The organism is Pseudobacillus sp. 179-B 2D1 NHS (assembly GCF_045370945.1).
Classification (GTDB): domain Bacteria; phylum Bacillota; class Bacilli; order Bacillales; family Domibacillaceae; genus Pseudobacillus.
Map to the genome: position 1 here is coordinate 1 of NZ_JBIQDP010000012.1, position 115343 is coordinate 115343.

94 protein-coding genes, 1 pseudogene and 3 riboswitches (1 of these 98 running past the window's edge) are annotated in these 115343 nt (G+C 39.8%); of the genes and pseudogenes, 23 read left to right on the forward strand and 72 right to left on the reverse strand.

Translation table 11 applies throughout. The annotated features are described in order from the left end of the window. Positions 1–165: 165 nt before the first annotated feature. From ACH0BF_RS13075 to ACH0BF_RS13135, 13 genes are all read right to left on the reverse strand, one after another. Positions 166–1440, reverse strand: a complete 1275-nt coding sequence (locus tag ACH0BF_RS13075; protein ID WP_406909508.1) for a cytosine permease — start codon at positions 1438–1440, stop codon at positions 166–168. Between the two features lie 131 nt (positions 1441–1571). Next, complete coding sequence (locus ACH0BF_RS13080) at positions 1572–1886, reverse strand: cupin domain-containing protein (RefSeq protein ID WP_120030933.1); 315 nt, start codon at positions 1884–1886, stop codon at positions 1572–1574. 14 nt (positions 1887–1900) lie between these two features. Beyond that, on the reverse strand, positions 1901–3637 hold the full coding sequence (locus ACH0BF_RS13085; protein ID WP_120030931.1) for a hydantoinase B/oxoprolinase family protein: 1737 nt from the start codon (positions 3635–3637) through the stop codon (positions 1901–1903). Position 3638: 1 nt separating this feature from the next. Next, positions 3639–5681 carry a hydantoinase/oxoprolinase family protein gene (locus ACH0BF_RS13090; protein ID WP_340854317.1) on the reverse strand — a complete coding sequence of 681 codons (2043 nt, stop codon included), beginning with the start codon at positions 5679–5681 and terminating at the stop codon, positions 3639–3641. Positions 5682–5705: 24 nt separating this feature from the next. Beyond that, positions 5706–6251 carry a helix-turn-helix domain-containing protein gene (locus tag ACH0BF_RS13095; protein ID WP_120030927.1) on the reverse strand — a complete coding sequence of 182 codons (546 nt, stop codon included), beginning with the start codon at positions 6249–6251 and terminating at the stop codon, positions 5706–5708. Between the two features lie 358 nt (positions 6252–6609). Continuing rightward, positions 6610–7227, reverse strand: a complete 618-nt coding sequence (locus ACH0BF_RS13100) for a nitrite reductase (protein WP_340854318.1) — start codon at positions 7225–7227, stop codon at positions 6610–6612. A gap of 125 nt (positions 7228–7352) precedes the next feature. Then, complete coding sequence (locus ACH0BF_RS13105; protein ID WP_120030925.1) at positions 7353–7634, reverse strand: glutaredoxin family protein; 282 nt, start codon at positions 7632–7634, stop codon at positions 7353–7355. 25 nt (positions 7635–7659) lie between these two features. Beyond that, complete coding sequence (locus ACH0BF_RS13110) at positions 7660–8472, reverse strand: hypothetical protein (protein ID WP_340854320.1); 813 nt, start codon at positions 8470–8472, stop codon at positions 7660–7662. Between the two features lie 22 nt (positions 8473–8494). After that, on the reverse strand, positions 8495–10912 hold the full coding sequence (locus tag ACH0BF_RS13115) for a heavy metal translocating P-type ATPase (RefSeq protein ID WP_406909460.1): 2418 nt from the start codon (positions 10910–10912) through the stop codon (positions 8495–8497). A gap of 119 nt (positions 10913–11031) precedes the next feature. Further along, complete coding sequence (gene copZ, locus ACH0BF_RS13120; RefSeq protein WP_120030919.1) at positions 11032–11238, reverse strand: copper chaperone CopZ; 207 nt, start codon at positions 11236–11238, stop codon at positions 11032–11034. A 496-nt stretch (positions 11239–11734) separates the two neighbouring features. Continuing rightward, on the reverse strand, positions 11735–12040 hold the full coding sequence (locus ACH0BF_RS13125; RefSeq protein WP_120030917.1) for a metal-sensing transcriptional repressor: 306 nt from the start codon (positions 12038–12040) through the stop codon (positions 11735–11737). Between the two features lie 412 nt (positions 12041–12452). Further along, a complete protein-coding gene (locus ACH0BF_RS13130) occupies positions 12453–13307 on the reverse strand; it encodes a class I SAM-dependent methyltransferase (RefSeq protein ID WP_406909461.1) in 855 nt (284 codons plus the stop codon). 341 nt (positions 13308–13648) lie between these two features. Continuing rightward, positions 13649–14230, reverse strand: coding sequence for a nitroreductase family protein (locus ACH0BF_RS13135; RefSeq protein WP_120030913.1), 582 nt, complete (start codon positions 14228–14230; stop codon positions 13649–13651). A 199-nt stretch (positions 14231–14429) separates the two neighbouring features. Then, positions 14430–14632: riboswitch (cobalamin riboswitch) on the reverse strand. A 683-nt stretch (positions 14633–15315) separates the two neighbouring features. On the opposite strand from ACH0BF_RS13135, the gene ACH0BF_RS13140 reads away from it, so the two are divergent. The 3 genes from ACH0BF_RS13140 to ACH0BF_RS13150 all read left to right on the forward strand — a co-directional run bounded on the left by ACH0BF_RS13140 (position 15316) and on the right by ACH0BF_RS13150 (position 19399). Then, positions 15316–16416: a DmpA family aminopeptidase gene (locus tag ACH0BF_RS13140; protein ID WP_340854323.1), complete on the forward strand. Its 1101-nt coding sequence runs from the start codon at positions 15316–15318 to the stop codon at positions 16414–16416. Positions 16417–16538: 122 nt separating this feature from the next. Beyond that, positions 16539–17939 carry an APC family permease gene (locus ACH0BF_RS13145; RefSeq protein WP_120030909.1) on the forward strand — a complete coding sequence of 467 codons (1401 nt, stop codon included), beginning with the start codon at positions 16539–16541 and terminating at the stop codon, positions 17937–17939. 74 nt (positions 17940–18013) lie between these two features. After that, the gene (locus ACH0BF_RS13150) at positions 18014–19399 is read left to right on the forward strand and encodes a sigma-54 interaction domain-containing protein (RefSeq protein WP_340854324.1); all 1386 of its coding nucleotides are present in this window, start codon (positions 18014–18016) and stop codon (positions 19397–19399) included. A gap of 355 nt (positions 19400–19754) precedes the next feature. Here the strand turns inward: ACH0BF_RS13150 and ACH0BF_RS13155 are convergent, their stop codons facing one another. The 7 genes from ACH0BF_RS13155 to ACH0BF_RS13185 form a co-directional block, all read right to left on the reverse strand. Continuing rightward, positions 19755–21101: an APC family permease gene (locus ACH0BF_RS13155; protein ID WP_406909509.1), complete on the reverse strand. Its 1347-nt coding sequence runs from the start codon at positions 21099–21101 to the stop codon at positions 19755–19757. Between the two features lie 382 nt (positions 21102–21483). After that, positions 21484–22584 (reverse strand): agmatine deiminase, encoded by a 1101-nt coding sequence (gene aguA / locus ACH0BF_RS13160; RefSeq protein ID WP_340854325.1) that lies wholly within the window; start codon positions 22582–22584, stop codon positions 21484–21486. Positions 22585–23051: 467 nt separating this feature from the next. Continuing rightward, positions 23052–24050: a DUF4822 domain-containing protein gene (locus ACH0BF_RS13165; RefSeq protein ID WP_340854326.1), complete on the reverse strand. Its 999-nt coding sequence runs from the start codon at positions 24048–24050 to the stop codon at positions 23052–23054. Positions 24051–24143: 93 nt separating this feature from the next. After that, positions 24144–24851 (reverse strand): ankyrin repeat domain-containing protein, encoded by a 708-nt coding sequence (locus ACH0BF_RS13170; protein ID WP_340854327.1) that lies wholly within the window; start codon positions 24849–24851, stop codon positions 24144–24146. A 164-nt stretch (positions 24852–25015) separates the two neighbouring features. After that, a complete protein-coding gene (locus tag ACH0BF_RS13175; RefSeq protein ID WP_120030892.1) occupies positions 25016–25702 on the reverse strand; it encodes a response regulator transcription factor in 687 nt (228 codons plus the stop codon). Beyond that, a complete protein-coding gene (locus tag ACH0BF_RS13180; RefSeq protein ID WP_340854328.1) occupies positions 25699–27147 on the reverse strand; it encodes a sensor histidine kinase in 1449 nt (482 codons plus the stop codon). Before ACH0BF_RS13180 ends, ACH0BF_RS13175 begins: the two co-directional genes overlap by 4 nt. 769 nt (positions 27148–27916) lie before the next feature. Next, positions 27917–28297 (reverse strand): winged helix-turn-helix transcriptional regulator, encoded by a 381-nt coding sequence (locus ACH0BF_RS13185; RefSeq protein WP_340854329.1) that lies wholly within the window; start codon positions 28295–28297, stop codon positions 27917–27919. Between the two features lie 281 nt (positions 28298–28578). On the opposite strand from ACH0BF_RS13185, the gene ACH0BF_RS13190 reads away from it, so the two are divergent. Beyond that, the gene (locus tag ACH0BF_RS13190) at positions 28579–29295 is read left to right on the forward strand and encodes a 3-ketoacyl-ACP reductase (RefSeq protein WP_340854330.1); all 717 of its coding nucleotides are present in this window, start codon (positions 28579–28581) and stop codon (positions 29293–29295) included. 588 nt (positions 29296–29883) lie between these two features. Here the strand turns inward: ACH0BF_RS13190 and ACH0BF_RS13195 are convergent. Both ACH0BF_RS13195 and ACH0BF_RS13200 read right to left on the reverse strand, forming a co-directional pair. Further along, positions 29884–30477 carry a TetR/AcrR family transcriptional regulator gene (locus ACH0BF_RS13195; RefSeq protein ID WP_120030886.1) on the reverse strand — a complete coding sequence of 198 codons (594 nt, stop codon included), beginning with the start codon at positions 30475–30477 and terminating at the stop codon, positions 29884–29886. A 334-nt stretch (positions 30478–30811) separates the two neighbouring features. After that, positions 30812–31393 (reverse strand): LOG family protein, encoded by a 582-nt coding sequence (locus ACH0BF_RS13200; RefSeq protein ID WP_340854331.1) that lies wholly within the window; start codon positions 31391–31393, stop codon positions 30812–30814. Positions 31394–32037: 644 nt separating this feature from the next. Between ACH0BF_RS13200 and ACH0BF_RS13205 the strand changes: the two genes are divergently transcribed. Further along, positions 32038–32373: a helix-turn-helix domain-containing protein gene (locus tag ACH0BF_RS13205; protein ID WP_340854332.1), complete on the forward strand. Its 336-nt coding sequence runs from the start codon at positions 32038–32040 to the stop codon at positions 32371–32373. 196 nt (positions 32374–32569) lie between these two features. Here ACH0BF_RS13205 and ACH0BF_RS13210 read toward each other — a convergent pair whose 3' ends face one another. From ACH0BF_RS13210 to ACH0BF_RS13260, 11 genes are all read right to left on the reverse strand, one after another. Next, positions 32570–32710 carry an anti-repressor SinI family protein gene (locus ACH0BF_RS13210; RefSeq protein ID WP_340854333.1) on the reverse strand — a complete coding sequence of 47 codons (141 nt, stop codon included), beginning with the start codon at positions 32708–32710 and terminating at the stop codon, positions 32570–32572. Between the two features lie 19 nt (positions 32711–32729). Next, positions 32730–32815: riboswitch (cyclic di-GMP riboswitch) on the reverse strand. Positions 32816–32951: 136 nt separating this feature from the next. Continuing rightward, positions 32952–33935, reverse strand: a complete 984-nt coding sequence (locus ACH0BF_RS13215) for a hypothetical protein (protein ID WP_340854334.1) — start codon at positions 33933–33935, stop codon at positions 32952–32954. A 17-nt stretch (positions 33936–33952) separates the two neighbouring features. Further along, the gene (locus ACH0BF_RS13220; RefSeq protein WP_340854335.1) at positions 33953–35329 is read right to left on the reverse strand and encodes a sugar phosphate nucleotidyltransferase; all 1377 of its coding nucleotides are present in this window, start codon (positions 35327–35329) and stop codon (positions 33953–33955) included. 23 nt (positions 35330–35352) lie between these two features. Beyond that, on the reverse strand, positions 35353–36546 hold the full coding sequence (locus ACH0BF_RS13225) for a glycosyltransferase (RefSeq protein WP_340854336.1): 1194 nt from the start codon (positions 36544–36546) through the stop codon (positions 35353–35355). 15 nt (positions 36547–36561) lie between these two features. Continuing rightward, positions 36562–37950, reverse strand: coding sequence for a sugar transferase (locus ACH0BF_RS13230; protein ID WP_406909462.1), 1389 nt, complete (start codon positions 37948–37950; stop codon positions 36562–36564). 65 nt (positions 37951–38015) lie between these two features. Beyond that, the gene (locus ACH0BF_RS13235; RefSeq protein ID WP_340854338.1) at positions 38016–39068 is read right to left on the reverse strand and encodes a glycosyltransferase family 4 protein; all 1053 of its coding nucleotides are present in this window, start codon (positions 39066–39068) and stop codon (positions 38016–38018) included. Then, a complete protein-coding gene (locus ACH0BF_RS13240) occupies positions 39043–40320 on the reverse strand; it encodes an O-antigen ligase family protein (RefSeq protein WP_406909463.1) in 1278 nt (425 codons plus the stop codon). Before ACH0BF_RS13240 ends, ACH0BF_RS13235 begins: the two co-directional genes overlap by 26 nt. Next, on the reverse strand, positions 40307–41767 hold the full coding sequence (locus ACH0BF_RS13245) for an oligosaccharide flippase family protein (RefSeq protein ID WP_340854340.1): 1461 nt from the start codon (positions 41765–41767) through the stop codon (positions 40307–40309). Before ACH0BF_RS13245 ends, ACH0BF_RS13240 begins: the two co-directional genes overlap by 14 nt. 20 nt (positions 41768–41787) lie before the next feature. Beyond that, the gene (locus tag ACH0BF_RS13250) at positions 41788–42408 is read right to left on the reverse strand and encodes a CpsD/CapB family tyrosine-protein kinase (protein ID WP_406909465.1); all 621 of its coding nucleotides are present in this window, start codon (positions 42406–42408) and stop codon (positions 41788–41790) included. After that, positions 42359–43129, reverse strand: a complete 771-nt coding sequence (locus ACH0BF_RS13255; RefSeq protein ID WP_120030858.1) for a YveK family protein — start codon at positions 43127–43129, stop codon at positions 42359–42361. The genes ACH0BF_RS13250 and ACH0BF_RS13255 overlap by 50 nt, the downstream gene beginning before the upstream one ends. 21 nt (positions 43130–43150) lie before the next feature. After that, positions 43151–44080 (reverse strand): NAD-dependent epimerase/dehydratase family protein, encoded by a 930-nt coding sequence (locus tag ACH0BF_RS13260; protein ID WP_340854342.1) that lies wholly within the window; start codon positions 44078–44080, stop codon positions 43151–43153. 250 nt (positions 44081–44330) lie between these two features. On the opposite strand from ACH0BF_RS13260, the gene ACH0BF_RS13265 reads away from it, so the two are divergent. Continuing rightward, entirely contained in the window at positions 44331–44573 is a 243-nt protein-coding gene (locus tag ACH0BF_RS13265) for a helix-turn-helix domain-containing protein (protein ID WP_120030854.1), read from the forward strand. 150 nt (positions 44574–44723) lie between these two features. Here the strand turns inward: ACH0BF_RS13265 and ACH0BF_RS13270 are convergent, their stop codons facing one another. The 3 genes from ACH0BF_RS13270 to ACH0BF_RS13280 all read right to left on the reverse strand — a co-directional run bounded on the left by ACH0BF_RS13270 (position 44724) and on the right by ACH0BF_RS13280 (position 51108). Next, positions 44724–45617, reverse strand: a complete 894-nt coding sequence (locus ACH0BF_RS13270) for a hypothetical protein (protein WP_406909510.1) — start codon at positions 45615–45617, stop codon at positions 44724–44726. A gap of 246 nt (positions 45618–45863) precedes the next feature. After that, positions 45864–47597 (reverse strand): phospho-sugar mutase, encoded by a 1734-nt coding sequence (locus ACH0BF_RS13275; protein WP_340854343.1) that lies wholly within the window; start codon positions 47595–47597, stop codon positions 45864–45866. Between the two features lie 466 nt (positions 47598–48063). Next, a complete protein-coding gene (locus tag ACH0BF_RS13280) occupies positions 48064–51108 on the reverse strand; it encodes an ATP-binding protein (protein WP_406909466.1) in 3045 nt (1014 codons plus the stop codon). Between the two features lie 444 nt (positions 51109–51552). Here ACH0BF_RS13280 and ACH0BF_RS13285 point away from each other — a divergent pair, with 444 nt between their 5' ends. Beyond that, complete coding sequence (locus ACH0BF_RS13285; RefSeq protein WP_340854345.1) at positions 51553–52674, forward strand: response regulator; 1122 nt, start codon at positions 51553–51555, stop codon at positions 52672–52674. Positions 52675–53390: 716 nt separating this feature from the next. On the opposite strand, the gene ACH0BF_RS13290 is transcribed toward ACH0BF_RS13285, so the two are convergent. Continuing rightward, positions 53391–53543: an anti-repressor SinI family protein gene (locus ACH0BF_RS13290; protein ID WP_340854346.1), complete on the reverse strand. Its 153-nt coding sequence runs from the start codon at positions 53541–53543 to the stop codon at positions 53391–53393. Positions 53544–54147: 604 nt separating this feature from the next. On the opposite strand from ACH0BF_RS13290, the gene ACH0BF_RS13295 reads away from it, so the two are divergent. The 3 genes from ACH0BF_RS13295 (at position 54148) to ACH0BF_RS13305 (ending at position 56115) form a co-directional block, all read left to right on the forward strand. Beyond that, positions 54148–54348 (forward strand): hypothetical protein, encoded by a 201-nt coding sequence (locus ACH0BF_RS13295; RefSeq protein ID WP_406909468.1) that lies wholly within the window; start codon positions 54148–54150, stop codon positions 54346–54348. A 34-nt stretch (positions 54349–54382) separates the two neighbouring features. Further along, positions 54383–54739 (forward strand): hypothetical protein, encoded by a 357-nt coding sequence (locus tag ACH0BF_RS13300; RefSeq protein ID WP_406909469.1) that lies wholly within the window; start codon positions 54383–54385, stop codon positions 54737–54739. 758 nt (positions 54740–55497) lie between these two features. Further along, positions 55498–56115, forward strand: coding sequence for a YitT family protein (locus ACH0BF_RS13305; RefSeq protein ID WP_406909470.1), 618 nt, complete (start codon positions 55498–55500; stop codon positions 56113–56115). 259 nt (positions 56116–56374) lie between these two features. Here the strand turns inward: ACH0BF_RS13305 and ACH0BF_RS13310 are convergent, their stop codons facing one another. Together ACH0BF_RS13310 and ACH0BF_RS13315 are read right to left on the reverse strand one after the other, a co-directional pair. Then, complete coding sequence (locus ACH0BF_RS13310) at positions 56375–56821, reverse strand: hypothetical protein (RefSeq protein ID WP_120030834.1); 447 nt, start codon at positions 56819–56821, stop codon at positions 56375–56377. A 6-nt stretch (positions 56822–56827) separates the two neighbouring features. Then, positions 56828–57832 carry a DUF3231 family protein gene (locus ACH0BF_RS13315; RefSeq protein WP_406909471.1) on the reverse strand — a complete coding sequence of 335 codons (1005 nt, stop codon included), beginning with the start codon at positions 57830–57832 and terminating at the stop codon, positions 56828–56830. A 124-nt stretch (positions 57833–57956) separates the two neighbouring features. Between ACH0BF_RS13315 and ACH0BF_RS13320 the strand changes: the two genes are divergently transcribed. Next, on the forward strand, positions 57957–58973 hold the full coding sequence (locus ACH0BF_RS13320; protein ID WP_406909473.1) for a DUF3231 family protein: 1017 nt from the start codon (positions 57957–57959) through the stop codon (positions 58971–58973). A 216-nt stretch (positions 58974–59189) separates the two neighbouring features. Here ACH0BF_RS13320 and ACH0BF_RS13325 read toward each other — a convergent pair whose 3' ends face one another. The 4 genes from ACH0BF_RS13325 to ACH0BF_RS13340 all read right to left on the reverse strand — a co-directional run bounded on the left by ACH0BF_RS13325 (position 59190) and on the right by ACH0BF_RS13340 (position 63492). Further along, a complete protein-coding gene (locus tag ACH0BF_RS13325) occupies positions 59190–60254 on the reverse strand; it encodes a Ger(x)C family spore germination protein (RefSeq protein WP_406909474.1) in 1065 nt (354 codons plus the stop codon). Continuing rightward, positions 60251–61336 carry a GerAB/ArcD/ProY family transporter gene (locus tag ACH0BF_RS13330; RefSeq protein ID WP_120030826.1) on the reverse strand — a complete coding sequence of 362 codons (1086 nt, stop codon included), beginning with the start codon at positions 61334–61336 and terminating at the stop codon, positions 60251–60253. The genes ACH0BF_RS13325 and ACH0BF_RS13330 overlap by 4 nt, the downstream gene beginning before the upstream one ends. Positions 61337–61354: 18 nt before the next feature. Further along, positions 61355–62857: a spore germination protein gene (locus tag ACH0BF_RS13335; RefSeq protein WP_340854352.1), complete on the reverse strand. Its 1503-nt coding sequence runs from the start codon at positions 62855–62857 to the stop codon at positions 61355–61357. Between the two features lie 527 nt (positions 62858–63384). Next, positions 63385–63492, reverse strand: coding sequence for a YjcZ family sporulation protein (locus ACH0BF_RS13340; protein ID WP_406909475.1), 108 nt, complete (start codon positions 63490–63492; stop codon positions 63385–63387). Positions 63493–64070: 578 nt separating this feature from the next. Between ACH0BF_RS13340 and ACH0BF_RS13345 the strand changes: the two genes are divergently transcribed. The 3 genes from ACH0BF_RS13345 to ACH0BF_RS13355 all read left to right on the forward strand — a co-directional run bounded on the left by ACH0BF_RS13345 (position 64071) and on the right by ACH0BF_RS13355 (position 68504). Continuing rightward, complete coding sequence (locus ACH0BF_RS13345; protein WP_120030822.1) at positions 64071–64301, forward strand: ABC transporter; 231 nt, start codon at positions 64071–64073, stop codon at positions 64299–64301. A gap of 278 nt (positions 64302–64579) precedes the next feature. Then, a complete protein-coding gene (locus ACH0BF_RS13350; protein WP_406909476.1) occupies positions 64580–67744 on the forward strand; it encodes a hypothetical protein in 3165 nt (1054 codons plus the stop codon). A 16-nt stretch (positions 67745–67760) separates the two neighbouring features. After that, positions 67761–68504 carry a glycoside hydrolase family 16 protein gene (locus ACH0BF_RS13355; RefSeq protein ID WP_340854355.1) on the forward strand — a complete coding sequence of 248 codons (744 nt, stop codon included), beginning with the start codon at positions 67761–67763 and terminating at the stop codon, positions 68502–68504. 90 nt (positions 68505–68594) lie between these two features. Here ACH0BF_RS13355 and ACH0BF_RS13360 read toward each other — a convergent pair whose 3' ends face one another. Both ACH0BF_RS13360 and ACH0BF_RS13365 read right to left on the reverse strand, forming a co-directional pair. After that, complete coding sequence (locus ACH0BF_RS13360; protein ID WP_406909477.1) at positions 68595–69083, reverse strand: hypothetical protein; 489 nt, start codon at positions 69081–69083, stop codon at positions 68595–68597. Positions 69084–69317: 234 nt separating this feature from the next. Continuing rightward, positions 69318–70481 carry an MFS transporter gene (locus tag ACH0BF_RS13365; RefSeq protein ID WP_340854357.1) on the reverse strand — a complete coding sequence of 388 codons (1164 nt, stop codon included), beginning with the start codon at positions 70479–70481 and terminating at the stop codon, positions 69318–69320. Between the two features lie 139 nt (positions 70482–70620). Between ACH0BF_RS13365 and ACH0BF_RS13370 the strand changes: the two genes are divergently transcribed. Beyond that, positions 70621–71379 carry a TrmB family transcriptional regulator gene (locus ACH0BF_RS13370; protein WP_120030811.1) on the forward strand — a complete coding sequence of 253 codons (759 nt, stop codon included), beginning with the start codon at positions 70621–70623 and terminating at the stop codon, positions 71377–71379. Positions 71380–71446: 67 nt separating this feature from the next. Here ACH0BF_RS13370 and ACH0BF_RS13375 read toward each other — a convergent pair whose 3' ends face one another. Beyond that, positions 71447–72076 (reverse strand): HAD-IA family hydrolase, encoded by a 630-nt coding sequence (locus ACH0BF_RS13375; RefSeq protein ID WP_406909478.1) that lies wholly within the window; start codon positions 72074–72076, stop codon positions 71447–71449. Positions 72077–72256: 180 nt separating this feature from the next. Here ACH0BF_RS13375 and ACH0BF_RS13380 point away from each other — a divergent pair, with 180 nt between their 5' ends. After that, positions 72257–72997 carry a YwaF family protein gene (locus ACH0BF_RS13380; RefSeq protein WP_406909479.1) on the forward strand — a complete coding sequence of 247 codons (741 nt, stop codon included), beginning with the start codon at positions 72257–72259 and terminating at the stop codon, positions 72995–72997. Between the two features lie 62 nt (positions 72998–73059). Here the strand turns inward: ACH0BF_RS13380 and ACH0BF_RS13385 are convergent, their stop codons facing one another. From ACH0BF_RS13385 to ACH0BF_RS13455, 15 genes and pseudogenes are all read right to left on the reverse strand, one after another. Further along, a complete protein-coding gene (locus tag ACH0BF_RS13385) occupies positions 73060–74793 on the reverse strand; it encodes a hypothetical protein (RefSeq protein ID WP_406909480.1) in 1734 nt (577 codons plus the stop codon). Positions 74794–75151: 358 nt separating this feature from the next. Continuing rightward, entirely contained in the window at positions 75152–76165 is a 1014-nt protein-coding gene (locus tag ACH0BF_RS13390; protein ID WP_406909511.1) for a ThiF family adenylyltransferase, read from the reverse strand. A 15-nt stretch (positions 76166–76180) separates the two neighbouring features. Then, positions 76181–76384 carry a sulfur carrier protein ThiS gene (gene thiS / locus ACH0BF_RS13395; RefSeq protein WP_406909481.1) on the reverse strand — a complete coding sequence of 68 codons (204 nt, stop codon included), beginning with the start codon at positions 76382–76384 and terminating at the stop codon, positions 76181–76183. Beyond that, positions 76368–77000, reverse strand: a complete 633-nt coding sequence (locus ACH0BF_RS13400; protein ID WP_406909482.1) for a thiamine phosphate synthase — start codon at positions 76998–77000, stop codon at positions 76368–76370. The genes thiS and ACH0BF_RS13400 overlap by 17 nt, the downstream gene beginning before the upstream one ends. After that, positions 76942–78120 (reverse strand): 2-iminoacetate synthase ThiH, encoded by a 1179-nt coding sequence (gene thiH / locus ACH0BF_RS13405; RefSeq protein WP_406909483.1) that lies wholly within the window; start codon positions 78118–78120, stop codon positions 76942–76944. The genes ACH0BF_RS13400 and thiH overlap by 59 nt, the downstream gene beginning before the upstream one ends. A gap of 15 nt (positions 78121–78135) precedes the next feature. Beyond that, positions 78136–78900, reverse strand: coding sequence for a thiazole synthase (locus ACH0BF_RS13410; RefSeq protein ID WP_406909484.1), 765 nt, complete (start codon positions 78898–78900; stop codon positions 78136–78138). A 76-nt stretch (positions 78901–78976) separates the two neighbouring features. Further along, positions 78977–79077, reverse strand: a riboswitch (TPP riboswitch). 5 nt (positions 79078–79082) lie between these two features. Next, complete coding sequence (gene mscL / locus ACH0BF_RS13415) at positions 79083–79496, reverse strand: large conductance mechanosensitive channel protein MscL (protein WP_340854369.1); 414 nt, start codon at positions 79494–79496, stop codon at positions 79083–79085. 40 nt (positions 79497–79536) lie between these two features. Continuing rightward, positions 79537–80964, reverse strand: coding sequence for a glycosyltransferase family 2 protein (locus tag ACH0BF_RS13420; RefSeq protein WP_340854371.1), 1428 nt, complete (start codon positions 80962–80964; stop codon positions 79537–79539). Then, positions 80961–82013 (reverse strand): HEAT repeat domain-containing protein, encoded by a 1053-nt coding sequence (locus tag ACH0BF_RS13425; protein ID WP_340854373.1) that lies wholly within the window; start codon positions 82011–82013, stop codon positions 80961–80963. Before ACH0BF_RS13425 ends, ACH0BF_RS13420 begins: the two co-directional genes overlap by 4 nt. A 188-nt stretch (positions 82014–82201) precedes the next feature. Next, positions 82202–83635, reverse strand: a complete 1434-nt coding sequence (locus ACH0BF_RS13430) for an alanine/glycine:cation symporter family protein (RefSeq protein ID WP_259455517.1) — start codon at positions 83633–83635, stop codon at positions 82202–82204. Positions 83636–83851: 216 nt separating this feature from the next. Then, complete coding sequence (parC, locus tag ACH0BF_RS13435; RefSeq protein ID WP_120030790.1) at positions 83852–86281, reverse strand: DNA topoisomerase IV subunit A; 2430 nt, start codon at positions 86279–86281, stop codon at positions 83852–83854. 4 nt (positions 86282–86285) lie between these two features. Beyond that, complete coding sequence (gene parE / locus ACH0BF_RS13440; RefSeq protein WP_120030788.1) at positions 86286–88256, reverse strand: DNA topoisomerase IV subunit B; 1971 nt, start codon at positions 88254–88256, stop codon at positions 86286–86288. A 226-nt stretch (positions 88257–88482) separates the two neighbouring features. Beyond that, positions 88483–88893 carry a CoA-binding protein gene (locus ACH0BF_RS13445; protein ID WP_120030786.1) on the reverse strand — a complete coding sequence of 137 codons (411 nt, stop codon included), beginning with the start codon at positions 88891–88893 and terminating at the stop codon, positions 88483–88485. Between the two features lie 156 nt (positions 88894–89049). Beyond that, positions 89050–89409: pseudogene (locus ACH0BF_RS13450) on the reverse strand (winged helix-turn-helix transcriptional regulator). 481 nt (positions 89410–89890) lie between these two features. Continuing rightward, entirely contained in the window at positions 89891–91189 is a 1299-nt protein-coding gene (locus tag ACH0BF_RS13455; protein ID WP_406909486.1) for a purine/pyrimidine permease, read from the reverse strand. A 177-nt stretch (positions 91190–91366) separates the two neighbouring features. Between ACH0BF_RS13455 and plsY the strand changes: the two genes are divergently transcribed. Continuing rightward, a complete protein-coding gene (plsY, locus tag ACH0BF_RS13460) occupies positions 91367–91948 on the forward strand; it encodes a glycerol-3-phosphate 1-O-acyltransferase PlsY (RefSeq protein ID WP_340854379.1) in 582 nt (193 codons plus the stop codon). A gap of 168 nt (positions 91949–92116) precedes the next feature. Here plsY and ACH0BF_RS13465 read toward each other — a convergent pair whose 3' ends face one another. Beyond that, entirely contained in the window at positions 92117–92608 is a 492-nt protein-coding gene (locus ACH0BF_RS13465; RefSeq protein WP_340854381.1) for a 2-thiouracil desulfurase family protein, read from the reverse strand. A gap of 114 nt (positions 92609–92722) precedes the next feature. On the opposite strand from ACH0BF_RS13465, the gene ACH0BF_RS13470 reads away from it, so the two are divergent. Continuing rightward, positions 92723–93019, forward strand: a complete 297-nt coding sequence (locus ACH0BF_RS13470; RefSeq protein WP_406909487.1) for a HesB/YadR/YfhF family protein — start codon at positions 92723–92725, stop codon at positions 93017–93019. Positions 93020–93055: 36 nt separating this feature from the next. On the opposite strand, the gene ACH0BF_RS13475 is transcribed toward ACH0BF_RS13470, so the two are convergent. Together ACH0BF_RS13475 and ACH0BF_RS13480 are read right to left on the reverse strand one after the other, a co-directional pair. Then, positions 93056–93358, reverse strand: coding sequence for a hypothetical protein (locus tag ACH0BF_RS13475; RefSeq protein ID WP_120030775.1), 303 nt, complete (start codon positions 93356–93358; stop codon positions 93056–93058). A gap of 17 nt (positions 93359–93375) precedes the next feature. After that, positions 93376–93798 (reverse strand): acyl-CoA thioesterase, encoded by a 423-nt coding sequence (locus tag ACH0BF_RS13480; protein ID WP_120030773.1) that lies wholly within the window; start codon positions 93796–93798, stop codon positions 93376–93378. A 139-nt stretch (positions 93799–93937) separates the two neighbouring features. Between ACH0BF_RS13480 and ACH0BF_RS13485 the strand changes: the two genes are divergently transcribed. Then, positions 93938–95074, forward strand: a complete 1137-nt coding sequence (locus ACH0BF_RS13485) for a M20 family metallopeptidase (RefSeq protein ID WP_406909488.1) — start codon at positions 93938–93940, stop codon at positions 95072–95074. A gap of 31 nt (positions 95075–95105) precedes the next feature. Further along, positions 95106–96797 carry a gamma-glutamyltransferase gene (ggt, locus tag ACH0BF_RS13490; RefSeq protein WP_340854384.1) on the forward strand — a complete coding sequence of 564 codons (1692 nt, stop codon included), beginning with the start codon at positions 95106–95108 and terminating at the stop codon, positions 96795–96797. 82 nt (positions 96798–96879) lie between these two features. Here the strand turns inward: ggt and ACH0BF_RS13495 are convergent, their stop codons facing one another. The 5 genes from ACH0BF_RS13495 to ACH0BF_RS13515 form a co-directional block, all read right to left on the reverse strand. After that, the gene (locus tag ACH0BF_RS13495) at positions 96880–97017 is read right to left on the reverse strand and encodes an FbpB family small basic protein (RefSeq protein ID WP_120037708.1); all 138 of its coding nucleotides are present in this window, start codon (positions 97015–97017) and stop codon (positions 96880–96882) included. 245 nt (positions 97018–97262) lie between these two features. After that, positions 97263–98210, reverse strand: a complete 948-nt coding sequence (trxB, locus tag ACH0BF_RS13500; protein ID WP_120037706.1) for a thioredoxin-disulfide reductase — start codon at positions 98208–98210, stop codon at positions 97263–97265. Positions 98211–98256: 46 nt separating this feature from the next. Next, positions 98257–98574 (reverse strand): thioredoxin, encoded by a 318-nt coding sequence (gene trxA / locus ACH0BF_RS13505; RefSeq protein ID WP_340854388.1) that lies wholly within the window; start codon positions 98572–98574, stop codon positions 98257–98259. Between the two features lie 1469 nt (positions 98575–100043). Further along, the gene (gene acnA, locus ACH0BF_RS13510; RefSeq protein WP_406909489.1) at positions 100044–102764 is read right to left on the reverse strand and encodes an aconitate hydratase AcnA; all 2721 of its coding nucleotides are present in this window, start codon (positions 102762–102764) and stop codon (positions 100044–100046) included. A gap of 159 nt (positions 102765–102923) precedes the next feature. Continuing rightward, positions 102924–103865: a magnesium transporter CorA family protein gene (locus tag ACH0BF_RS13515; protein WP_340854390.1), complete on the reverse strand. Its 942-nt coding sequence runs from the start codon at positions 103863–103865 to the stop codon at positions 102924–102926. A 223-nt stretch (positions 103866–104088) separates the two neighbouring features. On the opposite strand from ACH0BF_RS13515, the gene ACH0BF_RS13520 reads away from it, so the two are divergent. Next, a complete protein-coding gene (locus ACH0BF_RS13520; RefSeq protein WP_340854392.1) occupies positions 104089–104385 on the forward strand; it encodes a hypothetical protein in 297 nt (98 codons plus the stop codon). Between the two features lie 457 nt (positions 104386–104842). Further along, positions 104843–105289: a DinB family protein gene (locus tag ACH0BF_RS13525; protein ID WP_406909490.1), complete on the forward strand. Its 447-nt coding sequence runs from the start codon at positions 104843–104845 to the stop codon at positions 105287–105289. A gap of 248 nt (positions 105290–105537) precedes the next feature. On the opposite strand, the gene ACH0BF_RS13530 is transcribed toward ACH0BF_RS13525, so the two are convergent. From ACH0BF_RS13530 to ACH0BF_RS13540, 3 genes are all read right to left on the reverse strand, one after another. Further along, positions 105538–108489, reverse strand: a complete 2952-nt coding sequence (locus ACH0BF_RS13530) for a sensor domain-containing protein (protein WP_406909513.1) — start codon at positions 108487–108489, stop codon at positions 105538–105540. Positions 108490–108954: 465 nt separating this feature from the next. Next, complete coding sequence (locus ACH0BF_RS13535) at positions 108955–110679, reverse strand: PAS domain S-box protein (RefSeq protein ID WP_406909491.1); 1725 nt, start codon at positions 110677–110679, stop codon at positions 108955–108957. Positions 110680–111457: 778 nt separating this feature from the next. Then, positions 111458–113620, reverse strand: a complete 2163-nt coding sequence (locus tag ACH0BF_RS13540) for a type IA DNA topoisomerase (protein ID WP_406909493.1) — start codon at positions 113618–113620, stop codon at positions 111458–111460. 838 nt (positions 113621–114458) lie between these two features. Here ACH0BF_RS13540 and ACH0BF_RS13545 point away from each other — a divergent pair. After that, positions 114459–115343: the 5' portion of an amino acid permease gene (locus ACH0BF_RS13545; RefSeq protein WP_406909494.1), read on the forward strand. It continues 624 nt past the right edge of the window; 885 of the gene's 1509 nt are visible here — the first part of the coding sequence; its start codon is at positions 114459–114461; the stop codon falls past the right edge of the window.

Below are 115343 nucleotides of genomic sequence, written 5' to 3' on the forward strand. Positions count from 1 at the left end.
GCCACCGGTCAAATATCGGCAGCTGGCTGCTTAAAGGTGTTTTGATCCCTGTCTCAAAAATAGGGGTCAGTCCCATTTTAAAGGGACCGGCTTTTTATTTCGTTTGTTCATGGGTATGTTCTTTACTTACTATTAAATAGGTGATAATTCTTGGTTAACATAGGGCTATGCTGTAAACTGATCCGGCGCTACGTTCTTTTTTATCTTCATTGCAACGATGTACACAACGAGGGAAATAAGGAGGGATTGAACGGCTGGCAGCCCCCATGGGGATACATATTGTGTAAGATAGCCGACAACGACTCCCGCAAGTAAGGCAATGGTGGCCATCCAGTTCCACCCTCTGCAATCCTCCCACTGTTGTTTGCGAATAAAGAAGAAATCACCCATCATGACGCCTCCTATAGCTGGGTAAAGCAAGGCTGTTAAGTATAAGAAGTCCATAAAATGTTCAAGTATTCCTAATAGCGCGACAATAATTGCCAGAATCGTGCCAAGAAGTGTGAGGAGTGCTCTCCCTTTCCCGGAGTTGACATTAAAAATATTTGCTAAAGCTAATCCCATGCTATAGTTATTGACAAGTTGCGATGTCCAAGTCGCAAACCATAAAATAAGAAAGCCCCAAATAGGAAAACCCATGCCCATCATAACATTCACGATATCGGCATCCCCCACTCCTACGGCCATTATAGCCCCAACAATGAAAAGAGGAAAACCCACGAATATAATGCCACTCGGAATAATAATATTGTCTTTCCAGGTGGGCTTTGCATAGCGTGTATAATCCGAGGCAATGACCCACTGAGAAACATTTACTCCGATCACTAAACTAATGGCAGCCCATATTGTCATCGTAGGTTCTGGATGCCATGAAGCGATCGCCTCCCAGCCTGTATTTCTTAATGCGTAGTATATTCCCCCAGCTATTAAAATAAGGCCAGCGGGAACGGCGATATAATCTGTCCATTTCATCGAGCTGTAGCCGATGATAGACGGCAATGCAAAAAGTAATCCGCATATGACAGTGACAATCGCCCAGCCAACCCAATTACCCTTGTAATCTATGCCCAACATCGCAGAAATCGCATTTCCCGCAACAGCCGTTTGCAATGCCCACCAGCCAAGTGAAACGATAAAAATGGTAAATCCAACAATGACTTTTGCCTGAACATCACCGAAGCTGGAACGGGAAATAACAGAAGAAGAGCGCCCTGTTTTCGCGCCTATATATCCTTGCAAGGTATTTCCAACCCATTGAATGCCGAATAATGAAATGAGAAGTATTAAAAGTATTTTTGACAACCCAAAACTTCCGGTTAATGTAGAGCCGACCATTAAAACTGGAATGGTAAATTCTAATCCGCCAAAAATCATCGCTGGAGTCAGCCAATGCTGCCGAGCAGATTCGGGGATAGAATCCAATGCCTGATCTTGGCTCATGAATCCCTCTGAACTTGTTTTCTTTGTCACTTCCACTGTATTCGTTTGCTCCATCCTTTCACATCCTTTTTATGGTATAAAAATAGAATAGGAAGCACCTATGTCTTCCTATTCTATTTTTCACTTTATTATCAACTTTTCACCAATGCATAGATCAATTCGCAAGCACTTTCCCCTTCATTGACACACCAATGGTGCTCTCCAGCAGGAATATAAGACGCTTCCCCCGCATTAATTTTATAAGGCTGTCCCCCGCTCTCACCAGCTAAAGTGCCCTTGAGAATATACGAATACTCATGTTCTTCATGAACACCCGTTCCTTCTAAGGGAAGGCGCTCTCCGGCTGGGATGGAAACAAAACCGAACTTTACTTCCGTGCCTTGGAATTGATTCTGAAAAAGGGTTTGAACAATTTCTTTTGTGACTTTTGGTTCTTTAATATCCATATGAATGCCTCCAATTATGATAGTCTGCCTGGCAGCTCTTGATAGTCAAAAGTATCCGGGTCGATGTCAACGAGGAAGTGTGCTTTTGCCTCTTCGACAGTGAAATAACCATTTTTCACATCCTTGGCCACTTGGGCGGCTGGACGCTTGGACGGACTGCCATAACCGCCTCCTGTTCCTGTCATCAGGCGTACCACATCGTTCTTTTGAAGCTTGTACCGCGGATAAACACCATATGGTCCATCTATCTCCCCATTTGCCTTATGAACATAGAACTCGTTTGGCGAACCTTCATGGCCTTTGTTCATTCCCCACGGATAAAATTTATTGCGGCCAAAGGTAACTGTGGCGGCCTGGTTATCAGATAATGCGCGATAAGCACGGATGACCCCTTTTCCGCCAATGTATTCACCTGCACCTGCCCCATTGCCGTCCTGGCGAAGACTATATTCATCAATAAGAACACCATAACGTGTTTCCGCTACTTCGACCGGAACGTTATACGTCTCACCATCTGCGATACAGAACTGACCTGAAGCGCCATCTTGTCCAGCGCCTCCACCCCATCCTCCAACAGAAGGTTCAACAATAAGGAAAGGTTCCTCTGTATCTTGGTGATTACCAGACAATGTTACGGCACAAACGGACAAATGGTGTCCTGCAGTCAGCCGTTCTGGCAAGTGTGGCGCCAAAGCTTTCCAGACTAAGTCTAAACTTCCTAAGAGCGTCTCAAAATAGTTAGAGACAGGAACTGGTCGCTCGGCAGACATAATTGATTTTTTGTCAACAAGTACCTGAAGTGGCCTAAACACTCCATCGTTCACATCTTGCTCAGGGTTTGTTATAGCCAGGAAAATAGATCGCACAGCTGACATGAGCCCTGTATAGGAACAGTTCATCGGGCCTGGCACCTGTGGGTGGCTTCCCCGAAAATCACAAATAAATTCGTCATCCGTAATCGTTACCTTTACTTTAATTTTAAATGGTCCGTTGCCCATGCCGTCTGTATCAATATAATCTTCCGCTTCAAAAACACCCTTTGGCAGCTTTTTAATTTCTTGTCGAGAAATGATCTCTCCATGATCCAATAAGTAATTAATAGCTGTCAGAATAGTTTCTTTGCTATGCTTTTCACAAAGTTCTTTTAATCGGCGGTCGCCTGTGCGTAAGGCGGCAACCTGCGCCCACATGTCCCCTAATGACAGGTCCGGAAAGCGGACGTTGGAGCGAATAATTTCAACAATGCCTTCATTTAAGCGGTCTTCTTCATATAATTTAATACAATTGAATTGAAGGCCTTCTTGAAAAATGTCTACGGCATCGTTTGTAAATGAGCCGGGATCCTTCCCGCCGACCTCTGTCCAATGGGCCTTGTTTGCCGAGAAGGCAATGAGTTCACCTTCATAGAAAATCGGCATAACAAGTCCAACATCGGAAAGATGGGATCCTCCTCCGTTATAAGGGTCATTGATGATAATAACATCTCCAGGCTTCAGCTTATCGCCAGGATATTTCTTCAGTGTTTCCTTTACCATAAAGGTAAGCATTCCGATAAATCCGGTAACACCGTTGCCTTGAGTAAGAAGATTTCCCTGTGCATCAGTCAAACCGCTGGCATAGTCAAGTACTTCGTAAATGATAGGACTCATGGATGTGCGAGCAAGGGCCACAAACATCTCGTCCCCAGCTGCCAAAAGAGAATCTTTAACGATTTCCAGTGTAAACGGATCCACTTTTACAGAAGTTGTCATATTACTTTGCCTCCATTTCGATAATGATGTTTCCAAAGTCATCCAGGTGCAACTGCTGGCCTTCATAAATAACAGTGACGGCTGCTTTTTCTTCTATTACTGCGGGTCCATGAACTACTTCATTTGGCGGAAGTTTGTCCCGATCGTAAACTGGTGTGCTAACCCACCCTTTTTGCTCGAAGTAAACATCACGTGTTTCTTTTTTCGCTTCTTCTATAGAACCTTCACGTGTAATCTTTCCAATGACCGGTTTAGGCACTTTGCCAAAAGCCGTTACATGGAGATTGACAATTTCAGTCGGTGAATCAACCAGTTTAAATGTGTAATTCTTCTCGTGAAGCTCATGGAACTTTTCAATGATCGCCTGTTTATCTTCCTCGGTCCATTTGCCATTAGGAACAGGAACTTTTACCGTATGCTCTTGTCCTAGATAGCGCATATCCGCAAAGCGATGGAATTCAATTGTCCCAGCTTCCATCCCTTCATCTTCATAATAGGTCAGCGCCTGTTTCTCGATTTCTTCCCATTGTGCATCCATTTCGGCAAGAGAAAGCTCATTCATCCGTTTGATATATGTTTGGATATAATCATGCCGCAAGTCAGTCATAAGCATTCCCCAGGCAGAGAACACCGGTGAAGCAATTGGTACGATGACTTTTTTAACACCGAGCTCGAGTGCAAGTGCCGGAGCGTGCATCGATCCGCCTCCACCAAACGCCAGCAAAGTGAAGTCCTGCGGATTATGCCCTTTTCGAATAGAAATTAATTTTAATGCATTCAACATGTTCGAGTTAGCAATGCGAATAATGCCAAGGGCTGCTTCTTCGGCAGAAATCTCAAATTGATCACCTATTTTCTTCTGGATCACTTCTTTTACATGATCCATATCCACATCGTAGTCGAAGTTTTTAGGAGACAGCCTGCCTGTCAATAAGTTAGCATCTGTTGTGGTTGGAGCCGTGCCACCCAATCCGTATGCGACTGGTCCAGGCATCGCACCGGCAGATTGCGGCCCGACTTTCAATGAGCCTGCATCATCTATCCAAGCGATGGAACCGCCTCCATTTCCGATTTCCACAATATCGACAACAGGTGCTTTAATCGGGTATCCTGCATTTCGGCTATCTCTCTCAATATAGTAATCTGTAGAAACTTTCACTTCCCCGTTTTCAATGAGTGAACATTTTGCTGTAGTTCCACCAATATCAAATGCAATGATGTTTTTTTCACCGATCAGTTCCCCAAGAACAGCGGCTCCAAAAATACCGGCCACCGGTCCGGACTCAACCATGTTAATAGGCGCCGCTTTGGCACTGTTAAATCTTGTTGTCCCGCCATTTGATTGCATGATGTAACGCTGATCTATCTCAGTTTGTTCCCGTAATTTCTTGTCTAATTTATCAATGTATGTAGTAGCGGCGGGCTGGACATAAGCATTTAAAACGGCTGTATTAGTTCTTTCATATTCACGCCATTCTTTTGTGATATCGCTCGATGCTGTCACAAATACTTCTGGCCATAGCTCTTTAATAATCTTTACTGTCTCTATTTCATGTGCCGGATTAACATAAGAATGCATGTAAGAAACGGCAATCGCCTCCACACCCTCTTTTTTAAAGTAATCCACACATCTTTCTATATCTTCTCGGTGCAGAGGGGATAGAATCTCACCTTTATAATTGAGACGTTCACTTACCTCGAGTCGCAAATGCCGTTCAACGAACGGTTCTGGTTTTTTGTATCGAACATTAAATAGATCCGGCCTGTTGCCTCTTGCAATTTCTAAAATATCCCGGAATCCTTCTGTCGTAATCAACCCCATTTTGGCCCCTTTACGCTCAGTTAGCGCATTGATAATGACCGTTGTTCCATGAATAAACATCGACAGTTGCTCGCTTTTAATACCAGCTTTCTCAATAACGTCAAGTACACCTTTCTCAAAGTTCGGTGGAGTGGTATTGCTTTTTGCTACTCCTACGAAACCGTTTTCATCAACATATACAAGATCTGTAAAAGTGCCCCCGATATCTGTCGCTACTCTCATTTGTTCTACACTCCTTTGTGTTAATTAGAAAATGATAGGTGTTGATATACTCAAAATAATTGTTTCCTCCGAAGTTGGGTTTTCCCACGCATGCAAAAGTTCAGAAGGAAAGTGAATAGTGTCGCCAGCTTTCAGATGATAGCCGTCCTGGTTTAAATGAAAAATGACCTCACCTTGCAAGACATAATAAAACTCCTCTCCCGAATGACTGTAACTCTGTTCCTCTTTCATTTTTGGGGGAAGTATAACCATTAGCGGCTCCAGTTTCCTGTCTGGAAATGTACCGGACAAGCGGACGTACCTCTGTTCTCCACCATTTACTTGAAATATTCTTTGATCGCTTTTTCTTAATAAATAGTTTTGGTTTTCTTTATCGTCTTCAAAAAAGAAGATCATTGAGACTCCTAGTGCATCAGCCAATTTCTTCAGAGATGTAATGGATAGTGAGGAAGTCCCCCTTTCGATTTGCGAAAGAAAGCTAAGTGATAATCCAGTTTCTTCACTTAGTTCCTTCAATGTTAGGTTGTTTTGGAGACGTAAAGCTTTGATTTTTTTGTGAATGTCTTCCATAGAATTAAGCACCTCATAAAATTCTAGTCTTACTGTAATAAATCGTAGGAATATAATGAAATATCCAAAAATATTTTACAGTTATACTGTAATATTTATGAATATAACATAATTATTTTTCGAATGGTAGGTTTTTTTAAAATTTTCTGTTAAGTTTTTTCGTAGAATCTATATTATCCAGAGAAATATTTACAGTAAAAGTGTAATTTTTGTATATAGGCTTAGCTCATCAGCGCGTCAACTGCCTAAAGGGAGGAAGCGTAGATTTGCATCCACGAACATATACGTAGTAATCTTAAGGAATAAAATAATCATATAAAAGAGCCGGTTACAAAGTTGTAACCGGCTCTTTTCCCTCTTAGCTAATTAAGGACTCTCTGCCTACACGCTTTAAAAATTTATGGAAGGTTTCTCGTCTTTTGCCTGTCTGGGAATATACATCAATGATTTTTTCTATTGTGCTGTACAATTCTTGGGGGGTTAACTTCTCCATCAGTAGGGAACCAACCTCAGCGTCTTTCCCTTTGGCTTTTCCGCCGACATATAAGTTATAATAATCTCTAATTTTCATAATGCCTATGTCGCTTAACAGAGGTTCACCGCAACCAATAGGACAGCCTGTATAAGCCACCTTAAGAGTAAATGGTACACTTTTTCCGGCAATGCGGCGGTTTAGCTCTTTTGCTATTGGCATTCCTTCCTCTTCTTCGCCTTTGCAAAAATTACAGGTTCTCAAGCTCTTCACGTAATTCCCAACTGGGTAACAGGCTAATTTAACACTTTCGAATTCCTTGATGATCTCTTCCATCTTCTCTTCTGGAATTCGTATATAAAGCTGTTGGAAGGTTGTTAGTTCAATTTCTTCATTTTCATTCATATATTTTGAGAGCATGAGAAGTTGTTCTGCATTAAGCTTTGCCCCAAAATCTATTCCTCCATTGACAGCCATCTTGATTTTTTTAACATCGTCCCCCATTTTATTTCTTCCCTCTTTCTAATCACCTGATTTTATCATTCGCTTCATATTTACTATACTCCCGAACCGTATACAAATGGTTAAAAGATATACTTGCTTACAGAAAAGCAACAGTTGGCGGAACGTCAGCTATCAATATGCAATATGTTTCTTATTTCGTCTATATTTTGCTCAAATCCAATTAGAACTTCTTTCTTGCTCCTTAGACCAAACAAGGATTTATTTTTAAATACGAACGTCGGAACCATTCTTGTTCCTGTTATTTTGACTAAGTCTCTTTCTTTAGAAGGTTGTTTCGTTAAATCATAATCAACATAAGAAACATTATTCTTGGAGAGAAACTCTTTTCCAGCCTGACAATCTGAACAAGTAGGTCTTGTGTAAAGCTCAAGCTGAACTTTCGACATGAATACTCACCTCCCACGTTCTTAATTATTTAACTTTAATAACAAACGGGTAGACATTGACCTGTCCCTCAAACTTAAATTCAGCCCAAATCTTGTAAATACCTGGCTTATCAAATTGTGTTTTAAATACCGTTTGATCATCGGCTGCAGGGTGAACATGGATATATTTTTCCCCATTTTCATCCAAGATGACCACGTGCCCTAAGGCGCCTAAATAGGGCTCCGGGGTAGCACCTTTCATATCAAAAGTAAGAGTCATTTCTTTGTTGATTGCAAACGGCTGAGAAATCAACTCAACCGTTTGGCCATTGATGGTCTTAACGAAATCCGTATCCGCAACGAGATTATTATCCCCGTGTTCATGGTGCGTTTCACCAACATGGAATTCAATAGGCTTTACAGCATATTGGAGGCCCTTTGGTTTTATATCAACGAACGCTTTGTAAGAACGATCAGCTAAACTCACCCTCTGCTGGTAAATTCCATCTTCCTTCTTCTCTGGATGCAAATGATGGTACTCTTTCAAATCTGAACTGACGACAATAAAATGCATAAATTTCTCATGGGAGACTTCCAGTTTCGGCACTTGATTATTTTTATCTTTCAGCTCAATGGTGATTACTCCGTTGGCATAGGATACTTTCGGTGTGACCTCACTAGCAGTGTTTGTGACATGGTTCCCATGACTATGTTGATGATTCATATTTTCTTCCTCCTCTGTATGATTTGTTTGTTCATCCGTTTTAGGATTCATATTTGCATAAACGCTGTAACCTGCGATGACTACCCCAAGATATACGATAGCCGTAACCGCCCAAATCATAACACTTCGCTTCACATATGCCGCCTCCTTTCTATATTTAAGCCTTTAATTTGATTCTTTGCAGTCTTAGGGCATTGAGGACGACCGATACCGAACTAAATGCCATTGCTGCTCCAGCTAGCCACGGAGCTAAGAAGCCTACTGCAGCAATAGGGATGCCGATACAGTTATAGGCAAGCGCCCAGAAAAGATTTTGCTTGATATTTGTGATCGTCTTCTTACTCATAAAAATTGCGTCTGCAATACTATTTAAATCACCCCGAATGAGGGTAATATCTGCCGCTTCCATTGCCACATCGGTACCCGTGCCAATCGCCATCCCGATATCAGCTGTCGCAAGTGCCGGGGCATCATTGATCCCATCGCCTACCATGGCGACTTTTTTGCCAGCTTGCTGAAGCTTTTTCACTTCCGTTGCCTTGCCTTCTGGCAAAACTTCAGCAATGACATGCTTTATTCCGACTTGCTTAGCAATCGCCTGAGCCGTTTGGGTGTTATCCCCTGTAATCATTACAACGTCCAAGCCCATATTGTGCAATCGGGCAATCGCTTCTTTGGGTGTTTCCTTAATGGTATCCGCAACAGCAACAATCCCTGCGTAGCGTCCGTCAATGGCTACTAACATAGCTGTTTTCCCTTGCTTCTCTAAACTCTCCATTTTCGGTAATACTTGTTGTACATAAATGTTATATTTCGCCATCAATCTGCGTGTACCAATGAGTAATTCTTTGCCGTTCACTGTCGATTGAATACCGTAACCGGGAAGGGCTTCAAAGGTCGCCGGTGATCCGAGCTCAATTCCTTTTTCTTTAATTCCCTCCACGATCGCTTCAGCGAGTGGGTGCTCTGAATTTCTCTCAGCCGTACCTACTAGTGTAAGAAATTCCGTTTCATTCACGCCCTCTGCTAAAACAACATCCGTCAAGGAAGGTTTCCCATTTGTAACTGTTCCTGTTTTATCCAGAATAATTGTATCTAAACGATGGGTCGTTTCCAGGTGTTCTCCACCCTTGAATAAAATCCCAAACTCAGCCGCACGGCCTGAACCGGCCATAATAGAAGTTGGTGTAGCCAGACCAAGCGCGCATGGGCAGGCAATAACTAACACTGCGATAAACTTCTCAAGTGCTTCCGCAAACTCTCCAGGACTTACGGCAAAATACCACACTAGGAAGGTAATAATGGCTATTCCTACAACGATCGGCACGAAAATACCCGAAATTACATCAGCTAATCGTTGAATAGGCGCTTTAGAGCCTTGGGCTTCTTCAACAACTTTAATAATTTGGGCTAAAGCTGTGTCTTTCCCTACTTTCGTCGCTTTAATTTTTAAGAAACCATTCTTGTTAATGGTTGATCCGATTACATGGTCTCCAATCGTTTTGTCGATTGGAATGCTTTCTCCGGTCAACATCGATTCATCAAGCGCTGATTGACCTTCGACAATCTCACCATCTACTGGCACCTTTTCGCCAGGCTTCACAAAAACAATATCACCTTGCAAAACGTCTTCTATAGGAATGATCATTTCTTGCCCATCACGGACGACAGTTGCATTTTTTGCCTGTAACCCCATTAGTTTCTTAATGGCCTCAGACGACCGGCCTTTTGCCTTCGCTTCAAACAATTTGCCTAAAATAATTAAGGTAATCAAAACCGCACTCGTTTCATAATAAAGCTCAACCATGTGGTCTTCTGAGCCAATTGACATAATGCTTAAATACAGACTATAGAAATAAGCAGCTGATGTTCCTAAGGCAACCAACACATCCATGTTGGCACTTTTATTTCTTAGAGCTTTAAAGGCACCGACATAAAACTGTCTTCCGATAATGAATTGAACCGGTGTGGCGAGGGCGAATTGTACCCAAGGGTTCATAAACATATCTGGCAGCCAAATAAAAGAGGTGAATTCAAAGTGACTAACCATTGCCCATAATAATGGAAAAGATAAAATAGCCGAGAAAATAAATTTGCCGGTTTGCCGCTCGATTTCCTTTTGTCGATGGTCGGCTTCCTCTCCGGTTTTTTCCTGCTTTTGTTCAAGGGTATAGCCCAGTTTTTTAATGGCCTCCCTCATATCAGAAATAGAGACTTGATCAGCGTTATATTCCACAAGAACCGACTCTAATGCAAAGTTCACCACGGCTTTTTCGACGCCATCTAATTTATTCAGCCGTTTCTCAATTCTATTTGCGCAGGCCGCACAAGTCATTCCAGTAATATCAAATTCTGCTTTATCCGTTACCACGTTATATCCTAAAGATTGGACTTTCTCCTTAAATGTTGCTGTATCTGTTTTATCGGGGTCATATTTAATCTTTGTTTTCTCAAGAGCAAAATTTACATTTGCATCTTCCACGCCATCTATCTTCTTCAACCCTTTTTCAATTCGTGTAGCACAAGCTGCACAAGTCATCCCCTCTATTTTCAGGGTTGCTTCTTTTTGAGTCATATTATCCACTCCTATCTTCCGCATACTCCGCAGGGGTATATTTTTTCTGAAAATAAATCGTGCCATTTTAGCACGATTTATTTTCATTTTTATTTAATGATTATTTTTGCTTGGGCAGGCTACTCAACATCGTATCCTTGATCTTCAATAACCTCGGTAATCTCTTTTAAGCTTACTTCATTCGCATCAAATGCAATATCCACTTTTCCTTCGTTTAGATGAACATTGACAGATTCTACCCCTTTTAACTGACCTACATTTCCTTCAATAGAATTAACACAATGTCCGCAAGACATCCCTTTTACATTAAGTGTGACTTGTTGCATAAGAACCCCTCCTTAAGTGATGATCTAACTTTTTACAATTCTTATATTACCATACCCCTGTAGGGTAGTAAATAGGAAAATAAAATTTGTTTTGCGATAATCAGGCATTCTTTCCTGCTGTTCAGATCAACTTGTCCCAAATGTTTGACTTGATACGCTTAACAAAGCCCCACACTAATAGGGTCTAATGCTGATTCAGTAATAAAAATCGGTACAAACGGATCGCTACAATAATTTTCCCTGAAAATAATTTTCTTATTCGTCTCGCTCTTTTTCTTCTTTTATGTAGTATGTGTAAGTCACTGGATCACTCTTTCTTCTCCTTATGGTTTATTTGTCTTTTATACGAGGAAGCAGTATCCATTCTTTTGATGTAATACCCTCTCCCTGTGTAAAAAAACTACTAAAATGTTCGCTTATTTATCTCTTCGCTATTCCCTCTCCTCGTATACATCTGCCCAAGAAAAAAAACCAACTACTGAAAGCTGGCTTTTTACTATAAAGATTTAGAGAATCGTTTAAATACTTCCATCAATTCTTGAATCGCTTCTTCTTCATCCCCATCTCTTATAGCATCCGCTACACAATGCTGGGTGTGCCTTTCTAATAAATGCAGACCAACCTTATTCATCGCTGCATTAATAGCTGAAATTTGAGTAAGAATATCTACACAATATCGGTCGTTTTCAATCATATTTTGAATGCCGCGCACTTGTCCCTCTATTCTTTTTAACCGGGTAATTAGCTGATCTTTTTCTTTTGTTGATCTATGAGTTGTTTTCGTCTCTTCAGAATGGTTCATATAAGTATCACCAGCTTATCTTTAAAATTTTTCATACTTACAAATGTGTCCATGATACATACCGGAGGTACCCCATGATTGTACCATAAAGATACGAGAAGAAATACGAAAATGCGTCTCCCTTGGAGAATGTATGAAGCAAAGCCTTGCCTATTCACTATTTGCCTTATCATGATTCCCTATGTAAAAAGATCTCCTGCCTATCGTGGCTAGCCGATCATGTATTTATGCCTGTTTAATTATTTTGCCCACACTTTGAAGTGAATAAAACGCTGACTGATCAAAACGTAAACGATTATTACTGATTTACCCAAATTAAGATTTTGGCCAACGAGAAACCAAAATAACCGCTTGATTGAAGCATGGCACATCCGTATGATAAATGGATTTATTTTCCAGGATACACACCCCATCAAATGTTTACCGGCTTCCAATAAAGCAGCGCCGCATGAATGGTATAGGAATATTCATATTGCCCATTTTTCTCTACTACGTATCGGCTTAGCGCTTGCTCAACTTCTTGTTGATTATAGTCTCTTGTTAGAATTTTGCTGACGTTATCACGTATAAGAGCTTCAAACGATTCATATATACTCACGCGCGGGATCTCAATAATTCTACAATTGGCCATAATTCCAAGCTGATACAGAATATTTTGCAAATCAATATAATCCCTGCTTCTAAACTTTATGGAATAACCGTGTTCTCTATGTAAATCTATATAGTGAGGCTTTTCTGGACCGCTTGTCATACCCGCTATAACAAGCCGAGAGGCAGCCTGATTCATTTTAAGTAAAGCTTTATCGATATCGCGGATGCGATAATAACAGTTTATTCCAAACACTACATCACACGTTTGCTTAATGTTGAGCTGTTCCCATTTTTCATGTATAAAGCTTATATTGTTTAATTGCATCTTTTCGGTTTTATGTTTTAAAAAATCGATAATGCTTTGGGAAATATCAACGCATGTAAGCTGTTTGACATGTTCAGACACACAGAATGTATAATTACCCCAGCCGGGCCCAATCTCCAGTACATGATCACTTTCATGGAGCAGCTTCAACAGCTCTTCTCGGATGATGTGTGCATAAGCATTTGTATCGACTGTGCCATTTTGCTGCTTTTTTTCCAAAAAAGCGTTCCAAAAGGCATCTTCCGCTTCATCATTTATCATTCGGTTAGAAAGCGTTCCGTCCCACTCTTTCATATTTTCTTTCCATAAGTCAATGTAGTTACGTCCTAAAGATGTGCTTATACTATTCATCTATCCAATGCTCCTTCTTTTTGTATTTGCTTAGGTTATATAAAAAACAAAGGGTTATAAGCTCCTCAGCTTTTTATTCCGGATAACGTAAATTACTATCAAGGCTTGATCCACATATAAAAACTGTACATTTTCTGAAATGCCCTTTATAAAAAAGCATTTCTAACCATTGAAGAGGATAGAAATGCTTTTTTAAAGTAAAAGAAGACTCTTTCATCGTTCAAACAGATTTAAAAATAGCCTTCTTTTTCGCGTCTTTTATATCCGTCCCTTTATCCGTTAATCAAAGGTTTAACGATCCACATCAAGATCATAAAAAAGCAACCCAATTGAAACCCTTATTATTGACTTGTCCCCATCCAAATTGTTTTGTCTTCGAATGATGTGCGAATGGGCACTTTTACTTTCTTTAATGACTCAGGATCTGGATAGCCAATAAATAAATTACCCACTACCTTTTTATGCTCCGGGGATCCGATAAATCGATAAAGTCGTTCGTCATGTACAAGTCCTACGCCCCGCGTCCGCCATACAAAACCTAGCCCTAACTCATGAGCCGCCAGCCACATCGAATGGATCGCACAACAGACCGCAAACTCGTTGTCTTTTGTGGCGTCTTCATCATCAGGAATAACATCGCTCGTTACAATAATATGTAGTGGCGTATTCTGAACGACCTTTAAAGAGCTTTCAATGAGATTGGGCTTTGTAGGAAATCGCTCTTTTAAGTAATCTTCTGCTAGTTGGTTATACCTGCTCTTGGCTTCCCCTTTTACGACATAAAATGTCCACGGCTCTCTCATTCTATCGTTGGGTGCCCATGTAGCTGCTTCTAATAGCTTAAAGATTTTTTCATCCTCTACTTCGCGCCCATCATAATTACGGATCGCTCTTCGTTGCTGTAGATCTGTTAAAATAGTCATTTTCCATTCCTCTCCTTTAACTAAAAGTATTCCTGGCTATTCATATGAATGTTCTCTTACAGTGACCCAAAAAAGCAGCAATAAAAAAGCATTTAAACCTGTATAGTTTAAATGCTTACAAAAAAAGAGTGCATGCCCTTATATAAAACCCAGCCATTATCTTCTTTCCGTAAACACCTCCCTATATCCCGTAGGTCCATCTGTGCTCTTTAAATAGGCAGGTTTCCTGACTTATCTTCTACACAACCCGCGCCTTCCCACTTTTTCTTTTATAAAAGCAGTGACGTTATGCAGGTTGCTCTGAATTTACAGTGGCGGGAACCGTGTTGGATTTTCACCAAGCTTCCCTTTTAAGCTGTCCATCTTTAATATACGCACAGCACCTATTCAAAAAATATTCACTTTTCTACATATTACCACAAAACGATGCCGGCATGTTCACTAACCCTTTCCAGACATACTTTTCAGTTTACTCTTGTCCAAATGACGCCAACCTCTCCGCTCTCAAGCGTTCATAATTTACATACGGAAGAAGCTACAACTTTACTTTCGATATGGAGCAAGAGATAAGTTACTGAAGAACCTTCTTCAAGTAGGTTCATTGAAAGCATTTTATGAAAGTTTGTCATTACACTGTATGTTTAAACTGACAGTATGGTTGATAGAATGAAAGGCCCCATATTCGTATGATTAAAGGTCCATAGATGTAAGTTTAAACTAACATTACTTTTATATGGCATTTTTCAGTTAGTAGAAACACCTTGATTTAAAAGGGAATTTGAATCATTCATTGCGTGGAATGATTCTTGCTTTAACTCATTTAAGAGAAAAGATTGATAGCTGGCGATCATTGCCTTGTCATCTTAAATGTATGAAGGCCGCACTATATGGCACTAAAAATTTTAGTTAATACTGTCTGAAAGGAGGGTTTAATGAATTGCCGTCATTTTTCTTTTCCTTTGTTTTGTGCATTAGCAATACTTTTTGTGAATGTTTTAAAGTCTCCCTCCCCTAACTTAAAGGTGTAGAGGAGCACAAAAACTTTTTATACATGCCAAATAATCTGCTAGACAGGAGGAATACATATGTCCGCGAGAAAACGAGCACGTGATATTGGATTAGATTTTCCTGGTGTGCCGGGGCACTTTAATGCGATTACCGATGTTCCAGGTGTTAAGGTCGGCTATACAACGATTATAGAAGGAGAAGGTCCTGTTGTAATTGGGGAGGGCCCGATCCGTACGGGCGTAACGGCTATTTTGCCGCGAGGAACAAAGGAAAAGATGCAGCCTATTTGGGCCGGCACATACAGCTTAAATGGAAATGGCGAAATGACAGGAATGCATTGGGTAAATGACGGCGGCTATTTCTTAAGCCCGATCTGTCTTACGAATACACATTCTGTCGGCATGGCTCATCATGCCACAACCAAATGGATGATTGAGAAGTATAAAGAACAGTTCAGTGAGCATCACCTTTGGGCAATGCCAGTTATTGCAGAAACATATGATGGATTGTTAAACGACATTAATGGCCAGCATATCAAAGAGGAACATGTCCTATCAGCTATCCATTCAGCAAAGTCCGGGGCCATCGCTGAAGGCAATGTTGGTGGAGGAACTGGCATGATTTGTTATGAATTTAAAGGCGGAACGGGTACATCATCCCGCATAGTTGAACTAAATGGCGAACAGCATCATGTGGGAGTGTTAGTTCAAGCAAACTATGGTATCCGCGACTGGCTTACCGTTTTAGGTGTACCTGTTGGAAAACATTTAACTGAGCATAAAATCCTTTCTAAAGAGCAAGGCTCCATCATCGTTATTATCGGGACAGATATTCCGATGCTTCCCCATCAGCTTAAGCGCCTTGCAAAGCGGGCGGCGATTGGGATTGGCAGGAGCGGAAGCCCTGGCGGAAACAATTCCGGTGATATTTTCCTGGCCTTTTCAACAGCAAATGAAATGGATATCCCCCAACTTTCAGAAGACAAATTGACAATGACCTTTGTCAACGATGAGAGTTTTGATCCTATTTATGAAGCCGTCTGTCAATCTGTTGATGAATCAGTCATTAATGCGATGATCGCAGCCAAAACAATGTCTTTAGTGAAACCCTTTGGAAAGAAAGCTTATGCCATTGATCACGAAAAGTTGCTTAAAGTGATGAAGCAATATACCCGTTAAAGATACACATTTTTATCAAACATATATCAACTTTTTAAGTCCCAAGGCTATAGGGGCTGAAAAACACTAAAATTAGTCTGAATAGCCAAAAATATTTCAATAAACTACGAGGAGGCTATAACATGGATCATGTCAAAAATACAAAGAGTCATGCTGCACCACAATTAAATCGAACGTTAACTCTTTTTCCCTTGGTGTTTATGGGATTAGCCTATATGTCCCCGATGGCCGTATTTTCTCCCTATGGTATCGTTGCTCAAGGGACACAAGGAAGAGCGGCGGCTGCCTATTTAGTAGCGCTTATCATGGTTTTATTTACTGCCTATAGTTACGGAAAAATGGTAAAAGCCTTCCCTTCGTCTGGTTCCGCTTATACGTATGCTTCTAAAACAATTAATCCGAGTGTCGGTTTTCTAGTTGGCTGGGCTGTTTTAACAGACTATATTTTCCTGCCGGTATTAAACATATTAGCCTCGGGTATCTTTATTCATGCAACCTTTCCGCAAATTCCTTTATGGGCAGGTATGTTACTGCTGCTTGGTACGGTTACGATTGTTAACATGTTTGGAGTGAAATTAAATGCTAAAGTTAATACTTTAGTGGTTTTATTCCAATTTTTAGTCGTAGCCTTTTTTGCTGGATTTGCGATTCAAAGAATCCAAACCGGCATGGGGGCGGGAGAGCTATTTTCTACCCTTCCATTTTACAATCCTGAACACTCATTTTCCCTCGTGCTGGCGGGTGCCTCTATCGTTTGTACCTCCTTTCTTGGTTTTGATGCAGTCACAACGTTTACAGAAGAAACGGTCAACCCAAGAAAAACCGTACCGAGAGCCATTCTTCTTATCGCTTTAATAGGAGGTGCCATGTTTATCGGATTATCTTACTTACTTCATATGGTACATCCCGATTTTGATTCATTTAAAGATCCCGAAGCAGGAGGCTATGAAATTGTTTATTTTCTAGGCAGTGCATTGCTCACTTCTTTTTTCACCGCAGGTTTTATTATCGCTTCTATCGGAATGTCCTTAACTTCACATGCAAGTGGTGCCCGTCTTCTGTACGTTATGGGGCGAGATGGCGTTCTTCCGAAAAAAATATTTGGTTACATTCATCCGAAACTTATGACACCGCTGCGAAATGTTTTAATTATCGCCGTAATATGCTTATTAGGTTTTTTCATAGATTTAGAAACAGCCTTTTCGTTAGTAAATTTCGGAGCCTTGCTTGCCTTTACATTTGTTAATTTATCTGTTATTGCTCATTACTTTATTAAAGAAAAGCGCCGCGGTATAAAAAACTTTCTATTATATTTAGCTCTTCCCTTAACCGGGGCTGGTTTTAATATATGGATTTTGGCGAATTTGAGTAAAAATGCCCTTAGCTTAGGTTCTATATGGGTGGCAGCCGGGGTCGCCTACCTTCTTTACCTAACAAAATTCTTTACAAAACAGCCGCCCCACATGAACTTTAACGAGGCAGAGTATTTAGATTCAAATAAAGATATAGAGAAATTATCCTAAGTTTATTCTTTACTTGATTATTTGTTATGATAAATATGTGGAAGAAGGTCACTATTTTTCAGGAGATTATGTACATGTTAACATTGGAAACTTGCTTAACTATTATGGAACAAATTGAAGGATTAGTTATTGTAGATGATCAAGCAAGAATCATGTTTATGACAAAGCGCTTAGCCGAAGACGTAGGAATTAACCGTGATCAAGTTATCGGAAAGCACATTCTTGATGTCATTCCTACTTCAAAAATTCACCAGGCCGTTCAAATGAGAGAACCCTCGATTGCTGATTTTTATTTCTTGAAACATACAACAATTGTAAGCAGCCGCTTCCCCTATTACGAGGGAGACAGGTTTGCTGGCGTAGTAGAATATGATCTGTTTGATAATTATCAACTATTGAAAAACTTCATTAAAAAAATTGATAGTCTCCCTACTGAACTTAGCTTTTTCAAGCAAGAACAAAAACGACTAAAAGGAAATAAGTACTCCATTGAAAATATTGTTGGCGACAGCCCTCAAATGAAGAAGCTTCGCAAGGAGATTGTGAATGCCGCCCATTCAAATTCAACTGTATTGATCACTGGCGAAACGGGAACCGGAAAAGAATTGGTTGCTCATTCGATTCACGCATTAAGCAAAAGGAGTCAGGGTCATTTTGTTAGCTTGAATTGCTCTGCTATTCCATTAGAGCTGTTTGAATCAGAGCTGTTCGGCTATGAAGAGGGATCGTTTACAAACGCTCGAAAAGGTGGGAAAATGGGGAAATTTCAACTAGCCAGTAAGGGAACATTGTTTTTAGATGAAATTAACCAAATGCCTCTTGCACTGCAGCCGAAGATTTTGCGGACATTACAAGAAAAAGAAATTGACAGAATTGGCGGAAAACATAGCATCCCTATTGATACAAGGATTCTATGTGCTACGAATCAAGACTTAAGAGACTTAATTAAAAAGGGGAAATTTAGAGAAGATCTATTTTATCGACTTAATGTTTTCCACATTCGCATCCCGCCATTAAGAGAGAGAAAAGAAGATATTCCCGCACTTGTGCAGCTCTGTATTGAAAATCTCAATCACTTTCTCTCTCGTAATGTTGAATCGGCTTCCAGTGAAGTGCTCGATATCCTACAGCAATACGATTGGCCTGGTAATGTGAGAGAACTGCAGAATACTTTAGAAAGAGCAATGAACAGTATAGATACAAACACTCATCAGCTCGATGCTCAACATTTCGAATCGTTTATCGAAGAGAATTTATCAAGCCGCCAAGAACCTCTCATCCCTCAATCAGCAGAAAAGCCGCTTGAAGAGGTAAAGAAACGAGCTGAAAAAGAGGCGATCATCCAAGTGCTAAAAAAATGCAATGGGAATCGTACAAAAGCTGCTCAGGTATTAAAGATCTCCCGTCCCCTTCTTTATCAAAAAATCAAACGACTGGGAATCGATCTGAGTAAAATTTAACTCTTATTTAGAGAAACACTTGTATTTTATCAATTTCAACTGTCTGCCCCTGCTAGGTATATAGGGGGCAGGCCGCCTCTTTTTTAGCTATGGTTTTATCGAATCTCGGAATAATCATCTACTAAACCCTCTATAAAATATAGCGAAATTTCTCCAAGGAGCGCATTGTGTACTATCTCCAACAGAAATTGCCGTACCATTCGATTTACTGATCTATTGTTCTCTCGTTATTCATTCCCTCCTTTTGAAATTACTTAAAATGAAATGATAAATCAAACAAAAAAACTAATGGGCCTTTTTCTATTTACAGAAAAAGGCCCATTAGACTCAAACGTTTGTCTGATAAATTTCTTTTTCATTTCTCTTCATTAAATTGGGGAGGCTGGACCCTAAAAAAGTTAGTGACACGCAACAGATACAATATGCCAATGGCAGCCCATACAAACCCTACTACTTTAGCGGCAAAATCAAGTTCAAACCATAAATACAAATTGAATCCCAACCCTATTAGCGGTAAAATAATTGAGGCGATAATCGACTTTAGTGTATTTCTTTTACTTTTCTCGTATTTGAGGAAAAACATGATAACAGATAAGTTAACAAAAGAAAAAGCGATAAAGGCGCCAAAGTTAATAAGGGAGGCTGCCCTTGCCAAATCTAAAAACATAGCCGAGCATGCTAATACTCCGATTAATAAAATATTTAAAATGGGAACTCCTGTACGTGGGTGGATGTAACCGAAAAACCTTTTCGGTAAAACACCATCCCGACCCATCGCATATAATAAGCGAGAAGCACTCATTTGTTGAGTTAATCCACAGGCGAGGACGGCGATGAGATAACCAGCGATAAATATAGCCTGAAAGAGAGCGCCACCGATATACTTGGCGATTTCTGGAGAGGCGCCAGCTATGTTTTCTATAACAGAAATGTCAGGAAACAAAGTCTGCATAAAATAAGTTACTGCGATAAAAAAGAGACCCGCCACAAAAGCAATAATGAAGATCGCCTTAGGTATGTTTTTTTTAGGTTCAACTGTTTCCTCTGACAACGTCGTGACTGCATCGAATCCTAGGAATGATAGTGCCAGTACGGATGCTCCTGCAAAAATGTTAGAAAAGGACATGTCTCCACTGAAGAACGGCATAGCAGAGAATAACTTTCCATCCTCAGTATTTATAATCCCACGAATAGTAAAGACCACAAAAAGAATCGCAACAAGAAATTCAATAATAACCATAAAATAGTTGACGAGAACGGCCAGCTTAATATCAGCAAGATTCAGTCCCGTAGTAATGACAATGGTAGCAAAAATCCATATCCACGGTGGCACATTCGGAAATGCCGCTGAAAGATAGATGCTAGAAAGCAGCGCGTTAATCATAGGCAAAAAGAGATAATCTAGCAAGGCGACCCAGCCGACTAAAAAACCTAGATAAGAGTTCATTGTCTTTCTCGTATAGGTGTAAGCGGATCCTGATGTGGGATAGACTTTAACCATTCGACCATAGCTGTAGGCAGTGAATAGCACCGCAATCGTAATTAATACATAAGCTGCTGGAACATGTCCGTTTGTTATGTCAGACACAATCCCAAAGGTATCAAAAACGGCCAGTGGAGCCATATACGCCAGCCCAATAAAAATAACGTGCCTTAATTTTAATGTGCGTTTTAATTGACCTTCATTAACATCCGTATTCATTTTTTTTATGGCACTATCCACACTCATTCCTCCCGGTGTATGGCTTTAATTTTAAGATTCGAATAGTATACAACGGTAATTGAATAGTTATATTCTTTTATCTATTACATAAACAGCTTCATAAAAATCGCTCATTTGTTGATGCTTTGTCATTTCATAACGATCGAACCTGAACATGGCGGATAAAAATACCTTGCGCCACCCCTGCAACTCTTTTTGAGTAATCACATAGAAATTGAGATTCAACCTTTAATGGAAACGCTTCCTTTTTAAAAAAGAGAAACAAAAGAATTCTTTATAGATATACAGATGACCCAATTAAGACACCAGAGCTGCATCCTCCATCTTTACTTAGTCTATAACCTTTTTTCCTTTTAAATGTTTATGGTTTAGGCTGAGCTAGAGTCATGCAATGAATATTGCCGCCACTTAGAGACCACTCTTTTGTCGGGAGACCAATTATTTTTCTGTCCGGCATCATTTCTTGATATTTTTTTATCGCCTCTTGATCCCGCGGATCATTAAATTGTGGTACTAAAAATGCCCCATTAATAAAACATCCATTAATATAAGTTACAGCTAATGGCTGATTGGACTCACGAGGTGCCGCATCCGCGACTACATCAAAGCCTCTGTTTTCTTCTTCTGTAATATAAATAATTTCCGGTATGTGTATTTTATGAATCTCGAAGTTCCTGCCTTTTGCATCTGTCTCCTTACTTAAAGTCTCATACGCCTCTTTAAATACTGGATATTGCGGATGACTTTCATCATCAACCCATGAAAGAGCAATCACTCCTGGCTTAACAAAAAAACAAATGTCATCAATGTGACCATCTGTTTCATCGTATAGCATCCCTCTTTTAATCCAAATGACTTTATCCAAACCGAGGTATTCTTTGCAATTTCTTTCCACTTCTTCTTTAGACATATTACCGTTTCGGTTTGGATTCAGATTGCATTGTTCTGTCAAAATAATCGTGCCTTCTCCGTCTACTTGTGTAGCCCCGCCCTCAAGAATAAAATGCCTTGCATCATAGGAATCTATATTTTCAAGCTCAAATAGTTTTTGTGCAAATTGCTTATCTAAATCCCAAGGAAAGTAAAGCCCCTCATTTAAACCTCCATACGCATTAAAACCAAACTGAACCCCTCTTATTTCCCCCTCATCGTTAATCACATAAAAAGCTCCTTTATCTTGGGCCCATGATTCGTTTGTTGACATTTCAATCACACGCACTTTTTCTGACAATCTTGCTCTTGCATTTTCATATTGCGCTGCAGAGCAGATGACTGTCATTTCCTCATACTCAGCAATTGTATTTGCAACCATCACGCACACTTCCTGTGCAGGCTTGCCTCCGTTTCTGAACGCAAAACCTTTTTCCGGCCATATGATAATTGACCCCTTATGTTCCTCAAACTCTCCTGGCATTCTAAAGCCATCCTTTTTAGGTGTGGTACTTTTAATTACTCTTGCCATTTTGTCTTTCCCCTTTTCATTTTAATAATGAGATATCTAGCCTTTAAAATTTAGAGGGCTTCTCTCCTAAAAGCTATAATGTATAGGATGAGTCACTCCTACTACCACCTCTGTTCATTCAATATTTTTTACAAACCGAACGACCGGTCTGTAATTATTTTAATGCACCCATTGATCGAAAGTCAATTTATTTTTTTGAAATTTCAGAAAAATAAATAACGACGAATACTTATAAAACAAGCATGAAAGGACAATAAAGTTAGTAAATTTTAAGAAATTTAAATAATGATCCCCCCGTCCACAGCTTCGGACGGGGGGAAAGTTTAGTTGTTTAATTTTGATGTACGTCACTACACTAAAAAATATAACCATACATTCGTTTAAGAATTTAAGTTTTATTCAAAAAACAGCGTCCAGTAACAGAGAAATCCATCTTCTTTTCAGTTGCATGTCAAGCCCTTTTTACATTATTTGGTAAATTTTGGTTTAAGGTCACCTTTATAAGGTTCATGTTCCACGAATACAGTTATGTCCTTGCCGTCTTTGTCTTTACCCGTTCTTTTATACGTAAATTTATTATTATTAAGTTCGGTAAGTTCAAGAGCGACACCATATTTATTATTTCCAATCGAAGCATGGGCTCTTATTTTATTTTCGTGTACAATATCGAAGTAGCCATAATCACCACGGCTTTTGCCTGTTTTAGCATTGAAAAACTCATATTTATTCGTCTTGTCATCAAATTTTGCCAGGCTTATAAACATCGAATTATACTTTGTTACCTCATTGCCGTCTTCATCTAATACCTTTGTTCCGTTCCAAAGAGTGCTGCCTAAAATATTATCTCCATCAACGTCTTTAACAATATCTCCTGTAGTAGTGTCTAACTGCTTGTCCGGATCGGTAAAATCCAGCTCTTTTTCTTTATATGGCACATGTTCAACAAATACTTCTACATCGTTGCCATTAGCATCTTTTCCCATTCTTTTATAAGTAAAGACATCTTTATTTAGTTTTGTCATGTCAACAACAGCTTGGTAATTCATTGATTCTGAAATCAATATTCTCTTCTTCCCATCGTTGGTGATAAAGAACGTTCCTGTATCACCACGACTTTCACCTGTCTGAGCATTAAAAAATTCATACCTTCCTGACTTCGCATCATATTTTGCAAGACCAATGAAGTTTGCATTCTCTTTTGTTAAGTCATTATTCTTTTTGTCATACACTCTTGTCCCTTGCCAATTTGTACGGCTAAGAATGTTAGCCATTTTCTGGCCTTTAGTCAGTTTATTTTCGGATTGTTTCTCTTTATTTGAACTATGGAATTTATTCGCGTTCGTTTGTTCTGTTTTTGTTTCTTGTTTTTGTTCACTTTCACCGGCCTGTGCATTCGTATTGCATCCTGCTAAAGCTAAAGTTAATCCGAGTAGTAAAGGCGATAATCTTTTTGCTGTTTGGTTCATTGTTTCATCTCCTCATTCTATAATTTTGATTATAATCCTTATTAAATCTAATAAAGGAATCTGATTTCATTGGTAGAGTCTTTTACAATCCGGTTATTCTGCTCCTGCTTTTAACAAAATGCTCTCAATCTCTTTAAATCCATTCTTTCGTGCATGCTCTAATGGAGTCACATTATTTTTATCTGGAATATTCACATCCGCCCCATGATCGATGAGCAGTTGTATAGTTTGCTGTTGTTTTTTATCTCCATTATTCAACACAATAGCTTCCATTAATGCAGTCCAACCTAGATTGTTTACATGATTAACATCTATATCCGTTTTAGTAAGAAGTTCCTTGACTACATCCACATATCCATGCTCAGAGGCAGGGATTAAAGCAGTTCCTCCATACCGGTTTGTAATCGTTGGGTCAGCACCAGCTGCAATCGTAAGCTTTAGAATTTCAATATATCCCTCTGCACCCGCATATAAAAAAGGATTGTTGTTCATGTCGTCCTGTATGTTGACATCCGCTCCCGCTTTAATCAAGACTTTAGCGGTTTCAACATCATTGTTATAAGTGGCTATCATTGTCGCAGTTCGTCCTTCTGAGTCCTGCAGATTAATATCGACACCTTTCTTGATCAATCTTCTTATGGCATCCGCTTCTTTGCGTTCTGCAGCTTGAATTAGTTGTTCATTCACATCTATTTCTCCTTTTATTTGTTTTTCCTGTTTCTTTGGATCTCCCTCATTATCAGAAACACATCCCTGAAGAATGAAAAAACATCCAATGACTATGGTTAGCCCCCTCCACATGAAAATTTCACCTACCTTTAGTGTGATTGCTTAAATAATGTTAAAGCTTAATTTTGAACTCCATCTAAATAATTTCTTAAAAAAGATAAACTTTTTAAGAAAGTTTCTTAAAATTAATAAAAAAACCGTCACTTTTGTAACGGTTCCTAACATGCCCTATTTAATTAAACATTAAATCGATACCCGGCTCCCCAAACGGTTTCCAAGAATTTCGGGTGGGCAGGATCTCTTTCAATTTTCCCTCGTATTTTCTTGATATGAACGGTCACAGTTGAAACATCTGCTGCCGATTCTAATCCCCATATATTTTCATAAAGCTGTTCTTTGTTCAATACTTGATTTGGATGCATCACAAGAAATACAAGCAAATCGAATTCTTTTGTTGTGAAGGGAACACCTTCTCCGTTAATATGAACTCTACGCGCTGACTTATCAATCGATATTCCGTGAACGAAAATTGTATTTGAATGAGTTTGGTTCCCTGCTAAACGTTCATAGCGCGCTAAATGTGCTTTCACTCTAGCAACCAGCTCACTCGGACTAAAAGGCTTAGTAATATAATCATCTGCTCCTAAACCAAGACCTCGAATTTTATCGATATCTTCCTTTTTGGCGGATACAAACAAAATAGGGATGTTTTTTTCAACGCGTATTTGTTTGCATATTTCAAATCCGTTTAATCCTGGGAGCATAATATCTAGGATGATTAAATCATAGTTTCCTCTCAGTGCACGTTGAAGCCCTACATCACCAGCATGTTGAATATCGACATGGAAATCATTGATTTCTAAATAATCTCTTTGCAGTTCTGCAATGCTAATATCATCTTCAATAAGTAATATTTCCTTCACATTTGTTCACCTTTCTTTAGAGAGAAAAATAAAGTTGTACCTTTGCCTATCTCGCTTGTGGCCCAGATCTCCCCTCCATGCTCCACAATAATTTGTTTGGCAATCGCAAGTCCCAAACCGCTTCCGCCTGTCTGGGAATTTCTTGATTGTTCTGCACGGTAAAAACGTTCAAAAATATGTGGCAAAGCAGAAGGTTCTATACCTTGTCCATTATCTGTTACTTGTACAACTACATCCTCTAATCGTTCATTTAGCGCAATAGAAATGTTCTTTTGGTCCTTGTCCATATATTTCACACAATTGTTTATTAAGTTGGCTAATACTCGTTTTAATTTCTCTCTATCCACTATCACGTAGATCGGTTTATTCAAAAAGTGAAGGTCCATGTCAATTTTTTGTTGGTGTAAATCCAAATAGAGTTCTTCTACGTAGTCTGTCATATATCTATCCAGCTCGACGGTTTCAAAATTGAATGGTTCTTTTTTTAAATCCAGCTTGGAAAATAAAAACAGCTCATCAATCAATGAATCCATGTCTATAGCTTTTGAATGCACAGTCGATAAATATTTCTCCATTTTCTCAGGGGTATTTGCTACACCATCTTTAATCCCCTCTACATATCCAATAATCGAAGTAATCGGTGTCTTCAAATCATGTGAAATATTGGAAAGAAGCTCTTTGCGGTTTTCCTCATACTGAAGCTGGAGGTTTATAGATTCTTTTAGTTTTATTCTCATTTTCTCAAATGCTCGATTTAATTGTCCAATTTCATCACTTGAAATCGCCTTTATTTCAAAATCTAAATCTCCTGACTTTATTCTTTCAGCACCTTCTTTAAGAATAGAAATAGGCTTAATAATACTTTGTGAAACCAAATAGTTCAACATACCAATGACTATGATAAGCAGCAATAGCAAAATGCCAGATAGGATGGGAAACAGCTCTCGAATGAGCTCAGCATAGGAACTTGCCTTCTTCAATACAAAAATGCTCCCTTTACTTTTATCCGGAAAATAAAAATCAAACTTTACATAAGTAAAAAAATAATCGTTGATTTTAATCGTATCTCGCGTATTGATGTTTGTTTCTTCAAAGCCGGGAAGGGATTGAACCAGGGCCTGTTTGTCTAGAGAAGGCGAAGCATACTCGACCTTTGTGCCCTTTCTAACAACCATCTCAATATCTTTCTTCTCCATTTTCTTAAGCTCCTTTTCCTTGAGGAGCTGTTCAGGATTATTTTTAGCAAACAGCTTTAAATCGAGAAACACACTTTCTTCTACTGTTGTCAGAGGTTTTTGTACATACGTTTTTTTGTAAAGATGCTCTATAGAGTTTACATCACCTGTTATGGCAAAAATGATTAAAAAACCAGCTGCCAAAAACAAAGTGATAGAAAAAAGGATCACCCCAACATAAGACAACAGAAACCTCATTTTAATTGACATTTCTTTCACTCGCTCTATTATAAGTTTTTGACAGATCATTCCTATTCTTAGCATTCAAGATCCTTTTATAAGCCACACTATCCAAATTAAAGCAGCTCATTTTTTTAAGAAATTAACAGAACTATATCACATAAATCTTAAAACTTTCTAAAATATATATGAAATATTTCTAAACACCTTATAAGGGGTATCGCCAGGAAATTCACAGATACAACATCAAGGTAATTTCAATAGTAAAAGTCCACTTCCTCTGTATTAAAATAGATAAATTGAGTTCTTTTTTGTTATTCCATTAAATGGCCTTTTAACGGAACAATTCATTATTTAGCCAAATGTTCCTTAACCAGCTTATCAATATCGATGTTCTTTTCCTTTTAACCATAAAAAAAGACCCCTTTAGACAAACCATATATGAAGGGGTGAAGCTGTAAAATGACAATAAAGTTATTTAATTTTAAAAGCTCAAACAAGGATAACCCCGTTCTAAATTTAGAACGGGGTTAAAAATATAATTGTTTAATTTTTGATGTAAGATACTTTACTACACTAAAAAATATAACAATAAAGTCGTTTAAAAGACTAAGTTTTATTCAACAATAGCGCCCGATTATGAAACAAGATAAAACTTCTTTCTCTTTCTGCTTTTTTAACATAAGTAAAGAATAAGTCCGAGATTTTTCATACAACAAAATATCCTTTTTATATTCAATATAACTTTTGCTAACAGCACAGGCAATTTAGATCATTGAAAATAATCCCGTTATTTTTCTTATGCAAAATCGTCGTTTTCTTCTTTAATTTGATCCATTCTCTTTTTTCCCCATTCATACATCATCTCAACAATTGGTAATAACGTCATCCCTAGTTCAGTCATTGAATATTCGACTTTCGGAGGAGTTTCCGGAAACACTTCTCTATGAACAATGCCATCTTCCATCAGTTCACGCAATTGGTTTGTTAATATCTTATGAGATATTTTCGGAAAAAGTCTTTGAAGTTCGCTGAAGCGATGTGGTCCTTCTACACCTAAATGCCACAAAATAACAACTTTCCATTTCCCACTAATAATCGATAAGGTAAGTTCTTTTTCACAATGATAATCATGATTTAATATTCTCTCTCTTATCTCTTCTCTTAATTTATCCGACATAGAGCTAACTCCCTTTCATATAAGTAAGTAACCTTTTGGTAACCTCCGCACAAAAAAGTGCATTCTTTACAATGTAGAAAACCGTAAGTAGAATGAAGTTAGTCTTAAAGACAAATCTTTATCTATTTTAGACGGCAAACATTTATGAGTAAAACAGCACTATTAATTATATCACCAGAACAATTTTAACAAATTCACCTTACTTAATTATTAAAATGTTTTAGTTTAATACATTTTATTTCGTCTAAAATAAAACTATCTCATTTAAAGGAGCGAAAAACATGCAATCAATCGCAGGAAAAGTGGCGTTAATTACAGGAGCAGGGCGCGGAATAGGACGTGCAACAGCAGTAGCTTTTGCACAAGAAGGCATTCACGTAGGTCTTATTGGGCGTACGCTTGAAAATTTACAACAAGTAGCAGAGGAACTTAAACAGTATGATGTGAAGGTAGCAATCGCTGCGGCAAATGTAGCGGATTTAGACTCTATTACCACAGCGGTTGAATCAATTCGTGGCGAACTTGGGGCAATCGATATTTTAGTGAACAATGCCGGCATTTCAAAATTCGGTAACTTTATGGACTTAACGCCTGAAGAATGGACAAATATCATCGATGTCAACGTAAAAGGTGTATACTACACAACACGTGCAGTATTGCCAGAAATGATGGAGCGAAACACAGGCGACATCATTAATATCTCATCAACAGCTGGTCAAAAAGGGGCACCCATTACAAGTGCATACTCGGCTTCAAAAGCTGCAGTTATCGGACTAAGTGAGTCATTAATGCTTGAAGTACGCAAGAAAAATATTCGTGTTACAACGTTAACGCCAAGTACGGTTGCAACAGATATGGCTGTTGAGCTAAACTTAACAGACGGCAATCCAGAAAAAGTGATGCAAGCGGAAGATTTAGCAGACTTAATGGTTGCACAGCTAAAACTTCATCCACGTGTTGTATTAAAACATGCTGGACTTTGGTCGACGAACCCTTAATGGAACTGCTTGAAATATCAAGGCGCTATCCGATGTATTTTGGATGGCGTCTTCTTTTTTAGAATAATAAGCTCTAATAGGGGTACTGCCAACCCGCCTATCACATGAACGGCATCACGAGCATTGGTATTCATGACATTTGTGTAGTAAGAAGACAATTATAAAAAAGTATGTTTTTTGCAACTCATTACTCAATTAAATGACCCGGTTGTTGAATAAAATGCCTCGCACTTTTTAAACAACTTTATTTATACAAAATAACAAGTTTATAAATAAAATATAGGTAAGGTAATTCTTTACCTCCTCCCCCTCTAATTGGAAGAATAGAAAAAACTAAAGACTAAAACGAAGAAACTTATTGGACTAAATGTTCAGAAATAGTGGGTATATGAATGGGGAATGGATCGGAAGTTATATTGAAAAATAACCAGAGTCCAATTCCACAAAAAACCTCACAAACTCTTATCGAGCCGTGAGGATGAAAAAGCCTTTATGTAAGATACTTAACCTGAAATAGCCTGGGGATTCATCCCTCTCATTTGAACGATGTTTTTCCAGTTCTCTCGATTTTGCCTGGGGTTTTAGCTTTTAATTTGTATCATTGTTAACTGTAAGGCCCTCTAAAAAAATATCGATACCTTGTTCAAAATACTTTACTAATTCTTCTTTGTCTTCCCATCGAAGTGATAACTTTGCAAAAAGGCCTTCTAACATGGAGATATAAATCCAGGTTAATGCTTTTGCATCGGATACTTTGATTTGTTTCTTGTTAATCGCTTCTGTAAAGATAGAATGGATTAATTCATCATCTTTAGAATAGCATTTATTCAGTCTTTCACGATACTGTTCTCCTACTTCACCCCAATATGACTCTGGTATCAATTTAAAAATCGGGATATCAATTTGAGAATAAAACATTTCCCCATATTTTTTGAGTTTTTCAATAGGATCAGATATGGTTGATAAAGTGGAATGGATACTATTCAGCCATGGTTCGTATTCTTCTTCAATCATTTGAACAAACATTTCTTCTTTGCTCTTAAAATGCCAGTATATGCCACCCTTGCTTACACCAGAACACTTGACAATATCACTAATAGACGTGTTTACATAACCATTCTTACTAAAGCATTCAAGGGCAGCCTTAAGAATAGTCTGCCGTGTCTTCATATCCTTTTTCATGTTTTCCCTCTAATTTATTTCAGATTTAATAACCTGCTTCTGCTATCTAGACTACCATAGGTTGTTGTCGGTTACCGAAAAACTAGCAACTTTATACTAGAATCAATTTTATCCTTGCCTGTTATCGATTAATCGCCATTTCTCAGTCTAATCACCCATTAAACAGGGGGCTTTTTAACTATCAGTCATCTCTGGCAGCTGGCTGAGCGGGGATTCCTTGCGCTTTGTTGGTCAAACCCTTTTATAGCTAGTTATTAAGTTTTAAAAGCCTTCTAATGCCCTTTATGGGCTAAGTGACTACCCCTACAAACGATGGGATTTTCAACATTTTTAGTTAGCTTTGAGATTTTGTAATATAGGTTTTCACTGAAGGCGGCTGATATGTATTAAACTGATGAAGCAAACCCGCCGGATCAGTGTCTACAAGGGCCATAGAACGGTATTTTTCCTGTAAAAACTGTTCTTCTGTCATATGATTGAACAAGGTGACAAGCGGGGTGTAATAATTATTGATATTCAAAAGGCCGCATGGTTTTTGATGTAGTCCTAACTGAGCCCATGTGAAAATTTCAAAAAATTCCTCTAATGTTCCTGGTCCGCCCGGTAAGGCAATAAATCCGTCCGCTAATTCGGCCATCTTAGCCTTTCTCTCATGCATGGATTCAACAACAATTAGCTGAGATAAGTGTTTATGAGAAATTTCTCTTTCATCAAGAAAGCTTGGCATCACTCCAATGACATGACCGCCCGCTTCCAAAACAGCATCAGCTACCGCTCCCATTACTCCTACACTTGCGCCTCCGTATACAAGCTCGATTTGGCGCTTAGCAAGCTCTTTTCCTAAAGTTTTTGCTCCTTCAATATAAAGATCAGAAGCTCCATTACTTGATCCACAAAATACAGCTAGTCTTTTCAAAAAGTATTCCTCCTTACATTACCCAATGTTATTGATTATACATAACGATACACCTTTGGTAAACAATGGATGAGTCAATAAAAACGAGGCGGTCTCTTATGTTAGCCGACAAGTCTATCCATCCTACTCTTCAAAATCGTAATAGGAGTTAAATTTTACTTGTTAATGTTGATTATTCCCTAGCTAATATATCTAATGAAAGGGAAGAATGTCACATTTTATCCTTACGAGGAAAAGTCTTAACCTGTGGCAAAGACAGGTCCAATTGATTGTACGAGCTAGAGAGCTACCAGCAAACTCTTTTTTAGTCATAAAGAAAAGCCCCTCACCCGTGTGAGAAGCCATTCAAGCTATTTACTGCCGTTCTTCCCTTGACTGTCAAAAGGTTTCAGTCTGTTGCCAAACACATCTTTTCACATATAAATGCTCCTTTACCGATGAGCATCAGATAAGAAGATAGTACGTTGTGGAAACAATATGAGTGAGTCGCTTCTCTCATGTTTTTGTGTAATTTCAGCCCAGTCCTGCTGTAACTGATCATAAATGCTCCATTACTTTTAATAAGGGCTTTGTTCTTTTAAGCGGTATCATGTTAAAATAAATCTGTATAATTCGGTTTTCAGCATATTTTAAGGGTGATCATAATGTCTATAGGGGAAAGAATCCGTGAGCTTAGAATGTCTAAAGGACTTTCGTTGACTGAATTGGCAAATCGAGCCGGAGTAGCAAAATCATACGTCTCTTCAGTGGAACGCCAAATACAATTAAATCCTTCTATTCAATTTCTGCATAAAGTTGCCTCGGTATTAAATGTGAGTGTAGAGAAATTAATAGACGAAGGTGACAATCCTATTAAAGAAATTGATACTGAATGGCTCGAACTGGCCAAAGAAGCAATGGAATCCGGGATCAGCAAAGAACAGTTTAAACAATTTCTTGAGTTTCAAAAATGGCAGAAGTCTAATAGTCCCGATAAATAAGTTCTCTTTTAACGGGGCTTTTTCACTTGCCTTCCTTTAACAAACAAGCAGAAAATTCAGAAATAACGATAGGCAATTGATCCCGCATGTCAAACTTCTTTCGTAATGCTGTAGTTTTTATTAGGGCTCTATTCAACTATTTTCTGCTTATTTAGATCTGACCGCTTCACCGGAATGTCCCCCATTAGAGTCATCTTCAGGCAAGCCTAAAACTTGTCCCCTCAAACCGGCCGCTTTTCAAAAAATCCCTCACTTCCTGAAGAGAGATTCCTAGCTCTTTTGCTTCTTTTATTAAAACAATCCATTCCCTGTCCACTGAGACTTGGTCTTCTTTCATAAGAAAATCCTCCTAGAATATCGGCAGCCCAGCCGTCATAGCGTATTTCCCCTTAGACCTGAAGCTTTGCGTCCTTATTTTTCAATAAGTTTGCCTTTTTCTATGATTTGATATTCGCCTTTGCAAGAAAAAGAAAAGTTTTATTCTACTTAAATTTTAGCACCTGGATTGAGTTGTTTGCATTAGTTTTAGTAAAACATTTTATCACTTCTTTCGACGGAATAAACAGACACTTTTTTTCTCAGTAACTATTTTTCTGACCACGATCGTTGATCCATTCATCTGCTATATTTAGATCTAATTGATTATTTTCTGTTTCAGCTGTAAGCACTACGAGCGGCGCAGAATGCCTGATACGCTGCACATCCCAAACCATGCCCTCAAATTTATTATATGAACCATCCGCCTTTATGAATTGCTCTGTATGTTCGGTCAGTTGTACTTGCAGCCCTGTAAAATAATTGCCTGAGCACTCATTTGGAATGCTGATTGAACCTACTAACCGGATGCCAAAAACACAATCATCCAATGACACATTTTCAAAACGATTGGCATTAATCCAACTGTAAGTCTCATCTTTAGGATTTTCGGCTTTTAGTTGAATGCCTGTTTGGAAGCCCACTATAGAAATATTTTCAAAATGAACAAAGCTAATGTTGTGCCACGGACCCTTAGCATAAAGAGAAAGACCCGTTCCTTTGTAACTTTCACTTTTGTTGATAATCGCCATGTTTTCAATACGGGTCCTATTTGTGGCATCGAAGCGGTCCGTGCCTTTTAAAAAAATAACTTCCGACTGAAAATCAGGATCTACGATTTGCACGGTTCCATTTATAATGACGGCATCCTTCTCAACGGTTATCACACGCTCATTTCCCTTAACCACCAATATAGAATTTTGGCCAAACTCCAGTTTCACGCCTTCTTTGACAGTAAAGCCTGACTGGACGACATACTTTTTGTTTGCTCTAAACATTACTTTTTCTTTTTTGTATGTAACACAAAAATCAATGGCCTGTTGAATCGCCTTTGAATAATCGTCTGCTGTTCCTCTTTCATCTGTTGTAAAATCTTCTACTTCTACAACTTGTTCCCGGGATGCACGATTCGTCTGTTCAAGGTCGGGCTCTCCCCACCCCCGCAAACCTATCAGCAAATAGAAACTAACTGCTCCAAATAGAAAAATAATAGGCAGCCATCTAATGTGCATATTCTTCTCTAGCATCAATTTTGCCTTCTTATTCAACTTACTACTTTATTGCAATGCTGCACGACTTCATACCAGTCCATGTAAATGCGGTATATGTCCTCTTCTACTAAATTAGAACCTGATTGCACTTCGATAAATTCCAAATCTGTGATTGCCTTCAACCCATGTTCTGCTCCAACTGGAATATGAAGCACATCTCCCGCTTTCACAGAATAAATTAAGCCATTTAAAGCAAATTCTCCTTTTCCTTTAATAATTGTCCAGACTTCACTGCGAAAACGATGCTTTTGATAACTTAAATTCTTGGTAGCTTTTATGCAAACCCGCTTGGTTAATACCTCCGCTTCGTCCTCCACTTTCGTATAATCGAGCACGCGATACCAACCCCAGCGTCTCTCCTCATACATTGGCCGCTTCTGAATTCCATCAAGCAATGTCTTAACCCTCGGGCTTTTATTTTTATCCGATACGAGAATACCGTCGGGACTCGCTGCAATGATAAGATCCGTCACACCGACTACAGTAACTGGTATTCCCAGCTCATTAATCATATGAGTATTTGTGCAATCTTGACTGATTACTCCATCGCCCATTTGATTTGTGCACATTTCTTCTGTTAGTGTATTCCACGTTCCAAGATCTTTCCAATAACCGTTATAAGGAACCGTTACTATTTTTTTTGTTTTTTCAACGACTTCATAATCAAATGACTTTTTTGGCAGAAGCGAATACTGTTTGTATAACTCCTCGTAATGGATAGGCAAGCCCTTTTCTTCAAGGATAGATAAAATGTATTCAAGCTTAAATGCAAAAACTCCTGCGTTCCATAAAGCGTGCTGTTCTATTAAGCCAGCTGCTTGTAATGCAGACGGCTTTTCTTTAAAATGGCTTACTTCCATATAAGCCCGTTGAATGTCCTCAATTTTAGGTAAAATGTAACCATACTTTTCTGAAGGGAATGTCGGCTTTACACCTATTAAAGCAAGGTCTGCCTCAGAAGTTATCAATGTTTCTTCCAACCGTTCCACTTCATGGAAAAAACGGTCCTCAACAAATGGATCAACGGGAAGTACACCAATTACTTCTTGTAAGCTAACCCCCTTTATGCAATACAAATATACAGCTGCTAAAGCAATAGCGGAAAATGTGTCTCTTCTCTCCGGTTCAGTAATAAGCGGCACATGCGAACCTAATTGACTTTGTATCATATCTACTTGAGATTTGCTTGTAGCAATCATGGTTGATTGCTGTAAACCCACGTGACCAAGCTGCCGCCATACTCTTTGCACCATCGACTCCATATGGCCGTCTTCATTAGCAAGCACCTGTAAAAATTGTTTTGATCTCGAATCGTTTGATAAGGGCCATAAGCGTTTTCCCGACCCACCGGATAATAAGATTAGCTGCATTCATCGTTCCCCCGTTCCGTTTTTTAATAGTTATCTGCTTTTGTATAAGTGGAAATCAATCGGTCCGTCACAACCTCCTCTGAAAAACGGTGGGCTACAAACTCTCTAGCCCGCCCGGCTAATTTGGCTGCCAGCTCTCTATTAATCAGCAACTGTTCAGTATGCTCTACAAATTCTTTATTCTGTTCACAGATCAGTGCTTCTTCATTGTGTGTGAAGCCAATGCCGGAATTTGTAATGTTGCTCATCACGATGGAACACCCTAAAGCAGCTGCCTCCAATATCTTATTTTGCTGCCCCGCTCCAAAGCGAAGGGGACAAACGTATACTGCCGCTTTCCATTGCCACGGTCTAATATCCTCTACAAATCCAGTAACCATTACACCGCTGATTTTGCTCAGTTTCTGTACATCTGCTGAAGGATAGGCTCCAACAAGCCAGCATTCCAAATCAGAAAATTTTTCTCTTAAAGGAAGGTAAATATCCTTCACAAGCCTCATGGCTGCATCGACATTTGGGGCATAATTCATTGTCCCTGTGAATACCAAGGCTTTCTTTTTATCCTCAATTGAATGGTTCAAGTGGAAGTAGGATAAATCAATATAATTAGGCACCACGTTCACTTGTTTGGCCCGCCTTGAATGAAGAAATTCTTTGTCAGCCGGGGAAGTAATAATGGTTTTTACACCTTGATCTCTTATAAAGCTTTCATATTTTTTCATCCGGCCCAACTCCCCTTTAACCGCTAATTTCTCAAGCGGGTTCTTCGCCCAATGGTATCGCCTTTCTAGATTAAGACTGATGGCATCTATGTAATCCACTACCACTGTTGAATTGGAAATATTCAATGAAGAAAAATTATGGAGAACTTTCGATTGAATATGGATGACGTCATAGTGAACCTGGCTTGTAATGCTTGTAAGGAAAGCTTTCAATACTGGAAAAGAATGGAGCGACACACTTAAGGGATAGCCTTTCAGAAGAAAGCTTCTAATGATTGAAAGAGACTTATTTTTCACCTTCATTTTCTGTTTCTCTTTGCCGCTTCCTTCTATCAAAGAAGAAGCACAGCACCAATGTGCCTCGTCTTTCTCCTGGAATAAAAAGTGAACCGTATGGCCTTTCTTCACCAGGCTTTTCATTTGTTGAAAAGCTCTAACCTGATCTCCTTTTCCCGGAACCTTTGGCATTCGATGGGTAATGAATAAGATCTTCATGCTATATATTCTCCTTTACTGGCCGGCAGCCTGATTTTGACTGAGCAGCTGCAATAATCTCTTTTTCTTCTGAGAGTTTGTTTCTACTACTCCTTCAGCTTTGTTTTTCTGGAAGATAACCCAGATGGTTTGGAATAAAATTTTGATGTCATTTCCAAAGGAATAATGACGAATATACATTAAATCAAACCGTAGCTTATCTTCAGGAGCAGTCGTATAATTGGCCATGACTTGTGCCAGCCCGGTCAATCCAGGCTTCACAGTCATTCTGTTTGAATATTCAGGCAAATATTGCTGGAATTGATCGTAAAAAAACTTTCTTTCCGGACGCGGCCCCACCAGGCTCATTTCCCCTTTAAGCACGTTGTATAATTGAGGCAATTCATCGAGCCGTGTAGCCCGAATCAATCTGCCAATCGCTGTGATTCGGGGATCACGTTCTGTTGCCAATACGGGACCGGTATCTTTTTCTGCATTTTGGACCATGCTCCTAAACTTATAAATTTGATAGGGCTTTCCATTCCTTCCAAGCCGTTCCTGCTTAAACAAAGCAGGTCCTTTTGATGTAAGCGGGATAAGCACCCACAAACAAATAGTCACCGGACTAACAGCTACAAGAAGGATAGCTGCTACCACAAAATCGAAAGCCCGTTTCACTGCACGTCTCGCTCCACTAAGCTTTGTAGGAGGAATAGACAGGACTAACATATCATCCACTTGCTGATGAACTGACCCGTGAATAAATATTTCAAAGAGCTGGGGTACAACCAACACTTCTTTCTCTTGCTTGGCGCAGAGATTAATCAGCTCACTTCTTTGCTTTCCATTGATGGAATCACTGATTAATACGACGTCGATCTCTTTCAAACAATCTGTTAATTTGTCTTTTTCTTTTAAGGTGACAAGTTTACTGACAATAAACCATCCTTTGTGATGGGAAAGTAGTTTATCAGCTAAAGATAAGCCGTTTTTTTCATCTTCTGCGATGATTAACAACCGTTTTCTTCCGTGAACCATTCTTATTACCTGCCAAATAATAAGACGGCTCAATAGAATTGAAACAGCGTGTATCAACGAAGCAGTTAAAATCAATTGTGTGGAAAACGTTTCCATTGGATAAACAATATTAGCGATGGTTATTAAGACCGCTACTATTCCGAGTGATAATAAAATCGTGCAAGCCATCTGCTGAAAGCTTTTTCTTTGCCAATCCATATAAAAACCAAATAAATAAAAAATAATAAAGGCTATGGCTGAAACCCAAGGAGCTGCCTGCACATAATGAAAAGGAACAGCCGACTCATTCGACAGCCAGTAGACAGTTAGATAACCTAAATGGATGAATGAAATATCCAATACAGCAAGAGACATTTTGCCAATCCGCCCTTCACTCCCCCTGCTCATTCCAATCCCTCTTTCTATTGGTAATTTCGTTCTTTATAAAGAACACCCAAACAATAAAACTCCTTTTATTTTTCATTTAAATACTCTTTCATGGTAGAGCTGACCATTTTTTCTAAAGAAAAATTCTTCTGTACCCATTCACGAGCACGCCTAGCTATTCCTACTCTTAACTGCTGATTTTCTTTGAGTGACACGATATGTTCACAAAAACTTTCTGCTGAATAGTCCGGTACAAGATAACCAAGCTCAGAGCTGATAATAGCTTCTTTAATTCCGCCTGTGTTCACTGAAACTATCGGTGTTCCGACAGCCATTCCTTCGAGAACAACCAATGGAAACACTTCACGATGAGAGGTTAAAACGAGTACGTCCATCTCTTTAATAAAATTCTCCGGATCGTTCACTTCCCCCCTCATATGCACATGGCGAGTAAGGCCCCACTCTTCAATCATTTGGCTGATTCTTACATATTCCGGCCCCTCTCCACCTATATAAAATTGTATATCCGGATCATTTTTCAACTTTCTCGCAATTTCCAGAAATAATGTATGGTTTTTCTCCGGAGACAGCCTTGCCAAAATCCCAACTTTAAATCCGTTCTTTCTTTCTTTTTGATGATACGTGAATTGGTTTAAATCTACTCCATTGTAGATCGTTGTTATCTTGCTTGGCTGGATACCAAGCTGCAAAAGATTCTCCTGCTCATAGCCGCTCACTGTAATAATTTTTGTTATATGCCTGTTTAACAGCTGAGCAAAGAGCGGACGAAGATTTTTTTCCATCATTGTCACGTTATGCTTGGTATAAACGATCTTTATTCCCTTTTTAATTAACCTCTTCATTGCTATAGCATAAAGGGCCATTCTTAAACTATTTGCATGGATAATGTCAATATCATGTTCCAGCACTTTTCTTTTAATGGTCAACAGATTAAGAAGATGATTGCTGCGAGACAGAGGCGTAAAATGCTCTTTATTACTGATTTTCCCGAATAGTTCCCCCTTGCCTGCCGCTGTATAAAAGACCAGTTTTGGATGGTTCAATTGGTTCTCCAATTTACAAAAGTAATGTTCGGCTCCGCCTGTTATTAGCTTATCTGTCATTAACAGCACATTCATTTCCATAGACCTCCTTGTCAGTGAGTTGACGATCCTTCACTTTCTGCTGTTTTGTAAGCCGCACTCTTTTTTCCTTTCGCAAAACGGTTGAAAGAACAGCAAGATATAGAAGAAATACTTCATTAATAATCAAAGAAAGAGACATGATCTGCAGTAAAAATGCTACAAAACATAAAAGCAAATATAAATGCGCTCTCCTTAAATGGCGATTCATAAGTTGAATGAACACCAAAAGAAGAAATAGAAAGTATAAAGAAAACCCTATTAGACCCGATTCCGATAATATTTGCAAAAAGGTATTGTGCGTGTATAAACTCTCTCCATAATGCGCTTTGTTATATTCAATAAAATTATCGGCCCCTATTCCAACAACAGGATGTTCAAGAAAGTAGTTCCACGCCCGACTCCACAATTCAAAGCGCCCGCTTCCCCCATCACTTGAAAAGTCTTCTATTCTTTTTCCGATCAGCCCCACAATATTAACCTTCATGACAACTACGGCTATGTAACCTGCCGCGATAGAAATGATGCCCAATGTACCGAGTGTCCGCCATCTTGCAGCAGAATGGCTGATTGCTGTGTAAAGCAAAATAATCAGGAGCATAGATAATATGCCGCCTCTTGAAAAGGTTAAGACCGTCGTGAGCATGCAGAGAGCAAACCCCGCTTTATTTCTCCAGCTAGTCATATTGGTCAGAAAGTATGTAAAGAAAATCATATTATAAAAAACATACAGATTCGGATCTTCTAGCAAGCCGATCAGTCGCGGATAGCTTCTGTCCATAAGGACCCCGTAACTGGAAATCATCTCTTCCGATACTTGGAATCCCACTTTTTTTAATCCTATGGCATATAACAGAAGACTTACCATATTAAACAATAAACCTGACTTGGCAATGGCCTCTTGTATTGCATTAATTGAATATTTCTCTAAAACGAACCTTAAAATGAAATAACAGCTGATCAGTAAGAAAATGCCTGCCATAATACGAATACTGGCAAAAGGATAAGCGGAAAAAATGCCGGTAAAACTGTAGAATAAATAGAATAATAACATCATGATTTCGAAAGCATGCATTTTCTGAAAAGAGAAAACAGAAAAATGAAAAAGTAAATATACACATAAAAAGACCATGTAAGGCTTTAAGGCAAAGCCAATATATAGGTTATATTTACTTAACATAAAGAAAAAAAGCAGTAAAAACAGACCGGTGTGACGCTGCTTTTGATTAGTAGACTTAAGAAATCCCATCTTTTATCCCTCGCTTTACCGCCTCTTCGCTCTGGTCTTTACAAATAAGCTTCATTAATTTGCGCATTAAGCCCCGATCGACTGCTATGATCACTAGAAGGGATAACAAGTGAAGAACAGCAGCAAGCATAGGAGAAGCCGAAAAGAAAGAACTCGTAACTGCAAAAAAAGCAAGAAAGAACAATAAATAAGGAAGCAATACTTTAACCGCTAAAGCTTTTCTGTCCGGATTCAAGAGCCAATAGCCTGCTAAAGACAGCAGCTCGACAGCGACCCCTGCAAAAGCAGCGCCTTCCACTCCATATTGATGGCTAAAAGCCATATAAAAATAAATCCCTCCGACAAGAGACAGCGCCTGGACAGTTGTTCGCCGAGACTGCAAAGCTTTCGTCGTTAATCCATCAGCCAACGCTATATTGACGCTTTGCAAGACAAGCAGAAAAGACAATATTTGCAAAGCTTTCGCAGCGAATAACCACTCTTCCCCAAACAATGTGCCAATGATGATTTCCGGTATGTAAAATAAAGAAATCGTCATCGCCATACCTAGCAGTGCCATCATTTTTAGCTGCAACATATTTAACTGCAAATGCTCGATCTTTCCTTTGCTGTTATAGCTTTTAAATAACGCCGGATAAAATGCGCCCGCCAATACCCCTGGAATTTGATATAAAGCCGAAGGAATCCGGTAAGCAACAGCAAAAAATCCCACCTGTTTGAGCGTTAATGTTTTCTCCAGCACAACTGGCCCTAGCTGTGGAAGGAGGACAATTAATAAACCACTTATCATGAAGGACAGCACATTCTTCAACATCCCTTTATGAAAAGCATAGTGAAACCGGATCGCCGTCCGCTTTCCGATCAGGTAAATTCCTATCACTCCTGCTAATAAATAAGATAAACCATACAAAAAACAAATGGCGTATGGGTGCAACGACAAGGTTATGCCTGCCAAAATAGAAGTGACGAGCAGCACGGCTGAACAAATACGGATTACTCCTAAATATTGCATCTCTTCCGTAAGTTGAAAATAGGTGATGCTAATGCTCTGTAAAGCTAAACCTATCACCATGGGCACGATCAAGAAATACATCGTTTTCATTAACTCTGGCTGCCCTTGATACAACAGTTGAATCAGACAGAAGCCGCCCGCAAATGTAATTCCCAATAACACAGCTCTAATTTTGATAAAGGAAGAAAGAACAGCTGGGAGGCTAATCCCTTTCTTTGACCCTTCGCGAAGCACTGCTACGCTGATCCCAGCATCTGTACAGTAACCCATAATTAGTGAGTATGCTAAGGCAATGCTGAACATTCCATAACTGTGAGAATTCAAATAGTTTGCTAAAATGACAAGTGTAACAGCGTTCAACCCACTCGAAAAAGCGGTACTATAAAATAAGTGAAAGACATTTTTACCAATGGAGTTTTTTTTTCTGCTATCCATTCATCATCACCTGCATAACTTCAACTTGTTTGATAAATTGCCCCTAAAAAGTTATTGTTTGTTCTTTCCAGTATCTTTTTCACTTGCAAAGCATCGGCTTCTTTTGTTCGATTTTCTTGAATGACAAGAAGCACACCATCGCAGGCAGATGAAAGGATTTGAGAGTCAGCTGCATCCAAAAACGCCGGTGTATCTAGGACAATGACGTCGTAGCAGCGCTGCCAAACAGTTATTAACTGCTCTATTCTCTCTAAGCTTTCAAGATGGATGGAGAAAGATCCAGCAGAAAGTATATCTAGATTTTGAACAATTCCTTCCATGACCTTTCCTTTTTCTCCCCTTAATAAATTGCTCAAACCCGAAGCATTTCGGAAACCAAACAACTGGTGAATCACTGGCTTTCTGAAATTCACGTCAACCAGCAGCACTTTTTTCCCTGCTTCTGCAAACGAACTGGCCAGCTTTGAAGAAATAAGCGGCTGCCTTCTATTTTCTTCTGGAGAGGTCACCATTAAAACTAGATTTTCATGTTTAACCGCATGTTGAATATTCATTTTCATCATTCGGATCTGCTCTGTACTCAACCACTTGTCAGGAGATGGAAGTCGCCTGATCCACCTGTTTTTCCTTCTCTTTAGCAACCAATTGCCTCCTCTCTGGATCATATTCTTCGTAAGGGCGTTTTTCTTTGCTGCTTTTCCGGAATTCTATCTTGCTATCAAACTTCCCTAACAGCGGCATGCCAAGTAAATTCTCCACGTCGTCTTCTTTTTTCACTGAGTCATCCAATTGCTCACGAATAACAGCTAGACCAATCCCCGATAATAGTCCAGTTATAAGGGCAATCGCCAGGGCTGCTACTTCATTATTTTTCTTGATAATCCCATCGTTTTTTTCCAAAATTTTCACTTGGTTGAACTTGAGAAGCGTGTTCATTTTCTCAAGTGATATGACTGCTGTAGTTTTGGCAATATTTCGTGCCAGTTTTTCATCCCGGTCTTTTACCGTTATAGTAACGATTTGAGAATCTTTATTGTTTTCAATAAACAGCTTTTCCTCTAATGAGGTTCCTCTCAAATCAAGCTCTTCTTTTACTGCGCTTAAAACAATCGGACTTTTTATAAAGTCCACAGAGGACGCTAGCATTTGTGGAATTTTTTGTGTTTCCTCATAAGAATTTTCTGTATTTGTATTTTGCAGATTACCAATCAAAATATATTCACTTGCTTCATACGTCGGTTCAAAAATATAAAAGACAGCCCAACCAGTGACTACTACTACGATCACTGCAGTTACACTGATCAAAATCATTCTTTTCTTGATTAAATTTAAAAACCCCTTTATAGTCATATCCTCCTGCATAACAGCTTCTCCTTCCTTCCGTCAGCTCTGTATGACCATCTCTTTCTGGTAATAATAAATCGTTTCTTTTAACCCTTCTGCCAATGAATAAACCGGCTTCCACCCAAGCACAGTTTCTGCTTTTTTATTTGTTAAACAACTCGCCTTAATATCTCCTGTCCGTTCTTCGCTAAAAATAAGAGAAGAAACATTCCCAGCGATTTCATTCATTTCTTTTACCATATCTAATACTGATGTTTGCTTTCCTGTGCTGATGTTGATAATCTCATTTTCACCATGAGTGAGCGCAGCGACATTGGCTTTGGCCACGTCTTTAACAAAAATAAAATCTCTCGTCTGGTTTCCGTCTCCGAGCACAGTCAGCGGCTGGCTGTTTAAAAGTTTTTCAATAAAAATAGAGATCACTCCCGCCTCTCCATTGGCACTCTGTCTCATGCCATATACATTGGCATAACGCAAAATCGTATACGTTAATCCATGCAGCTCTGAAAACAACCTTATGTAGGCCTCCGCATGCTTTTTTGATAATCCATAAAAAGAGAGGGGATTCACCTGATGGCGTTCATCAACCGGCAAGTAATCAGGATTGCCGTATAAAGCAGCAGTGGAAGAAAAAATCACTTTTTTTACGCCATACTTTACGCACGTTTCAAGCATATTCACAGTACCAACAATATTTTCTTCAATATCGTTGAGCGGCTCTAGAAAAGACTTAGCAACTGAGACCTGTGCAGCTAAATGAATGACACAGTCTGGCTGAAAATCCGAGTAAAATTCCTCTAATTCTTTTTTTCTAACGTCTCCTTCATAAAATACAGCGGCTGCAGGGACTTGCTCTCTCTTCCCAGAGGAAAGATTGTCAACCACTGCTACCTGGTGATCTTGCGCCAGTAATTCCTCTGTAATATGTGAACCAATAAATCCAGCTCCGCCTGTAACTAACACTCTCATTCTCTTCTTCCTCTCCCATCGATAGATAATAAACCTTTAATTGGGATATCTGACTATCTTTTCACCCGTTTGTTCTTTTTAGAGAACAACCTTGATGTGAGTATACCATGTGGCTCCGCAATAAATAATAGGTAATTGGACCTGTTTATTCTTTATAAAGAACATTTTTTTAATTTTAGGCGAAAAAATAACCTAAAAATATTCAATTATGCGTTATAATGAACAAAAACCAAAAAAGGAGAATTCTAACATGATAGGTAGGCGTATTAAACAATTGCGTGAGGAAAAAGGATATTCACTGACAAAACTTGCTAATGAAGCTCATATTTCAAAATCCTATTTATCAACGTTGGAGAGTAAAGCCATGACCAATCCGTCCCTGCGCATTCTTTCCCAAATTGCCTTGGCTCTTGAAACCACTCTAGATGATTTAATTGCATCTGAACCGCTTCGGAGAAAAAAGCAACCAGCCCTCAGTAGAAAAGGCTGTTAATACAGACAGTTAGCTAGCTAGCTAGCTAGAAAATTGATGAAACGACATAAAAAGAAGGAAACTACATTCCTTCTTTCTAGTTTCCTTATTATCTCATGACGTTCTTATATTTTTCTGATCAGCTTCTTACACTGACGACCCACTTGCTCTTTATCTGCCAATTTTATTATTTGTGCCATTATCGCTAATCCGGTTTAGCGGGATCGACGGGATAAGAATATCCGTTGCGTCTGATGCGGCAGTCAAGTCTATAATCGGATTTTTATGGGGAATAGAGGCTAAATCCCACACCATTCCTTCAAGTCTATTATACTGTCCAGTAATTCTTGCGATCTTTTGGGTAGCTGTTGAAGGCTGTATTTGCAAATTTGTCCATTGGTTGCCACTGCACTCATTAGGGACGGTTAATCCGCTCTCCATGTGGATCATGGTCACACAATCATCCAATGAGGCATTGGTAAACCGGTTAGCATTTACCCAGGCCATGCCCGTTGCCGGCTTTTGCGCTTTCAATTTCATACCAGTAGCCATGCCCGCTATTTTCACATTTTCAAAATTAACATAAGAAATTTCATGTCCACTGCCGCCTGAAAATAAGGATATTCCTGTTCCTTTATGGCTACCCGACCAGTTAATTACATTTAATTCTTCAATTTTAGTCCGATTCCAGACATTATAATATTTGTGTTTACCATCTAAACGAATCACGTCCGAATTAAAAGCTGCATCGTCAATAGCAATGTATGCTCCTGTAAGCACGGCGTTTCTCTCCAACTCTATTACTGGAAAGTTTCCATAAACGACGAAGGTTGTTCCATGCCCAAATTCCAGTCTTACTCCTTCTCTAACGATTATAGGAGCAGTGATGTTGTAAGACTTATCTGCAAGCAGGACAGTTTTTGTATTGTTTTGCCTGGCAAATTCAATCGCATTTTGTATTTGCAAGGAGTGGTTAGCTCCTTTAAAATCTTCCGAATATATTTTCTCTATTTGCACCAATTTCGTTCCTCCATCCTTTTTCAGGACTAAACACTGTCTGTCTATTTATTTTATTTCATCTGGTCTATATTGGTGCACTTTACAAGCTATTTTCGTTGCCCTTTGTAGCTAACAGAAGGCTTGTTCCCAATGAGCTGCTTATTTTAATTGGCAAATCATTGCTGTATCTACAAGGACAAGATATAACATGAATTCATCTCCCTTTGCTTTTCTAAAAAAATAAGCCAGCACTCCATAAAGGTGCTGGCGGTTACTCTGCTTTATATACTAGTCTTTGCCGTTTTCAGTTCTCTATACTCTTACTAAATGATGAAGGATACTCATCATTTCTTTCTCGATACCTGCCAGCTTTTCTTGGCTATCAGGTATCGACTTGCCTTTAACGCCAAAATAGATTTTCACCTTCGGCTCAGTGCCTGAAGGCCGTATGCACACCCATGAATGGTCTGCCAATTTAAGTTTCAGCACATTTGATTTTGGTAAACCAGTTGGCCTTATTAAACCTGTTTTCTTATTTATGTACTCCCCTGTTTGATAGTCCGCTAGTTCAATGACTGCTATCCCGCTGATTTCCTCTAGCGGCTCCGTCCGAAACTTCTCCATAATCGCAGCAATTTTCTCTGCTCCCTCTTTTCCTTTCAGCGTCAGTGAGCGAAGTGACTCTTGATAGAACCCATATGTTTCAAAGAGCTCCATTAATCCTTCATACAATGACTTGCCCTTCCTTTTATAATCAGCCGCCACTTCTGCTATACATACTGCCGCTTGCACTGCATCTTTATCGCGTACAAAATCCCCAATTAGATAGCCGTAGCTTTCTTCATATCCGAATAAAAATGTGTGCTCTCCAGACTGCTCAAATTCTTTCATCTTTTCACCAATAAATTTGAATCCCGTCAGCGTATCCACTGTTAAAATGCCAAAAGCAGCCGCAATTTCCCTACCAATCTCAGAGGTAACAATTGTTTTCATTATCACCCCATTTTCAGGCAGCGTACCGCTCCGCTTTTTCTGTTCAAGCAGGTAATGCAGCATTAGCGCGCCTATTTGATTGCCCGTTAGAACGATATATTTTCCCTCGTGTTTTTTTACGGCTACTCCGAGACGATCGGCGTCAGGATCTGTTCCTATTAAAATATCAGCATTTCTTTCTTCCCCATAGCAAATGGCCATTTTAAACGCCTCATGCTCTTCAGGATTAGGAGAGACGACCGTTGGAAAATCCGGGTGGGGCAGCTCTTGCTCTTTTACGATCCTTACATCTTCAAAGCCAAACGCCTGCAACGCCGCTCTGATCGGCTTATTACCCGCTCCGTGTAACGGTGTAAAAACAATTGATACCTCCTTATTAGTTTCTGCCTGATTATACCTAATCGAATTTAACGCACGAATATAAGCCTGATCGATTGAATGGCCTATATAAGTAAGCAGGTCCTTTTCTATTAGCTCTTGTTCAGAAGCTGTTTCAACGGTCAGTTCGCTTCCTGCCTTCTTCACATAGTCAATAATTTCATCAGCCATCGCCGGCGATATTTGACTGCCATCTTCATCATATATTTTCAACCCATTGTACTCTGGTGGATTATGGCTCGCTGTAATCATTACGCCGGCATAAGCATGTAAGTACCTTACTGCGAATGACAATAGAGGTGTGGGATGCAATTCTTCGAACATATATGTCCGAATACCATGCCTGCCCATTGTTTTTGCAGTCTCCAGGGCAAATTCAGCTGACAGGTGCCGAGAATCATAAGCGATAACTACTCCGCGAAGCACAGCTTCTTTTCCCTGACTCAACACATATTGCGCCAAGCCTTCTGCTGCTTTTCGGACAGTGTAAATGTTCATTCGATTCGTTCCCGGCCCCATCTCACCACGCATACCGCCTGTTCCAAACTCTAGTTCTTTATAAAAACTGTCCTCAAGTAATTTTTCATCTTCTTGAATGACCTGTAGTTGACTTTTTAACGTATCATCCAATTGAATGTAGCTCATCCATTGGTCTAACTTAACTTTCCAATGCATACTTTCTTCTCCCCTTGCTTTTTACAGAGTAAATGCCTTCCCATCATTCGCCAGACTATAAGATAGCTATTTCTTTCCAAGCAAGTAACAAGCTTAATTTTATAAAATTCAAACAATTAAATCCAGGACTTCCTGACACGTTTTTTGACTCTCTCTTATTACGTCTCTTTTACTTTCCCTATCCCCCTCTTTTAGACAGGCTGTCTAGAAACCTGTTGCCTTTCATAGATATTTAAAGCGCTCTTCTTTACTAAAAATTAGCTGTCTCATATGTTTGATGTCTCTTCACGAGCGAAAAAATAATTTAGTAAGATGATGTTCGCTTAACCAGTCATAGATAAAGCGCCCTATCCATCTTATGTTATCGATAGGGCGAAATCATGATACGTTTAAATTTTGAAGGGAGATTCATCCAAAGACGAAGGTCAAATAAAGAAGAACCAAGCATTCTAGCTAGCCTTCCCGTTTATAGATGGGCATCGTGGTTTCCACTTGATGGGATAGGAAGAGAAAAAGCCACTTTTGTTCCTTTTCCTATAGCGCTTTGAATAGTTAGTCCTTGCCCGTACAGCTGAATAAGACGCTTATTCGTATTATAGAGACCGATGCCTCCTTGTTCAGGATCTTCTAATATCAATTTTATTTTCTCGCTCTCTATCCCACAACCGTTATCCTTAATGACCACTTGTATATGATCTTCTACTCTTTTCACAATTAAAGAAACAACCAACGGGTTAGTCTGCTCAGACCTTCCATGTCTCACCGCATTCTCCACTAGTGTTTGGATGGACAGCGGAGGAACAAGTGCCTGCAAGCTGTCGTCCTCTACCTCCCAGCAAATGGACAGACGTTCACCGAAGCGCTGACGCTCAATATATAGATAAGATTGGACAAGGTTCAGCTCTGATTCCATCGTCACCGTTTCCTGCATGTTGCCCCGGTCAAAGCTCTTCTGTAAATAGTTCCCGAATTCATGCAATAACTTGGCCATTTCATCATGATCAATTTCACTCAGCGCCACGATTATGTTAAGAGTGTTGTATAAAAAATGAGGCTGCATCTGCGCTTGAAGCAAAGCTGCCTCTGTACGAGCCTGCTTGTGCATTGATTGCTTTAACTGAAGAAGCGCTGAAACCCTTGCCATGAGCTCCGCCTTCTCCACCGGTTTTAAAATATAATCATTTGCTCCTGCCTGAAAGCCGGCTTCGATATCTTCCGTTTTCCCCCGTGCTGTCAATAGTAGAATCGGAAGCTCTGACATCGAGAACTTTTTCCTTACTTGAGAGGTTAATTCATAGCCGGACATTCGAGGCATCATGACATCCGAGATGATTAAACTCCATCTTTGATCATGCAGGTGTAAAAGCGCCTCTTCTCCATTTAAGCAAGTTGTCACCGCATAGCCTGCTTGTGCCAACATTCTCTTTAATACAGAGAGGTTAATTGGGTCATCATCAATCACCAGAATCGACTCAGTTTCTTCTCGAGCAAATGATGCCGCCACCAAATCAGGCAGTTTGTCTTGCTTTAATGGTTCCTCGATCCGCTCTCTTTTTTTCCTGCTAATCGGAAGAGAAAAGGTAAAAGTGGACCCTTCTCCTGGAGAAGAGATCACAAACAGTGTTCCTCCGTGCAGCTCAACTAGCTGCGCACAAATACTTAAGCCCAGCCCCATGCCGCCTCCCGCAGCAGTCATGCTCGAATCAGCCTGTTCATATGGCTGGAAAATCCGTTTTTGTGTTTCTTCATCCATCCCTATTCCAGTATCTTGAACAGAGATCACTGCCTGTCCCTCCTTCTCCAATGCAGAGACAGAAATCATCCCTTCTTCAGTAAATTTCAACGCATTTTGAATAAGGTTGAACATAACTTGTGCCATTCTATTCTCATCTGCAACCACCAATGGAAAAGTCTTTGGCACATCGTTGGTAAATACCACATGCTTCCCCTTTTTTGAAAATGCCAACAGGTCAAACACATACTCAACAATACTGTAAAGATCGACTGGCTGCTTGGATAAAGGAACATGGCCTTCTTTCAGCGCTGAGATATCTGTTAAGTCCTGTAACGTATAGGACATTTTTCGGGCAACTGACTCTATCATCTGCACCTGCCTTTTCGTTTCCTCAGACAGCGGGTCACTTAATAGTGACTGAGCAATATTGATCATCGCATGAAGCGGGTTGCGCAGCTCATGGGAAGTATTCGCCAGAAAATCATCTTTCATTTTATCTGCACGTTGCAATTTTGCATTCAATTGTGTTTTTTCTTCAGCTGTATAATAAAATCTCTTAAACCAAAAGAGAGCAAAACAAACAGTGCCAATTAGTAAATCAAATGGATAGAATGGTACAGCGATCCCCTTAAAAAATTGCTTTACCGCTCCCCCTAGTGCACTGGACGAAACAGCCACCACGGTAAAAACAAGATAAATCGTGTACGGTTCCTTGCGAGAAGCTACTTTATAGAAAAGAACTGGAACAAGAAACGCGAGTCCAAGAGTAATAAAACTATAAATAACCGATCTGAAATAATAAAACTCCTGATAGGGAAAAATAATCAAAGCAATAAGATAAATAGCTGTAAATAACTGAAACAAACGGAAGGTTCTATTGAACTGACCCGGTACCAGTGTTTTCAAGAAACTAAAACTGCAAACGACCGCGCCAAAATACAATAGATACGCAAGTTTTAATCTTGTTTCAAAAGCAATATCCATTGGAATAGCAAATCGGAGCAGTTGATCATCATCAATTAGTATGGAAAAACACATGCAAAATACAGCTGTTGCAAGCAAAAGCAAATTTTTCTTCTTAAAAACGAACATGTATAGAATAACTAAGTAAATTCCATGAAAAAAAAGAACAGCTGCAGTGATCAGCTGCATAGACATAGAGATTTGCTCATGATGTCTGACAGCCTCTGTTGTTCCGAAATACACTGGGCGTGAAATGCCGCCTGACCGTAGATAGTGAAAATTAGATACTTGAACCATTAGATCAATCTTGCTGTTTTTCGGCTTGACATTCACAGAAAAAGAACTGTTTTCTGGATGGGAGCTCACTCTATTTGTACCGAGATTGCCCATTTCTTTTATTAACTGACCGTTCACAAAAATACGAGCAGCAGATTGGATGCCCATAAATCGAATTCTGTATGTTTCCTGCTTATTTTGATCCGTTAAAATTGACAATTGAAAGGTGCCATACCCGTATGGATGTTTCTGCTTGTCCTGAATCCATTCTTTCCAATCAGAGGGAATCGGGACCTGTACAGCTTTTTTCTTTTGCTCTGACAAACTATCAGGTGTGAGCAACTGCTCTGGATAAAAAAGCCACTCTCCCTTTAACTGCATAGGTTTTTTTGATAGGTCTACTTTTGCCGCATCTATTATTCCTTTTTCTGCCTTTGGCATACTAGGGTCATTATAGATATAAAGCCAGGACAAACGAAGCCCTATCAAAACGACGATAAAGCAGAGGACAGCTAGCCATGTATTTCGTTTTTTCATGCTTTTTCATACTTGTCTGTTGTAGACATCGTCTTTTTTTCTTTTTTATCTATTAAAACTCTCATTTTTTATTGTCCTCTCCTTCATGTAATCATACATACTTCTAGTGCTGTACAGGAATAAGAAACATACAGAACATCGGATGGTCCTCATCCTACTATTCTTTTCTTACAAAATGCTTATCAATGCCAACAAGCAGCTTTGAAAAAGACACAAAGAAAGCTCTTCTACCGACATAAGGCAGCTTAATCCATTTATCGTGTCATTCTAATTGTTTTGCTCTTTCCATCGTCAAAGGATAGTTTTTTCATTTAAAAGGACTTTTCTCTTACTTTTCCTGCTCTCAATTTCCAGTATTTATGCGAAAAGTGCAATTTCACTCTTACATTTAACACTTTTTTCTCTTACAATATACTTATTAATAAGAAAAAGAGAGGCATATCTATGATTCGGGCTATTTTAGCAGATGATGAACCGTTAGCGCTAGAATTGATGAAAAAACGACTGGCTCATTTTCAAGTAGAGGTAGTTGGCACGTACCCAGATGCACCGTCGCTTCTTAAGGATATCAACAACATCTCTTTCAACGCCGCCTTCCTTGATATTGATCTTCCTGGGATTAGCGGGCTTGATTTAGCTGTTCTTATTCAAGATGAAAAGCCTAATGTCCAAATTGTGTTTACCACGGCACATAGAGATTATGCCATTCAGGCATTTGAACTAGATTCCATTGATTACTTGCTGAAGCCTATACTCAAAGAGCGGCTGGCTAAGACTATTGATCGCCTTGAGGACAAACTAAATCTGGAAAAAGAGAAGGAGCCGATACTGTCTCCTCAGTCCCCTTCCCTCTATATACAATGTTTCAAGCAATTTTCTATTGTCTGTAATAATACGGCTGTTAAATGGAAAACTGCTAAGATTAAAGAAGTTTTTGCTTTCTTAACACTCCATCTGGATAAGCCGGTCCATAGGGATATACTCATTGATCAGCTTTGGCCAGGCCATGATTACCAAAAAGCAAAAATTCATCTTCACACCTGTATTTCTTATGTACGCAAGCAGCTGGAGGGGTTTGGTCCCGGCAATACGCTGACTTTTGCAGGCCAGCAATACACCTTGCACTTACATGACGCAGTGCTGGATGTTTCTTCATTTGAAAAGCTATCAGAAAGCATTTCTTCTAACAATGTAGAGGACGTCGAAAAGGTGCTTCTGCTTTATACAGGTGCTTTTATGGAAGAAGAAGCTTACGAATGGGCAAGGCCGAAAGCAGATGAACTCTCGGCTAAGCTTATAGCTATTTTGCATAGATTGGCCGATTACTATGAACAAAATAGTCTAGAGGATAAATATATAGGGTGCTTGCACAAAATATTACAGTTTAACCCTTATTCAGAACACATCGTCACTCGCTTAATGCTAGGATACGCACATCTCGGCATGCGGGCCGATGCCATCCGTTTATATGAAAATTTTGAGAAGAAACTAAAAGAGGAAATCGGTATTCATCCTGGAAAAGAAACAGTGGAGACCTTGATGCATATTCAGCAGGGACAAACATAAAAAAACACCTTAAGTTTTAACTATCTCCTGAATGATGAATTCCGCAAGAGATTCCTTATTTGGGAGGATAGCTTAAACAATTTCCAGTGTTCACATGTATGAATATTAGTTTCTTCATTTGCTTTCCTTATTTTAATCCACCGTCACCTTCTAATAAAAAAGCCCTTTTTAAAACCAGCTGACTGCTGGTTAAATACATATAAAATCGCGTGCATAATTACATCCATTCCTAAAAGAAAGAAATGGGATTCTCTGAAGCAAGAAGGAGAAAAATCATGTGCAGCAGCAAAAAAGCTCAAATGATCTTTATTTAAAGAATAGCTTCTAAAGTGAGTGTTAGAAGACCCTTTGTTTACTGGCGAAAAGTGAACAAAGAAAAGGAGAAAACAGGATCGATTGCACCTTCTCCTTTGATCCCCCATGAGGTGGGCTACTTGAACTGACCCCATAAAGGTGGCCCACTTTTCTACGTGATCAGGCAAAGATATGAACTCCCCCTACTCGCCGACAATCAGCTGGACTTATTAGAAGGCCAGAGACTTTCAACTAGCTTAACAAAGATGCTAAAAAATAATTGATATCACAAAGTAACTGAAATGTCGATTTATATTTTGAATCCATAAGAGATCTTTTTTAATTTCATCTAAGAGAACGGTCCCTTAGAATTCTCTTGCACATTCCCTCTTTTATATCCATCTGAAACAGCTACTCCCCCTCTATACTCTATCTTTCTTTATAAAACTAAGAAACTCACTAGATGTCTCCTTACTTTTAAGAAATTTCTTCACTTCTTCAATTGAAATACCTGCTTTCTTGGCCTCGATCATCAGCGCTAACCATTCTTGATCAACATACTCTTTCCCCTGCATTTCTTTCCCCCCTACTATAGAGAACACAGCCGCTATCGTGAACAATCTTTAAACATTCGGCTTTTTGCTTCTATATTTTTATACTTGCTTGCCTGCTTTACATTTACGCAGTTTAATATGATGTCAGTTATTAATTAAGCTTCTTATCTTCAAAAGCTTTTTTGTTTAACGTGACTTTTTTCCTTATCATTTCTCTATAAGTCTTATATGTAAAGCAAGAATACACTTTCCTTCTTATAACTTCCTTAAATTCTTCTGACCATATACCTATTTTTTACTAAGTAACACCAACACAGCAGGTGCCGTTTAACATAAAATTCTTATAAATAGAAGAAAAAGAAGGCTCTATCTAATAAAGGGAGACAACCAAAAAAAGAGTGATTACATAAAACACACCTTTTTGGCGATTAGACTAATCTAAAATCCAGTGAGTGAATTTGCTGTTCGTGTGCACCCTAGCAAAATGTCCCATTATTTGTGCATTATGGGTGTTAATACTATAATAAAAAGAATATCAATGTAATACTGTTTATTTGTTACGTTTTCACCCAATTTCCCCCATCCATTCAACGAATAACCCATTATTTAAGGAGTGGTGTCCAGCATGCAATATATCGTTCTTTTAATCATCGTTCTTGGCGTGGGAATAATTCTTTATAAAAAGATTAGAAAGAAAGGACTATCTTCTAGCCATTACTCTCCATACGATGACCTTACAAAAGATGTTAAAAATGATCGATCAATAGCTGGGGATAGACATTCTACTAACTTTCGGGAAGAAAGAAAAGATGAGGAAAGTTTTTGACTTAGAAAAGTGAGTATAGGAGGTTTAACTACGTTTGCAAAAAATAATCGGTGTGCTATTCATTCTCTTATTAATCAGTGGATGTTCTTCAAATACTAATAAGTTTATTCCTTCAACGATAAACTCTGACTTTCCAGTGCCCGCCAGTGCGAAAGAAACAGAAGGCCAATCTGGTAATCCAAACATCTTACAATACCAAAAATATAATTATTCAAAAGCTGATGAAATTAGCAGCATACACGAAGAGTATTTAAAAGCAATTAAAAACTCAGGCTGGACAGAGTTAAAAGAAGAACAATTAGGCGCTGTAAGATTTTTTGAAAAAGAGAAACAAAAAGTAGCAATTTCTACACATGACGGCTTTTTTACATTGAATGTAATGAAAAATTAAAGGTTTAACCAGCAAAAGTTGATTCAATCGTCTGCCTTTCCCTATTCTTTAAAATAAAAAAAGAGCTTCCAACAAGGGAGCTCTAATCATAATCATCCATCTAAAAATCGGCCGTTATTATTTCTTTCAAAATCTTTTCCTTATCATCCATCCACGATAATTAATTTGCTTCGTTAGCTCAGAAAAAATATTCTTCTTATTCAATTATATTTTCATCGAGAATTATGTTCCTTTCCTTTTCATCTAACATTCTTCTGCTTTTATAAAAGTCCTATCATTACCCTATCTCTGCCAATGTACCAAGATAGAGAACCGTCTTATTGTGATATTACATCTGTCTCTGGATCAGGTTGCACATTTCCTTCTATTTTTAATAATGAAGAAAATAAGCGTAGAGCTATCTTTCTCGCGTACATAGCACCGATCTCTTTCCATCTTCTCTCCATCCTTCGCCTGTTAACAGAAACATACAGAAGAGGATTATGGTTAGTGGACAAAAAATCCATCTTTCGCTATGATTCTTTAGGTCACGCCTCCTTCAACTATACCCTAACTTTTAATGACAGCCCTTTCTTAATCAGCATCTACTTATGAAAAAATCGCTTAGTCTTCATGACAAATCCTCATAAAAGAGAAAAAGGAAAAAGAGCTTTTGGCATCGTATGTAAGTAATTAACTGGCGTTAGTAAGCAGAAAAGCATTTTTATTTGCTGTGAGGGAAAAAAGGATAAGTACTTGTACTTCAAAGGGGGGAGAGAATGAAGGAAAAACAGCCGTTTATGGCGGATTTATTAATCATTTTAATCGGTAATATTTTTTTAGGATTTGCTTATGCCAAATGGATGGTACCTCATCATATTGTTAATGGCGGAGTAACTAGCTTATCAATGATCGTGGACAAAGCCTTTCATGTTCCACTTCTATATGTAAGCAACGGAATGACTGGACTATTACTAAGCGTCTCATTATTATTTTTAGGAAAAGAAAACTTTGTAAAATCAATTGGCAGCAGCTTATTTTATGCCCTTTCTTTTTCCTTGTTTTACAGCCTGCCTTTTAATTGCACAATCAATATCGGCGTCGACATTTTACTTGCCTGCCTTTTCATTGCTTTTGGCTATTATTGCTGCATTTCAACAAATGCATCTACCGTTGGAATGGACGTTATTGCTCTTATTTTGCATAAAAGAAATAATAAAATAAATATCGCCAAATCTATTCGTTTTATTAATATCATTATACTGGTCTTCGGCTTTGCGGTCTTTGGGTGGCCTGCTATCGTTATTGGCCTGATCTTTACCTATCTTTATTCTTGGCTGTTAAATATACTGCTAAAGCGGAATCCGTTATTCACTTTAAGAAAATCCTTTCATTAATCTATGCATCGAGCTGCTGAAAAAAATGGATTGTGCTGCCTTCAGGTCATGAGAGTTTGTGAAGGCCTCGTTCGATTATGCTCGATAAACCAGCAATCTCCGGAACATCGTTCATTTGGCAGCATTTATGACTTGAAAAAACCTTTTCCTAACATGCCCAACACTCGAAAACGTTCCGGAAATTCTTTTTTGCTTATCTGTGTTATCTTCTCTGTTCTCATAAAATGCATCATACACTCTGACTGTTTAATCCCTAACCCTATGTCTTTTTTAGTATTTTTTTCAGCCACTGTCCTGTTAGTAATCCTGGAATCACCCCCATCATCGGAAGCCAAATAGGGCCTATCAATATGCCAAAAACCTTTAATTTCGTTGAAAAAATAAGCCCTACTGTGACAAAATAAGCAGAAAACACGAATGGCAAAAAAGAATAGGGCTCTTTTCCTCCTCCAGCATCTTTAAAGGCATCCCACATGGCGAAAAAGTAAACACAAGGGTAAAACATGAGCCATTGGAAGTCGGCTTGGGCGATCGACTGTTCGATATTGCCTTGAAAACTGGCAATGATCATCTGATTAAAATTAGCTTGTACATTAATAAGAAATTCCAAAACAATTAACAAGAGACCTTTAAGGTATTTTCCGTTTAAGAGTTGCCCAAAACCGGGAAGGGCAATGCTCCAAAACAATTTTTCTTTTGCATCCACATCGGTTTAACCCCCTGCTAAGTCTTTTCGGTTTGGAGCGGAAGGCGGCTTTTCCACCCAACCATTTTCAATCATTATTTTAGCCCCGTCGAGCGAGTATTCTCCTACTTCAATCATTAATCGGCTGTAAGCAGCTGACAGATCTTTTCTGGAACTTCCTCCAATACTCCTTCCATAAAAACCGCTGCCCGCGTTATACAGAGCGGCTGTATGGCTCATCATTAATTTGTCGGAAAATACGGCCTCCACCGAATCAGTCACTGTGAAGTGGGAAGCAGTAGGAACGGGCAAGTTGCTCTCCTCTAAAAATTTCGCAAATACGGCACTATGATGCTGCCCAATCTCTGCTCCTCTTTCCATGTATTTTCGAATCCCCTTTGAATGGGCTGTTTGTGAAAAACCTGTTAACAATGCACTTCCCAATGTATTACGGTATAAATTCATGAAAAGAAAGGAAATTTCTGTGCTTGTTAAAGGCCGCTGCTCACCCACCCAACCAGCCAAGAAGTGCTGCTTATGAACAAACTCTGTCACCTGCGGATAAGGAATATAAGGCGGACGAATATACAGACCTTTGTTCAGCAATATATCTACAGATTGATTGAATAGTTCAGTGGCTGTTTGTAAGCAAAGACTAAAAAATTCCCGAATGTCTTGTCTGGCTGTAGTCGGTAAAGCAGTGGTGTATGCATTCAATCCCATGACCCCTATGTTACTCACATAATGCAAGATGAATTCATCGCTGTAGAGCCTCGGCGCTCGCACATTGACATCTTGTTCACTAAAAGCCACGGGAATAACGATGCCTTCTGCTCTAAATATGCTCTCCTCTTTTTTCACACGCGTTTGGGCCGATTCCAGAGCAAACTTTACACAATCTTTTGTGTCGGAATCTTCCACATGATTCAGAAAGTACGAAAGCACACAAATGGACAATGTATCACTCACGTATGCTCCAAAAAGTGAGGATAACTCACTTGATGTTAATTTAATATGATCATGACTTGTCACTTAACCATCCCCCTACTTCAACTTATCAAGTAAATCTAGCATAGTGTCTCCCCAAAAAGGAAAAGTTATGATTATCCTGCAGCAAACACGAAAAATAATTACTATTTACTTTGTGGAGGTTACGATGAAAATTAATAAAGAAATTCCTCTTACCGCAGCTGAAATCGCTTCTCTTTGGACTTCCTATATGAACGACAGCATGTCCAAATGCATACTTGGCTACTTGCTCAAACATATTAAAGACAAAGAAATCAAGCCTGCTATCCGCTTTGCTTTTGACCTGTCATCCAATCATTTAAATCAGCTCCATACTTTTTTTAATCAAGAACAATATGCAGTCCCGGATGGGTTTTCTGATAAAGATGTTAATATGGATGCCCCATGGCTGTTTTCCGACGTATTCTGTCTAACCTATGTGAATGAAATGGCAAGAGCCGGGATGCTGGCTTATAGTGGTTTTCTCTCTATGAGTGCAAGAGCTGATATACGCGATTACTTTACAAAAGGATTAATGGAGACTTCTTCCCTTTACAACCAAACGACAGAGATTGCTCTTTCCAAAGGAATTTACCCTAGACACCCTGTGATTGAAGTTCCAAAAGAAATTGATTATGTAGATAGTAAAAACTATTTAAGCGGATTAAATCCTTTCAATAGCAAACGTCCATTAAATGCTGTAGAAATCTCTCACCTTTATCTGAATATAGTGACAAATACAGTCGGGGTTAAACTGTGTGTTGGCTTTGCCCAAACTTCACCATCTAAAGAGATCAAAGAATTTATGATGCGAGGAAAAGACATTTCCAAGAAGCATATTAAAATCTTTGCTGATACACTTTTAGAGAATGAGCTTCAAACCCCGCAGCTTCCTGATATTTCGGTTAGCGATTCAACGACTCAAACATTCTCAGACAAACTAATGATGTTCCATATGTCTCTTCTAAGTGCGACAGGAATAGGCAATTATGCAACTGCTGCTTCTGTCAGCCAAAGAAGTGACTTGGTGGTTAATTACGAACGGTTGTCACTGGAGATTTCCCGGCTCGCAAAAAGTGGGGCTGATATTATGATCAAGCATAACTGGCTTGAACAGCCACCCGGAGTACCCGATAGAGAACGTTTGGTCAGGGAAAAGGAGTAAATCGGGCACGTGGCGCTTCTCATCTTATGGTAAAGAATGCCTTGCTCTGGACTGCTCCCATCCTTTTTCGATTTTCACCTATAAGTTCGACTCTCCTCAGAGAAAACTGCCAAGGATAGATTTGTTGTCCTGCTTTCATCCTTGGCAGCGCATTTCTTAAAGAAAGAACGTATTTGGTATCATTCGTCCATTTTCTTTAAGTCTACGTTATGAAACTTACTGAACAACCCCGCTTTCTAAAACGACCACATCGGTATTTACTTGAACCGTGACATCTTTATATTCTTCTTTCCATTTTTTAAAATCAAAATTTCTCGTTTGCTGCTTGGCTTTGCGTCCCAAACCAATCGGGTCAATGCCAAGATGCTGAAAATGCTTGATTTGTTTTTTTGTACTTTCAGTAATTTGCTGAGCGAATGCCTTTTCAAACTCCTTTATTTTTTGAGGGGTTAAACGTCTCCCTCTGTATTCTTGAATAATCCCTTCTATCTTTATGTTAATCTTGAAGCTAAAAGGATTTTTTTTGCTTACTTTTATTTTATTTTCTGAACGAATGCTTTTTATGGTAGCCCGATCGCCGTCTAATTGGACTGTTTTCGTTCCGGCGCTGTATTTGTCAACGAGCAACTTAAAATAGAACATATCATCGGTGGAAACTTTGTCAATCAGACGCCCTTGCCAATCTAATAAGCCAATGCCCGAAATATCGATTCTATCTTCATTGAGCTTCTTAACCATGGGCAAGTAGGCAGTCTTTCCTTGCTGGGTGTAATTATACACAAATAAATGAAGGTTCGTTCTCGGAACGTCTCCACTTGCAATATTGTGTTCTAATGTTTGTGAAATGTATGTCGCATTTCCTTGTTTTCCATAGTCCCCCTCTAGCATCTCCTGAGCTCTTCCCTCTGAAATAGCAAAGTAGACTCTTGATCCAATTCTTGCATCCCGGACAAAAGCATCACTGATCTCAATGATCTCTTTTTTTGCGATGGCTTCACTAAAAAGTACGAGTTTCAGCGATCCATACACAATGGTTGCGTCTGATTGTCTTTGGGCCTTATTTAATATATTGACACTCGATTGATCCACCACGCTCATCGTTACATTTTTAGTTGTTCGATCTGTACTGTATTCTGCCAGCAAAATCGTTCCGCGAATTTTATCGTTCGATGCTGTGTCATACCCTACCCCTCTTTGCGTATGAACTTCATCAATGATGCTTTTTTGAATACACCCCGACAGGAAAAAGCAAAGAATAAGCAGGACACCTTTTTTAATCATTTCTTTTTCACCTTCTTCACAATGAACAGCAAGATAAAGAGAAGAGGAATATAAAGATAATTGATAACAAACCCGACATTGCTAAAATAATCATTCAGTTTATCCACTTGAATCCTTGTCTCCAGCTGCGGAGTGATAAAAAGAAAAATACACAACACCCCGATAGCAGATTTCCGTTGTTTGATTTTCACTGTCTGTTTAAACAATCGGCTGGCACACCATAAATAAATGCAGACGTTTGGAATAATAATAATGTTCCAATTGACGACTCCGATATATTCCAAGCGCTCTATAAATGGAAATTGGACAATTTTTAGCATGGACAAGGTAGGCCATATCGTTTCCTGTAATTGCTCTTCGCTAAAATAGGCGAAAGAAAGAATTGTCGAGTACAGATAAACAATCGTTGTAAATAACAGACCAAAGTGTGCCCACTTTTTTGACCGCTGGCCATTTTGTATAAAAGGGTAAAAGACTAAAAGCGTTTCGTACCCTAACGTAATTAACGTTAAATCCCTTGAGGCCTGCAATATCTCTTTTGTGGAATGCTCATATATTGGAAAAAAGTTATAAAAATCAGTGTAAGGAATGACAAAGAGAAAAACAATGAGAAGATAGATCGGCAAAACAACAGAAAAAAATGATAACCCGCTAATGACACGAAACCCGCCGCTGACAATATAAAAAACAAGCAAGAAAAAGAAAAAAGTAAATAAGAATACACTTATACCTGGAAACATCCATACTTGTACAAGTTCAATATACGTACGCGTGACCGTAAGAAGCCCCAGCAGAAAATAACCAGCAAAGAGTAGATTGAACAGCTTGCCGAGCCACTTGCCAAATACTCGCTCATGAATAGAGGCTAAACCAGCATCTTCCTCGTTGAGCATTTTATATATCATAAACATAACAATATGAGTCGCAACGCCCGCAATGATGACCGATATCCACGAGTCATAACCGGCGCTCTGGGCAAGCAGCTGCTGAAAGCCGAGAATCCCTACACCGATCTGTGTTGAGATAATAACAAAAAAAACAATAAAAGGATCTATCTTCCTTTGTGCTTCTATTGGCTGCATACGAAAAACCTCCGCTGGTTACTCTTCAATATCATGACGTTTTTTTTGCTCATCCGGTTTAAAGCGGATCGGCTTCTGTGCCTGCAAATAAGATGGACGCCGGATTTGTTTATCAAAAGACATTCTAATGAATGAATCTTTTAAATCTCTCCACCTTGGCGGGTACAGTGGTTCAAAGTAAGGGCGCCCTAATGACGTAAGACGAAGCAAATGAGTAATCACAATAAGCAAACAAAAGACGACCCCAAGCAGTCCCCAAAGCTGAGCAAACAAAAGAAAAGGAAAGCGCAGAAAGCGGATCACATTGCCCATCTTATAGACTGGAGTGGCAAAAGAAGCAAGAGCGGCAAGAGCCACTAGAATTAATAAAACATTACTTGTTAAGCCGGCTTCAACAGAGGCTGTCCCGATAACAATCCCGCCAACGATACCAATGGTTTGCCCAATTTTAGTGGGCAGCCGTGCTCCAGCTTCCCTGAGCAGTTCAATAACGAGCTCAAGAATAAGCGCCTCTATCACAGGCGGAAAAGGAATCGCCTGTCTGGAAGTAATCAATGTAGCCATCAAGTCTTTGGGAATCAGCTCATAATGATAGGTCAACACGGCTACATACATCGGCGTAATTAAAATGGAAAATACAACAGCAAACAAGCGAATTAAACGCAAGGCAGAAGCCATCATCCAATTTAATAGATAATCTTCAGATGAACTAAAAAACTCCACCAGGTTGGTCGGACCGATTAACGCATGAGGAGAGCCGTCAACTATGACAATCAATTTTCCTTCCACAAGCGCGGATGCTGCTCGATCGGTTCTCTCTGTATCAAGCATTTGCGGAAATAATGATTTTTTATTGTCAGCTACAATTTGTTCGATATAGGCACTATCGTTAATCAAATCAAAGTCAATTCGCTGTAGCCGTTCACGCATCGTATTGACGTTTTCCAGATTGGCAATATTCTCAATATACAAAAGCGCCGTTCTTGTTTTCGATATAGAACCGATCGTATACTCTTCGATCATCAGCTCCTTAACGGGCAGCCTTGTTCTTAAAAGGTTGATGTTTTTATCAATCGATTCAATAAATGCTTCTTTTGGGCCAATAACAGCCGTTTCCACCTCCGGAGGGGAGAGCGAGCGAACGAGTGTTTCTTTAGCATCAATAAAAGCAAAACATCCTTTCTCGTTATTTGCTTTAAGTACGAGATATCCTTTAAAAAGCTTGTCCTCAATGAGCCTTTCATCTGTCTCCACTTGTACGTCTTCAATTGGAAGGATCTTTTTTACATCTTCAATGGATGCAAATGGCTTTTCCAATAAGTACGGCAAAACATCCTTTTCCACGACCTTCTCGTCTATAAGAGTAGAGATATATCGGATGGAGAAATGGAGACCCGTCTCTTGATTGTAATAAAAAGATTCTTTTTCATCTTCCGACTTAGCAGGTACATTATCCGTTTCTTCAGCATGCTGTTCTTTTAATTGTGATTGTTTTTTTCTTTTTTTAAAGAAAAACTCCATTGCGACCCTCCGCTTTGTAAGTCCTTGCTAAAATATTCATCCAGCTTTCCTCTCAGTCATAAAGAAATGCCGTCACATTGATGTATGGATGCTGGACTTTCAACTATTCAGTTTCCTACAGTTCTTCTCTATATATGCTTACCGCTTCACTCTATTTATTGTTCATTTCTTCCTTGAGAGCAGTATAGACAAAAAAAAGCAATTATTAAACATGCTGAACACGCCGCTAATTTGTAGTCAATAAAAAACAGGCTGTTTTCGTAAACTTTATTGCTATTTCGTAAAAAAGGGTGGTTGATTTCCACTTCCGGATGCTCCAATTAGCTTCTTTATCAACCGTTTGCTTTCTTACACACAGTTAAATCTTTTAGAAAAGAGTCTGACAAAAAAACTGTATGGTTTTTAGTATAGATAGCAAGCAGAGGACACCTGCTTGCTATGTTCTGCCCTTTGCCAGCTATTTATGAAAACAAGGAGGCAGCCTGGTTACTTGTCTGTTCCTTGTTTTATGACATTTCTTTCACTGATCACCAGAATCCTGCACCGCCACCAGCATAAGCAGCTCCAATAATGATCAACAGAATAAACAACACAACAAGTAATGCGAAGCCTCTACCATAACCTCCTGCACTCATTAAGCGCACCACCTTTGTTATAAGCTACTATAGCTTATGAAAGTTCTCCCAAATTCGGAATGAACATTGAATAATATTCTTTGGTGATCAGGCAGATAAAAAAACAATCAACATTTAAATAAGGCAAATAACGAAAGAGAATTTCATTACTAAAGCGGTATGTATAAAACAAATATTAAAATCGATTTTCATGGATTAGTTGTCAGTTATCCGGTGGCTTTTACGAGGAAGCTTTAAGACTGCCTTAAAGCTTCTATAAGGTAGTGATGATGCTTTTGGTGTCCCCTGCGATTCGCCCGCTAAACCGGCCACCTATTACGCCCCACCTTTCGGCTGGCCGCCTATTGAGACAAGATGGCGGGTGCTTGTAAATGCCTATTTATGAAAAAAGGCGAACTTCTGTTTCTTCGCCAGCCTCTCAGGATGTTCTTAAGTATTGGCGATACCTTCAATATCCTCCCTGTATTAGAGAATGATCCTTTTTATGCTTCTTTTCGCTTTTTTATAAACCAAAACCCATTTATCGGCATAACTATATTATAGAACCACTATTCCTGTTAAAAAGGAGGTGAACTTCTATGAGCAATGGGTTGAATGGCAGCATTTCTGAAATTTTCCTTGGATTTCTAACAGGCGTGGCTTGGCTCCTCTTGTCAGTATTAGGGGTAACTTCTACTTTCTTTGGACTAATTGGCCTAGGAGAGATCGCTGATATTTTAAGTACGATCCTTGCAATAGTTGGATTTCTTGCCTTCCTTCTCTTCGGGGCATCGATATTCAGAAGAATCTGGCGTAATACCTTTCGATAATCTTAATGTACAAATTTAAATATCGTTTAGTCCCCTTTAACAGCTGCGTTATAAAGAGGCTGTTAAAGGGGACTTTTTTGCTTTTAAAGTTTTTGAGAAAATTTGTCAAATGATCTAAACAGAAACATGAAGAGGAAACTGAAAGGGAAAATGAATCTATGGCTCACTCTATTATTTCTTCTACGTTATTTAGATCCATGAACGGTTGTTTATTTTATAGCTAAAAGAGAGATATAATAAGCAAAAACCATTTACAATTCTAAAAGGAGGTAGATAAGATGAGAAAGTGGCTTTGGTTGGTCATTCTACTTTTTACTATCACATCCCCTATACTCATTTGGCACGCCAAACCTACCAAAAAGATAAATCTATTAATCTTTGATAAAACGGTGCCTGACGACACGTTCCGGGAACACCAAGGTCTGACGTGGTTAGTAAACTATAAGAAATATAATCAGCCTTCAGGCGCACCTTATAGAAAGGAAACAGATTACGCGGGAACCGTGCCAATTGCCGAAAAAAAATATACAGATCGAACTATCTCGCAATTATCCAACTCACCGCAGCTCATTTATACAGCTGATACATATGGAATCGATACTTCCCACTCTAAAGGCTCCCGTGGGGGAATAAGCAAAAAAGAATGGACGGAGCTGCAAGAGCTTTATTATGATCAGCAACCTGTATGGGTCTCAGAATACAATAGCTTTGCTTCCCCTACTTCCAAAGATATACGTAATGATTTTCTAAATTTCTTGAATATCGATTGGACGGGATGGATTGGACGCCGCTTTGAAGAGCTAGATCCGGCCAAAAACAAGGAAATTCCTCGTTGGGCCATTGAGGCATACGAAACTCAAGAAAAGCACAAATGGAAAAGCTCTGGTCCTGGCTTTTTGTTTATTCACGAAAATGGCAAAATCGTTGTACTGGAGAAACGGCATCTGAAATCTGATAAATTGACTGTAAAATTTACAGCTCGCGGAACGAAGGAATTCAATCTGAAAGAAAGCCCTCGTTATAATTATTGGTTTGATGTCATTACTCCGCGGAATCAACAAGAGGTGATGGCCAACTATGAATGGAAACTAAATAATAAAGGAAAAAAACTTCTCAGTGAACATGGAATTCCTGATACGTTTGCGGCCGTCACTAAAACAGAAAAAAACGGCTCTCCCGCCTTTTATTTTGCAGGAGACTATAATGACATCAACAACTTGCCGTCTTTTTATAAAGTTACGGGCCTCATTAAAGTGAAAAGCCTATTCACAAGCGAAAACTCAGCAGATAGTGATGCTTTTTACTGGAACACTTATGCTCCGATGATGGAGACGCTTATTGATCGAGCATCCCGCATATCTCCGAAAAAGACACAAGCTGTCAAAACGGATAAAGAAGAAGTAGACGGCATTTCCATCAATGCTAAAGTAGCCGATGACCGTTTCCAAGTTTTAAAGAATGGAAAATGGGAGCCCCTAACGATTAAAGGGGTCAATATGGGAATGGGAAAACCAGGCGCATGGCCGGGAGAAGCAGCCATCTCAGAAGAAGAATACTATCGATGGATCAAGCAAATCGGCGAAATGAACGCCAATGCCATCCGGGTATATACTCTTCACCCTCCTGGATTTTACCGGGCTTTAAAACGCTATAATGAACAAGCCGAAAAACCTATTTATTTATTCCATGGCATCTGGATAGATGAGGAGCCGCTTGAAGAAAAGCTGGATGCCTTTGACGGTGGAATTATGAAACAGTTTAAATCAGACATTAGGACCATTGTAGATGTAGTGCACGGCAATGCAGAAGTTCCCGAAAAACCGGGACATGCCAGCGGTTCATATAAAGCAGATGTATCACCTTATTTAATCGGATGGATTGTTGGAATTGAATGGTATCCGGATATGGTCGACCATACGAACAAAAAACACCAGGAAAAAGGTGATTTCACCGGCACATATATGCAGACAAAGAAAGCGCAGCCGTTTGAATATTGGCTCGCCTCCATGATGGATTATACCCTTCAGCAGGAAACCAAAAATTATGGTACGCAGCACCCTATCAGCTTTACAAATTGGGTGACAACGGACTTACTCGACCATCCTTATGAGCCTCTTGAACAGGAAGATCTGGTCGGAATCAATCCAAATGTCATTCATCCGACAAAACAACTGAAAACAGGCTATTTCGCTGCCTATCATGTCTATCCGTATTATCCGGATTTCTTAAATATCGATGAAAATTATTTAAAGTATAAAGATCATCGCGGGAAAACCAACAGCTACGCTGGATATTTGCACGACTTGAAAAAGGCACACACGATGCCCGTATTAATCGCTGAATTCGGCTTGCCTGCTTCACGAGGCATTACCCATTCCAACCCCTATGGCTGGAATCAAGGCCATAATAGTGAAGAAAAACAAGGTAAGGTCGTTACCGAACGCTTTGAAGATATTATCAAAGAGGGTTACACTGGAGGACTGGTATTCAACTGGCAAGATGAGTGGTTCAAGCGAACGTGGAACACAATGGAATTCGATGACCCGAATCGTCGCCCGTATTGGTCAAACGCTCAGACAAACGAACAGCAATTCGGCATCGTTAGCTTTGACCGTTTAAAAATTCGTGTTGATGGGAAAACCGATGATTGGGACAAAGCAAATGTTATCCCTGTACAATTAAAGAAAAATAGTGCCATTAAACAAGCGTTTATCACTCATGATGAAAGATATCTTTATGTTCGGTTGGATTATAACCAAACACAAGCAGCTGGAATGGATACCACTCTTCTAATCGACACGATAGCTCAGCAGGGCAATAAAAACATTTCTTACAATGGGGGCATTACCTCGGAACGCGGAATTGATTTTCTATTGCGGCTGAATGGAAAAGACGATTCGCGCATGCTTGTGGACAGTTACTATGACAGTCACTACTTTATGTATGGGGAAAAATTAAACCTGATTTCTAAGAAGCCTTATGCTTCTAAAAAGAATAACGGCACATTTCATAAAATCGAGATGGCGTTAAATAAAACATTAATCAACCCGGTTACTAAGCAGCGCTATCCTTTTGAATCGTTCGAAACTGGAAAGCTAGAAAAAGGAAATGGCAATCCAGACAGCAAAAATTATAACTCTCTAGCAGATTATGAAGTAAATGAAAAAACGGGAATAGTCGAAATTCGCATTCCGTGGATGCTGCTTAATGTAAAAGATCCGAGTACAAAAGAAATTGCCGGCGACTACTGGAAAGACGGCATGGAAGCCTCCAAGAAAATTAAGGCGATCTCTTTTGCGGCAATAGCCGGCTCAGAACCAATTCACCTACGTGCTGACGATTTCTTTTCTTACAGTTGGAAACCATGGGAGCAACCTCAATATGAAGAACGCCTAAAGCAGTCGTATTCAATTATAAAAAGAGAGTTTGCCAAATACGAATAATGACGGAGACATACAAATGAAAAAGATATTACTTCTTTCCAGTTTCTTTTTGTTTATGACTGCTTTTTCATTGGTTCTTCTCTTGTCACTAAAGGAGAATAGGAATATTCGTGACTTATTTTCAGAAAAAGTACATTTTACTCGATCCACTACTGATACTTTTCATACATGGAACGATCAAAGATGGGAAGTTAGAGAACGGTTTAAACTAGGTCGTGGTTACTTGCTCTCTCAACAAATTGAACATACTCCCGGGAGCGTAAAGATTAAATTAAATCATCAAACGGCAGATGGCGGTGAGATACGGACAAGGAACACTTTTCAATACGGACAGTTTGAAGCGGCCATTAAAGTCGCTCATGCATCGGGCTCTATTACAGGATTCTTCCTATATGCGCCGCCTGATCTGCATCACGAGATTGATATTGAAATTTTTAATGAGCCAGAAAGCAAAGCGCTCTTCACTATTTATCAGGATGGCAGAGTAGCGAAACAGCAGGAATATACTCTCCCCTTTGACCCAACGGAGGAGTTTCACGATTATCGAATGGACATCCTCCCTGAAGAAACGCGTTTTTTGATCGATGGGAAAGTCGTCCAGTCTTGGGAAGGAAATTTCAGCTCCTCTCCGATGCAGCTGATGATCAATAGCTGGTATCCTTCATGGCTTGATATCCAAGGGCCGGCATTATCAGCCACTGTGATTAACAAAGTCAGCTATAAACAAATGAAAAAACCAACTGGTATGGAGAAAGAATAAGTCTTTTGTGACTAAAGCGGGGAAAAATAAATAATTAGCATTAAATTTCACAGCAAAAATCCGGCATGAAACATTTCTGCCGGATTTTCTTTACTTTTCGTTTTTACGGACACTTTCATTAGGGTTGTCCCTCTTTATTGTAGATAGCAAACCGACCATCACGGCCAAGAGATGGATAAAGAAAAAAGTATACGCATTAAAATAGATGCTATTTGTATATTGATTAATCCATCCAAAGCGATAAATCTTTGATTGAGGATGATCCGGAGGGCCTCCCAATTCAACAACCAACTCATTTTTATAACTGATAACCAACAGTATTAGCAACAGGCAGCTTGCCGTAGAAAGCACGAGAATTAGTGCTCTCATCTTCCATCCCCTCACACTGCCTCTTACTAACTTGTAGGTTAAGAAGCAGCTCATAGCAAAAATAGGTGAAAATGCTAGAATAACTAGCATGCCAAGATTTCCATTGCCGGAAGTTTCATCAGGCTTTATCGTAAATAAATGCTCTATATTGTAAAATCCTAAAAAAGAAAGAAAGAGACTCATCAACCAAAAGATATGGCCCTTTTTCAATAGGATATCCCCCTTTTATTACGCTGCCTGTCGTCCCATCCAAAAGTTATTCAGCCCTTATATTTTACAATGCTTGCTTAATAACAGCCCCTTATCGGAGAAGATCACTGTTTTTTTGCCCATGATTACGAGCGATGCACAATGGCTCCCCTATTTATCTTTTGCTCTCTCGAATAACACCTGCATATCTTCCGCATTAAACTATACAGGCTTTCTGGCCTTCTTCGTTGCTCTTCATTCCTCCACCGCTCCTGCTTTTTTGCTTTCTTTGGCAATAGAGAAAATGGCTGCCGCCAGAGCAATTAAAATAAACACTCCGCCTACACTCGCATTATGTTCGATAGAGGCATGTTCAATGACGAGCCCGCCGATGAATGAACCGAAGGCAATGCCGAAGTGAAGAGCTGAATTATTCAAGCTTTGCTGAATATCTGCCGTTTCAGGAGAAATTTCTATCAGATAGCTCTGCATGGCTGGTGTGATGGCCCAGCTTAGCATGCTCCATACAATCATTACAATCAAAAAGAGTGGCAAAGCAAATGTGGTATGGGGAATAGCAAAAAGAGTTAAAGCAAATAGAACAAGCACGGAAAGAATCGTCCTTTTTGCGCCAAACCGATCTGCCAGCATCCCGCCAAGTCCGCCTCCTAAAACGGCCGCTACGCCGAAAACTAAATATACAATGCTTACCCACGTGCTCTCCAAATGTAAAGATATCTTTAGAAAGGGAGTCAAGTATCCGTAGAGTGTTAAATGGCCCGCCAGGAATAAGAAAGAAATGAACTGGGCAAGAAGAATTTTTCCATCTTTTAGCGTTCGAAGCTGTTCTCTAAACGGAATCGATGGCCTGGCTTCTAGTTTGCCCATGAAAAAGTATACCCCTGCTATTGAAAACAAAGTTAACAAGCAAATAAGGACGAACGGAGCTCTCCACCCAAATGTATTTCCAAGCATTAACCCGATTGGGACGCCAAGCACGAGAGAGGCGCTAATGCCCATAAACACTACTCCAATTGCCCGGGCACGGTAGGCAGCAGATACGATGTTTGACGCCATCGTTACACAGAGCACAACGAGCAGCGATCCGCTTGCCGCTGAGAGTACACGAGCAAACAGCAGCATACCATAAACAGGACTGATGGCAGCTATCCCATTGCCAATAAAGAAGATAAGCAAAGCAAGCAATGTTAATTTTTTCCGCTCAATTTTTGACGTTATTGTCAACAAGATGGGCGCTGAAATAGCGAATATAAGTGAAAATATCGTGATCAAAAAACCAGCCTTCCCCAGACTTACATGCAAATCTTCGGCTACCAGATCCAATAGCCCTCCAATAATTAATTCAACCATTCCGACAACAAACGAAACGATAGTGAGCAAATATACCCTTTTATCCATACAAGCACGCCCTTCTCAAAAAGTTACTACTAAAAGAGTAACTTTATTGAAGGGGAAAAACAAGAAAAAATTTTTCGGCAACGTGGAGTTTTACGATTGTGTTATGATATTTGTAAAAAGAGGAATAAGGAGCCAAACCATGCTTCAACAATTCGGATTTACTCAATATGAAAGCAAAGTGTATGAATCTCTTGTCTCAGCTGGAGAGCCATTAGATGCTACAAATATCGTGAAATTATCCGGCGTTCCCCGTGCAAAAGTATATGAAGTGCTTCATCGAATGGGAGAAAAAGGAATGATTCTTGAATCAACGATCGAAAAAAAACGGCTATACGCCGCCCTTCCTGTTGAATCAACGATCGAAAAACTGAAAGCTGATTTTGATTCACATATTGATCAATTGCGACAAACTAGAGTGAAACAAACAACAACCGATGATCGTGTCTGGACGCTAAAAGAAAATCATTCCATTCAGGCTTTATTGAAAAGTATGATCCAAAAAGCATCCCAGTCTATTCTCATTTCTGGATGGTCAGACGACTTTTCTGCTTACCTTCCTCTTCTCGAAAGCAAATCCTGTGAAGGGGTAGAAGTAAAAGTGCATGTAATCGGTGAAATTCCGACAGCTATCCCTTCGGTTACCACACTGATCCCAGATATGAATCATCAGCATTTGGAAAAAAGCCGAATTTTGATAGTGGATGGGGAAGAGATGTTATTTGCAGGGATTGAAGATAATAAGTGGCAAGCCATTCATACCTTCTCTAGACCACTAGTCAAATTCTTCACTGAATTTTTCTATCATGATGTAGCTTTGACGAAAATTACTGATAAGTATAGGGAAACCATTATGAAAGACCCATCCATTCGCGATTTACTGCTCACACTAAGATATTAATTGATAACAGGCTGCAGCTTAGTCAGAAATTGACTGGCAGCAGCCTCCTTATTTATGTTCTGAATGCTTATATATTTTCTACGGTTGCGAGCACATCTGATGGCTGCCGGGCAATATAGTCGGGATTCGCCTTTAATGCAATGGCCTCATCGTCATATCCCCAAGCCACCCAAACAACTTTGATCCCTGCCCTTTTACTAGCAGAAATATCCCTTTCCTCATCACCGACATATAAAACATCGGACGGCTTTAAACGATGTTTATTCATTAATTTTTTCATCAATTTGTCTTTCGTGAAAATATGCTTGGAGCATAAGATGTCCTCTATATAATCAATTTGATGAGCTTTAAGCGAGCGAGCGATAATATCCGTCGCGTTAGATGAAATAATAGCCATTTTTATCCCTTGTTGGTTAAGTTGGTCAAGCATGTCTTTGATCCCTGGATAAAAAGGAAGACACTTCTCTGACTTCCTTAAATATCGATAAAGCTTTGGAGCAGCCAATGGAATGCTTCTCATTGGAAAATTTAAATGCCGGCATCTTTCGGGAATGGTCATCTTCTTTAACAAATCAATGTCCTCTATCTTCATTTCACGGTATCCCTCTTTTGCGGCAAGGTCATTATAACCCGCAATAAATAGCTCAATTGAATTGGCCAGCGTCCCATCAAAATCAAAAACCATATATTTCACCATAATTATCCCCCCTGTAATTTCCTTGATAGTCGAATGATACCATTACTTTTCATTTTATATACAACTGTACAGTATTTTCTATTTTTGATGTGCGTATAATTAGATAAACTGTCTTTTCATAGGATGGTTAATTAATAGATGCTTATATGTTAAAATATTTCCAATAAGGAGGATGAATAGATGGAATGGTTTAGTGGCAGTTATAAAGATGTTCAATTTCAAATGTTTTCTACGAGTCATATAACAGCATTGATAGTTTTAGTCGGGATAGTTTTTTCTCTTTTTCTATTTAGGGACAAACTTCAACGTCAAAACATGAGAGCCATCGAATTAACCGCTGCTTTCTTTTTAATCGGGATTGAAACAGCTTACCATGTCTGGATGCTCCAGACTGGCACGTGGACAGCAAGCCGTTCTCTTCCACTTGAATTGTGCAGCTTTGCTACCTTCTTTACGATTCTCCTACTGATAACAGGAAAGAAGATATTTTATGAAATCTTATTGTTCATTGGTCTATTGGGAGCGTCTCAAGCATTGATTACTCCCTACTTATATTTCGGCTTTCCGCACTTTCGTTTTTTTCATTTCTTTTGTACACACATGCTGATATTTTGCACTCCACTTTATTTTACGTGGGTGAAGGAATACAGACCTACATTTATGTCTATTGTAAAAACAATGATTTTTCTTAATATCCTTGTGCCTGTTATTTCATTCATTAATCAACTCACAAAAGGCAACTATCTTTACTTGCATCATAAGCCTGCGACAGCTAGTATGCTTGACTTGCTAGGACCTTATCCATGGTACATCCTTTCACTGGAAGCAGTGGCCTTTGTGTTGAGCGTCATTGTCTGGCTGTTGTTTCGAAAAAAAGCGGCAACAATTGTAGTCAAAAAAGATTTTCAACACTATCTATAACTGAAAAAGCAAGAGCAGATCGTTACCGAGCTCCTGCTTTTTCTTAAAATCTTACCGATAAGCTAAAAAATAGGTTCGCCATGTTCCGCTGTTCGACTATTAAATACTTCTTCGGCGGAGGGGTCCTCTTTATATAGATCTTCGACATGAGGATCATCTGCAAACGGATAGCCAAAAGCACCGCCAAATAACCCTAGACGGTTCATCAAGCTCACTATGTTCAGGCTGATCTCCCGCTGGACTTCTGCTATTTGAGCATCTGTCATTTTGTTTAAATTGGCTTCGCTTGTAAAGTCTTTAGCAAGCAGATCGCTCTTCATTTTATCTGTAAGCTTAGATTCTTTCTCCACTATAAAAGAAAATGCACCGCCATATTTTTTATCTTTGATGGCTGCTTTTACATCTGTCCTTTGATTAGAATACTTTTTCATTGTGCTGACATCTTGTACCTGTTTGACTTCCCCGCTTATTTTATCTGGGAGTCTATGAGCTTTTTCTCCCGGGGCAGTAAATGTGAAAGAGCGGCGGATCGTTCGCCTTCCTCCTTTGTTCTTGCCAATTACAGAGTTCATTTTAAATTTGACCGTTTCTGCTTCCCTGTTCAGAGAAATTTGCAAATCCTCCACCTGTTTCTTTTTCTCCCCTTTTATTTCACTTGCTACTTGAACAGCTATCCTTTCTTTGTGGCCTCCTGCCAGAACCCGTTGAAAGGTAAACTCTTTAACACGCTGTCCTTGTCCATACCGAATATGTTTCGTGTGAACAGACCACACTGCTTGTTCTGAAGAAGAGGTAGCTACAGTCAGCTCCATGGTCCGATCGATAATTCTACCTTTTTTATCTATAAATAAAATGGAAGAAAAGCCTCGAGGAAATGTTGTTCTTTGTAATTTTTTCTGCACTTGTTTCAGGCCGTTTACAATTTCAGCTTCTATTTTTCCTGAAGAAGAAGCCTCCTTATGCACTTCTGCTGATCCACTCAGTTTTTCTTTCGTTTCCATTTGAGCTCCTATCATTGAATGAAGTTTTTTATCTTTTATTAACCGTTCTAGGCAACGGTTGAGCAAAATCTTTGTCTCTTTTGGTGTAAGTGAAAGCGTGACTTTTTTCACATGCATTGTTTCTCCTCTAAACCTATACTTCCCTCTCTTCTCAAGAGTAAAGTTGTCCTCTTTTAGCTGGTCTATTAAGAATGGAAAATAGTGTGTTCGTAAATAATCCGTTACGCCTTTTTGACGGTGTATTACTTGAGAGAACTCCAACGTTTCCGGGCCTTTATAAAATGGGTATATCTTTTTCATAAACTCGCCGTATTCATCTGAGTATAAATATAAAAACTTTGAATAAAGAAAGGGAACCCTCATCCCTATTTGTGAATTCGTATAAATAATATCCATATCAAAGGCTTGTTCATTTTCGAGGTTGAGAGCAACGTGATAATTACCCGCATGTTTTTTTGGATCTTTTTCCGTTTTTATTATCATTTCAGCATTCTTAAATATTTTCTCAATCGCTGCCCTATCGGGATCATACGTCCAATTGCTCATCTCCATTTTTGCTTTAAAACGAGCGTGAGAGATGGATGGCTGCTCCATTCGCTTTTTGGAGAATTCCCATGATTCACTGTGCTGTTTTGCCAACTCAGCTTTCATTTGCTCGTACGCTTTATATTCCGATAATAAAAAAAGCTCTTTCGGTGATGTGTTCAATAAAAAGACTACTGCTGTTCCAGCAGCGAGCAATAGCACATGAAAAGCTGTTTTTAATCGAAATTTGCGCCTTATTTCTTTACGCATTTGGCCCTCCAGCTCCCTTTATCCCTCTAATTTTCTGCAGAAAGGACAGAACGGGAGACTCTCATTACGTAACTCTTTATTGTTCAAACAGTCTTGCATTTAATCTCTCCCTCTCTACAAGCTATATCACGCACAGTCTCTCTTCTTTTATATAGCTGCTGTCAGGAAAATAGAACTGCCCAAGACAGATTTTAAATTTTTGTCTTTTTCTGAACGCAGTCTGAGCCGTCCGCTGTACAGCGGACGGCTCAGACTTCTCCTATTTCAATAGTCACCCCCTGCTCTTCATCAGGCTAACAAACACTTTCAATCGGCCAGATAACATCATCCTATAATTTATCTGTCCTCTTGCTTTCTGTTAACCAAGCAGCTGCTGATAAAGTTTTTTGGCTGCATCCGGATCTTTCGATTCGTGCACGAGCATCCTGCCATCCTGAAAAAGAACAATTCGCTTTCCTGCGATCTCCACTGACAATAAAAAGCCATTTGTTTTTACTTTTTTACCCTGTCGCTCAAACGACAAGGCCAGCTCAGCTAAATTAAATGTTCTATTGACTGGCGGCCTTACCTGCACTGTATTTCTTCCACACAAGATGGCGGTCTTTGTTCGTTGATCTCTTGTTAAATACGGATGAGTCGCTTTTTTGCCGCATGATGAACAAGCGGTCTTCTTTAAAGTGGCTATATTAATAGACGAATGTGTATTTTTCCATAAATCAAAGGAAACTAGCTCTCTGCGTATATCTTTCCATCGGTCAGCAAGAATCTTCAATGCTTCTGCTCCTTGAAAAGCTGTGGTCATTTGTACTGCTGGCGCAATAATTCCAGCGGTATCACAAGTCATACCTGCGGCTGGCAGAACGTCAAGCAAGCAAGCAAGACAGGGAGTTTCTCCAGGAAGGATGACACAACTGATTCCCTGGCTGCCAACACATGCTCCATATATCCAGGGGACGTTGTATTTTTGCGACAAATCATTGATTAAAAATCTTGTTTCAAAGTTGTCTGTTCCATCAAGCAGTAAATCAGGGCAGTGTTCAGTCATTAAAGCAGAAAGCTCCTCTGGACCCGCGTCTGCTGTTACAGCTGATATGTCTACGTCAGAATTAATTTCCTGGAGTCTTTTTTTAGCTGCCTCTGCTTTTGGCAGGCTGTCTTTTGCATCCTGTTCTTTATAAAGCTGCTGCCGCTGAAGATTCGTCCAGTCAACATAGTCACGGTCAATCAATGTCAGCTTCCCAATCCCTGCCCTGACAAGCATTTCGGCCAGAGAGGACCCTAATGCACCAACTCCAATAATCATTACATGCTTATTGCGGTAAGAGTCCGTTTCTTTTAAAAATAATTCCTGTCTCGAATAACGGCCTTCCATCATAGTTTTTCCTCCTTAACCGCCGCCTACAAATTGAATAATTTCAATACGATCGCCTTCTTCTACATTTGTTGAGCCTAGCTGTTCCTTTGGAATAATCTTACCGTTTGACTCAATAATCACTGTTTTTCCTTGCAGTGAATAAACAGTGAGCAAATTCTCAAGCGTCGGTTCCTCCAAGACAACTTGCCTTTCTTTGCCGTTAACCAAAATATTCATCTATTTGCTTTTCCTCCTTTTTTATTTCAGCTCGATAGCATGAGGCGGCGACAGCCGGTTCTTTACTTGCAAAAATTCCCGACATCACCGCAATTCCTTTCGCTCCAGCTGCTTTAATTTCCTGAACGTGATGCGGCATAATCCCTCCGATCGCGATCACCGGAATGCGGGAAAAACCCACTGTTGTTTGCAATAACTCTAGCCCCTTAGGTTGTTTACCAGGCTTGGAAGCCGTTTTATAAAGGTGGCCAAACAAAAGCCACTCGACCGCCTCTTCTTGTATGGCTGCTGCGTCAGCCGGCTCATGAATCGAGCAGCCGGCCTTTATATTTTTAGCAAAGCTTCTCACCTGTCTAAGCGGCAAGCTATTTTCTGTCAGCTGTACACCGCCGGCTCCTGTGGCAAGCGCCACATCTACACGGTCATTTATAATTAGCTTTTCAGCAGGAACCCCCCTAGCGATAAATGTCTCAGCCCAATGAAACAACTCTTTGGCACTGCGTTGTTTCTCTCTAATATGAATAAAATCAACAAACGGTTGAATGCTAGCGGCCGCTTCAGACGCCTGCGCCAGTTCGAGCTTTCCCGTTGTGATGGCATGAAGCCGAAAAGTCATCCGTCTCCTCCTCCACCGCCAAGATATCCCAATCTTTTGAAACAGGCTGATAGCCCAGCTGTTTTAGTCTCTTTTTCACTTCATCTACCGAACGATTATCAGAAATCTCAAATTGGCTATTGTTTTCTTTTTTGTTAGCATATCCGCCTACAACAGTAGAGGAGGCAGCAGACATTTTTGTTACCCCGAGCTTAATGAGATGATCTCTGAGTTCCGCCTCTTCACGTGTAGAGAGTGTAATACCTGCTCGCGGCATAAATAGACGAAAGGCAAGCATAGCCTGGACAAGGTCTTTATCCTCTACATTAACCCGCGGCTCGAATCCACCCAGGTTCGGACGAATGCGAGGAAAAGAAACGGCAATTTCTGTTTCTATATATTTTTTCTGCAAATACCTTGCATGCAGAGCGGTGAAAAATACTTCCTTCTGCCAATTATCCATTCCAAGCAGGGCGCCGATATTGACTGATCTCATCCCGGCCTGACAGCCTCTCTCTGGTGCATCAAGACGGTAACGGTAATTTCTTTTTGGTCCTTTTATATGAATCTCTTTATACACTTCCTCATTGTATACCTCCTGGTAAACCGTGAGCCCATCTACCCCAGCCTGAAAAAGCTGATGATATTCTTCCGTATCAAGCGGCTGTACCTCGATGGCGATTGAAGAGGCATGCTTTCTCAAAATTTTTGCGCCTTCCGCCAGATAAGCTACCGATGAATGAATACGTGATTCTCCTGTCAGCAAAATAACGTGCTGAATCCCCATATCCTTTAACGCCTTTGCTTCCTGGTCAATTTCTAATGACGTTAACTTTCGTCTTGGAAAATCATTATCAAAGCTAAAGCTGCAGTAAGCACATTTATTCACACAATAGTCTGTTAAGTAAAGCGGGGCATACAAGGAGATTACTTTACCAAAATTCCGAACTGTTAATCGCTGGGCTTTTTGAGCCATTTCTTCTAAACGTTCGCTGCCTGCAGGGGAAAGAAGCGCCAATAGGTCTTGTTCATTCAAATCGTCTTTATTTAAAGCTCTATCTACATCGGTTGTCGTCATGCTAGCTAACCACTCTTCATATGGTTGATCTTTGATTGAACGGTACACCTCATAAAAACTCAAAAAAATCCCTCCTTTTTAACGTAAAAATCCAGTTAACGGGGAGGAAGCGGCTGCTTTTTGCGACACTGCTCCCAGCCCCGCCAGATAAGCCTGTCTTCCAGCCTTAACAGCTAAATTGAACGCTTTAGCCATGCTTACCGGGTCATCAGCTGTGGCAATTGCCGTATTGACTAGCACCGCGTCAGCCCCCATCTCCATGGCTTCAGCTGCCTCAGACGGTTTGCCGATCCCTGCATCAACAATAATAGGCAGTGTTTTTTCTTCTATTAGAATCCGAATCATTTCCTTCATCCGGATGCCCCGGTTTGACCCTATCGGTGAACCGAGCGGCATAATGGCTGCCGCCCCAGCATCTGCTAGCTTTTTTGCTGCCATTAAATCCGGATTCATATAAGGAAGAACAATAAATCCTTCGTTAGCAAGGATTTCTGTAGCTCGAATGGTTTCTTCATTATCAGGCAACAAATACTTCTGATCGGAAATGACCTCAATTTTAATCCAGTTGCCCATCCCAGCGGCTCTGGCCAGTCTTGCAATTCTAACTGCTTCCTCGGCATTTCTAGCTCCCGAGGTATTGGGCATGATAATCATATTCGGCGGAATATCTTCTAAAATATTTTCATGCTCCGCTTCTAAATCTACCCTTCTCACCGCCACGGTAACTACTTCTGATTCTGATTCAGCAAAAGCCTGTCTCATGACCGAGTGATCTGCAAACTTTCCTGTGCCGGTAAAAAGCCGATTCGTTAACCTCGCTTGACCAATCATCAATTCATCCATTTATATTCCTCCTTTTTGCAATAAAAAAAGCCTGCCACAACGGCAGGCTTTTCTTTATGTACACCAAATAAACATACATAAATAAAGACAGCTTCCCTCCGTTGGTACTAACCAAATCAGGTTCAAGGGTTAGATGCATGCATCCTCTCAGCCTTAAAGGCACCCCTAGCTAAATTTTCTATTTAATTTTCTCTATTATACTCTGAATCTTCTAAATTGTTAAGCGTTTTTTGCGATTTTAATAAATCTCTAATTTCTGTAAGGAGCTCTTCCTCTTTTGAAAGTGAAGGCGTCTCCTCCTCCTTTTCCTGACGGTATAACTTATTAAATACCCGTACAAAGAGAAAAAGAGCAAATGAGATAATTAAAAAATGAACAATGGATTGTATGAAGAGACCATATTTCACCTCAGCTCCTCCGAAGCGAAACATTAACTTTGAAAAATTAATGCCCCCTATAAGCAGTCCAATGATCGGCATAATAATGTCCTGCACGAGAGAAGAAACGATTTTACCAAAAGCAGCTCCGATAATAACACCGATCGCCAGATCAATGACATTGCCGCGCATGGCAAATTTCTTAAATTCTTGCAACAACTTGGTTAAACTCCTTTCAGCTATCCTTTCAACGACCAACTCATTTTGACTCAACCTTGGCTCCTACACCAATCCGTTTCATCTCGCCCCAATCTTTCTTGCCAGCTAAAAATTGTAAAAAACCTTCTACCCGCCACTTGATCGTCAAAGGACGATACCAGAAGGTTTCAGAGAGCGCATAGAAAAATAGCTTCACAATATTGGCTGGTTTCGGATATTTCCTCAAGCTCCATTCTTCCAGAAGCACACCGCTCATAGATAAAATAGAACCGTATAAAAAAGATAGAGAAGCCATCAATATAGTGACCTCGGCATTAATAAATGAAAATAGGACCCCGAATAGGATAAGAATATAGCCGGCTAATTCAACGAATACACCCATCAGCTCAATCAAAAAGAAATAAGCCATGGATAGCACGCCTACAAGTCCATATTTAGGATTGAACAGCATATCTTTATGGTTCCAAATTACTTCGCAGAGCCCACGATGCCACCGCTGGCGCTGTCTACGCAAATAAAGCGCAGACTCTGGAGCTTCTGTCCAGCAGACGGGGTCCGGAACATACAGTATCTTTTTATTGAGCCCTTCTTCTTTAATCATCCGGTGCAGGCGCACCACAAGGTCCATGTCTTCTCCAACGGTGTTTGTGCGATAGCCGCCAATCCGAATGACTGACTCCTTCTCAAAAACGCCAAATGCGCCTGATATAATCAGCAGCAGATTATGACGGCTCAATCCAATACGGCCTATTAAGAAGGCCCGTAAATATTCGATCACTTGCATAATGACAAAGGGTTTGTTGGATAAATCCACGGTCATCACTTCTCCGCCTTCAATATGACAACCATTGGCGATCCGCACACTCCCGCCGACAGCAATCACTTCGCCATCTGAGTCGAGAATCGGCTTTATGACTTTCAGGAAAGCATTTCTTTCTAAGACAGAATCCCCGTCAAGTGAACAGACGTAAGGATAATGTGATAAGTTCATCCCAGCGTTCAAAGCATCTGCTTTTCCGCCGTTTTCCTTGTCGATCATATAAACATTTTTATAAATGGTCGAACGATAGATCCCTTTAACCTCTGCTGTTGGAATTCTTGTACGCAGCACTGTATTCGTCTTTACCATTTGGAATGACTCAATCATCGTTTCCACTGTGCTATCCTTCGATCCGTCATTGATCACAATCACTTCATATTCCGGATAATAAATGCTAAGGAGAGAACGAACACTGTTATAAATGCCTGCTTCTTCGTTATAGGCAGGCACGAGAATAGAGACAGGTTTTGTGTCAAAGGAATCAAGCAGGTCTTCTTCCGCTTCTTTAGAATTAAAGCCGTATTGGCTTCGCAGTTGCTTTGCTGAAATGAATAAAATAACAAAATAAAATAACAGCACAACTATTGTATACGAAATAAATAACCATGACAAAAAAGTGACGAGGCTGCTAATAAATTGGACAATCATATTATCGCTCCTTCGCTTTCAAGCCACTGGGCAGCCATATCTTTTGCATAGCGGTCGTGATGAGTTTCTATTATATGCTGCAGAATCAGTGCACCATCAGCATACTTTTGAAGAGCTTCCCCGGCAGCATTGCGAACAAACCAGTTTTCATCCGCAATTAATTTTGTGAGCTGGGGCAGGAAACGATCTTTTTTTGCTGCGCCGGCTAACTTGGCAAATAGCATTCTTTCCTGCCAATGAGAAGAGTAGCTAAATGAATAGATATCCGCTGAATCATCAGCATACCCGAACAAATACAATACTTTTAAAGCAGCAATTCGAAGCTCTAAATGCGACTGTTTCAATTGGTCTACAATAAAAGGAATATATCGATAATCCTGTGTTTCTGCCATCCACTCAATGATCGCCTGTTTAAAAATATTGTTTAACTTCTCATAGTTTTCAATAAAAAACGATTGGTATGTACCGTTAAACCTTCTTAATACGTCCTTATATAAAGCTTTAGAGAACGGTGGGGTAAGTTGGATGAGATCTGTAGCCAACGCTTTAGATTGTAGTGAAGCCAAAACCCGAATGGCTTCCGTCTGCTCTGCCTTCGTTTGAAACGAATCTTCTGCCAGAGCAAGCCACAAGTATGGTGCAAAAGAGGCCATATGGAAATTTTCTATATGATACAAGACGTTCATTCTTATGCTCCATCGCCTTTTGGTTAATCGCCGACGATACTCCTCTTTTAACCATTCTTCAGCAAGCATCGTAATCATGGCCGCTATTTCTTCACCCTTAAACATTTTAGAAGCTTCCTCCAGCAATTCTTCGAGCGCCTGGAGGTTAAGCGGATGACTACTCAACCATCGATTGTGTAAATCTTTTTCATCCCCTAACAAGTAGGCAAAAAGATCCGGACGCAAGTAAGCCTTTATTGATTCTACTTTCTCTGCCTTTCTATTTGTGTTTACTTTTTGGATCAATAGAAAAGCAAGCAAAAAAAGCAAAATCATGACAAGTGCCAAGTCTATATATAAGATCACTTTCAATGTATCACTCAACTTTGCTCACCCGCTTTATTATCGCCTAATAGTTAATTTATCGATTGATTTCTATATTCCACTAACTAAAAACAATAAACAGTTATTTCCTTTTATATTCTATCAAAGTTTGCACCGACCGATGTCTAGATAAAAGGAAATGTCAAGGTTGCCTCTATAGAAAGAAGCATAAGACAGCGGATGCTGCCTTATGCTTGTCCTTCCTCCTGCCGTTTTCTTTCCCAGGAGTCTGCTTTGCCGATTCCTTCAATTGAATCCGCATAAAAAACAGGCTCTTTTCCGGCTCTTCGCTGTTGTTGATAATCTTTTAGGGCTGCTACAGCAATTTTATACAGCATCGCGATAGCAACCAAATTGATTAGCGCCATGATGGCCATAAACAGGTCCGCCATGTCCCAGACAAGACTGATTTTTGCAATTGAGCCAAAGTACACCATGCCAATAACGGCCATTCTGTAAATAAACAAAGCGATCGGAGAGTTTTTAATAAATTCCAGATTCGTTTCGCCATAATAATAGTTTCCGATCACAGAACTGAATGCGAATAGAAAAATAGCCACAGCTAAAAAGATAGCTGCCCATTCACCGATATGCACAGACAAAGCGGACTGGGTTAAGTTAATGGAAGAAGCATCTTCCCTTAAGTATTGTCCTGACAACAAAATAATGAAAGCTGTAGCGGAGCAAACGACGATCGTGTCGACAAATACACCAAGCGTTTGGATGAGCCCTTGTTTCACAGGATGACTGACAGAAGCGGCTGCCGCTGCATTTGGAGCCGATCCCATTCCCGCTTCATTCGAAAATAGTCCCCGTTTAATTCCGTTCATAACCGCAGCCCCAAGCGTACCGCCTACTGCTTCCTCCATACCGAAAGCATTTTTGATAATTAACATAAACATAGCCGGGATTTCTGTGATATTGATAATTAGAACAAATAAGGCCACAAGAATATAAACAATAGCCATAACAGGTACGAGCACCTGCGTAACATGAGCAATTCGCTTAAGACCGCCAAAAATAATTAAAGCTGTGAGTATGCATAGAACAAGGCCAACAATAGGCTTTGATACGTTAAAGCTTTCATTCATAGCAATGGAAATAGTGTTAGACTGAACAGCATTAAAAACAAGGCCAAAACAAAAGGTGATGGTAACAGCGAAAATGATTCCCATCCATCTTTTATTCAGCCCTCTTTCCATATAATATGCAGGGCCGCCACGAAAGCCATTTTCATCTTTCACCTTGTAGATCTGAGCGAGCGTACTCTCTATGAAACTAGACGCTGCTCCAATGAAAGCGATCAGCCACATCCAAAAAACAGCGCCGGGACCGCCGGCAGCAATAGCCGTCGCTACACCCGCTAGGTTGCCTGTTCCAATTCTTGAAGCTGCACTAACTGTAAACGCCTGGAAAGAAGAGATTCCTTCCTTTCCTTTCGCAGAGATGGTTGATTTCTCAAAGATCACGCGAAACATTTCTCCAAACAAGCGAAATTGGACAAATCTCGTGCCGAATGAGAAAAACAAGCCTAACCCAATTAATAAAGCAATCATTACATACGTATACAAATAATCATTGACTGACAGTATGTATTGATCGATCTTCTCCATCCAATTCATAAAACGCATCCCTTCTTAAAAATGAGTGACAGAAAACAGTCCTTTACAATCTATCAGAAGATCGCTCTGCAATCAACCGACCTAGGTACCCTTCTCTCTTCCCTTTAATTTTTAGAAAAAAACAAAAAGAAGCTGGATAATAGTCCAGCTTCTTTCAAAAGATGAAAAATAGACCTTGCGATATGCTAAAAAACTAGCAATGCTCGTCATCTGCTTTTATGATTCTTCTGCCTTTATATCTCTCCAAACAGCAATCACTTTTCCGCTATCATTTTCATCTAAAACAAACGTCCCATTCGAATAACGATCACTTCGCTTTAAACTCGCAAAATCAAATTGTTCCGTTAGGCCTTTTTCTGTTTGCAAAACAAATTGTGTCTCTTGTTCGATCAGTGTCAATCCAACAACACGGTGCGGATTTCCTTTTAATTCTCGAAGCATCACCACTCCTCTTGCTGCACGTGAAAGCGGCTCAAATTCAGTGGACTTCATTTTCTTGACAGCTCCGCGCTGCGTAACAAGCAACAAGTCTTTTTCTTCGTCTTCTTTCCATACTTCAAGGCTCACTAAATGGTCGCCGTCTTTCAAATTAATTCCCTTCACTCCTGCGGCTCTTGGCCCGACAAGGCTTGCTTCTTCCTCGGAAAAGAGGAGGCCGTACCCATAAAAAGTAGCCAAGAACACTTGATTCCTTCCATCTGTTACATGTACTCCGACTACCTCATCATCCTCTTTTAACTTAATAGCTGTCAGTGCCCGTGAATAACGCTGTACTTTATAAGCAGCCAATTCAGTGCGTTTGATCATGCCATTTTTTGTAGCAAACAACAAGTAAAGCGGCTCCTGGAAGTCCTTAACAGCAAAAACAGCGATAATCGATTCATCCTTTTCAAGAGTTACGAGGCTCGCCAGATGCTGTCCGAGGTCCTTCCAGCGAATATCGGGAAGTTCATGAACAGGTAAATACAAGTAGCTCCCCTTGCTTGTAAACACAAGCAGTACATCTGTTGTGTGAACCTCTGCCTTGTAAAGAAGGCGATCGGTCTCTTTCATGGCAAGATCCTTTCCGCCGGATGCCGAATAGGAGCGCAAGCTTGTTCGCTTAATATAGCCATCTTTCGTAACTGTGACGATGACTTCTTCATTTGGAATGAGCACTTCCAGGTTTACTTTTATTTCTTCGATTTCCTCTTCTATCACTGTTCGTCTTGTGTCGTTGTACTTTTTTCGCACTTCTTTTAATTCTTTTTTAATGACGCTTGTCAGCTTTTTTTCACTTGCCAAAATAGCCGTCAGCTGCTCTATCTCCGCTGCAAGTTCTTCTGCTTCCTTCTGCAGAGCTGTAATATCCGTGTTCGTCAACCGATATAATTGCAGGCTGACGATGGCTTCCGCTTGAGCTTCCGTAAAATCGAATGAAGCCATTAAATTATTTTTGGCATCGCGTTTATCCTTTGATGCCCGTATGGTAGCAATAACCTCATCAAGAATAGACAGCGCTTTGATCAAGCCGTCTACAATATGCTGGCGTGCCTTCGCTTTTGCCAACTCATATTCCGATCGCTTCGTAACAACTTCCTTTTGGTGACTTATGTAGGCATCGAGCAATTCAGGTAACCCCATGAGCACCGGCCGCTGATTATGAATGGCCACCATGTTAAAGTTATAGCTGATTTGCAAATCACTTACTTTATATAAATAATTTAAAATTCCTTGGGCGTCGCCATCTTTTTTCAACTCAATCACGATTCGGAGGCCAGTCCGATCTGTTTCATCCCGTACTTCTGCGATTCCTTCTACTTTGCGATCAAGACGGAAATCATCTATTTTTTTGACAAGGTTTGCCTTATTTACATCATAAGGAATTTCAGTAATGACAATTTGCTTTTTCCCACCGCGAATTTCTTCAATTTCGGCTTTTCCACGTACAATGATCTTTCCTTTTCCTGTTCTGTACGCTTTTTCAATGCCTTCAATTCCCTGGATAATACCGCCTGTCGGAAAATCAGGTCCTTTAATCACTTTCATTAAATCGGCTACTGTGCAATCAGGCCGTTCCATTCTCATAACCGCTGCATCGATCACTTCACCTAGCTGATGAGGTGGTATTTCCGTCGCATAACCTGCGGATATCCCCGTTGACCCATTGACTAACAAGTTAGGGAACCTTGCTGGCAAAACAGTCGGCTCTTCTGTCGTATCGTCAAAGTTAGGAATAAAGTCAACCGTGCGCTTATCGATGTCCTTTAGCAATTCTCCGGAAATAGCCGAAAGCCTTGCCTCTGTATAACGCATGGCCGCCGGAGGGTCACCGTCGACTGAGCCATTGTTCCCATGCATTTCCACAAGAAGCTGACGAAGCTTCCACTCCTGACTCATTCGCACCATCGCATCGTAAACTGAAGAGTCACCATGCGGATGGAAATTACCGATAACATTTCCGACTGTTTTGGCAGATTTCCGAAAGCCTTTTTCATGCGTATTTCCTTCTGTATGCATCGCGTATAAAATCCGGCGCTGTACCGGCTTCAATCCATCCCGGGCATCGGGAAGCGCGCGTTCCTGGATAATATATTTGCTATAGCGCCCAAATCGGTCTCCAAGCACCTCTTCAAGCGGTAAATCTTGAAATACTTCTTTTTGCATCTACTTACTCCTCCTTGCCGACTGAAAGGTTCTCGTTTTCTAAAATATTGCCGTCCTCTTCCAGTCCAAAAGCAACATTTGATTCAATCCATTTCCGGCGCGGCTCCACCTTATCACCCATCAGTGTAGTGACACGGCGCTCAGCTCGGGCTGCGTCATCAATAAGCACGCGGATGAGCGTTCTCGTATCCGGATTCATCGTAGTTTCCCATAATTGATCGGCATTCATTTCACCAAGGCCTTTATAACGCTGGAGCATACAGCCTTTTCCTACTCGCTTCATTGTTTCCGAAAGCTCTTCATCTGTCCAGGCGTATTCCACTTTTTCTTTTTTTCCGCTTCCTTTGCTTACTTTGTAAAGCGGTGGAAGGGCGATATATACTTTTCCAGCTTCAATAAGCGGCTTCATATAGCGATAAAAGAAAGTGAGCAGTAAGACTTGAATATGTGCACCATCTGTATCGGCATCCGTCATAATAATGACCTTGTCGTAATTGGCGTCTTCCACGTTAAAATCTGGCCCTACGCCCGCACCAATTGCATGGATAATCGTATTAATTTCCTCATTCTTAAAAATATCAGCAAGCTTAGCCTTCTCCGTGTTAATCACTTTTCCGCGCAATGGGAGAACAGCCTGGAAGCGGCGATCGCGTCCTTGTTTGGCTGATCCGCCGGCTGAGTCACCCTCCACTAAATACAATTCATTTTTTTGCGGGTTGCGTGACTGTGCAGGCGTAAGCTTACCGGAAAGCACACCTTCATTGCGCTTGCGCTTTTTCCCGCTACGGGCATCTTCACGGGCTTTTCTTGCTGCTTCTCTTGCCTGAGCGGCTTTAATGGCTTTTTTAATTAACAATGAGCTTGTTTCCGGATTTTCCTCTAAGAAGTAGGACAGCTGCGAAGACACCACGCTGTCAACTGCCGACCGAGCTTCGCTTGTGCCGAGCTTTCCTTTCGTCTGTCCTTCAAATTGAAGCAGTTCCTCTGGAATACGCACAGAAACAATAGCAGCTAAGCCTTCACGAATGTCGGTACCTTCGAGATTTTTATCTTTTTCCTTTAATAGATTTACTTTGCGCGCATACTCGTTAAATACCCTTGTCATGGCTGTACGCGCTCCCGCTTCATGGGTGCCTCCATCCTTCGTCCGGACATTGTTAACAAACGACAGGATCGTTTCGGAGTAGCCGTCATTAAATTGGAAAGCAAATTCTACTTCAATCCCATTCTGTTCTCCAGCAAAGGACACTACCTGGTGCAAAGCATCTTTCTCTCCATTTAAATATTTAACAAATTCCTCGATGCCTTTTTCATAATAAAAAACTTCTTCCAGCTTTTGACGTTCATCTATCAAGCTGATCTTCATGCCCTTTAACAAAAAGGCCGATTCTCTTAACCGCTCACTTAACGTATCGAAATTATAATGAATGGTGCTGAAAATAGCCGGGTCTGGCTTGAAGTGGATGGTGGTTCCTGTTTTTTTTGTTTTTCCGATCTTCTCAAGCGTCGTTACCGGGACGCCTCCATGCTCAAAGCGCTGCTGATAAATAAAACCATCACGATGAATCGTCACTGTCAGCCACTCAGACAAAGCATTGACGACAGAAGCGCCGACACCATGCAGTCCGCCGCTCGTTTTATATCCGCCTTGTCCAAACTTCCCGCCGGCGTGCAAGATCGTCAAAATAACTTCCGGAGTTGGCTTTCCTAGTTTATGCATACCAGTAGGCATACCGCGGCCAAAGTCCTGGACGCTCACCGACTGATCTTTGTGGATAATGATTTTTATTTCGTTGCCGTAGCCGGCAAGCGCTTCATCCACTGAGTTATCTACAATTTCATAGACTAAATGATGCAGACCTCGCGTGTCTGTAGACCCAATATACATTCCAGGTCTCTTTCTGACCGCTTCCAGTCCCTCGAGGACTTGGATGGCATCATCATTATAGTCAAAGGTCACTTCTTTTTTTGTCACAAAAATTCCCCTTTCAGACTTCCTAGAGAAACAAACAAACGTTCGTACACTTTATTATATCATAAAAATTCCAATGCTTCATCTTCCCATTATGCCGGAAGTTTACAATTGTACTGTTCCGTTCTGCATTTTCCTCTGCCTTATTGTATGGTCAACATGCAATTTATGCAAATAGATAACAGTAAAAAACAAGCGGAAATGGACCGCTTGTTTCTTAGTTGCCCGCTTATTTAGTGAGGGCATGTTCCACTTTTATGCATCTATCCATAATGACGGTCTTGCCTTTTTCTTTTAAAAACTCATACGCTTCTTCATTAGCTACACCAAGCTGTGCCCAAAAAATCTCACAATCTATCTCAACGAATTCTTTGGCAATCTCCGGTAAAAACTCTGATCGGCGAAATACATTTACAATATCAACAGGCTCCTTAATATCTTTTAAGGAAGCCACCGCTTTTTCTCCCAGAACTTCATCAACAGTAGGGTTTACTGGAATAATTTTATATCCAGCTTGCTGCATCGCTTCAGAAACCATATAGCTTGTTCGGTTTGGATTATCACTTAAGCCGATGACAGCAATAGTCTTTGCCTTTTTTAGCAGCTGTCCCATTTCTTCTCTCGTTGGATTAGTAATCATAACTAACTCTCCTCCTTGCACTCAATAATTCGGCTTCTTTTAGCCATTCTCCTTCTATTACTTTTATTCCCTTCAAGCGACCACCGCATTCTCTTAAAGAAGGATCTTTTACATTTCATACTGCCAATCGATCCATGAGCTCCACTTGGATGGTACTTATCTAGCAAAAAGTTTAATGTTTTGTTTTCCCCATTCATACATCATCAAAACAATAGGCATTAAACTTTGGCCTAACTCTGTTAATGAATATTCCACTCTTGGAGGAACTTCAGGGAACACCCTCCGATGGACAATGCCACCTTCCTCTAACTCTCTAATCTATGTAGTTAACACCTTATGTGTGATTCTTGGAAACAGCTGTTTAATTTCACTGAACTGCAAAGTGCCATCAGTCCCTAAATAATAAACAATGGTAATCTTATATTTGCCGCTGATAAGAGATAAAGTCAATTCTTTTTCACAATTAAACTGACCATTTTCTATCTTTTTTTGTATCTCTGACCGTAAATCGTTCATTTGCTGTTCCCACTCCCTGTATTTCTAAAAAAAGTATCCTTTTAGTAACATCTCACAAAAAAGTGCGTTCTTCCATAAGACAAAAGCATCTTTTAGAATAAATTTCAGTCAGGCACAACCATCACTAACTATCCTGTCCTAAGCAGCACATCTGACCTGATTGAATCAATCAACTTCTGTGGACAACGGGCAAAACGTCTGCACTTATTAGTACCAGGCTTCCTGGGAGTTTTCATAAGTGTTTTTCTACAGGATTATCAAAAACAAGGAGGTTCATTCATATGAACAAAATTACATTAGATGCAGCAAAAGAGATGATTGCAGTGGCTGAAGCAGCTGTTAATGTCTTTGACGCCAAATTTGCCTGAATAGAAGAAATTAAACTGAACAATCAATGAAAAAACGCTTTGGATAGCAGCAGCTTCCAAAGCGTTTTTTCGTTATTTCTTACACTAATCGGCGTTTAAACGATTAAAAATCCTTAACTGCCGAGCGTTTTCTTTCTAGCCGTCACTAATAGAAACTGCTCTACACAAATAGCGATAATTGTTCCAAAGATCAGCCCATTATTTAAAATAGAAGCAGCCGCCGCAGGAAAATTAGTAAAGGCAGCCGCAGGGACAAACATGACACCTACTCCTGCTAATAAAGAGACACCGGAAACAAGGCGGGCTCGTTCTTTATTTTTTTCTTTATCCATTTCAGCAAAAGCAAAACCAGCCATGCGAGAGAAAATTACGAATGTGACCGCATATCCAACTGGAGCTGGCAAGGAAGCAAGCACATTCATGACAGGTGGAAACACGCTCATTCCCACAACGAGCAGTGAACCGATGAAAAACGGCTGAATGGAAGCATTGCCTGTCTGGGCTACAAACCCCGCTGCTCCTGAAATAGGAACCGAACCAATGGCTGAAAAGCCTCCTCCGAGCATTTGGTTGATACCAGCCGCCACGCCAGCACTGCGATAACTACCTTTTTCACTTGAACCATCTAAGTGCATAATGACTTCTTCCATTACTCTAATCGAAGCAATCATATTAGCTGTTAACAAAAGTGTAATAAAAGCAGCTGTGACGATTGTGCCTGAGTCGAATAGCGGCGGGCCAAAAACAAACAAGCCCGGTAGATGGAACAGTTCTTTTCCTGAAGCAGAATGGAAGGGTGCCTCGCCAATAAGAAAGAATAGCAGCCAGCCGAAACCAAGTGAGATAATAACCGAATACTGTCGCATCCATTGAATGCGGTGCGCAGAAAAATAAAAGGCCGCTATCAAGGTGACGGCACTCCCTGCCATCACAAGCGGGCGAACGCTCTCCGTTTCATTCGGCAAGCCAAGCATTCCTTTCAAAAATGAACCGCTCAGCTGTAAAATAAGCAGCAATAAATAGATAAATGTTACTGTCGGGGTGAATAATTTAGCCATTTTTTCGAGCAAACCAAAAGCGGCCAGAAAAATAAAAATGATACCTGAAACGATCATTCCCCCTTCAAGGCTTTGCAGAGCCTGCTCCGTTGAAGAATAGATTGTGCCTGCAAAACCGGCGTAAATCGCAAAGACTCCCCACCATAGTCCGGCCGGCCCTTCATTAATAGGCAGCCGATGTCCAATTAAGGCTTGGATCATTCCGGAAAGCCCGAGCACAAACATCGTCCTCTGTACAAATTCCGCTGTATCTGCCGGAGAGAGATGAAATAAACCAGCAATAGCAATTGGAGCTACAAGTGAACTCGCCAGCATAAAAAACAGCCATTGAACAGCACTAAAAAACAATCCCATATTTTCACCTGTTTCTTTCTGAAGTTAAATCTTTCCGTTTACTCAGCGTACGCTAATTTTTTTAATCAGGCAACGGAAAAATCTCCTCTTCTTATTCTATGCATGTTAAAATAAGAATCAGCATGTAAAAACTTTCATACATTCTATTGTAAAGGACAAGATTAAAGGAGTAAGTTTATGATTACTGGACTTATTATTTTACTAGCTTATTTACTTGGATCGATTCCTTCCGGCTTAATTATCGGCAAATGCTTTTTTGGCATTGACATTCGTGAACACGGAAGCGGCAACCTCGGTGCAACCAACTCGTTTCGTACACTGGGTGTAAAGGCGGGAATTGTGGTGACGCTTGCTGATATTTTAAAAGGGACAGCGGCGACTATGCTTCCACTCTGGCTTGATCCAGGCCTGAATCCGCTTATCCCCGGTGTTATAGCAGTAATCGGGCACATGTTCCCTGTATTCGCTAACTTTAGAGGGGGAAAAGCAGTCGCAACGTCAGGCGGCGTCCTGCTAGGCGTCGAACCGGTCATGTTTCTTGTTATCCTGCTTAGCTTTTTTATTTCACTCTATCTAACGAAGTATGTATCCTTATCATCGATTATTGTTGCTATCGTTGCTTTAACCTATGCGATTATTCTTCAAAATCCGCCGCTCATTATCGTTGTCGGTATGTTAGCCTTTTTTGTTATTTATCGCCATCGCGCCAACATCTCGCGGATTAAAAATAAGACCGAGCCCAAAATTAAGTGGTTGTAATCATTGTCATTCTCTTAATCGTTCTGCTTTTACAGTCAGGGGTAGGATGCAGACAAAAGCAGCGCAAGTTGCGGCAATAAACAGTTGCCTGCACGAGCGCTGCTTTTTCTTTTTTTATTATTCATCATCTACAACCTGCTAATCTCCATCTATATGTAAGGAATGATTTTAATCGATACTCGTGAAAGCATCCCCCTCTATTTCATCTAAAAGTTTTGACAGGTTTTCCTCGGAGATCACTTTAAAGCCATGCCTGTGAAGCAAAGCTGCGGTTACGCCGTTGCCAGCTATCTTTTTATTTCTAAATTCCCCGTTATAAATCATCGCGCTTCCGCATGAAGGGCTGTATTCTTTTAAAATAACAGCCGTTGCTTTTATTTCTTGAGCTTTTTTAAGGGTGTCATAAGCACCTTTTATATAAAGCGCTGTGACGTCCCTTCCGGACTTTTCCACTACTTTCGCCTGGCCATCAAGGACTGCTTCCCCATCGCCGCCTACGATTTCTGCTGGTTCTCTCGGCGTGGAGAAACCGCCAAGCAATTCTGGACATACAGCGATCGCTTTCTGGCTTTCCACCAACTCTCTTATCTTGCTGTATAAACTGTGTGAACCGTTATATCTTACTTCAAAGCCCGCTAAGCAAGAACTTACCAAAATCATTTTCTCACCTCTTGTCATTAAGTGGATTTGCCTTTCTTTTAAAATAGGCAGGCATCTGTTTTCATTATTTTCTGCATCCGTGATACACTTAGAAAAAGTAGAGGTGAATAACATATGCATATTCAAGTAGAGGCAAAGGCACGCTCATGGTTTGAAAACGAAATGGAAGTAAGTCAAGGTGACTATGTCCGTTTTTTCGTCCGTTATGGAGGCTCCAGCCCCCTTCATCAAGGTTTTTCACTCGGTGTCACCAAAGATGAGCCTGTGGAAATCGGAGCAAAAACCGAAATAGATGGCGTCATTTATTTTATAGAACAAAATGATTTATGGTTTTTTGATGGTCACGACCTGCAGGTGAACTATAATGAAAAACTGGACGAGCCAAAATACGACTATGTAAAGCCCTCTTAAAAAGCGAAAAGGCCGCATGCTGCGCCTTTTCGCTTTTTATAATTGAAACTTTTCAATATGACTTTGCAGCCCTTCTCTTTCTAAGATCTCTTTTTGCCGGTCTCCAAGCAGATCAAAGTGTGAATAGCCGTCTTTTCTTTTGTCAATCCACTCTTTTTTTAAGCCGTACTTTCTTCCCCAGCGGGCGAGCGTTTCTAAATCCTTGCACCCTACTTTTGTGACGGTACGACAATGGGGAAATCTTTCATCCAGCCAATAATGGGTTAAAAAAGCAATATTTCCATTGTCGATTTGCCGCTTCCACTCTGCCAGCTCCTGTTTATGTATGCCGAATGCCATTTCCTTCTCCTATCTTTCTATGCCTGCTTCTTATTTTCTTCGTATACTTTATGCCAGTCTGGAAACACCCGCTTCAGTGACACCGGACGGAATGTATCTTTTTTTACGACCGCATGAGAAGTTGTCCCCGTCAAACATACTTCTCCTTCTTTATTTTTAATTTCATAACCATACACAGTACGGACACCCGTATATTCTTCAATCCAAGAGTAAACCCAGGCTGTATCCCCATAACGAAACGGCTTTTTGTAAGAAAGCTGTATATCAAGCACCGGAGCTACATACCCTTCTTTCTCCATTTCAGCATAGTTAAAGCCTAAATCCTCAATTAATTGAGTACGGCCAAGCTCAAGCCATACCACATACTGGCCATGGTACACAACTTGCATGGCATCTGTCTCTGCATATCTTACTTGTACTTCTTTCTCTGAAATGAACATCTATCGAGTCTCCCTTTTGCAGTTTATCTTCTAATTTACTCAGTATATCTCAGCCTGTTGGTAAAATAAAGCATGTTTACACTTTCAGAAAAACAGGGAATCACTTAAGGACAGACATTAAGAACAAGGAGGGTTTCTTTTGATTGATTATCTTCACAGTAAAAAACAGGAAATGATTGATCTGTTAGAGACCATCGTCAATACAGACAGCAATTCTTACGACAAGGAAGGCGTGGATCAGGTAGGCGCTTTGCTAAAAAATAAATTCGAAGAGATTGGCATGTATGTTAAGGTACATCGACAAACTAAACAAGGGAATCACCTGGAAATTAAAGCAGAGCGGGAAAGTCAACCAAAAATTTTGATCGTCTCCCACATGGACACCGTATTCCCTAAAGGTGAAGCGAAGAAGCGGCCTTTTTCAATTATTGGAGATAAAGCCTACGGACCAGGTGTAAATGACGAGAAAGCAAGTCACGTTCAGATTCTCTATGCGATGAAAGCATTAAAAGAAAGCGGATCAGCTGCTGTGAATAACGTTCATATCATCTTTAACAGTGACGAAGAAATTGGCTCGATTTCCTCTAAGGCATTAATTGAAGAAGCAGCAGCAGAAAAAGATTACAGTCTCATCGTTGAATGCGGGCGGCCGAATGACGGGGTAGTCACCGAAAGAAAAGGAGTCGGCCACTTCGTCATGAAGGTGCAAGGAAAAAGTGCTCATGCGGGTGTAGAACCAGAAATCGGCGTTAGTGCAATCGAAGAGCTTGCCTATAAGGTCATCCGCCTCCAAGAGTTAAATGATTATGACCAGGGACTGACGGTAAATGTTGGCCTAATTAAAGGAGGCACTTCCGTTAACACGGTGCCGCCATATGCGGAAGCAGAGATTGATGTCCGTGTAAAAAATAACGATCAGGCAATGAACATCACTAAATCGATTCATAAAATCGCCGGTGAAGAAGTCGTTCATGGAACACGTACCGAACTAAGCGGCGGTATTGACCGCCCTCCAATGGAGCGAACAGAAGAATCTGAAAAGCTTTTTAATAGGATACGAGAAACGGGCAAAGAGCTGGGCTTTGCTATTCACGAAGTCAGCACTGGTGGCGGATCCGATGCATCCTTTACAGCAGCAAAAGGCATTCCGACCATCGATGGTATGGGTCCTATCGGTGAATTTTCACATAGCGAAACAGAAGAATATACAGATTTGCATTCACTGGTAGACCGCACAATCTTGCTCGCAAAAACGATTGAGCGGTTATCCAAGTAACTAAGTAACTAAAAAATTTGAGGTGTAAATAATGGATATAAAAAATATTATAAAAAACCAAAAACGAGAAAACGGCGGTCAGCGCGCATGGGCAGATGGTGGAATGACTGCAAGTGCGACAGTGGAAGCATCTACAATTGGTGCTGATGTGCTAAAATCCGGCGGTAATGCAATGGATGCGCTGGCCGCCATGCAATTTGCGCTGGCTGTGTCGGAACCTTTTAATACTGGGCTTGGCGCCAGCGGCTTTATCGTCTATTATGATGCCAAAAAACATGAAACAAAGGTTATCCACGGTCATTCGAAAGCACCTAAGAATGCCCGAACAAATGTGTTTGTGAATGAAGATCAGGATGTCATTCCCTTTCTGGAGCGATCTACTCCCGGAACAGCCGTAGCGATTCCGGGTATTTTAAAAGCATTCGATAAAGCGCTGGCCCTTTACGGACGCAAAACTTGGGAAGAAGTGATCGAACCTGCTATCCATTTATCTGAAAAAGGTATAGAAGTGAATGACTTATGGGTAACGGCCATTGAAAGGTTCGGAAACCGCCTCGGAAAAGAAGCCAAAGCTTTCTTTTTTCCAGACGATGTTCCTTTAACTAAAGGAGAAGTAGCTATAAACAAAGATTTAACCCGGGCACTTAAAGAGCTTCAAAAAGAGGGTGTGGATTCTTTTTATAAAGGAGCGATTGCAAAAGCCATCGCTGAGGAAGTTCAGAAGCTTGACGGGTGCTTAGTATTAGAGGATCTGATTAATTATGAAGCAAAAATAGCTAAGCCGCTGCAGGCTGCTTATAAAGGATTTGATATCGTGGTGCCGAGCCCTCCAAATGGAGGTGGTTTTGCCCTTCTCTATATGCTTAAACTATTAGAAAAACTAAATATTGGTCAATACAGCGTCCGTTCATGGGAGAAGTATTATTTAATCGCTGAGACGCTGCGAGTGATGACTGCTGACAAACTAGCCTTTATGACTGATCCTGATCTGTACGATATCCCACTTGAAGGATTGCTTCACCCCGACTATCTGGATGAGCGCCTTCAGTTATATAATTTTAAATTCCGCAATGATAAAGTTGCGGCAGGAAACCCATGGAAATTTGATCAAAATAAACAACCGAGCGGCCTGATGGCGCAGGCTTTTGAGATCGGCTCAGAAACTACCCACTTTGTAGCTGTGGACAAAGATGGAAATATTGCTACCTGCACCTCTTCCCTTGAACATAATTTTGGCTCGGGAATCATGGTGCCCGGCTATGGATTCTTATTAAATAATGATATGACAGATTTCGATCCCTCACTTGGAGGAGTAAATAGTGTAGAGCCGAATAAATATCCGGTCAGCATGAAAACCCCGACGATGATTTTTAAAGATGGGAAGCCTTTCTTAACGCTTGGTTCACCCGGCGGTCCGACGATTGTCGCTTCTGTTCTGCAAACGCTCATCCATGTTATTAATTATGAAATGGACCTGAAAGACGCCATAGAAGAACCACGGATCTTCAATGGTACCGGTCCCTTAATCTGGTGGGAAGAAGGCATCCCTGAAGAAGCTAAACAAGTGTTAGAAAAGATGAATTATCAATTTGATCAGATTGCTCTGCCAATGGGCAACGTTCAGGCTGTACTGTTTGACCATCAGTCTAGTCAATTGTACGGAGCGAGCGATTCTTCAAGGCCCGGCATCCCTGTAGGCGTCAATCAATCCGAAGCTCATTAAATCAAAAAAGCGGTCCAACGTTACTATTAAACGTTAGGCCGCTTTTTATGTATAGTCAATCTCTGCGTAAGCCTTGAGATCCCTATTTCACAGATCTCCTTATTTCTAACCGCTCTTCCAATCTTTCCTCTATTTCTTTCATTGCTGTCGGATTTCTTAACAACTCACTTTTATTTTCTTTTACAAGCTCAGCAAATGATTTTCTTTGTCTTTTTCTCATAGTGTATGTCTTCCCTTCTTTTCAATCGTCATTATGACTATGTTACCCATAAACAAACATTCCTATACTAAATTTTCAAATAACTATGATAATTAAATGCGGCAGCTGCAAATTTTTTAGGAAAAAGCAATTATGAGGCACGAGATAAAACATGGCTCTAAAGTAAAAAAGGTGCATAATTTTGTCATTAGGCATATAAAAAAATAAGCTGGACGCAGATTTCCCCACGTCCAGCTATAATAAAATTATGAAAGAGATGTAGCTAATTGTTCTTTTAAATTCTCTACAAAGTGCTGAGCTTCAATGGCTGCCACACACCCGTCACCAGTAGCTGTGACGACCTGGCGAACGGCATCTTTGCGGATATCACCAATTGCATAAATGCCCGGAATAGCTGTTTTCATTCGGTCATCAGTAATAATCCACCCTTCTTCATCCGTGATTTTTAAATCTCTCACAAATTCAGATACAGGATTCATGCCGATATATTCAAATACTCCATCTGCCGGGAATGTAGTTACTTCACCCGTTTCAGTATTTTCTAGAAGAACAGCGTTTACTTTGTTTTCTCCAACAATTTCATTTACTACCGTGTTATAAACAACGTCAATCTTGTCGTTTTTAAGCATGCGGTCGACTAAAATCGGCTGGGCTCTAAAGCGGTCCCGGCGATGCAGGACAGTCACTTTTTTAGCGAATTTCGTTAAGAAGACGGACTCTTCTACTGCTGAATCTCCCCCGCCTACAACGACAAGCTCTTTGTTTCTAAAAAATGCCCCATCACAGACTGCACACCATGAGACACCGCGACCCGAAAATTCCTCTTCACCAGGGATGCCCAACTTTTTATATTTAGTGCCTGTAGCGATAATGACCGCCCGTGCTTTATATGTTTGATTATCACTATGAACGACTTTTACATCCCCTTCATCTACAATATCCTTCACATTAGCCTGTTCATATTCTGCTCCAAACTTCAAAGCATGTTCAAACATGTTCTGTGCTAAATCTGGTCCAGCTATATGAGAATAACTAGGGAAATTCTCAATCTCCTCTGTATTTTGGAGCTGGCCGCCAGGTACTCCACGCTCAATCAGCAACGTTTTCAAATTGGCTCTTGATGTATATACAGCCGCGGTCATGCCGCCTGGACCTGCTCCAATAATGATTACATCATAAATTTTCTCACTCATCTTTCATACCCCTCTTTCCTCGGAAAATAAATCGTTTTGATGCCCGTTATAGATATTTAGAGATTAGGTCTTTCAATTTATCTTCTGGAGAAAAACCTAAACTTTGCTTAGCTACTGAACCGTTTTTAAAAATTAAAATGGTTGGAACGCTCATAATGTTAAACTTCTCGGCAAGCATGCCACTTTCGTCAATATTCACATCTCCAAATGAGACATTTTCCATGCTAGTGGAAAGATTATCTAAAACTGGTGCAATCATTTTGCAAGGCCCGCACCACGGAGCACCGAACTTAATAACAGCTACTTCATTAGAAGAAACAACCTCATCAAAATTAGATTCGTTAACAACCATTACCTTAGACATAAGTTTTCCTCCTTGATTACTATTTTCATAGGGAAGCTGCCGGATATAAATAGTACGGACAGCTTTTATTCGTGCAAACCATTCATTTTCTTATCAGACTACGAGTTTGCTGACCACAAACTGTCTGCTTGTAATACTACAGAACATGCAATGTTTCATTGACATCACAGTTGCTGTTGTTATGTACAGAGTTTTCTCTGGATTAATAATGAACAAGCCACAGAGCGTAAGGTAAACAGGTCGGCACCCTTCGCTCCTCCTGTAGTCTCTCTTGCTGCTTTTTATATTCTGGGCTTGCTTTTCTAGTTTAATTTTTGCTATTTTGCTCCCCTTTTCTTTGTTATGTTACTTGATCTCGCGTTTCATATTATCACAAATGTAAAATGATATTCAATATGTTTTTATATTAATTTTAATTTAATAGTTATTTTTTATCTAATTTTCTTCAACCAAAGCCATTTCCTATGTAAAACCTTTTAACTGCGGGCCTCTCTTCCCTCTTTCCCTATTTATTGTACAGAGCTGTTCCTGCTTTGTTTGTGAAGTGCCATTTTCAAGGAAGCGATGAGCAGCGCACAATAAGAACGTTGCTATGACTGGAATAGAGACTTTTTTGCCTATAGTCCTTTTCTTTATAGATACATCATAGAAGAAGACAAGCTTCACCTTCCGCATCGTACAGCCGCTTCTCCCCCTGCCTCTACAGATTCTGATCCAAACGTTAGATGTCCAATTTCTTTGATGGATGCCAATGGCAGGCTGACTCCTTACAATGAGAATTTCTTGTCTCAATGATAATTTCACTGGCTGATAAAGTATGAGCCATTTTATCAACTGCTGAATCAACCCCATTAGGAGGACCTGTGTACTAATGGACTGCCAAACAAACTTTTATACATTTAACACCATTTCACTCTTAATTTTTACAACAGAGTGACAGGCATTAAATGCTATCGCTCTAGAAGGGTGGGCAATTAATTTCCTTTAAATGTAGTTTTCTTTTCATCTACACTGCCTACTTTTAAAAAACCGATAGGGTGTTATCGTTCTCAGGAAGGGCAAATAAAGACTATTTTAACGTTGTGAATGCAGTTTCTGACGTTAAAAAGATAAATAAATAAGGCCATGAATCTTTTAATCGTGATGGTTTGTTGCGAAGCAAAATGATAGTAGGAACAACAGAAGATAATCTATGGGCAAAGTAGCTGCATGCATCAAATAAGTAAACTTATCAGTCAGTGAATAAACAATGTCTTGTGTACGTCCGTCATCCAGTTTTTATTAACTTGTGCCGTTACAATTTCACCATTCCTCTTGCATGCCTAATGATTGAATAGCATGGTCAGCCGCCGTTTTAAACAACTTATTTTCTCATGACGCAAATAGGACGAGCGAGGTTAAGAATAATATATACATAATAAATCAAAAAGGACCGGCAGATTTGCCGGTCCCTATCAAAAAGCTTCTTATTATGCTTTAATGTCTTGTAGCTTGCCGCGAAGCACCATTTGCAGGATGCCTCCGTTGCGATAGTAATCCACTTCTACATCAGAATCAAAGCGAACAAGAGCTTGGAATTGCTTCTTGTTGCCGTCTTCATCAATAGCTGTCACTGTCACAACGTCACGTGGCTTCACATCGTCGTTTAAATCTACTTCAAAGACTTCTTTACCAGTCAAACCTAAAGTCGTAGCGTTTTCTCCAAGTTTGAATTGAAGTGGAAGCACGCCCATCATGACAAGGTTTGAACGGTGAATACGTTCATAGCTTTCCGCGATAACTGTTTTCACGCCAAGAAGGTTTGTACCTTTCGCTGCCCAGTCACGGGATGAACCCATACCATAATCTTTGCCAGCAAGAACAACAAGGCCTGTGCCATCTTCTTGATATTTCATGCAAGCATCATAAATTGGCATAATTTCGCCTGTTGGCCAGTAAGTTGTAAAGCCACCCTCTGTTCCAGGAGCCACTTGGTTACGAATACGGATGTTAGCGAATGTTCCGCGCATCATCACTTCGTGGTTACCACGGCGTGAACCATAAGAGTTAAAGTCACGTGGCTCTACCCCTTTTGAACGCAAGTATTTACCAGCAGGTGTATCTTTGCCGATTGCGCCAGCAGGTGAAATGTGGTCAGTTGTCACTGAGTCACCGAATTTACCCATTACACGCAAGCCCTTAAGTGCTTCAATCTTCTCAGGAACTGCAGACAGTCCTTCAAAGAATGGCGGGTTTTGAATGTAAGTGGAATCGTTATTCCAGCTGTAAAGAGCCTCGTTGCTTGTTTGAATTTGATTCCAGCGTGAGTTGCTGTCAAATACACGCTCGTATTCTTTACGGAACAACTCTGGTGTTACCGCACGCTGTACGACTTCTTTTACTTCTTCTGTCGCTGGCCAAATGTCTTTGAAGAAGACATCTTTGCCATCTTTATCTTTACCGATTGGATCTTTAGCAAAGTCAATGTTAACCGTTCCAGCAAGCGCATAAGCTACAACCAATGGTGGTGAAGCCAGATAGTTTGCTTTTACAAGCGGATGGATACGGCCTTCAAAGTTCCGGTTACCGGAAAGCACAGATGTGACTAAAAGATCTGAATCGATGATTGCTTTTTCAATTTCTTCTTTTAATGGACCGGAGTTACCGATACAAGTTGTACAGCCATAGCCTACAAGGTTAAAGCCGAGTTTCTCCATGTAGCCCATCAAGCCAGCATCTTGTAAGTAACCAGTAACAACTTTTGATCCTGGAGCTAATGATGTTTTCACATACTTCGGCACTTCTAGACCAAGTTCGACCGCTTTTTTCGCCACTAAGCCTGCAGCAAGCAGTACGTATGGGTTAGATGTGTTCGTACAAGATGTGATCGCAGCGATCGCCACAGCGCCTGTTTTCATTTCAGCTGTTTCGCCGTCAGCGAATTTAACTGTTGCTGTCTTATCTAACTCTTCAGGAGTCAAACCAAAGCCTTGGTTGCCTTCTGGCGCACTGATTGCTCCTTGGAAAGATTTTTGCATGCTGGAAAGCGGAATCAAATCTTGTGGACGTTTTGGACCAGACAAGTTTGGTTCGATTTCAGCAAGGTCTAATTCCACTACATCTGTGTAGACAGGATCTTCTCTGTCAGGAGTGAAGAACATATCATTTTCTTTTAAATATTGCTCTACTACTCTGATATGGCTTTCTTCGCGGCCTGTTAGACGCATATAGTCAAGGGACTCTGCATCCACTGGGAAGAAACCACAAGTTGCTCCGTATTCAGGTGCCATATTGGCAATCGTTGCACGGTCTGCAAGCGGAAGTTGAGATACACCAGGACCGAAGAATTCAACAAATTTGCCAACTACGCCCTTTGTACGCAACACTTGTGTTACTTTAAGCGCTAAGTCAGTTGCAGTTGCTCCATTTGGAAGCTCACCGATTAATTTAACCCCGATAACTTCAGGCACAGGGAAATAAGACGGCTGTCCAAGCATACCTGCTTCTGCTTCAATACCGCCGACACCCCAACCGAGAACACCGATACCATTGATCATTGTTGTATGGGAGTCTGTTCCAACAAGCGTATCTGGATAAGCTTCAAATTCGCCATTTGGAGTTTCTACCGCATGGACAACACTCGCTAAATATTCAAGGTTTACTTGGTGAACGATACCAGTAGCTGGTGGAACAGCACGATAGTTATCGAATGCTTTTTGTGCCCAGCTTAAGAATTCATAACGTTCGGCATTACGTTCAAACTCAAGCTCCATATTTCTTTCCAGTGCTTCAGGTGTACCGTATGTGTCTACCTGTACAGAGTGGTCAATAACAAGGTCAACCGGAATTTCTGGATTAATCACATCCGGATTGCCTCCCATATCTGCCATTGCTTTGCGCAATGAAGCAAGGTCAACTACAACTGGAACACCAGTAAAGTCTTGTAAGATAACACGTGAAGGCTTAAATGGAACTTCAGCATCTTTTAAGTCTGCCGCTCCCCATTTAGCCAGGTTTTCAACGTGGTCTTTTTTAATAACATAGCCATCATGCTGGCGCAGTACAGATTCTAATAATACTTTGATCGAATATGGCAGGCGGGATACTTTCGCCACACCCGCTTCCTCTAGAGCAGCTAAACGGTAATAATTATAACGCTTACCATCGAGCTCAAAATTTGAACGGGCATTGAATACATCATTGTTTGCCATCCCGATTCCCCCTCTTTTCATAAATATGTAAGCATAGCTGAAAGTGTAATAAAGATGACTCTCTGCTTTTCATACTATTTCATCATAATACAATCACTAACATAAGTAAATAACGATAATCGAATTGAGTTCAATAAGTATTTCTTATAATAAAGGCGGTTATTTAAAAAATGAATTTTTCTTTTTCCCGCGTAAAATATCTCCCATCCAGCCTTTCTTCAATAAGTATACATACAAAGCTAGCGTGGTAAGAGCAATCACCGCCCAGGAAAAAATATAACCAAGCTTCCAATCAAGCTCGGGCATATTTTTAAAGTTCATTCCCCAAATAGCCCCCCATGCAGCTACAGGTGTAAAAAGCGTTGTCAGCACAGTCAGGGTTTTCATAATTTCATTTCCCCGGTGGGTAGAAACTGTGTTCTCTAACTCTACCATGGCTTTCAATTCTTTATCATATTCATTAATTAACATATAAGCGCGTTCTATCCGCTTTGATGCTCTCTTAAAATGAAACCCTTTGGACACATCATCGCCAAAAGTTTCTTCAATTCCGTATTTTATTTCCATTATAGGAATAATCAAATTTTGCCATACGAGAAGTTCGTGACGGCTTTTGGCTGTTTGATCGAGGATTTCTATATTATTCTTTTCCCTAATTTTCCAAAGCAAATCTCTCAAACGAATTTCAAACACGTCAATTTTTTCAAGGAAATGATTAATGAGCTCCCCCATCATAATCATAAATCCTTCTACCGGACATTCGGCCTCATCCATCTTTTTTCTCATTACATCCTCATCTACATTTTCAAGAATAGACAAATCTAAATCATCCGTAAATAAATGTTTTTTTGTTAAATAGAAGTGAAAAATTCGTTTGCCTTCCTTTTCTTCAACATCTTGAAAATAGACAAGCGAACCCCATAGGGCTTCCTTTCCTCTTTCACTTGTGTCTACTCTCAAGATACTAGATACATTTCTTTTTGTTTCTTCTGCCCATCTTTTATATGAATGATATTGTTCAGCGTATTTAGCCGCCTCATCCATTTGAGACTGCATGAGCTCATACCAGGACCATTGTCCATTATTAAAGGTATGCTCCATCTTCACTCCTCCTATAACTGATGCCTGCATTTTTTAATACCCTGCCTATAAGAAAAGAAAACGGCGTATAAGTAAAAAAATCTGCTTTTTTGAAGGCCACGTGTAAATAACCTGTGGGTTTTAATTTGCCCAAGTTTGGGTAATTATAATGCAAGAAGCAATACTAGCTTTTAAAAATATAAGAAAAGCTTAAAAGGCTCAAGTTGTAAGGAGGAATTCTGTTATGTTTGGAAGAAATACAGAAAAAAGTCAAGGCGGCGTCGGGGCAGGTTTAGGTTATATGCTTCTTGGAGCAGGAGCTGCAGCCTGGTGGCTTTCCAAAGAGGAAAATCGCAACAAATTCGACAGCCTGGTCAATACCGCGAAAGAAAAGATGAATATGGACGTCCAGCCTTCTACCGAAGAATTCCCTGTTTTAAAAGCCGGACATCCTCATCCTGACGATATTGCTGACAACAAAATGGTATCTGAAGGATCGCAATTCGGAGTGAAATATTACAACGAGAAAGAACAACAATAAATTTGGAAAAGACGGTGCTTGCTGCGCCGTCTTTTATTATTTGTCTTCTATTATTATATTCACTTTACTTTCCTGGCGGCTATTCTTAACTACTTCCTTAACTGCTCTCGTCCCCTTTTGTTCTTCCTCCGGTGATTATAAAAATGCGGTTGATAGGCTATTTTCATTGAGGCAAAGCGATGCGCACAGATCGGCTTCAAGCATAGAATTGCAGGTAAGAAATGACTTAATTACCCTCACTGATAGATCTCTCGCAAGAAAAGCGATACAGCGCATGAAATAAAAATACTTTCTGAAAAGCCCACCAAATTGTGAAAGAGAAGAAGGATTTGTGAGAAAGTAAGTAGAAATCATTTCTTTCAAAGTAAAGATGCGGTAAATATCTAAGGAGTTATGTCATAAGGAAATAATAAGAAACAAAGGGGAAACTTAAATAATAGTATTGGAGGAGAAGGATATGCAACAGGTCATTGAAAGTATAAATCACTGGTTAATCAAGGTTCCAGAAGTGTTCAGTCATTTTTCAGAAGCAGAAGCGTCGCGACGACCTATGCCTAACAAATGGTCAAAAAAAGAGATACTAGGCCATTTATGCGATTCAGCCATTAATAATCTTGGAAGATTTATCAGCATTCAATATGAAAAGCAGCCCTTTCGCCTTACGCCCTATAACCAGAATCAATGGGTGGAGCTTCAGGACTATCAACATATAACAAGTGAAGAGATCGTACACCTATGGTGCAGCTTAAATAAAAAAATAATAAAAGTGATCGATCGGATACCTGACGAAAAATTAGCGTACCAATGCGACATAGGCAATAACGAACTTAAGACCCTTGAATGGCTCATTCAAGACTATCTTGAACATATGGAACACCATTTAAAAAACCAGATTTTCAATTAGAAGATTTGCACTTATCATTCAACCACTCTCTGTAACCCCGTTCCAAAATCAGAACGGGGTTACAGAGAGTTTAGAATTCAACCACCTTGTTATCATTGAACCAATCACTTTTTCTACTATAAATTATCCACATTAAACTAGGCACCTTTTTAAGGCAGTTAAGCTTGAAGTCCATTGCGTTAAATGAACTATATCCCGGGAAATAGGAGCAGTGCTTAAATCAGTAAACAACGGGGGTTCTCCTCCCGCTATGACACTTTATCTCCTTCAAAAAATTCTTGCACCGAACCGGAAAATGTCCTTATGCCAGTAAATGTCTTATCATTCTTCATTTCCTCGTTAATGCACATAATCAGACTTCTTAGCCTTTCCTGCTCCTCTCCTTGCATTTGAAACTTCATTTCATATCGGTAGACCTCTGTCTCTTCTTGCTTTTGTGCAATGATTCCGAACAATTCAAATGTGGTGGCTCCAAGTGCAAATGTAATTTTCAAAATAATGTCCTGGCGCTCAGGCAAATTAATCTGTGATAAAAACGAAAGCCCGTCTCCTCCAATATTAGTAATAAGAATCCCTGAATAACCCATTTTCACTTCCCTGTCTCTAATTTTTGTAATAGACATGGCTGCAATCATTGGATTAGAAAAATTCACACGCTTTCTATGACTTGCTAGACGATTTTCTGCTTTAGCCTGTTTGTTCATGCCAATGTAAGGATCAGCCAGCATCTGTTCGAACACTTCGTTCTTGACCGGTGGGCTGAATAAGAACCCCTGAATAAAGTGGCAGTTTCGCTTACGAAGAAAGTCAAACTGCCATTCTGTTTCTACCCCTTCAGCGACTACTTTTATCCCCAGCTCGTCCGAAAGTGCTACTACACTGGAAACAATACTTTCAATCCGTCTGTTTTTTCCGATCTCTTTAACAAATGAACGGTCCATCTTCAGCACATCAATTTCAAAAGTAGATAAATAAGAAAGAGACGATTGACATGTACCAAAGTCATCTAACGAGAAAGTAAACCCATATGCTTGAAGATTGGCTATGGCCGCCTTAACTACTTCTTCATGCTGAATCATTGTTCGCTCAGTAATTTCAAACTCAATATAGCTCGGGTGGATACCTGCGTCTTTTACAGCCTTGATGGCACTATCAACAAAATCCACTTTCATCAGCCGTTTGTAAGAAACATTTACTGATATAGGGACTATCTTTAACCCTTTTTTCTCCCATTCTTTTATTTGAGAACAAACTTGTTTGATCACCCAATCGCCAATTGTCAATATATAGCCACTTTCTTCTGCTAAAGGGATAAACTCTCCAGGAGAGACAATTCCCCATTCAGGGTGCTTCCAGCGAATTAATGCTTCGGCCCCCGACAACCTGCCTGTTTGAGAATCAACTTTAGGCTGATATTCCAAATAAAATTCATTGTTTTTTAAGGCGTTGCGCAATCCTTTTTCAAGTGAATATTGCTTAAATGTTTCAATATTCATAGTAGGTGTGTATACGTAATAATCATTTCTTCCGGCTTCCTTTGCCCGATACATGGCCACATCTGCATTTTTTAGCAATGTTAATATATTTTCTCCATCGAATGGGGCATAAGTAATACCAATGCTTGTTGTTACATACAATTCATAGTCATCGATCAAAAATGGCTCGTCGAATATGTCTAAGATTTTATGAGCCAACGCAAGGCTAGCGTCCACTCCAGTAATATTTTCGATAAAAATTCCAAATTCATCTCCGCCTAGTCTTGCAAGATAGCCCTGCTTTTCGCAGATGGCTGACAGACGCTGAGATACTTCGATGAGCAGCCTGTCTCCAATCGCATGCCCAAGCGCATCGTTAATGTTTTTAAACCGGTCCAGGTCAAGGAAGAAAAGAGAAAGCATTTGTTTGTTCTTTGTCGCCCGCTCTAGTGCTGCCGATAGCTCATTTTCAAATTTTCTTCTGTTCGGCAAATCCGTTAAAAAGTCTTGGTTAGCTATGTTTTTTAAATTTTCTTCGTACTCTTTTCGCTGGCTAATCTCTGAAATAATTCCCTCAAGGCGGATAAGCTGGCCTTTTTCATCAATCGTTGGAATAGAACGATCCTCAATCCACTTTATTTCGCCAGATGAATGAATAATTCGGTATTCAAGATTTGATTTTTGACCAGCCGCGAGTTTGACTTGAGCTTCTTCGACCATTTTTCTGTCTTCAGGGTGAATCGCCTTTTTCCAATAGTCTATATCTTCTGAAAATTGCTCTGGAGACACACCATAAATATTCTGCACAGCATTTGAACAAAAAAGCAGTTTGTTATGTGTAACATCCTCTGACCAAACAGCCGCATCGATCGCTTGCAATATATTCTTCGTCTGCATTTGTTGCTCCCAGATCGTCTGTTCCTTTTTCTTCTTTTCTGTCACATCCCAAATTACACCCGTCAAGTAGTTTACTTTTCCTTTATCATCAACAAATACATCTGCTTTTACAAAACAAGTGCGAACCTCCCCTCCCATTTTGATTATCCGCACTTCCACTTCATAGCCGATGCCGTCTTGCAAAGCTCCACTAAGTAACTCATCAAACTTATCCTGATCATCTATATGAATAGCCTTACAAAATTTACTAACTGTTGGAATAAAAGACGGTCGATCTTCCACTCCTAAAATTGTGTATACTTGATCACTCCAAAATAATTTATCCTCCTGAGGGTTATAGTCCCAACTTCCAACCGCCGCGATTTTCTGTGCTCTAGTCAGATGATCTTTAAGGTTGGCTGCTTCATTGTTATCACGAAAGAAACCAACTACTCCCTGCATTGTATTTTCGACGATAAATGGAGTAAACATGACCTGAATATGAAAAGGCGTATTATTTTTTGTCATTCTTATAGCCGTATATTGAGTGGTTTCACCTTTTAATGCCTTTTTAAAGCTTCGAAGGACTCTTTTTGAATGTTGTTCGTCAACATACCGAAAAAAATCATCCCGTAAATCTGCAAGGTTATAATTTAAAAGCTCGGCAGTTTTTTCATTGCAGTCAACTACTCTGCCGTCACTGTCAAGCAACACAATACCGTCCGGATGCTGGTTAAATAACATTTGATAAATGTTACTCTCCATAGATGCCAGTGACTCAGAAGACGTCTCCTCTAATGAAAGCCTTGGATGGCCAGTGGTAGTTAATTTCGACAGCCATTTCTTCATTTTCAATTATATCGCCCCTTCCTGTAGCCTTTATTGCCATTATTTAGAGATGGTTTAGATTGCTGAATCAACTGATTAAACGGAGCTTCTTGTTTAAATAATTGATCATCTTCGACAGCTGATGTCGCTTCCTCGATGCATCTAGGGGCAGCCTCCTTGATAGGAAGACCGTATGAGGATGAATGAAAACAAAAATTACAAATAGCAGAGTGATAAAAGGCAAAATCCAAAACTACTTCTTCAAAAATTAAAATCTATAGAAAAAATTTCACTAAAATCTCCTGTTCATACTTAGTTTCTATTTTATAATTTTAACAAAAAAAGACAGTTAATTGCAAAATAAGACTTTTAATTATCTATATATTCTATATATTTTCCAAACATAAAGAGAGTTGTTTAAACATCATAAAAGAGCCCATTAGATAGATTATAAAAAGAGAGGGCTTTGTCCCTCTCTTTTTATAATCAATGATCTATCATATGTTCTTGAAAGATTTGAAATTTATTTCTTCCCTTTGCTTTTGCCTGATATAGCGCTAAATCAGCCTGCTTAAGTAGCATTTCATAAGTTAATCTATATGGAGGAAAAAAAGCGATTCCTATACTCGATGTGGTCTTAAAAAGATATTCATCGAATCCCCAGTCCTTTTGTAGAGACTCTATAATCCGCTCAGCCTTGTCAATCGTTTCTTCTTTTCCCCATAAATCTGGCGATAGAACAATAAATTCATCGCCCCCGAGCCTAGCAAGCATATCCTTCCCATCCAAGCAATTTTCCACACGTTCAGCAAACCCTTTGAGCAGCCGATCTCCAATGTCGTGTCCCATTGTATCATTGATCAGTTTAAAGTGATCCAAATCAAGCATCATGACAGAAAACATAGACTGTGTCTCTTTCGCCCGTTTTACTTCTTTTTTTAATCTATTATAGAATTGTGCTCGATTTGGCTTTCCTGTCAAAAAGTCATATAGGGCCAGCTGTTTTAGTTTTTCCTCATACTTCTTTCTCTCCGTGATTTCTCTGGCTACAAATATAATGTGTTCGACTTCTTTTTTATCGTTGATAATCGGTGTACCGATTGTATGAAGCCAAATAAGATCACCTTTTGCATTCATTCTTCTAAACTCTATTGATTGAGGTTCCTGACTGCAAACAATTTTTCTTATAGTATAATCAAATAGTTGGGTGTCTTCTGGATACATAAGCTCTAAAATAGATTTGTTTAAAGTATCAACTGGCTCTATCCCAAGAATGGTTAAATGAGAAGGCGAGGTGTAAATTACTGTTCCTTTCGCATCAGTGACTTTAACTAAATCAGATGAATATTCTGTAATGATACGATATCTCTCTTTGCTGTCTTCTAATTTTTTGAATATCTTCATCTGTTCCGTAACATCCTTATAAACAGCCACTCCTCCATCCCAATTTCCATCATGATCATAAATAGGTGAATAGGAAGCTAACACATGAATGATCTGCCCATTCTTTGCTATACGCCGCACTTCATGGGAGAGGACAATTTGTCCATTCTTTAATGCTTCAATGATCTGCTCTAATTCCACTCTATCATGCTTCGGAACAATGCTGATTGTTGGGTCATTCAATAGTTCCTCACTCTTCCAGCCAAATAAATGCTCAAATGCCGGATTTACACTAACAAAGCTCGTAGATGCATTAAATGTATAAATAACATCAGCCGTATGATTCCAAATCAATTCCATGTGTTCACTTACACGCTTTAATTCTTGTTCTTTCTCTTTTTGCTCTGTTATATCGCGAACAATCGCCAATAGATGTGTACACTTTCCCTGATCATCAAATAGAGGGGTAACCGTTGATTCAAAATATCCTTTTCTATCTTTGTTAATTGATTGACTTTTCCGATTATTGTTAAAAGGCCAATTAAGCTCTTCTTCATAAGTAATTGGAACTTTTTTCTTAATAGCTTCCTTATACTTCTCAGTAACTAATGCCAAGGTCTCGGGCGGCAAAAATTCATCTAATGCGTGTCCGTAAGCTGTCTCATCTATACCAATTAACCGGTTCGCTGCAGCATTTGCAAATAAGTATCGAAAATCCTTACCTTGATTAACTTGAACTAAAAACACTAAATCTGACATGCTATTAAAAATATGAATAAATAAATCAAACTGGTTTACTAGCTCGTATGTGAACTCATTTTTGAGCATTTTTCTTCCTCTCTTTTTGGCCCGATTTGTACAACCCATATACTACTAAATATAATGATTGCTAGAAAGAACATATAAATGTATAAATAAGATATTTGGCATCCCAGGCGGAATATAGTATTCATCATTTCCAACGTTTCTTTCTAATGAAAAAGAGTGCTTTTGCACTCTTCAAAAACTGGATAGGTCTAATCCGTAAAACAGACAATAAGTAGCTGTTCTTCTCTGGTATTTATCGTACCTTTTTATAAAAGATAATAGAGGAAAGCCTTCTCAAAAACAACTGATTTTTTTCTAAATAAACACTGATGGAATTGGAGGAACCGCTCTTTATTGTTTCTATCCAGTGTCTGGATCATATTATATATTTAATAACATAGACTGCAGTAAAATACACCTTAATGCCATCAAAGACGGCCTGAATGAACCATTCTTCTGAACACTACATGTGCACTTTGATAAACAAGTGGAAACCAGACTGTTCACCCATAATGAATACGCTTTGCTTGAATTCATCTTTGAATGCGGATATTAAAAACTACATTTTTATACACCAGGCACATACGCTTAACACGGCCATTTTATCCTCTTTCTTCCATGAATTTAACCATTGTGAGCTGGCTAAGGAACTGGGAATATAACGATTAAGATGTTCTCCCTTTTCTAGCCATAGATACAATAAGCACCAAAACATTGAGTTGTCCTTTCTCACTTATTCAATAAAAAACAGCCCAATGAAGTGAATTGAGCTGTTCTAAACGTTAAGGAAAATTGGGTGTTATTTATTGAACTCCATTTTCCAACTAAAGTATTCATTGTCCTGATTTTTTTCGTAACGCAAATTTGCATCAAATTTATTGCCTTTTTTGCTTGTTAATCCTTTTACTGTCACCACTCCGTTTTTCAAAAGTGTTTTTACCATCGTTTTAGTCGGTTTCTTCTTCATGGAAGCTAAAAACTTATCGTTTTTCCAAATAACAAATTTACAGCCGCTTTTCCAATTGCTGCAGCCAAAGCCCTTCTGTCCTTCAATGATCGCGTGCCCACATAGCGGACACTTTCCAAGCACTTCAGCTTGTTTTTTCTCTTTAGATACCTCATTGATGACGACTTCCTGATCACTTTTTATTTTTTCAACGGCTTTCGAAGTGAATTCAGAAATTACATGCAGGAAAGATTCTTTGGTGAATTTTTGTTTTTCAATATCTGATAATGTTTTTTCTAGCCGTCCGGTAAATTCCAAATCAAATAATTCCTTCACCGGGAACGTTTCTACCAGCTTTCTGCCAAGTTCAGTACATACCAGGTTTTTGTTTTCTGCCGTAATGTAACCAATATCTTTTAGTTTCTTGATCGTTTCTGCTCTTGTTGCTGGAGTGCCAATGCTATAGCCGCTTAGAATGGAAGCAAGCATTTCCTCTCCCTCTTCACTCTCTCCGCCTTTGCTGCCTTTTCCGCAGGTTTCCATGACCCGAAGCAATGTTTTTTCGATATGAGGCTTCGGAGGCTTCGTTACATGAGAAGATACATTTTGCTTTGTTATATCCACATGCTCATTGATTGTAACAGCCGGCAGTAGTGTATCTTTCGATTCGATTTTCTCAAGCTTTTTCCAGCCAACAACCGTTTGCACTTTTCCTTTAGAAATAAATACACCTTTTATCTCGCTAACATTCGCTTTTGTCGTAATTTTCGTTTCTTCGTATTCCGCTATCGGCATAAACTGAACAATAAAGCGATTTTTAATCGCTGTATAAACAATCTCTTCATCCTTCGTTAACGACTTAGGAACCAAATAAGTGGGAATAATCGCGCTATGACTCTCCACCTTTGCGTTATTAAATATCCGTTTCGTTTTTTGAAATTTAATTTCCTCTTCAAAAGGCAGCCCCCTTTTTAAAACATCCAGCACTTTAGCTGCCTTGCCTACAAGGCTTTCTTCTAAAGCCACACTCGCTGTTCGAGGGTACGTGATCAATTTTTTCTCGTAAAGGGACTGAGCTACTTTCAATACTTTGTCGGACGTCCAGCCTTTATACTTACTTGTAATGTACCCTTGTAAATTTGAGAGATTAAATAAATAAGGCGGAAACTCCTTTTTCCGTTCGACCTTTTTATCAATCACTGTGCCGCTTTGATTGGCTAGGATCTGCTCGATTAATTCGAGAGGTTCTTTACTTTTGAACTTTTCCTGCCCCTCCTCGAAATAAGTCCCCTCATACTCTTCGCCGTCTTTCGTTTGAAAAGTAGCCGTTAATTTATAATAATCTTCCGGTACAAAATTCTCGATTTCCTTATCGCGGTCGTAAATAATTTTTAAGGTTGGCAGCAAGACCCTTCCGATATTTAACGCCTGTCCTCTTCCCTTTTGGTACTTTAATGTAGCAACTGACGTTAAATTGATGCCAATCAGCCAGTCTGCCCACTGGCGGCTTAAGCCAGCATCTTGAAGGGGCTTCATTTCAATATTTGGTTTAATATTTTGGAGACCCTTTAACACTTCCTCAGGGGTCCACTCGTTCAATAACAATCTGTATACTTTTTTCTGGGACTTGAGATTATAGATAATGGTATCACCAATAATTTGGCCCTCACGATCATAATCACAGGCCGAAACCAGAGCTTCTACGTCATTTCGTTTGATTAAAGAATAGATAATTTTCAGCTGTTTCTTCGCCCCTAGGTCTTCTTTATCCCTGTTGCGTGGATCACTTTTCACTTTGTAACGAAAATGCGATGGGATGAAGGGGAAATTTTCCATACTCCATTTTTTCAACTTTTCGTCATAATCCTTTGCATCGTAAAGCTGTAATAAATGTCCGAAAGCCCATGTGATGATATAATCATTGCCCTCAAAATAACCATCTTTCTTCGTTTTTATTTTTAAAGCATCTGCAATATTTTTAGCTACAGAGGGCTTTTCTGCAATAATAACCTTCATCCAATTAAACTCCTTACCTTAATCACCATAATGTTAAATATTATATCTATTTCCCTCTATAGTTTAAAGAATTGATTCCTAGAATTTCGAATGAGTTAGGACACTAATGAAACTGCGGTTAGGGAAAATGAAAGAAGTTTAAAAGTCATTGAAAATTGCTCGTGTATAATAAAATCTTAAGATAACCCCTTCCCTATATCTGCTATAAATTCATTATCCTTTAATAGCAACAATATTGCTAGCGTCATGGGAAACAATAGCAGAACCACTATCTAAACATACATAAAACTTAATTTCAAAAACCATGGTTTTTGAAGCAAATACTGAATAGATTAAACAAAAAATAAAGGGCAATATATATTATACAAGACTAATGTGTATCACCCTTTTACTCCTTATTAAACAATCACTTTCTTTCATTTAAGTACAAACTCTCACAAAATTCAGAAGGAATCTGGGTTCCACTTTGGAAAATCGACTCTTCCTTTATATTAATTTCATATTATATCCTTCACCATCGACAGGCTCTAACCAATCCATTTGTCTAGGCGTAAATGCTAATTTCCCCCTTAACTCTACTGTTATCCATTAAAACCATGTAATATTACCATGCTATTAAAAAAAACTATGCTAAACATCAACTTTAACTATTTCACAAATTATCAGAATAGTTGTTATATATTAAGTAACCCAGGAGGTGATAGTGAACACCGTTTTCAAGCCTTATAAAAATAAAAAGCTTATCAAGTTAAGGGTCAGATAACGGGAAGGAATTGTATCTATTTTTACTTAGCAGTTATTCTTGAAAATCATTAATCAATAAGAAAGGGTGATTTTTATGGAAGCGCAAACAAGAGACAATAGTTTTGCCGGATTAGAAACAACTCATGACGAAAAGCAGCTCCATCGAAAGCTTAAAGGAAGACATTTATCAATGATTGCTATAGGAGGCTCTATAGGCACCGGTTTATTTTTTGCAAGCGGGAGCGCAGTCAGCCAGGCAGGTCCAGGCGGCGCACTCCTTGCTTACATTATTATGGGAATATTAGTGTACTTCATGATGACCTCCCTTGGAGAAATGGCGACACTCATTCCAAGCTCCGGTTCATTTGAGGATTATGCCAATCGATTTGTAGATCCAGCAGCCGGCTTCGCTTTCGGATGGAGCTACTGGTTTGGCTGGGCCATTACCTTAGCAGCAGAGCTAATTGCTGGGGCATTCATTGTTAAGTTTTGGTTTCCTGATACGTCTACTACATTATGGGCCGCATTTTTTTTTATCATACTGTTATCGTTAAACCTTTTCTCTGTTAAGCTTTACGGAGAAACCGAATATTGGCTTTCGGGAATTAAGGTTGCTACAGTCATCATTTTCATAATAACAGGAATACTAATGATCACTGGATTGCTGAATGGCCATAGTGTAGGCTTCCAAAACTGGACATTTGACGGCCAAGAAGCAGGAAAGGCTCCATTTGTCGGTGGATTTTTTACGATGCTAAGTGTATTTCTTGTAGCAGGATTTTCATTTTTAGGAACTGAAATTGTCGGTCTAGCCGCGGGAGAATCAGAAGAGCCGCAAAAGAATATTCCCAAAGCTATTAATACAGTTTTTTGGAGAATACTTATTTTCTACGTAGCTACCATTGCCATCATAGGATTTATTGTTCCCTTTACAGATCCTAGACTGCTAGATGGAGAAATAGAAAATATAGCAGCATCA

What these genes read in the sequence shown, in the direction of transcription:
- ACH0BF_RS13355 (WP_340854355.1), top strand. Translation starts at nt 67,761, where the DNA reads ATGAAAAAGATATTACTTCTTTCCAGTTTCTTTTTGTTTATGACTGCT.
- ACH0BF_RS13345 (WP_120030822.1), top strand. Translation starts at nt 64,071, where the DNA reads ATGAGCAATGGGTTGAATGGCAGCATTTCTGAAATTTTCCTTGGATTT.
- ACH0BF_RS13540 (WP_406909493.1), bottom strand. Translation starts at nt 113,620, where the DNA reads ATGAAGGTTATTATTGCAGAAAAGCCCTCTGTAGCTAAAAATATTGCA.
- ACH0BF_RS13470 (WP_406909487.1), top strand. Translation starts at nt 92,723, where the DNA reads ATGCATATTCAAGTAGAGGCAAAGGCACGCTCATGGTTTGAAAACGAA.
- ACH0BF_RS13525 (WP_406909490.1), top strand. Translation starts at nt 104,843, where the DNA reads ATGCAACAGGTCATTGAAAGTATAAATCACTGGTTAATCAAGGTTCCA.
- parC (WP_120030790.1), bottom strand. Translation starts at nt 86,281, where the DNA reads ATGCAAAAAGAAGTATTTCAAGATTTACCGCTTGAAGAGGTGCTTGGA.
- ACH0BF_RS13380 (WP_406909479.1), top strand. Translation starts at nt 72,257, where the DNA reads ATGGAATGGTTTAGTGGCAGTTATAAAGATGTTCAATTTCAAATGTTT.
- ACH0BF_RS13210 (WP_340854333.1), bottom strand. Translation starts at nt 32,710, where the DNA reads ATGAAAGAAGACCAAGTCTCAGTGGACAGGGAATGGATTGTTTTAATA.
- ACH0BF_RS13410 (WP_406909484.1), bottom strand. Translation starts at nt 78,900, where the DNA reads ATGGATGAATTGATGATTGGTCAAGCGAGGTTAACGAATCGGCTTTTT.
- ACH0BF_RS13190 (WP_340854330.1), top strand. Translation starts at nt 28,579, where the DNA reads ATGCAATCAATCGCAGGAAAAGTGGCGTTAATTACAGGAGCAGGGCGC.
- ACH0BF_RS13370 (WP_120030811.1), top strand. Translation starts at nt 70,621, where the DNA reads ATGCTTCAACAATTCGGATTTACTCAATATGAAAGCAAAGTGTATGAA.
- ACH0BF_RS13475 (WP_120030775.1), bottom strand. Translation starts at nt 93,358, where the DNA reads ATGGCATTCGGCATACATAAACAGGAGCTGGCAGAGTGGAAGCGGCAA.
- copZ (WP_120030919.1), bottom strand. Translation starts at nt 11,238, where the DNA reads ATGCAACAAGTCACACTTAATGTAAAAGGGATGTCTTGCGGACATTGT.
- ACH0BF_RS13135 (WP_120030913.1), bottom strand. Translation starts at nt 14,230, where the DNA reads ATGACTATTTTAACAGATCTACAGCAACGAAGAGCGATCCGTAATTAT.
- ACH0BF_RS13325 (WP_406909474.1), bottom strand. Translation starts at nt 60,254, where the DNA reads ATGATTAAAAAAGGTGTCCTGCTTATTCTTTGCTTTTTCCTGTCGGGG.
- ACH0BF_RS13295 (WP_406909468.1), top strand. Translation starts at nt 54,148, where the DNA reads ATGCAATATATCGTTCTTTTAATCATCGTTCTTGGCGTGGGAATAATT.
- ACH0BF_RS13285 (WP_340854345.1), top strand. Translation starts at nt 51,553, where the DNA reads ATGATTCGGGCTATTTTAGCAGATGATGAACCGTTAGCGCTAGAATTG.
- ACH0BF_RS13090 (WP_340854317.1), bottom strand. Translation starts at nt 5,681, where the DNA reads ATGAGAGTAGCGACAGATATCGGGGGCACTTTTACAGATCTTGTATAT.
- ACH0BF_RS13255 (WP_120030858.1), bottom strand. Translation starts at nt 43,129, where the DNA reads ATGCAGGAGGATATGACTATAAAGGGGTTTTTAAATTTAATCAAGAAA.
- ACH0BF_RS13180 (WP_340854328.1), bottom strand. Translation starts at nt 27,147, where the DNA reads ATGTCAATTAAAATGAGGTTTCTGTTGTCTTATGTTGGGGTGATCCTT.
- ACH0BF_RS13115 (WP_406909460.1), bottom strand. Translation starts at nt 10,912, where the DNA reads ATGACTCAAAAAGAAGCAACCCTGAAAATAGAGGGGATGACTTGTGCA.
- ACH0BF_RS13105 (WP_120030925.1), bottom strand. Translation starts at nt 7,634, where the DNA reads ATGTCGAAAGTTCAGCTTGAGCTTTACACAAGACCTACTTGTTCAGAT.
- plsY (WP_340854379.1), top strand. Translation starts at nt 91,367, where the DNA reads ATGATTACTGGACTTATTATTTTACTAGCTTATTTACTTGGATCGATT.
- ACH0BF_RS13420 (WP_340854371.1), bottom strand. Translation starts at nt 80,964, where the DNA reads ATGATTGTCCAATTTATTAGCAGCCTCGTCACTTTTTTGTCATGGTTA.
- ACH0BF_RS13125 (WP_120030917.1), bottom strand. Translation starts at nt 12,040, where the DNA reads ATGAACCATTCTGAAGAGACGAAAACAACTCATAGATCAACAAAAGAA.
- acnA (WP_406909489.1), bottom strand. Translation starts at nt 102,764, where the DNA reads ATGGCAAACAATGATGTATTCAATGCCCGTTCAAATTTTGAGCTCGAT.
- ACH0BF_RS13515 (WP_340854390.1), bottom strand. Translation starts at nt 103,865, where the DNA reads ATGGAGCATACCTTTAATAATGGACAATGGTCCTGGTATGAGCTCATG.
- thiS (WP_406909481.1), bottom strand. Translation starts at nt 76,384, where the DNA reads ATGAATATTTTGGTTAACGGCAAAGAAAGGCAAGTTGTCTTGGAGGAA.
- ACH0BF_RS13170 (WP_340854327.1), bottom strand. Translation starts at nt 24,851, where the DNA reads ATGTGGAGGGGGCTAACCATAGTCATTGGATGTTTTTTCATTCTTCAG.
- ACH0BF_RS13335 (WP_340854352.1), bottom strand. Translation starts at nt 62,857, where the DNA reads ATGGAGTTTTTCTTTAAAAAAAGAAAAAAACAATCACAATTAAAAGAA.
- ACH0BF_RS13375 (WP_406909478.1), bottom strand. Translation starts at nt 72,076, where the DNA reads ATGGTGAAATATATGGTTTTTGATTTTGATGGGACGCTGGCCAATTCA.
- ACH0BF_RS13225 (WP_340854336.1), bottom strand. Translation starts at nt 36,546, where the DNA reads ATGAAGATCTTATTCATTACCCATCGAATGCCAAAGGTTCCGGGAAAA.
- ACH0BF_RS13390 (WP_406909511.1), bottom strand. Translation starts at nt 76,165, where the DNA reads ATGGAAGGCCGTTATTCGAGACAGGAATTATTTTTAAAAGAAACGGAC.
- ACH0BF_RS13245 (WP_340854340.1), bottom strand. Translation starts at nt 41,767, where the DNA reads ATGGATAGCAGAAAAAAAAACTCCATTGGTAAAAATGTCTTTCACTTA.
- ACH0BF_RS13075 (WP_406909508.1), bottom strand. Translation starts at nt 1,440, where the DNA reads ATGAGCCAAGATCAGGCATTGGATTCTATCCCCGAATCTGCTCGGCAG.
- ACH0BF_RS13280 (WP_406909466.1), bottom strand. Translation starts at nt 51,108, where the DNA reads ATGAAAAAACGAAATACATGGCTAGCTGTCCTCTGCTTTATCGTCGTT.
- ACH0BF_RS13100 (WP_340854318.1), bottom strand. Translation starts at nt 7,227, where the DNA reads ATGGGGGACGATGTTAAAAAAATCAAGATGGCTGTCAATGGAGGAATA.
- ACH0BF_RS13465 (WP_340854381.1), bottom strand. Translation starts at nt 92,608, where the DNA reads ATGATTTTGGTAAGTTCTTGCTTAGCGGGCTTTGAAGTAAGATATAAC.
- ACH0BF_RS13535 (WP_406909491.1), bottom strand. Translation starts at nt 110,679, where the DNA reads ATGCTCAAAAATGAGTTCACATACGAGCTAGTAAACCAGTTTGATTTA.
- ACH0BF_RS13095 (WP_120030927.1), bottom strand. Translation starts at nt 6,251, where the DNA reads ATGGAAGACATTCACAAAAAAATCAAAGCTTTACGTCTCCAAAACAAC.
- ACH0BF_RS13350 (WP_406909476.1), top strand. Translation starts at nt 64,580, where the DNA reads ATGAGAAAGTGGCTTTGGTTGGTCATTCTACTTTTTACTATCACATCC.
- ACH0BF_RS13215 (WP_340854334.1), bottom strand. Translation starts at nt 33,935, where the DNA reads ATGCTAGAGAAGAATATGCACATTAGATGGCTGCCTATTATTTTTCTA.
- ACH0BF_RS13320 (WP_406909473.1), top strand. Translation starts at nt 57,957, where the DNA reads ATGAAAATTAATAAAGAAATTCCTCTTACCGCAGCTGAAATCGCTTCT.
- ACH0BF_RS13385 (WP_406909480.1), bottom strand. Translation starts at nt 74,793, where the DNA reads ATGCGTAAAGAAATAAGGCGCAAATTTCGATTAAAAACAGCTTTTCAT.
- ACH0BF_RS13430 (WP_259455517.1), bottom strand. Translation starts at nt 83,635, where the DNA reads ATGAATTGGATGGAGAAGATCGATCAATACATACTGTCAGTCAATGAT.
- ACH0BF_RS13330 (WP_120030826.1), bottom strand. Translation starts at nt 61,336, where the DNA reads ATGCAGCCAATAGAAGCACAAAGGAAGATAGATCCTTTTATTGTTTTT.
- ACH0BF_RS13265 (WP_120030854.1), top strand. Translation starts at nt 44,331, where the DNA reads ATGATAGGTAGGCGTATTAAACAATTGCGTGAGGAAAAAGGATATTCA.
- ACH0BF_RS13205 (WP_340854332.1), top strand. Translation starts at nt 32,038, where the DNA reads ATGTCTATAGGGGAAAGAATCCGTGAGCTTAGAATGTCTAAAGGACTT.
- ACH0BF_RS13130 (WP_406909461.1), bottom strand. Translation starts at nt 13,307, where the DNA reads ATGAATAGTATAAGCACATCTTTAGGACGTAACTACATTGACTTATGG.
- ACH0BF_RS13165 (WP_340854326.1), bottom strand. Translation starts at nt 24,050, where the DNA reads ATGAACCAAACAGCAAAAAGATTATCGCCTTTACTACTCGGATTAACT.
- ACH0BF_RS13455 (WP_406909486.1), bottom strand. Translation starts at nt 91,189, where the DNA reads ATGGGATTGTTTTTTAGTGCTGTTCAATGGCTGTTTTTTATGCTGGCG.
- ACH0BF_RS13495 (WP_120037708.1), bottom strand. Translation starts at nt 97,017, where the DNA reads ATGAGAAAAAGACAAAGAAAATCATTTGCTGAGCTTGTAAAAGAAAAT.
- ACH0BF_RS13185 (WP_340854329.1), bottom strand. Translation starts at nt 28,297, where the DNA reads ATGTCGGATAAATTAAGAGAAGAGATAAGAGAGAGAATATTAAATCAT.
- ACH0BF_RS13260 (WP_340854342.1), bottom strand. Translation starts at nt 44,080, where the DNA reads ATGAGAGTGTTAGTTACAGGCGGAGCTGGATTTATTGGTTCACATATT.
- ACH0BF_RS13480 (WP_120030773.1), bottom strand. Translation starts at nt 93,798, where the DNA reads ATGTTCATTTCAGAGAAAGAAGTACAAGTAAGATATGCAGAGACAGAT.
- trxB (WP_120037706.1), bottom strand. Translation starts at nt 98,210, where the DNA reads ATGAGTGAGAAAATTTATGATGTAATCATTATTGGAGCAGGTCCAGGC.
- ACH0BF_RS13235 (WP_340854338.1), bottom strand. Translation starts at nt 39,068, where the DNA reads ATGAATGTGCTGTTAATGACAGATAAGCTAATAACAGGCGGAGCCGAA.
- ACH0BF_RS13080 (WP_120030933.1), bottom strand. Translation starts at nt 1,886, where the DNA reads ATGGATATTAAAGAACCAAAAGTCACAAAAGAAATTGTTCAAACCCTT.
- ACH0BF_RS13290 (WP_340854346.1), bottom strand. Translation starts at nt 53,543, where the DNA reads ATGCAGGGGAAAGAGTATGTTGATCAAGAATGGTTAGCGCTGATGATC.
- ACH0BF_RS13150 (WP_340854324.1), top strand. Translation starts at nt 18,014, where the DNA reads ATGTTAACATTGGAAACTTGCTTAACTATTATGGAACAAATTGAAGGA.
- ACH0BF_RS13155 (WP_406909509.1), bottom strand. Translation starts at nt 21,101, where the DNA reads ATGAATACGGATGTTAATGAAGGTCAATTAAAACGCACATTAAAATTA.
- ACH0BF_RS13195 (WP_120030886.1), bottom strand. Translation starts at nt 30,477, where the DNA reads ATGAAAAAGGATATGAAGACACGGCAGACTATTCTTAAGGCTGCCCTT.
- ACH0BF_RS13220 (WP_340854335.1), bottom strand. Translation starts at nt 35,329, where the DNA reads ATGCAGCTAATCTTATTATCCGGTGGGTCGGGAAAACGCTTATGGCCC.
- ACH0BF_RS13445 (WP_120030786.1), bottom strand. Translation starts at nt 88,893, where the DNA reads ATGATTACTAATCCAACGAGAGAAGAAATGGGACAGCTGCTAAAAAAG.
- ACH0BF_RS13530 (WP_406909513.1), bottom strand. Translation starts at nt 108,489, where the DNA reads ATGAAGAAATGGCTGTCGAAATTAACTACCACTGGCCATCCAAGGCTT.
- ACH0BF_RS13275 (WP_340854343.1), bottom strand. Translation starts at nt 47,597, where the DNA reads ATGCATTGGAAAGTTAAGTTAGACCAATGGATGAGCTACATTCAATTG.
- ggt (WP_340854384.1), top strand. Translation starts at nt 95,106, where the DNA reads ATGGATATAAAAAATATTATAAAAAACCAAAAACGAGAAAACGGCGGT.
- ACH0BF_RS13230 (WP_406909462.1), bottom strand. Translation starts at nt 37,950, where the DNA reads ATGAGCAGGGGGAGTGAAGGGCGGATTGGCAAAATGTCTCTTGCTGTA.
- ACH0BF_RS13240 (WP_406909463.1), bottom strand. Translation starts at nt 40,320, where the DNA reads ATGGGATTTCTTAAGTCTACTAATCAAAAGCAGCGTCACACCGGTCTG.
- ACH0BF_RS13140 (WP_340854323.1), top strand. Translation starts at nt 15,316, where the DNA reads ATGTCCGCGAGAAAACGAGCACGTGATATTGGATTAGATTTTCCTGGT.
- ACH0BF_RS13340 (WP_406909475.1), bottom strand. Translation starts at nt 63,492, where the DNA reads ATGAGTGCAGGAGGTTATGGTAGAGGCTTCGCATTACTTGTTGTGTTG.
- ACH0BF_RS13365 (WP_340854357.1), bottom strand. Translation starts at nt 70,481, where the DNA reads ATGGATAAAAGGGTATATTTGCTCACTATCGTTTCGTTTGTTGTCGGA.
- ACH0BF_RS13085 (WP_120030931.1), bottom strand. Translation starts at nt 3,637, where the DNA reads ATGACAACTTCTGTAAAAGTGGATCCGTTTACACTGGAAATCGTTAAA.
- ACH0BF_RS13305 (WP_406909470.1), top strand. Translation starts at nt 55,498, where the DNA reads ATGAAGGAAAAACAGCCGTTTATGGCGGATTTATTAATCATTTTAATC.
- trxA (WP_340854388.1), bottom strand. Translation starts at nt 98,574, where the DNA reads ATGTCTAAGGTAATGGTTGTTAACGAATCTAATTTTGATGAGGTTGTT.
- aguA (WP_340854325.1), bottom strand. Translation starts at nt 22,584, where the DNA reads ATGGCAAGAGTAATTAAAAGTACCACACCTAAAAAGGATGGCTTTAGA.
- ACH0BF_RS13520 (WP_340854392.1), top strand. Translation starts at nt 104,089, where the DNA reads ATGTTTGGAAGAAATACAGAAAAAAGTCAAGGCGGCGTCGGGGCAGGT.
- ACH0BF_RS13400 (WP_406909482.1), bottom strand. Translation starts at nt 77,000, where the DNA reads ATGACTTTTCGGCTTCATGCCATCACAACGGGAAAGCTCGAACTGGCG.
- ACH0BF_RS13145 (WP_120030909.1), top strand. Translation starts at nt 16,539, where the DNA reads ATGGATCATGTCAAAAATACAAAGAGTCATGCTGCACCACAATTAAAT.